Consider the following 111,354-nt stretch of genomic DNA (forward strand, 5'->3'; position numbering starts at 1 on the left):
CCTCACTCTCGTTGCCGACAACGGAAACGAGGTGAATACCGACACCGTCCTCGAGCTCAGCGCCTAACCGACACCAACAACAGAAGGATCACCGACCGCTACACCACTTCCTGGGGCTTGACCTCGGCGCGAGAGCCGGCTGTGTTCGCGATGCTGTTCGATCGCCACGCGAGGTCTGTGTACCGGTATGTAGCGCAGCGGCTGGGTGACCACGTCGCGGATGACGTGATGTCGGAAACCTTTTTGGTTGCGTTTGAGCGGCGGTCGGCCTACGACGTTTCCGTCAGCGATGCTCGGCCATGGCTACTGGGTATTGCGACTCGGTTGATGCGCAAGCACGATCGAGTCGAAGCGGTGGCATGGAAGGGCTTGTCTGCGGACATGGCGGCGCAGATCGTGCCGGACTTCATCGAGCAGGCGGGGTCCCGCATCGATGCTGAACGTCTGAGTCGGCGCCTAGGCAAGGCGTTGCGCCGGCTTTCAGACGGGGATCGCGACACGCTGCTGCTCTATGCATGGGGCGATCTCGACTATGCGTCGATCGCCGCGGCGATGCAGGTTCCGGTGGGAACGGTGCGCTCACGACTCAACCGCGCGCGGCGCCAGTTACGCCGCGCCGCGGGCATCACAACCCTCGAACAGGAGACGGATCATGGACGAGTTGACACTGCTCCGCAGCACTCGTGACGACAGCCGCGAACCAACCCCGAAGGCGCTGGCCGCAGGGCGGGCAGCGCTGCTGAACCACGTGGCGCAGGAGGCGGGGAACGTCACTACGGCGCGCCCTGCCGCGAGGAAGCGACGGTTGCTCCCGGCGCTGTCGTGGGCAACGGCAGGAGTTGCAGCGGTGCTGACCGGCGCTCTTGTCGTGGGGAACGTGACTCTGGACGCGACGAGCGCCTACGCGAGTGAAGTTCTGCGAACTGCCGCGACACAAACCATCCAGTACGCCGACCTCGTTCCGGGGTCCGGGGAGTATCTCCGTGCACGCACCCATGCGCGCTGGCAGGCATGCGAGATGGTGGGCGACGGCTCGCAACAGGACAAGTGCGAACCGAACGACCAGATCCTCGACGTATATATGCCTGCTGACCCTGCGGCTGAGTGGGTGCTCTACCGCGACTGGGGCAACATGCAGGGTGTGCTGACGGGTGAGTCAATCGAGACAACGCGGGCGGTTGGCGGGTATTTTTACGATCCGGTGTACTCGTGGGTGAACGTGGACTACGCCGAGATCCCGACCGACGGCGCCGCCGCCTACGAGTGGATCGACGGCCAATACAACGGAGGATCTGCATCGCGCGACGAAGACAACTTCGTACGGATCGCGGACATCCTTCGCTCCGGCCTCGTGCCCGCGGCGCCCCGAGCAGCCCTGCTCGATGCCCTCTCGCGCATCCCTGGCGTGACCGCGACCGACGACGTCGCAAATCTCGATGGCGTGACCGGCGTCGCGATCGGCCGGAACGAACCGTTCCGGGCAGGTGAGCGGCAGGAGATCATCATCGACCCGAACACGGGTCTCGTGATCGGAGAGCGCGCTCTGGCAGGTGCGACTCTCTTCGGGTGGACGCTCAATCAGGAAGTGTCGCTGACCGCGATCGAGAGCACGATCGTGGACGCCGCACCATGATCCGCTCAGCGCAGGGAATCGATCCAGCTGCTATCGGGCTTCCGCTCACGTTCTCCATCCCCGTTCCGATTCCGCCTCCACCGAACGGCAAGTAGGGCCTCTGGGGCCACGGCGCTGAGATCGCCGTGGCCCGGATGTCGTTGGCGATCGAATCATGCCAGTGCTCGGTTCGGTGACGACTGGTAAAGCGTGCCGTCGCGGAGCATGGCGTAGAGGACGTCAGACCTGCGACGGGCGAGAGCGAGTAATGCCTGGTTGTGGCGCTTGCCCTGAGCTGTCTTGCGGTCGTAGTAGGCGCGGGACTCGGGATCGCGGAGTGCGGCGAATGCCGAGAGGAACATCGCGTTCTTGAGGACCTTGTTTCCGCGGCGGGACGAGTACTCGCCGCGGATCGACGACCCGGATCGGCGGGTGACGGGGGCGAGACCGGCGTAAGCGGCGAGGTGGCCGGCGGTGGGGAAGTGTTTGCCGGATACTTCGGTAAGGAGTCTGGCTGCGGTCCTGACGCCGACTCCGGGCATGCTCGTCAGGACGGGCTGAAGAGGGTGCGCATCGACCAGCTTCTCGACCTCCGCCGCGACGTCGTCACGTTGACGGCGAAGCGTTATGAGCTGTGCGGCAAGGCGCGGGACCACGAGTGCGGCCGCGTTCGTGCCAGTGACCACGACGGTCTGCTCGCCCAACGCAACGACGATCTCGTGCGCCCAATCTCGGCCCTTGCGGGGTGCGAGTTTCAGCATTCGCGTCGAGATCCGCTTCTCCCCGGCCGAGCGTAACTCGGCCGGGGACGGCCAGCGTTGCAGGAGATCGAGAATCGCGGGGTGATCTAACCGTGGCCCGACCGCGCGTTCCAGCGCAGGATGGATCTGAGTGAGCAGTCCTCGGACGCGGTTGCCGACCTGGGTGATCTGGGCGGCGAGGTCGTCGTCGAACCCGCAGAGCATCGTGAGCTCGGCCACCTGCTCGTCGGTGACCTGGATCGACCGCAGAGTGTGCGGCATCGTCCGCGCGGTCTCCGCGATGATCGCGGCATCTCGCGCGTCGGTCTTGGCCTCGCCGGGGTGCAGGTCGGCGATGCGTCGCATCGCAAGCCCTGGAAGGTAGCCGACCAAGGCGCCCGCGGCTTGCGCGACGGCGACAGGTAGCGCGCCGATCGTTGCTGGCTGGTCCACGATGAGCAGCACGACGCCGTGTTTCTGAAGGTCGGCGAGCACGGCTCGGAGTCGTCGCTCGTCGTTCGGGAGCGCCCGATCGTAGAGCTTCGTCCCGGTCCGGTCGAGAGCGACTGCGTGGTGCTCGCCTTTGCCAACATCGAGCCCGACGAACACGTCGACCTGGTCGTAGTTCTCAATCTGTGTGACCACTGCTCCTCCGTTCGATTGGGAACGACAGCTGCGACGGTGCGTCTCGGCATCCACGTTACGAACGACCTCGAGCGTGCTCGGGCCTGGCCCCTATCAGCGATCACCCACCGCCAACCAGGCTCGGTGACAACACCCCCCGGATCATCGAGGACAGGGGGGACCAATCATGCCGAGCCCGGCAGGCTGCCACCGCCCAGCCTGCTCGCCGGACGGCTACGAAGAAAGTAACGGGGGGGGCAAGGTCTACCTCACGGCTTCCCGCTCCGACAATCAGCCGCCCCAGCGATCGGGCACGGCGCAGTGCTCGTCGTCGAACGGCTGCTACGGTGCCGAGCGGGTGTCCGAGACTAGGCGGATACTGACCATCGGGCCGGCATCGATCGGAGGTCGAGATGGGCACCATCACGTCGTATGAAACGGTGAACGGTCGTCGGTACCGCGTTCGCTATCGCAAGCCGGATCGCTCCGAGGCTCAGAAGCGCGGCTTCACGACGATGCGGGACGCGGAGCTGTACCTGTCGCTAGTGACGATGTCGAAGTCGAAGGGCGAGTACGTCGATCCGTCCACGTCCCGCGTTCCAGTTCTCTTGGTCGCGGACAGTTGGTTGCGCTCCAAGCGGCCGCCGATGTCGAAGCCGTCGTACTACACGACGCACGAGCGGGCGTGGAAGAACCACGTTGCTCCGGTCTGGGCTGAGCGGGAGATCTGGTCGATCCGGCGCTCGGAAGTCCAGGACTGGGTGTCCGACCTTGCCACGCAGCGATCTCGCACCGTCGTGCTGCGCGCTCTCGGCGTCCTCGCCGGCATCCTGGATGTCGCGATCGACGATCGCTGTCTCGCGAGCAACCCGGCCCGTCATATCCGCAGCCTTCCTCGGAAGGGGCCGGGCAAGCGCCGCGTGTATCTCACGCACGACCAGGTGGCGACGCTGGCGGCGTGCTCGGCGCATCCGACGCTCGTTCTCACGCTGGCGTACACCGGTCTGCGCTGGGGAGAGGCGACGGGGTTGCGGGTGCGCAGCGTCAACCGGCTGCGCCGGCGTTTCGTGATCGAGGAGAACGCGGTGATGATCGCGTACGAGATCCATGTCGGCACGCCCAAGACGCACGAGAAGCGCTCGGTGCCGTACCCCGAGCGTCTGGCTGCGATGATCGAGCAGGCGTGCGCCGGCAAGGGGCCCGAGGGCCTGCTGTTCGGCGACGGGGTCAACCACATGCGCAACTCGGGCGCGCAGGGCTGGTTCGCGAACGCGGTCCGTCGGGCGCAGGAGATCGACCCGTCGATCCCGCGGGTCACACCACACGACCTTCGGCACACCGCGGCTTCGCTGGCGATCAGCTCGGGCGCCAATGTGAAGGCCGTGCAGCGGATGCTCGGGCACGCGTCGGCGGCGATGACCCTGGACACGTACGCCGATCTCTTCGACGACGATCTGGATGCGGTCGCATTGCGGCTCAACGCCGCGATGCCGCTGATCGCGCTGCCGACGGGACCGCAGAAACGCTACGCCCGACCGACGTGAGTGCCGAGAGCAGATTGCTCAGTTCTGCGACGGCCCACGCGACGGGCGTGATGCCCGTTTTCGGCGTCTGAAAACGCTCGATGAAGCCCCCTGTCGGGCCTCGTCTGCGACCCCTTTTCGGCCTCATAGGAGATTCAAATGCGGCCAAAATGCGGCCAAGAATAGCGTTTCTGTGGTCTGACCTCAGAAGAAATCCCTGGTCAGAGCGAAAAAGAGGCGGTGCCCCTGGAGGGACTCGAACCCCCAACCGTTTGCTTAGGACGCAACTGCTCTTCCATTGAGCTACAGAGGCTGGCCCGACAAGTCTAGCCAGTCGTCGACAGGGCTCGACAATCCGGGTGGTGCGTCCGCGGGTGAGTCGTGGCCCTACGATGAACGAATGACCCCGATCGACGCCCTCGCCGTCGTCGGCGAGGTGCTCTCGTGGGTCGGGCTGGGGATCGGCATCCCGCTCCTGGTCATCGCGGGGATGGTCGCGCTCGCCGAGGGACGATGGGAGCGGATCGACATCGCCGTGATCGAACGCGACGGCGTTCCGATCGCGCGCTGGTTCGCCGCCGGTGACTTCCACGAGCGCCCGCTGACGTCGCGCGAGCGGATCGCGGACGACTGGCATCAGGGTTTCGTGAGCTCGAGGGATCCGCGCAATGCTCGCCTGCATCCGCCCTCGGCGCGCCGGATGCTGTTCGCGCTGGGCGCCGTGTTCACCGGAATCGGCGTCATCGGGTTCGTCGTGTCGACGATCCCCGCGTTCGTCTGACCCGAAGCGACGCGGTCAGCGTTCGCCGCGGCTGAGGCGCGACGGCCACCAGATCGCTCGGCCGATGTCGTACGTCAGCGCAGGCACGAGCAGCGAGCGCACCACGAACGTGTCCAGCAGCACGCCGAACGCGACGATGAACGCCAGCTGCACGAGGAACAGGATCGGGATGACCGAGAGGGCCGCGAACGTCGCCGCGAGCACGAGCCCTGCCGAGGTGATCACACCTCCCGTGACGGTCAGCCCCCGCAGCACGCCCTCGCGCGTTCCGTGCTTGAGCGACTCCTCGCGCACGCGAGTCATGAGGAAGATGTTGTAGTCGATCCCCAGTGCCACGAGGAAGACGAAGCCGTACAGAGGGACGGCCGGGTCGGCGCCCGGGAAGTCGAAGATGCCGTTGAAGACCAGGGCGGACACGCCCATCGCCGTGCCGAAGGACAGCACGGTCGTCAGCACCAGCAGCACGGGCGCGAGCACGGAGCGCAGCAGCAGCATGAGGATGACGAGGATCACCCCCAGGATCAGCGGGATGATCAGGTTGCGGTCGTGGATCGACGCATCGTTCGTGTCGACCTGGGTCGCTGTGACTCCGCCGACGAGAGCGTCGGCGCCATCGAAGTCCTGACGCAGATCGCGTACCGTCTGGGCGGCAGCATCCGAGTCGGCCGCATCGGTCAGCGTGCCCTGCAGCAGCACATCCCCGTCAACGACCGTCGGCTCGGGCGCCGGCGTGCCCGGCGGGCCGAAGGCCGAGATGCCCTCGGACGTCACATCCGCCGTTCCGCTGGGCGAATCCGACGACGTGACCGTCACGCCGTCGATCCCGGGACTCGCGAGGAGCACGTCCGCCGCATCCTGCAGCGATTCCTCGGCGACCATCACGTAAACGGGACTGCCCGAACCGCCGGGGAAGTGCTCGCCGAGCGCCACCTGGCCGTCTCGGGCCTGCGAAGCGCCCAGCACGAGGTCGGACTGCGGCACCCCCGACGCGTTCAACTGCGTGACCCCGGCAGCCCCGGCGAGGAGCACGAGCGACGTGACGATCCAGATCAGGCGCGGGCGGCGCCGGATCACCCGGGCGAGTCGCGCCCAGGCCCCGGTGCCCGAGGCCCCGTGCTCGGTATCGACCCGATCAGGCTCGAATGCCGGACGCCGCGGCCAGAACGCGGCCCGACCGAACACGAACAGCAGGGCAGGCAGAAGCGTGAGCGCGGACAGCATCGCGAAGACGATCCCGATGGATGCGACAGGGCCGAGCGTGCTGTTCGATTTCAGATCGCTGAGCAGCAGGCACAGCAACCCTGCGATGACCGTTCCGCCGGACGCCGCGATCGGTTCGAGGGAACCCCGCCACGCGGCGGCGATCGCCGCGCCCTTGTCCTCGGTGTGTCGCAGCTCTTCCCGGAACCGCGCGACGAGCAGCAGCGAATAGTCCGTGGCGGCGCCGATCACGAGGATGAAAAGGATTCCCTGCGTCTGACCGCTCAGCAGTAGGATCTCCCACTTGGCCAGCCACCACACCACCAGCAGGGCGACGCACAGGGCGAACAGGCTCGTGGACAGCACGACCACCGGCAGCAGCAGCGACCGGTAGACCAGGACGAGGATCAGGAGGACGGCGGCGAGTGCGACGCCCAGGAGCAGCCCGTCGATCCCGGCGAAGCCGGCGACGAGGTCGGCGGAGAAACCGGCGGGACCCGTGACATAGACGCTGACACCTGCTGGCGCGGCGTCCGCAAGCACCCCGGCGAGGGCTTCGACCGTGTCGCCCAGGTCGGCGTCGGCGGAGACGGGGATGAAAGCCTGCACAGCCATGCCGTCATCCGAGCGGATGCCGGGGGAGACCTCGTCGGCGATGCCCTCGAGGTCGGGCGCATCCGCGATCGCGTCGTCGATCGCGGCGAGCTGGTCGTCGTCGAGAGCATCGTCGCTGACGAACACGACCACGGCGGGCACGGCGTCGGAGTCGGTGAACTCTCCGAGGCGCTGCTGCACCTGCGTGGCGTCGGCCGAGGACGGCAGGTAGCTCGTCTGATCGTTCGATGAGACCTCGTCGACCTTGCCGAACAGCGGGCCGCCCATGCCGGCAGCGACCAACCAGCCGACGATCAGGAGGGCGGGAAGGAGCACGCGCACCCAGGAGCGTCGCCGCACACGCGTGCGGGCGGTGGATCGGGTGTCCTGTGACATGGCTCGCCCTCGTTTCGTTAGCCTGGCGAGAGATAAGCCTATCTCTGATCCGGTGGGCGTCGCGGACACGACAAGAGGTCGCCCCCTGCGGTGAGCCAGCGGCGACCTCTGAGGACGTGCCGGTCAGTGGGCGGCGCGGTACGCGTCGATGACGGCGGCCGGAATGCGTCCGCGCTCGGAGACCTTGTGGCCGTTGTCGTTCGCCCACTCGCGGATCGCCGCCGTCTCGGGCGATCCGGTCGACCGCTTCCTCGTCGACCCGGTACGAGTGGAGGATGCCGATGCGCGGCGTGCGCCGGCGATGTACGGTTCGAGCGCCTCGCGGAAAGCGTCGGCATTCTCTGTCGTCAGGTCGATCTCATAAGCGGTGCTGTTGAGCGAGAAATGCACGGTCTCGCCTTCTCCGACTCCGAGAACGGTTCCGTCGATATCGTCTACGAGCTGGTGCACAATGCGTCGGGCCATTCCGCCAGCATACGCACTGGAAATGGCGCAGACAATGTCGGTTGCGGTATTGCGGAATACGGAACGATCGGAATCAGGGGAGAATTCCGGCACGCCGCGCTCTCGCAACCGCGGCGTGGCGCGTCGAGGCATCCAACTTCGACATCGCCGTTCCCAGATACGCCTTCACCGTGCCTTCGCGAAGCCCCAACCGGGCCGCGACCTCCGCATTCGTCGACCCGAGAGCGGCGCACGCGAGCACGTCCTTCTCACGGGGGGAGAGACGCACGGTCGGGATCGGCGCGGTGATCGGCGCCGCAGCCGTGGCGTCGTCGCTCGCGAGGGCGAGGAGACGGTTCTCCAGACGCGCCAGCCGTTCGCGAAGCTGCGCGTCGTCGACATCGGCGGAGATGCTGCGCAGCTCGGCGAAGCTCTCACGAAGCTCCTCCCGATCCGCGGGCGTGAACGTCGACGCAGCGGCAGGCAGCGCCCGCACACGTCGATCGACCTCGTCGCGGATGCGCAACTCGGCCGCCATCTGGTTCGCGACGGTCATCGCCGGTGCCGTCGTGACGCCCCCGACCAGGGTGTCCCGCCATGCACCCGCGTACAGCACTCCCCGGGCGCGGCCGTCGACCACGATCGGGATCGCCAGCAGTGTGCGCAGGCCTTCGCCGAGGATGTAGCCGTCATAGTCGTGGGTGAACTGCTGGGATGCCCCGTAGTCACTGGTCATCCGCGGGCGCAGCTCGAGCATCGCGCGCCCGCCGAGCCCGAGCTGGGGGCGCACGCGGAGTCCTTCGATGCTGTGAGTGCGAGTGCCCACGATGCTGCTCACGGTCACCCCGCCGTCTTCGAACAGCCCGCCGAAGGCTACGGGGAACCGGGTGCGCTGAGCCAGCTCGCGCACGGCCTGTGCGACGAGATCAGCGTCCGGATCAAGCGCGATCGTGGGCTCCTCGGGGTACCGACTTTCGGGGGTGACAGCCTCGTCGCCCCTGTCGTAGCGTCGACCCTACCACTCGCGGGCCCACTGCCGCGCGACGATCCGCATGAGGCAAGGAGGCCGCATGACCGACCGTATCCCGGAGGAATCGGCGGGGGGAATCGACTACATCGCCGTCGAAGAATCCCCTCGCTTCCAAACGCTGAAGAGAACGCAGCGCTCGTTCATCTTTCCGCTCGCCGCGCTGTTCCTGATCTGGTATTTCGTGTACGTCCTGCTCGGCGCTTACGCGACGGAATTCATGGGCCAGCGGGTATGGGGACATATCACCATCGGGCTGCTGCTCGGATTGGGTCAATTCGTGACGACATTCGCCATCACGATGGCCTACGTCGCCTTCGCGAATCGAAAGCTCGACCCCAAAGCGCAGGAGATCCGTGAAGAACTCGAGAATGCGCAGGCCCGAGCATGAACGTGGTCCATCTCGCAGCCGCACCCGCCGGTGAGAACAATCCTGTTCTGAACATCTCGATCTTCGCCGCGTTCGTCGCGGTGACGCTCTTCATCGTCATCCGCGCCAGCCGCAACAACAAGACCGCTGCGGATTACTACGCGGCGGGGCGATCGTTCACCGGCCCGCAGAACGGGTTCGCGATCGCCGGCGACTATCTTTCGGCCGCATCGTTCCTCGGCATCTGCGGTGCCATCGCCGTAAACGGCTACGACGGCTTCCTGTACTCGATCGGATTCCTCGTCGCCTGGCTGGTTGCCCTGCTGCTGGTCGCCGAGCTGATGAGGAACACCGGCAAGTTCACGATGGCCGATGTGCTCTCGTTCCGCCTCAAGCAGCGTCCGGTCCGGATGGCGGCAGCCATCACCACGCTGGCCGTGTGCTTCTTCTATCTGCTCGCGCAGATGGCCGGCGCCGGCGGCCTCGTCTCGCTCCTCATGGGCATCGACGGCCGTGTCGGACAGTCCGTGGTCATCGCGGTCGTCGGCGTCCTCATGATCGTCTACGTCCTGATCGGCGGGATGAAGGGCACGACCTGGGTGCAGATCGTGAAGGCCTTCCTGCTCATCGGCGGCGCGCTCGTCATGACGATCTGGGTGCTCGCGATCAACGGCTTCAACCTCAACACCCTCCTCGAATCGGCGGTCGAGGCCTCTCCGCAGGGCGACGCGATCCTCGCGCCGGGGCTGCAGTACGGCGCCAACCCGCTCGACTTCGTCTCGCTGGGCCTGGCCCTCGTCCTCGGCACCGCCGGACTGCCGCACGTGCTGATGCGCTTCTACACGGTGCCGACGGCCAAGGAGGCCCGGCGCTCGGTGGTGTGGGCGATCTGGCTCATCGGCGGGTTCTACCTGCTCACCCTGGTGCTCGGCTACGGAGCAGGCGCTCTCGTCGGGCCCGAGGTGATCCAGGCGGCCCCCGGCGGTGTGAACTCCGCGGCACCGCTGCTCGCGCAGTACCTCGGCGGTCCGCTGCTGCTCGGCTTCATCTCGGCTGTTGCGTTCGCGACGATCCTCGCGGTCGTCGCCGGTCTCACGATCACGGCTGCGGCGTCGTTCGCGCACGACATCTACGCGAACGTGATCCAGAAGGGCCGGAAGAAGGCCGACGGCACGCCCGTCGACGCCGACCCGAACGCCGAGGTGAAGGTGGCCCGGCGCACCGTGGTCGTCATTGGCATCCTCGCGATCGTCGGCGGCATCGGGGCGCAGGGGCAGAACATCGCCTTCCTCGTCGCCCTGGCCTTCGCGGTCGCGGCATCCGCCAATCTGCCGACGATCCTGTACTCGCTGTTCTGGCGCCGCTTCAACACCCGCGGAGCCGTGTGGGCCATGTACGGCGGACTCGGCTCGGCGATCATCCTCATCGTGCTCTCACCGGTGTTCTCGGGATCCGAGACCTCGATGATCCCGACGATCGACATCGCCGTCTGGCCGCTGAACAACCCGGGCATCGTCTCGATCCCGCTGGGGTTCATCCTCGGCTGGCTGGGCACGGTCACCAGCCGAGTGCCCGAATCCAGAGAGCTGGCAGCGGAGATGGAGGTGCGCTCGCTCACCGGCTTCGGCGCCGAGAAGGCGGTCGAGCACTGACCCATCGCTCTCACTGAACCGTCGCCTCCAAGGCGACGATGACGGGAACCCCCGGCGGCCCACACGCCGGGGGTTCCCGTCGTCTATCCGCGCTCCAGATCGATCAGGTAGCGCTTGCGCTCGGGGTGAGCGCCGTACTGACCGGCTGATCCGTCCGAACGCACCACCCGGTGCACCGGCACGATGATCGAGAACGGCGTGATCCGGCATGCCGTGCCGACGGCTCGCGCGGCGCCGGGGCTGCCGGCGAGCACGGCGACCTCGCCGTAGCTCATGGTCTGCCCCCACGGGATCGTGAGGATCGTCTGCAGCGCCGTGCGATGGAAACCGTCTGCGAGGCGCCAGTCGAATCGGAGGTGCTCGTCGAAGGCGACCGGAGCGCCGGCGAAGTAGTCGTCGAGCAGATGGGCGAGTTCATCAGCGGCACCCGGGTCGGGGACGGGCACGGCGCGGAGCCTGTTGGAGATGCCCTCGAGCAGCCAGGGCACCGACGGGTCGGCGGATTCGGAGAGGTCGAAGCCGACGACGCCCTCGTCGGAGAAGACGACCAGCGCATCGCCGAACGGAGTGGGGGCGAAGTCGTAGCGGAAAGTCATGGGCCCATTCTGAAGCGTTCCCCACTCCCGCGAAGGCGCTGATCCGTGAGTGGGGGAGAAACACCGAAACACCCTCCGATGTGGAAGAAAAGTGGATCAATCCGGTGAAACCCGCTCAGGATACAGGGTGCGCAGGGCGCCGGAGCCTAGTCTGTCCTATGTGTGGCGACGTGAAGACAAGGCCGCGGATGCCGCAGCAGCGGAAGCGGCGATGACGATCGGCGACCAGCAGGGCGACCCCTCCGCCGTGGTGATCGCACACGTCGCCGACGCCGAACGCACCAGGCTCCGCGCCGAGGCCGCCGACCTCGGCGGACGCTCGCCCCTGATCACCTTCCGGGACACCCCGGAGGGTGGCATCGACATCTCGAAGGCTCACCCCGGGAGCCTGCCGCAGTTCATCACCGGCAAGTCGACGCTGCTGTCCAACCTGTTCCGCGACGAGGTCGGGCTCCGCACGGCCCGGATGGCCGCCGAGCGCATCACGGCGAAGAACACCGAGCTGCGCATGGTTCGCGGGATCGACGCCGTGCACCTCGCCGTCGGCATCGCGAGCTGGCGGATCGGTGGCGCGGACTTCGCCGCACCCGTGCTGCTGCGTCCGCTGGCGATCCGGCGACACCACACCGACTACGAGCTCAAGCTGCAGGGCGCGTTCTTCGTGAACCCCGAACTGGTGCGCGTCGCGCGCGAGCACTTCGGCATCACCATCGACGCCGAGGCCCTGGCATCCCTCGCGTACGACGGCGGCATCTTCAAGCCGCAGCCCGTGATCGATCGCCTGCGCGCGGCGACCCAGTCGATCGACACCTTCACGGTGCTGCCGCGCCTCGTCGTGTCGACCTTCGCCGACATCGGCGCATCCATGTCGCGCGACGGGAACAGCCTCGACCACAGGGTGCTCAACGCGCTCGCCGGTCACGTCGCGGACCGCGAGCAGATAACCGAGTCGCGCCCGCAGCCGCACGTCACGGGCCCGGATGAGCGCGCGCCCGCCTCGGACACGCTGCTCCTGGATGCGGACGCCGAGCAGGAATCCGTGCTCGCACGGATCGCAGCCGGCCATTCGCTGGTCGTGTCGACCCTGCCGGGCACCGGCGGCACGCAGACCGTCATCAACGCGCTGGGCGAGCTCGTCCGCGCCGGCCGGCGCGTGCTCGTCGTCTCCGCTCGGCGGTCCACACTCGAGGGTGTCCGGCACCGGCTCAGCGGGATCGGCCTCGACAGCCTGGCTGTCTCGCCCGGCAGCATCCGCCGTGACCTCGTGCGCGCCATCGGACGCAACGAGAAGGCCACGGCGCCGAAGGTCAGCGAGGTCGACGATGCGCTCGTGCGCCTGCGCTCCGTGCTGCTCGACTACCGCAAGGCGCTCGGCGCGCCGATCGAGGGCCTGGATGCGACGATTCTGGACGCCACGCGTCACCTCACCCGACTCGCGTCGCTGCCGACCCCGCCGTCGACGACCGCGCGGCTGAGCTTCGACACGTTGCGCAGGCTCGCCGGCGATCGCAGCCGCGCGGCATCCGCGCTCATCCAGGCGGCGCGCCTGGGAGAGTTCCGGTTCGGCCCGGGGGATTCGCCCTGGTACGGCGTCAACTTCCGCAGCACGCAGGACGCCCGCTCCGCGCACGAACTCGCCGGACGCCTGCACGCCACGAGCGTTCCCGACCTGCTCGAGCGCGGCTACGCGCTGATCTCGCAGACGCGCATGCGCCCGTTCTCCACGATCGACGAGCTGGGGGAGTACCTCGGTCTGCTCGAGGGCATCCGCGACTCGCTCGATCGGTTCAGCCCGACGGTGTTCGAACGGCCACTGGGCGAACTCATCCAGGCCCACGGTTCGCGCCGGGACGCCCCGGCGATGTCCGGTGCCAACCGGCGGCGTCTTCGCCGACTCGCCAAGGAGTACGTCCGCCCCGGAGTCCACATCCCCGAGATGCACGAGGCGCTGCTGAGGATCCAGCAGCAGCGGACGCAGTGGCAGCGCTTCGTCGATGCCGGCGTCGCGCCCGAGGTTCCGCTGGGCCTCGCAGAGGTCTCCGCCTCATGGCACCGCGTCACCGACGAGCTGTCCGAACTGGATGCCGCGCTCGGACGCCGCGAGCCGCTCGCGACACTGTCGGTCGAACGACTCGTCCGCACTCTCGCCGGGCTCGCAGCCACCTCGGACGTGTTCGACAACATCGTCGAGCGCGCCACGATCCGTGACGAGCTCGCAACGCTCGGCCTCGAGCCGCTGCTCGCCGACCTGTCGGTGCGCCACGTCGCCGACGACCGCGTCGCCGACGAGCTCGAGTTCGCGTGGTGGCAGTCGCTCCTCGAGCGCGCGCTGCAGGACAACAGGGCGCTGCTCGGCGCGAACACCGCCGTCGTCGATCGCCTCGAGCGCGACTTCCGGCTGGTCGACGAGGCGCATGCGGCGATGGCTGGGCCCCTGCTCGCCTGGCAGCTGGCGAACCAGTGGCGCATCGCGATCGTCGACGAGCCGGACGAATCGCAGAACCTCCGCCGGGCGCTCACCCAGGGCAGCCCGACGACGGCCGAGATCATCTCGGCGGCGCCGACGCTCATGAACGTGCTGGCGCCGGCGTGGATCTCGTCGCCCTATCTCGTTCCCGAGATCCCGGACTCGGTGGAGTTCGACACCGTACTGCTCGTGGACGCCGCGGCGATCAACCTCGCCGAGGCTGCCCCGGCGATCCGCCGCGCCCGCCAGATCGTGGCGTTCGGAGACCCGGTCACGCAGCGTCCGACCCCGTTCGAGATGGCCGTGGATGCCGGTGACGAGTGGGAGCCCGAGGTTCCCTTCGACGAGACGTCCGCGTTCGAGCGTCTGGCCGAACTGCTGCCGGTGATGACGCTGACGCGCAGCTACCGCGCCGGCGGCGAGGATCTCGCCGAGCTCATCAACGACGCCTTCTACGGAGGGGAGATCGTCTCGCTGCCGTGGGCCGGTTCCTACCTCGGTCGCGGGAGCCTCACGGTCGACTACGTCGAGGGCGGCGTCGGTGCTCCCGATCCGGTCTCAGGTGCCGTCGAGAGCCCCGATGCCGAGGTCGCGCGCGTGGTGACGCTCGTCGTCGAGCATGCCGTGCACCGCCCGAACGAATCGCTCATGGTCATCACCGCCAGCGCCCGCCATGCGGAGCGCGTGCGCGCAGCGGTCACGACCGCGTTCGCCGGCCGGTCGGACGTCGCCGACTTCGTCGGCCGCGACACCGCCGAGCCCTTCGCCGTCCTCACCCTCGAGGAGTCGGTGGCAGAGAGCCGCGACCGCGTGATCTTCTCGCTCGGCTACGGCCTCACCAAGCACGGACGTGTGCTCAGCGACTTCGGCGACCTTTCCACCGCAGACGGTGAGCGGCTGCTGACGGTGGGGATGACGCGCGCTCGCCGCTCGATGGTGATCGTATCGTCGATCCGGCCGTCCTCGTTCGACGACGGGCGGCTCGAGTACGGCGCGGCCACTCTCATGTCGATTCTCGGCGGTCTCGCCGCGCGCTCCCGCGACTCGCGACTGGAAGACCTCGCCGACCCGCTGACACTGGCGCTGGCCAGGGAGCTGCGACGCCTGGGCGCATCCGTCGACGTCGACTACCGCGGCCTGCTGCCGCTGGTGGCGCAGCACGGCGGCAAGGCCGTCGTGATCGAATCCGACCCCGAGACGCTGGGCGACTCCCTGCGCGAGAGCCTGCGCCTGCGCCCGCACGTCCTGCGACGCCTGGGATGGCACTACGTCCGGGTGCACGCCTTCGACCTCTACAGCGACCCGGTCACCGCGGCATCCCGGATCGCGGCCGTCCTCGGGATCGCTGCCGACGCGGTCAGGGCGGAAACCGACACCCAGCCGATCGACCTCCCCGGCGATGCCTGATCGGGATGCCGCGACGGACGACGCAGAACGGGAGCGTCAGCGGATCATCCGGGTCCCCGGCAGCCGCCGAGCACGGCTGACGCCGGCTCCCGGGACGGATCCGGCTCCCGACGTGCCGCCGAAGTCGGCGCGCCCAGAGCAGCGAGGGGCGAAGGGCGCGAACGACGAGCAGCTCCTGCGCGACGTTCCGCCGCACTACTGACGCGCCGAGAAGAAAGGGCCCCCGCAACGCGGGAGCCCTTTCGACGTCAGGCTCGTGGTCAGAGACGTGGTGCTGTGCCGGCGGCGCCGTTGCGCAGGGCGTCGCGGATCTCGATGAGCAGCTCCTGCTCGGTGGGCAGGGTCTCCTCTTCGACGGCCGGGTTCTTGGCGGCCTGGCGCTCCTTGTACGTGTTCATCGGCAGGACGAACACGAAGTACACGACCAGCGCGACCGCGAAGAAGCTGATGATCGCGGTGATCAGGTCGCCGATGGGGAAGGTGACCTCCTGGCCGTAGAGACCGGTGATCGTCGGACCGACGACGCCGTCCTCGCTGGGAGCGTAGAACAACGCGACGAGCGGGTTGATGATGCTCCCGACGACCGCATTGACGATCGCCGTGAACGCACCGCCGATGACCACGGCGACAGCCAGGTCGATGACGTTGCCCTTGGTGATGAATTCTTTGAATCCCTGAATCATGGGAACCCCCCGTGATGTTCAGACCTCAGCTCGAGGCCGGTGCCGCCGCGGGTGCCGGTTTGGCGCTCGTCGACGTTTCCGACTTCGATGATGCCGATGAACTGGGCTTTCCGCCAGAGCCACTCCGAGAATCGGTCCGATAGAAGCCGGATCCGTTGAAGGTCACACCGATCGACCCGTACTGCTTGCGCAGTGCGCCGCCGCATTCGGGGCACACGGTCAGGGCGTCCTCGCTGAAGGACTGGACGGCGTCGAAGGCGTGGCCGCACGACGTGCAGGTGTAGGCGTAGGTGGGCATGTTCTGTCTCGGGATGGTCAGGGTCGCGCAGGCGACAGATGGAGGGTGCGAGTGGGCGTCACGACGCCGGTGACCGGCTGATCGTGCAGCTCCCGGGGGAGGGAGTCGAGGATCTCGGAGTCGTAGGTCACCGCGTAGACGGGCGGGCACCTCTCCATGGATCCGATGGTCTTGTCGAAGTAGCCGCGCCCCCACCCGAGGCGGGTTCCTTCCGCGTCCACGGCGGCGGCCGGGATGATCATGATGTCGACGTCGTTGACCGCGATCGGACCGAGCACTTCACCGGTGGGCTCCGGCAGGCCGAACAGGCCTTCGGCCACCTCGTCGGAGTCGTCGGCGACCGCCCAGTCGAGAAGGCCGTCCGCACGGGTGATCGGCAGCAGGACGCGGATGCCGCGCCGCACCGCTCCGGCGATGAACTCCCGGGTGTCGGGCTCGGTCGTGGTCGAGAGGAAGCACGAGATCGACTGCGCGTCGTGTGCGGTCATGAGCGCGTCCAGCTGCTCGGTGATGCCGGATGCCGCGGCCTCGCGCTGCTGGTCGGACAGCAGCTGCCGGCGCTCGCGCAGTTCGGCGCGCAGCGCGCGCTTGGCTTGTTCGACGTCAGGCGACATGCTGCGATTCTACGTGTCGGATCTGACCTGGTCCCCCAGTAAGCTGGCCAGATGGGAAAGCATTCAATCAAGGCGGTCATTCCGGCGGCGGGTCTGGGCACTCGCTTCCTGCCCGCCACCAAGGCGATGCCGAAGGAGATGCTGCCGGTCGTCGACAAGCCGGCCATCCAGTACGTGGTCGAAGAGGCGGCATCCGCCGGGATCGACGACATCCTCGTCATCATCGGCCGCAACAAGAACGCCATCTCCAACCATTTCGACTCGGTTCCCGAGCTCGAGGTCAAGCTCACGGAGAAGGGCGACATGCAGCGCCTCGAGCGCGTCATGAAGTCCAGCGACCTCGCGGACATCCACTACCTCCGCCAGGGTGAGCCCAAGGGTCTCGGCCACGCCGTGCTCCGCGCCAAGACGCATGTGGGCGACAGCTCCTTCGTCGTGTTGCTCGGCGACGACCTCATCGACGACCGCGACCCGCTCATCACGACGATGATGGCCGAGCACGAGCGCACCGGAGCAGCCGTCGTCGCCCTCATGGAGGTCGACCCCGAGAACATCCACATGTACGGCGCCGCCGCGGTCGAGCGGACCGACGATGACGACATCGTGCGCGTCACCGGCCTCGTCGAGAAGCCGGCCAAAGAGGATGCGCCCTCGAACCTCGCCGTCATCGGACGCTACGTGCTCCCGGCTTCGGTGTTCCCCATCCTCGAGCGCACGGAGCCGGGCAAGGGCGGCGAGATCCAGCTGACCGACGCTCTGCAGGAGCTCGCGGCCGACACCGAGGGCCCCGGCGTCTTCGGCGTCGTCTTCCGCGGTCGCCGTTACGACACCGGAGACCGGGTCGATTACATCAAGGCCATCGTGCAGCTCGCCTCCGACCGTGAGGACCTCGGCCCGGACCTGCGGCCGTGGCTCAAGGAGTTCGCCGAGCGCCTCTAGGCCCGTCCGGCTGCGAGGAGCGATGGAAATCCTGCAGGGTCACCGTCACGGTCCGGTCGAGCTGAGACTCATCCGGAGTCGTGACGCGCGCGCGCTCCAGCACGAGCTGCTGGAGAACCGCGCGTGGTTGCAGCGCTGGGAGGCGACGGCGCCGAACGGCTCCGCCTCGTTCGACATGCGCTTGAGCATCAGACGGCTCTTGCAGCAGTACCGCGACGGCGGGGGCTACCCGTTCGTGATGCTGCATGACGGCGAGATCGCCGGGCAGTTGAACGTCTGGGGCGTCGGCCGTGGGTCGTTGAACTCGGCCACGATCGGCTACTGGGTGAGCGAGCGGTTCGCGGGGCGCGGGATCACCCCGACCGCGGTCGCGCTCGCCACCGACGCCTGCTTCACCGAGTACGGGCTGCACCGCATGGAGATCTGCATCCGTCCCGAGAACGCGGCGAGCCTGCGCGTCGTGCAGAAGCTCGGCTTCCGCTACGAGGGCTTCCGCCGCCGGTTCATCCACATCGATGGCGACTGGCGCGATCACTACGCGTTCGCGCTGACCCGCGAGGACGTGCCGGAGGGGGTTCTCGCACGCTGGCTCGACGGGCGGGCCCCGCAGGAGGCCGCGAGCATCCCGCCAGCGGACCGCCTGCCGATCTGATTCCGTCGTATCCGAGCGCGACACGCGCCGCGACACGCGGGTGAGCGGCGCGCGGTCGCATACCGTTGAGGCTATGAACGGACCGGTGCTGAGTGGGGGCGTCATCGTCCTCGTCGCCGTGCTGCTCTGGATGCTCTATCTGCTGCCGTCCTGGCGCGGAAAGTACCAGTACAACGCCGCCGAGCGCAATGCGGTCCGCCTCAACCAGGCGCTGCGTGTGCTGGCCGAGACGAGCGAGACGCCTGAAGAGGTCCGCCTCGAGCTCAACGCCCGCACCGCGCTCGCCCAGCAGAAGCTCGCCAAGCGGCTGCAGTCCGAGAAGGAGGCCGCCGAGCTCGTGAAGCTGCGTGCAGAACTGGCCGCGACGCGCGCGGATCCGGTGGTCCGCCAGGCAAGGGCTCGTCGCCGGGTGCGCGTCGTGGCGGCATCCGTCCTCGTCATCGGGTCGGCCGTCACCGGTCTCGGTGTCTGGCAGGTCGTGACCGGTGGTTCGCAGGTGCTGATCTGGGTCGGCGCAGCGGCCGCGGTCGCCGGTGCTCTGGCGCTGCAGAAGATGGCATCCGTCGCCCGCCGCGCACTCGCGCGTCCCGCAGCGGAGGTCGTCGCCGCACCCGCCTCGCGCGTCTCACCGCCGTTGCGCGACCAGGGGCGCGCATCGTGGACACCTCGTCCGCTCCCGGCTCCGATGGTGCAGGTGACCGGTTCGCTGGCGCAGACGGCACGGGCCGAGATCGATGCGAAGCAAGAGCTCCTCCGCGCCGAGCGGATGGCCGAGCTCCGTCGGCGTGCGGCGCAGATGGCCCCGGCCCAGCCGGTCACCCTTCCGGCGCCGACAGCAGCCGAAGAGGCCTCGCCGTACGCCCGGATGGGTTTCGTGGACGACGCCGAGATCGAGCAGCACGTCCGCCGGATGCTGCAACGCCGGGCAGTCGGGTGAACACGGCCTCGGCGCGTCACCCCGTTCGGGCGTGATAATCTAACTGAGGTTCATGGGCCTATGGCGCAGTTGGTAGCGCGCCTCGTTCGCATCGAGGAGGTCAGGGGTTCGAATCCCCTTAGGTCCACCGATCGACCAATGAGAAAGCCCCCGGGTCTTCCGGGGGCTTTCTCATTCTGCATACCGCTCAAGGAGCGAGAGACTGCGCAGGATCCGTCGGGCGACCAGCATCCCGGATGATGTCGGCGACGGCATTCGCATCGAAGTGGAAGACCATCTCATCGGGGGTCAGTCGCTCGACGAACGGCACCACGCGCACGCGGTCGCCGTCGACCGTGACGACCGACCCGCCGAAGCCGTTGATCGCCGACTCCTCGGCCGGGTCTCCGAACGCGCACGAGACGTTGGTCACGCCCGGTGCCACCGTCACCGGAACACCCGAGACGACCTCGGTGACCGGGAGGTGATAGTGGCCCGACAGGATGACGCGCACGTCCGTGTCGCGGACGATCTCGATGAGGTCGCGGCCGTCCGCGTCGTCGAGTGCGAGCGCCTGCAGCAGGTCGGTCTGCGCTGCGACGGGCGGGTGGTGCACGACGACGATCGTGCCGTGCTCGGCGGGTTCGGCGAGCGTCTCACGCAGGAACTGCTTCTGCACGGGCTCGAGGTCGCCGTACCCGAAACCGGGGATCGAGCTGTCGAGCACGGCCACACGCCAGCCGTCGTACGCCGCCACCGAGACCACGGGGCGATCGGATGCATCGCCCGAGGGCACCCGCTCATCGGCATCCGGCTGCCCGCCGCCCAGCACGGCGCGGAACCCTTCACGTCCGTCATGGTTTCCCATCGCGAACACCAGGCGGGCTCCGCGCGCCTGCGCCCACGGCTCGAGCTGCGCGCGCACGCGCCGGTACGACTCCTCCGTGCCGTCTTCGCTGACATCGCCGGAGACCACGACGAGGTCGAACAGCAGGTGGCCGACGTGGGCGAGTGCACGGCGCAGGTGCTCCGCCGTGTCGACGACGCCGTAGTGCCGGCCGCCGTCGCCCGAGAAGTGCGTGTCGCTGAGATGAAGGATTCGCAGGCCGCTCATGCCCTCACTCTGCCAGAGGCCGGCGACATGCCGGATTCAGCCGAGCAGCAGAGTCGCCGCGAGCAGTACGGGGATGCATCCGATCGTGGTGATGAAGACCGTGTCCCTCGAGATCGACTCGCCGATGTCGTAGCGCTGCGAGTAGTTGAACACGTTCTGTGCGGTGGGCAGCGCCGCCAGCACGACGGCGATGAGAACCTCGTGCGCGGACAGACCGAAGACGAACTGCGCCACGACCCAGGCGAGAACAGGCATCACGAGCAGCTTCAGCCCGCTCGCCAGGAGCACATCGCGACGGTGGCCCGACGAGCCGAGCACCCGCTGGCCGAACAGCGAGATGCCGTAGCTGATCAGCAGAACCGGCACGCACGCGTTCGCGATCAGCGTCGCCGGTTCCATGACGATCGGCGGGAGTTCGATGTCGAGCACCGAGACGAGCGTGCCGAGCGCCGAGCCGACGATGATCGGGTTCGTCGCCGTGCGGACGAACGTGCGCCACACCGAGGTGCGTCCGCTGGTGACGGTGTCGAGGATCGTCAGCGAGATCGGCGTGAAAACGAGCAGCTGCATGAGGATGACCGGCGCCGGGTACGCGGCGCTGCCCAGCAGATACAGCGACAGCGGGATGCCGATGTTGTTGGAGTTCACCTGTCCGGCGGACAGCGCCCCGATCACGGTCTCACCGACCGAACGCTTCCAGACGAGCTTCGCCACGAGCGCGTAGATGCCGATGATCAGCGCCGCGGCGATCGCCGAGACCGGGAGGAGCGAGGAGAAGAGCACGCGTGCATCCGCCTGGGCGAGCACGGTGAACAGCAGGAACGGGGAGAGGACGAAGAACGTCAGCCGGCCGAGGACATGACGCGCGTGCGGACCGAGCAGATCGATGCGCCCGAGGAGATACCCGACGGCGATCGCGAGTCCCACGACGGCGAATCCGGTGAGAGTCTCGAGCACTTTGCGAGCCTAGTGCCCGGTGCACAGCTCCTCAGCGCAGGCGTCGCTGCAGCTCAGTCGCCGTCTCGCGGACGGCCGAGGCGGCATCCGCCTCGCTCGGGCCCGTGTCGCTCGACCAGGTCACGGCGACGGCGGCCATCGGCCACCCCGCGGTGTCGAGCACGGCGGCCCCGACGGAGCGTGTGCCGTCGGTGATCTCGCCGTCCTCTGACGCGTATCCGGCGGCGCGGATGCTGCGCAGCAGCTCGCGCAGCTCACCGACTCGACCGGGCCCGAGTCCCGTCCGCGTCGAGAACGCGGAGACGTTCGGATACAGCGCCCGCACCTGCTCGCGCGGGAGGGCTGCGAGCATCGCGCGCCCGGTCGCCGTCAGGTGCGCAGGGAGGCGCACGCCGACGTCCGTCACAAGAGCAGGGCGCCGCGGTGCGCGCTCCTCGACGATGTAGACGACGTCCGAGCCGCTCAGCACCCCGAGGTGCGTGCTCTCGCCGAGCCGGTCGGCCAGCGCCGCCACGAGCGGACGGCCCAGGCGCGCGAGCGGCTGCTGCCTGGCGAAGCCTCCGGCGAGCTCGGACGCCGCCGTTCCCAGAGCCCAGCGGCGCTCCTCGCGCAGGTGCAGCACGAATCCGTGGTCGGCGAGGGTGTTGAGCAGGTGGTGCACGGTCGAGCGCGGAAGGGCGAGCTCTCGGGCGATCGCGGATGCCGCGACCGGGGCCGGTCGCGTTGCGAGGTGTCGCAGGATCCGCAGCGTCTGGTCCGCAGCGGGGACCTGCGGCGAGCGGGACGCATTGTCTGGGATCACAGACACAGGATGCCACGACCTCCTGTTCCGCGCCAGCACACGGGTATGGAATCGACTCATGCCCCACCACATCCGCATCGGTGCCGACGTCCTCACCCCCGCACAGGTCGTCGCCGTCGCCCGAGACGGCGCCCCCGTCGAGCTCGACAGCAGCGCCCTGGACCGCATCGCCGAGACCCGTGGCGTCATCGACGCGCTCGCCGCGGATCCCCACCCGCACTACGGCGTCTCGACCGGGTTCGGCGCGCTCGCGACGACGTTCATCGCTCCCGAGCGCCGTCGTCAGCTGCAGGCGAGCCTCATCCGCTCGCACGCTGCAGGGACGGGCGCCGAGGTCGAGACCGAGGTCGTCCGCGCCCTGCAGCTGCTGCGTCTGCAGACCCTCGCGTCCGGACGCACGGGTGCGCGCCCCGTTGTCGCAGAGACGTACGCGGCCATGCTCAACGCCGGCATCACGCCGATCGTCCGTGAGTACGGGTCGCTCGGATGCTCCGGCGACCTCGCACCGCTCGCTCACATCGCGCTCGCCGCCATGGGCGAGGGGGATGTCCGCGTGGGCGATGACCCTTCGACAGGCTCAGGGACCGTCCCGGCATCCGACGCGCTCGCCGCCGCCGGTATCGAGCCGCTCGTCCTCGAGGAGAAGGAGGGGCTCGCGCTCATCAACGGCACCGACGGAATGCTCGGGATGCTGCTGCTCGCGCTGCACGACCTCGAGATGCTCGTCACCACGGCCGATCTCGCCGCCGCCATGTCGGTCGAGAGTCAGCTCGGCACGGATGCGGTGTTCGCGGCCGACCTCATGGCACTGCGTCCGCAGGACGGGCAGGCGGTCTCCGCGGCAAACCTGCGGGCCTTCCTCACCGATTCCCCGATGGTCGCCAGTCATCGGGGACCCGAGGACGGCCGCGTGCAGGACGCTTACTCGCTGCGCTGCTCGCCGCAGGTGCACGGCGCTGCACGCGACACCATGTCGCATGCAGCGATGATCGCCTCGCGCGAGCTCGCCAGCGTCATCGACAACCCCGTCGTCACGGTCGACGGCCGGATCGAGTCCAACGGCAACTTCCATGGGGCGCCGGTCGCGGCCGTCCTCGACTTCCTCGCCATCTCGGTCGCCGATGTCGCCTCGGTGTCGGAGCGGCGCACCGACCGCGCACTCGATCCCGCTCGCAGCCACGGGCTGCCGCCGTTCCTCGCGCACGAGGTCGGCGTGGACTCCGGCCTCATGATCGCCCAGTACGCCGCTGCGGGCATCGTCTCCGAGCTCAAGCGGCTCGCCGTTCCGGCATCCGTCGACTCGATCCCGTCGTCCGCTATGCAGGAGGACCACGTGTCCATGGGCTGGGCCGCAGCGCGCAAGCTGCGCCGCGCGATCGACGGGCTTGCCCGGGTGCTCGCGATCGAGATCATCACCGGAGCCCGCGCGCTCGACCTGCGAGCGCCGCTCGAGGCAGGGCCCGCGACGGGCGCCGTCCGCGACCTCGTGCGCACCGTGGCCGCCGGCCCCGGTCCTGACCGGTTCCTCTCGCCCGAGATGGAAGCCGTCACCGAACTCGTCCGTTCGGGCGCCGTCGCCCGCACCGCACAGGAGGCAACCGCATGACCCGCACGATCCACGCCGCACGCGGCGCCGAGCGCACAGCGAAGAGCTGGGGCGCCGAGGCCGCCAAGCGCATGCTCATGAACAACCTCGATCCCGAGGTCGCCGAGCACCCCGGGGACCTCGTCGTCTACGGCGGCACCGGCCGCGCCGCACGCAGCTGGGAGGCGTACGACGCGATCGTCCGCACCCTCGACGAGCTCGAACCCGATGAGACGCTGCTCGTGCAGTCCGGCAAGCCGGTCGGCGTCTTCCGCACGCACGAGTGGGCGCCCCGGGTGCTCATCGCGAACTCCAACCTCGTCGGCGACTGGGCCACGTGGCCGGAGTTCCGCCGCCTCGAGTCGCTCGGCCTGACGATGTACGGGCAGATGACCGCCGGCTCGTGGATCTACATCGGCACGCAGGGCATCCTGCAGGGCACCTACGAGACCTTCGCGGCCGTCGCTCGTTCGCTCGGCCGGGACTCGCTGACCGGCACGCTCACGCTCACCGGCGGCGCCGGCGGCATGGGCGGTGCCCAGCCCCTCGCGGTGACCATGAACGGGGGAGCCGTGCTCATCGTCGACGTCGACGAGACACGGCTCGCCCGCCGTGTCGAGCACGGCTACCTCGACGAGTACACCGCCGATCTCGATGCAGCGGTCGCCCGCGCCGTCACCGCGAGGGATGCCGGCGAGGCCCTGTCGGTGGGGGTCGTCGGCAACGCCGCCGACGTCTTCCCCGAGCTGCTGCGCCGCGGCATCCCGATCGACATCGTCACGGATCAGACCAGCGCGCACGACCCGCTGGCCTACCTGCCGCAGGGCGTCTCGGTCGCGGACTGGAAGGCGGAGGCCGAGCGCGATCCGCAGGAGTTCACGCGCCGCTCGCGCGCCTCGATGGCCGAGCACGTCGCCGCGATGGTCGGGTTCCAGGATGCCGGTGCGGCTGTCTTCGACTACGGCAACTCGATCCGCCGCGAAGCCGAGCTCGGCGGATTCGAGCGGGCGTTCGCGTTCCCCGGGTTCGTGCCGGCGTACATCCGTCCGCTGTTCGCCGAGGGCAAAGGCCCGTTCCGGTGGGTCGCGCTCTCCGGGGACCCCGCCGACATCGCCGCCACGGACCGCGCCGTGAAGGAGCTGTTCCCCGAGGATGCCGCCCTGCACCGCTGGCTCGACCAGGCCGGGGAGAAGGTGCACTTCGAGGGACTGCCCGCGCGCATCTGCTGGCTCGGCTACAAGGAGCGCCACCTCGCCGGGCTCAAGTTCAACGAGATGGTCGCCTCCGGGGAGCTGAAGGCGCCGGTCGTGATCGGCCGCGATCACCTGGATGCCGGATCCGTCGCGTCCCCGTACCGCGAGACCGAGGCGATGGCCGACGGCTCCGACGCGATCGCCGACTGGCCGCTGCTGAACGCGCTGCTGAACACGGCATCCGGAGCGTCCTGGGTGTCGCTGCACCACGGCGGCGGGGTCGGGATCGGGCGCAGCATCCACGCCGGCCAGGTCACCGTCGCCGACGGCACCGCGCTCGCGGCCGAGAAGCTCGAGCGCGTGCTCACGAACGACCCGGGCACCGGCGTCATGCGCCACGTGGATGCCGGATACGAACGCGCCCGCGAGGTCGCGCGCGAGCGCGGCCTGAACGTGCCGATGCTGTGAAGATGAGACCATGCGCACCCTGATCACGAACATCGGCGAGCTGAGCACCTGCACGATGCAGATCGACGGCGGTGCCGGGATCATCCGTGACGCCGCTGTCCTCGTCGAGGACGAACGGATCGCATGGGTGGGCGCTGCCGCAGACGCGCCGGTTGCCGACGAGATCGTCGACGCCGCGGGACGCGCGATGATCCCGGGCTTCGTTGACAGCCACAGTCACATCGTGTTCGGCGGCGACCGTGCCGCGGAGTTCGAGGCGCGGATGGCCGGGGAGAAGTATGCCGCGGGCGGCATCCGTTCGACCGTCGCCGCCACCAGGGTCGCGTCCGACGACGAGCTGCGCGCGCGACTGCGCGGATTCATCGCCGAGATGCATGCGCAGGGCACGACGACCGTGGAGATCAAGAGCGGGTACGGCCTGGATGTCGAGACCGAGGAGCGCCTGGTGCGCCTGGCCGCAGAGGCGACCGACGAGGTCACATTCCTCGGGGCGCATGTCGTGCCCGCCGAGTACGCCGACGACCCGGACGGCTACGTCGATCTCGTCACCGGGCCGATGCTGGATGCCTGCGCTCCGCATGCGAAATGGATAGACGTGTTCTGCGAGACGGGCGCGTTCACCGTCGAGCAGTCGCGCCGCGTGCTCGAAGCCGGCACCGCCCATGGCCTTGCACCGCGCGTGCACGCGAGCCAGCTCGGCCCCGGCGACGGCGTGCGGATGGCGATCGAGCTCGGCGCGGCATCCGTCGATCACGGCACCTATCTCACCGATGGCGACGTGGCCGCGCTCGCGGCATCCGACACCGTGCTCACCCTGCTGCCCGGCGTCGAGTTCTCCACACGACAGCCGTACCCCGACGCCCGACGACTCATCGATGCCGGCGTGACCGTCGCGCTCGCGTGCGACACGAACCCCGGGTCGAGCTTCACCTCGTCCATGCCGTTCTGCATCGCCGTCGCCGTGCGCGACATGGGCATGACGCCCGCCGAGGCGCTGTGGGCGGCCACCGCCGGGGGAGCGGCTGCACTGCGTCGCGACGACATCGGCGTGATCGCTCCCGGCGCCCGCGCCGACCTCGTGCTGCTGGACGCGCCGAGCCACGTGCACCTGTCGTACCGGCCCGGTGTACCGCTGGTGAGCACGGTCTGGAAGGACGGCGTGCTCGTCGCAGGATCCGCCGAGCGAGGAGGTGCATCATGACGCTGCCGGTCGATGACAAGTGGCCGCGGGCGGGCGGATGGCCCGCGTTCGATGCGGCGGAGCGGGCGGATGCCGTACTTCTGGGGGTTCCGACGTGGCGCACATCGCTCTCGCCGACCGGCGCGCACGCGACGCCCGCCGCGATCCGCGCGGCTCTCCCGCGGTACAGCGCCGCCCTGATGGGGCCGCTGGCGCTCGATCTGAACGACGCTCTGCGCATCGCGGATGCCGGTGACATCGCCGAGCCCGACGACGAGGACGGCATCGCCCGGGCGGTCGCGCGCATGGCCGAGATCGCGGGTGCGAGCGACCTCGTCATCGCCCTCGGGGGCGATAACTCGCTCACCTATCCGGTGGCTCGCGGCGCGGCGGCGACCGGCCTCATCACGATCGACGCCCATTTCGACCTGCGTGATGGGGTGTCCAACGGCTCGCCGGTGCGCAGGCTCGTGGAGGACGCGCCCGCGTCGGAACGCATCGACCCGCGCCGGATCGTCCAGATCGGCATCGGCGACTTCGCGAACTCCGCGTCCTACGCGCAACGTGCCGCAGACTGGGGCATCCGGGTCATCACGATCGACGAGGTGCGTCGCCGCGGCATCCCGGACGTCTGCGCCGAGGCGCTCGAGATCGCGGGCGGCGGCGACGCACCTCGCATCCACCTCGACGTCGACGTCGACGCGGCCGACCGATCCGTGGCTCCCGGCTGCCCGGCGAGCGTGCCAGGGGGATTCGCGGCCTGGGAGATGCGGTCGCTCGTGCGCGGTCTCGTCACCGATCCGAGCATCGTGAGCGCCGATCTCGCCGAAGTAGACGCCACCGCCGACACCGACGACGCGCGCACCGTGCGACTCGCGGCGCTCTGCGTGCTCGAGATGCTGGCGGGCCTCGCCGCGCGCGGATGACTCAGACGCCGGGGATCAGCGCGTGCGCGATCGAGAAGATCGCCAGTCCCGCCAGGGCGCCGACGACGGTGCCGTTCAGGCGGATGTACTGCAGATCGCGGCCGACCATGAGCTCGATCTTCTCGGTGGTCTCGGCCGGGTCCCACCGCTCGACCGTGTCGGTGATGATCGACGCGATGTCGTGCCGGTAGCGGTCGACGAGGAAGACGGCGGCCTCGGATACCCAGGTGTCCACTCGGCGCTGCAGCGCGGCATCGGTCACCAGCCGCTCGCCGACCTCTTCGATCGCCTGCACCGCCCGCACCCGCAGGGTGCTCTCGGGGTCGCCGAGCGATCGGATCAGTCCGTTCTTCGCGGTGTTCCAGGCCTCGGCGGCCAGGGCCCCGACGCGGGGGCTGTCGAACAGCGACGCCTTGGCGTTCTCGAGCTTGCGGCGTGTGACGGGATCGTTCTGCAGGTTGTCAGCGAGGCGGGCGAGGTAGCCGTCGATCGCGATGCGGGCCGGATGCCGCGGGTCGGCCCGAACGGCGTCGACGAACTTCACGGCCTCGTGATAGACGGTGTCGTCGACGAACCGGTGCGCGAGTTTCGGCACCCAACCCGGCAGACGTCGGGAGACGAGCCCGTGGAACGCATCCTCGTTGGCGATGAGCCACGTGCTGATGCTGTCGGCGGCGAGATCGATCGCGCCGCGGTGGGCGTCGGATTCGACGATCTTCTCGAGCCAGTTGCCTGCCGGCGGCCCCCACTCCGGCTGCACGAGGTGCTCGCGAGCGAGGTCGGTGATGAGATCGCGGACGTCGTCGTCGCTCAGTGCGTTCAGAACACCCGTGGCGATCGCAGACCCCTCTGCGGCCACCCGTTCGGCGTGGGCGGGCTGCTTCAGCCACTCGCCGGCACGGCGGGCGATCGCCGTAGAAGCGAGTTTCGTGCGCACGACGTCGGCGGCCAGGAAGTTCGTCTCGACGAATTCGCCGAGCGTGCGCCCGATCTCGTCCTTGCGGTTCGGGATGATCGCGGTGTGCGGGATCGGCAGCCCGAGCGGGCGGCGGAACAGGGCTGTGACGGCGAACCAGTCCGCGAGCGCCCCGACCATGCCGCCCTCGGCCGCGGCGCGGACGTACCCCAGCCACGGATGCCGCTCCTGCAGCCAGAACGCGATCACGAAGACGATCGCCATGAAGATCAGCGCGCCCAGCGCGATGCCCTTCATCAGGCGCAGGGCGCGCAGGCGCTCCTGGTCGGCGGGAGAGAGCAGAGCCATCGGAGTGCGCGGCATGCTGTCATCCTCGCACGCGGGGTGCGCTGAAGACGTCGTCACCGCGGTACACCCGCAGGGCCGTTGAACGAATGTCGGGGCATCCGGTGGCGTGTCACCCTGCATCCGTACGGTCCCCCTGCGTGTGTTCGAGGGTTCGGTGCGGGGTAGCCTCGTCTCGTGATCGAAGACATCAAGAAGCGCGCGCTGCACCGCACCAGCATCCTGGAGGGTCAGCTGCGCGGCGTCGCCCGCATGATCGAGGGCGAGGAGTACTGCATGGACATCATCACGCAGTCCCGCGCCATCCAGAAGTCCCTGGAGTCACTGAACCGCCTGCTGCTGGAGAACCACCTTCGCACGCATGTCACGCACATGTTCGAGCAGGGCGGCCACGAGCGCGATCGGGCCGTGGACGAACTGCTGAAGGCGTTCGACTTCGACCGCAAGTAGTCACTCGACCGCTGAGCCCTTCGACAGGCTCAGGGACCACCTGTCGAAGCGTCAGGGGCCGTCGATCGGCCCGAGCAGCGCGCTCGCCGCGGTGGAGTGCGCCGACTCCGGGTCCGACGGATGGAACATGCCCGCCAGCACGTCGCGGTACAGCCGCGAGAGCTCGTTCGAGGAGAAGTACGATCCGCCGCCCGCCGTGAGGATCGCCTGATCCACGACATGCTTGGCCATCACGACCGCGCGGTGCTTCGTCCCCGACAGCAGCGTGAACCACCGCGCTCCGTGGTCGCCGAGTGAATCGACATCGCGTGCGAGGGCTGCGATCTGCGGCGGCAGGGCGTCGTACGCCAGGCTCATGTCGGCGATGCGCCAGCGGATGTCGGGATCCTGGCTGTACGTGAGGCCGGTCTTCTTCGATGTGCGCTTCTGCACGGTCTGAACCGCGAGGTCGATGGCGCGGCGGGCGATGCCGGTGTAGACCGAGGCGAGCAGCAGCTCGAACACGCTGAAGATCCCGAAAACGATCGGGTCGGGGGAGGGGCCGGGGTCGATGCGCCGCACGACGTGCTCCGGTGCGGCGACGGCGCCCTTCAACCGGGTCGTGCGGCTCTGCGTCGCGCGCATGCCGAGGGTGTCCCAGTCGTCGCTCGTCTCGACGGCATCCGTGCGGTCGATGAACGCGAAGACGAGCTTGGGTGCGTCTGACGAAGTCGTGTCGAGCCCGTGCAGTCCGAGCATCGTCCACACCGGCGCGAGCGACGTGAAGATCTTCGTCCCCGTGAACGCGTACGAGCCGTCCTCCGCCGGCACTGCCGAGGTGTCGCTGCCGAACAGCACGAGGTCGTTGCCGCCCTCGCTGATCCCGAAGGCGAACACCTCGCCGGCGGCGGCGCCGTCCTGCACGAACTCGAGCCCCGGCACGCCCCGGTCGCTGAACACCTTCGCGACGCCGGTCCAGACGAGGTGCATGTTGATGCACAGGGCCGTGGCGGGGGATGCCGTCGCCAGCCGCTGCTGCAGGATCGCCGCCTGCTCGAGCCCGAGCCCGGCGCCCCCGCGTTCGGTCGGAACGAGGATCTTCAGGTATCCGGCATCCCGGAGCTCGTCGAGATCCTGCTGGGGGAACGTGTTCTCCCTGTCGTGGATCGGCGCGCGCTCGCGGATGCGCTCGAGCAGGTCGTCGGGAAGGTGGACGGCCGGGTCGAAACTCATGACAGTGCCTCCAGCAGGTGGCGGACGGTGTCGTCCGGCTTGTCTCGGTGCGGGGAGTGCCCGGCGCCGGACACCACGGACATCGAGATGTTCGCGTTGGCGGCGAGCACCTCGGCGGCGACCTCGCCCGTGAACAGGCTGTAGACCTCAGGGTCGGCGCCGATGATGTGCGTCGGAACCGTCAGGCGGGCGGCATTCGCCCGCACATCCCACGGCTGGTTCTGCGCGCTGGTCTGCTCGACGGCCCAGCGGCTGCCGCGGGCGACCGCGTCGATCTTCAACTCGTGATCCTGCGGATGCCAGTGCGGATGCTCCGTCTGCACGATCTCGATGCGGTTGTCCGCGAACGCGCGCTCCTGGCTGCGGCGGACGATCGTCGCATCGCGGCCGTCGACGAGGATGGCCGGGTCGATGAGGACGAGGCGCTTCGTCCACTCCGGGTCCGATGCCGCGGCCGCTGTGCTGGATGCTCCGCCCAGGGAGTGCCCGATGACGGCATCCCATGCTCCGCCGCGGGCGGGCCGCGTGGCTGATAGATCCCGCGCGTAGGCGGCGACTGTGTAGTCCAGCGCACGCGGAGCGTCTCCGTGCCCGCGGAGATCGACGGCGACGGCGTGCCAGCCGGCGTCCGCGAGGGCTGTTCCCAACCGCCACATCAGGGCGCCGGACGAGCCGAGCCCGTGCACGAGGAGGGCGGTCTTCGGAGATGCCGGGTCGCCCCATGACAGCCGGGGCAGGGTCACAACGCTCACAGGATCAGCCTAGGAGTACCGGATCAGTCGATGGGCAGCATGTCCGCGGCGATGCGCAGCACCCGCGCTGCGGCGTCGTGGCCGGCCTGCAGGCGGCGCTCCGCCATAGGTCGATCATCGAGCGTGGCGGCGAGGAATCCTGCGGCGACGTTGGACTCGGCGCCGGCGAGGCTGATGGTCGCCTGATGCGCGTCCGCGAGCGGACCGTCCGTCGGCGTCACGAGGGCCGTCGTCTCGCCGATGCAGATGATGTCGGGGGTGGCGGAGGCGTCAGCGGATGCAGTCATGCGGGTGAGATCGTCGTCACCGGTTCGGTGTCGGGGAACGGGCTGGGATCGCGATGGCGCAGATCCGGCAGGAACCGGACGAACGCGGCGGACACGATGACACCGACGATGGCGAACAGCGCCGCGGCGAGGTAGGCGCCCTGCGCTCCGCCGGTGCCGTCGACGAGGAAGCCGGCGATCGCGGAGCCGGCCGCGGCGCCGATCAGCTGCCCGGTGCCCGCCCAGCCGAACGCCTCGGCCGTCTCGCTGAACTTCACGCTCGCCGTCGTGATGGCGAAGAGCACGGCCAGGGCCGGAGCGATGCCGAGACCGGCGATGAAGAGGGCGCCGCCGAGCCAGAAGATGTTCAGCATCACCATGGTCAGGGCGAGGCCGGCCGTCACGAGGATGAGGCGACGGGCCATCGCCCACGGGCCGATGGGGATGTGACCGAACGAGAGGCCGCCGACGAGGCTGCCCACGGAGAAGACGGCCAGCACGAGGCCGGCTTCCAGGCTGCCGTGGTCGAAGGTCGCCACGACGCCGACCTCGACGGCCGAGCATGCGCCGATGAGGAGGAAGCCGATCACGGTCGCCAGCATCACCGGCGGCTTGAGCAGCACCTTGCCGAGGCTTCGCCTGCTGCGCGGGATGCGGACCCTCCCGAGTTCGGGAGCGGCGATGAACCAGCCGCAGCCGAGCACGAGGATGATCGCGACGAGGAGGAGGCCCTCGGTGGTGCCGACCTGGGTCGAGACGAGGGTGATGACGACCGGGGCGAGGATCCAGATGATCTCCTGCAGAGAGGCATCCAGGGAGAACAGGGGGGTCAGCTGCGAGGAGTTGACGAGCTTGGGATAGATCGTGCGCACGGCGGATTGGATCGGCGGGGTGGACAGGCCCGCGAGCATGCCGAGCGCCATGTAGCCCGGCACGTTCAGGGGCAGCAGGGCGAGACCGAGGACGGCGAGGGTGCACACCACGGCCGTCAGGGAGATGACGCGTCGCATGCCCCACACGCCCATCCAGCGGCTGGTCACCGGGCCCGCGACGGCCTGACCGATCGAGGTGGCCGCGAGGACGAGTCCGGCAGCGCCGTACGACCCGGTCTGCTGCTCGACATGCAGGAGCACGGCAAGGGAGGTCATCCCGCTGGGGAAGCGCGCCGTCAGCTGAGAAGCGATCATGCGCCCGACGCCAGGGGTGCGAAGAAGGTCCCGATATCCCGCCACGGGACAACGCTACTGGGCGGTGAACGCCCCGCGCACGCACGTCGGCATCACGACACGCCGCGACACGCCGCGCGACGCTTTCCACAGGAATTCGATTGTCCGAACCCCGGCGTAGCGTCCGGTCTGTGGATGGATTTCTGAACGGCTCCTGAGAACCGCGGGATCACGCGCTTCTCGAGGCTCGGAATCGACCTCGGGACTGTGGATGAAACGGTGGACAACCTGTGTTGTAACCAGTGGAGAACGGTGGAAAACTACACGGATGTAACTACTATCCCTTGTGGTCACTCCTAACGTCCGTCCCTATATGTAGTATTGAGATCCCGACGGGGGGTCTGTCGGAAAACTTGGATCTGAGGGGAAAGAACATGTCGATCACGGTCTACACCAAGCCTTCGTGCGTGCAGTGCAATGCGACCTACCGCGCGCTCGACGCGAAGGGCATCGAGTACGAGATCCACGACCTCTCCGAGGACGCCGCAGCGCTCGAGCAGGTCAAGGCGCTCGGCTACATGCAGGCACCCGTCGTCGTCACCGACGAGGGTCACTGGTCGGGCTTCCGTCCCGACAAGATCGACGAGCTCGCAGCCCGTCTGGCGTAAGGGATCCGATCATGACTGCGGTGGCCACCCGGGCGCCGCTCCTGGTCTACTTCTCCAGCACCTCGGGCAACACCGCCAGGTTCATCGAGAAGCTCGGCCTGCCGGCTCGTCGCATCCCGCTTCATCGCGCGGATGAGCCGCTGGTCATCGACGAACCCTTCGTCCTCGTCACCCCCACGTACGGCGGTGGCCAGGGCAGGGGCGAGGAGAAGGGCGCTGTGCCCAAGCAGGTGATCCGGTTCCTCAACGACGAGCACAACCGGGGACTCCTGCGCGGAGTGATCTCCGCAGGCAACACCAACTTCGGCGATGCGTTCTGCCTCGCCGGCGACATCATCAGCCGCAAGTGTCATGTGCCGCACTTGTACCGGCTCGAAGTATTCGGCACACAGGACGACGTTGATCGCGTGAGCGACGGATTGGATCGATGGTGGACATCGCAGTTGACGAGCAGGCAGTGACCGAGCAGATGGCGTTCAAGGTCAACCCCGCGTACGAGGGGCTCGACTATCACGCGCTCAACGCGATGCTCAACCTCTACGACGCGAACGGGCAGATCCAGTTCGACGCCGACAAGCGCGCGGCGCGGGAGTACTTCCTGCAGCACGTCAACCAGAACACCGTGTTCTTCCACTCCCTCAAGGAGCGCCTCGACTACCTCGTCGAGAAGGAGTACTACGAGGGCGAGCTCATCGCGAAGTACTCGATGGAGTTCATCCAGAAGCTCAACGACCTGGCCTACTCGAAGAAGTTCCGCTTCGAGACCTTCCTCGGCGCCTTCAAGTACTACACGAGCTACACGCTGAAGACCTTCGACGGCAAGCGCTACCTCGAGCGCTTCGAGGACCGCGTCGTCATGACCGCGCTCGGCCTCGCTGACGGCGACGAGCAGATCGCCATCGACCTCGTCGAGGAGATCATCTCCGGCCGCTTCCAGCCGGCCACCCCGACCTTCCTCAACGCGGGCAAGGCGCAGCGCGGCGAGCTCGTCAGCTGCTTCCTGCTGCGCATCGAGGACAACATGGAGTCGATCTCGCGCGGCATCAACTCGTCGCTGCAGCTGAGCAAGCGCGGCGGCGGCGTGGCGCTGCTGCTGTCGAACATCCGCGAGTCCGGTGCGCCGATCAAGCAGATCGAGAACCAGTCCAGCGGCATCATCCCGGTCATGAAGCTTCTCGAAGACAGCTTCAGCTACGCCAACCAGCTCGGAGCCCGTCAGGGTGCGGGTGCGGTGTACCTCAACGCGCACCACCCCGATATCATGCGCTTCCTCGACACCAAGCGCGAGAACGCCGACGAGAAGATCCGCATCAAGACTCTGTCGCTCGGCGTCGTCGTGCCCGACATCACGTTCGAGCTCGCCAAGAACGGCGAAGACATGTACCTCTTCTCGCCGTACGACGTCGAGAAGGTCTACGGCGTGCCGTTCGGCGACATCTCGGTCACCGAGAAGTACCGCGAGATGGTCGACGACCCGCGGATCAAGAAGACCAAGATCAACGCGCGCGAGTTCTTCCAGACCATCGCCGAGATCCAGTTCGAGTCGGGCTACCCGTACATCATGTTCGAGGACACGGTGAACAAGGCCAACCCGATCAAGGGTCGGATCAACATGTCGAACCTCTGCAGCGAGATCCTGCAGGTGAACACGCCGACCACGTACAACGACGATCTGTCGTACGACCAGATCGGCAAGGACATCTCCTGCAATCTCGGCTCGATGAACATCGCGCTCGCGATGGACGGGGCAGACCTCGGCGCGACCGTCGAGACCGCGATCCGCGGCCTCACCGCGGTCAGCAACCAGAGCCACATCTCGTCGGTGCGCTCGATCGAGGACGGCAACGACCGATCGCACGCGATCGGCCTCGGGCAGATGAACCTGCACGGCTACCTCGCCCGCGAGCACGTGCACTACGGCTCCGAAGAGGGGCTCGACTTCACGAACATCTACTTCTACACGGTGCTGTACCACGCGCTGCGCGCCTCGAACAAGCTCTCGATCGAGCGCGGCGTCGCCTTCGACGGCTTCGAGGACTCGACGTACGCGTCGGGCGAGTTCTTCGACAAGTACATCGACCAGGCATGGGTTCCCACGACGGAGAAGGTCAAGGAGCTCTTCGCCGGTCACAGCATCCCCACGCAGGCCGACTGGGCCGAGCTCAAGGACAGCATCCAGAAGCACGGCATCTACAACCAGAACCTGCAGGCCGTCCCGCCGACCGGCTCGATCTCGTACATCAACAACTCGACGTCGTCGATCCACCCGATCGCGTCGAAGATCGAGATCCGCAAGGAGGGCAAGCTCGGTCGCGTCTACTACCCGGCGCCGTTCATGACGAACGAGAACCTGGAGTACTACCAGGACGCCTACGAGATCGGCTACGAGAAGGTCATCGACACGTACGCCGCGGCCACGCAGCACGTCGACCAGGGCCTGTCGCTGACGCTGTTCTTCAAGGACACCGCCACCACGCGCGACATCAACAAGGCGCAGATCTACGCATGGCGCAAGGGCATCAAGACGATCTACTACATCCGCCTGCGTCAGCTCGCCCTCGAGGGCACGGACATGAGCGAGTGCGTCAGCTGCATGCTCTGAGGCATGTGAATACAGTTCTGGTCACGGAGAGAGAAAAGAAGAGATGACCCCCGAATCGCTCAAGCTGGTCGAGCACGTGCAGGCGATCAACTGGAACCGCATCGTCGACGACAAGGACCTCGAGGTCTGGAACCGTCTGGTGAACAACTTCTGGCTGCCCGAGAAGGTGCCGCTGTCGAACGACGTCCAGTCGTGGAACACGCTCACCCCCGAGGAGCAGCTGCTCACGATGCGCGTGTTCACCGGCTTGACGCTGCTCGACACGATCCAGGGCACGGTCGGCGCCGTCTCGCTGATCCCCGACGCGATCACGCCGCATGAAGAGGCGGTGTACACGAACATCGCGTTCATGGAGTCGGTGCACGCCAAGAGCTACTCGTCGATCTTCTCGACCCTCGCGTCGACGAAGGAGATCGACGAGGCGTTCCGGTGGTCCACGGAGAATCCGAACCTTCAGAAGAAGGCGCAGATCATCATGGACTACTACCAGGGCGACGACCCGCTCAAGCGCAAGGTCGCATCCACGCTGCTCGAGTCGTTCCTCTTCTACTCGGGCTTCTACCTGCCGATCTACTGGTCGTCGAAGGCGAAGCTGACGAACACCGCCGACCTCATCCGCCTCATCATCCGCGACGAGGCCGTGCACGGCTACTACATCGGCTACAAGTTCCAGAAGGGACTCGAGAAGGAGACCCAGGAGCGCCGCGACGAGCTGAAGGACTACACCTTCAACCTGCTCTTCGAGCTCTACGAGAACGAGGTCCAGTACACGCAGGATCTCTACGACGGCGTCGGTCTCACCGAGGACGTCAAGAAGTTCCTGCACTACAACGCCAACAAGGCGCTGATGAACCTCGGATATGAGGCGATGTTCCCGTCGACCGTGACGAACGTGAACCCGGCTATCCTCTCGGCCCTGTCGCCGAACGCCGACGAGAACCACGACTTCTTCTCTGGCTCGGGCTCCTCCTACGTGATCGGCAAGGCCGAGGCCACCGAGGACGAGGACTGGGACTTCTAGGAGCTTCTCTCTGAGGTGCCAGCGAAACAGCTGGTCAGAGGCCCGGATCCGCGAAATCTCGCGGGTTCGGGCCTCTTTCGTGCCCTCTTCGAAATGACAGAGGAGGACAGACATGACCAGAAATATCCGTTCGGTGGGGCACGCCGGTGGCACGAGCACACCTCCCTCATGGAGGCGAGAGAGTCCGGCATCCGAGATTTCGGGTTGGCGAGCGGCTGGGGGCGTGCCACTTCGTGCCACAGGTGACCTACGGAATTCCTCAGATCTGCGGAAATATGCGGATCCTGGGTCTCGTGGGCGTCGAGTGGCACGGAGTGGCACGACCGTCCACGCTCGTTCGTCCGAGTCCGCGGGAGGGCGCGATGAGTGCATCGAAGCGAGAGTCATGGGGCAGCCTGCGCAAGCTCCCCTCCGGCCGCTGGCAAGCGCGCTATCCCGGACCCGACGGAGAGACGTACACGGCTCGGACCGAGGGTGACGAAGCGCTGACGTTCCTCACCAAGACGGACGCGCGGACATGGCTTGCCGCCGTGCACGCGAAGATCTCGCTCGGCCAGTGGAACCCGCCAGCGGCCGTAGCGGCACAGAATCGCGCCGAAGCCCCTGCTCAGAAAGCGCGGTCGATGGGGTTCGAGGAGTACTCGGAGCGATGGGTGCAGATGATCAAGACAGAGCGCAATCGCAGCGGCAAGATTCGGGCAATCGCAACCGTCCGCTCGTATCAGAAGCAAGGTCAGCGGTTACCTCATTCCGGAGTTCGGCTGTCGGCGACACTCCGGTGAGGAAGATCGACGTGAACCGCACCCGAGCGATGACGCAGCGACTCGACCGGATCCCTGCGCCATTGAATCCAAAGTCGAAATTCAACGGGATCACGCGGCCGGTGCTGATCGTGCTCATGATGATTTCGCGCCAAGCGGCCCGTGACGGGATCATCCCGGCGGCACCGAGCGTCTCCATTCCGCGTCAGGAGTCGGTGCGTCACGATTCTGACCACAGCGAAGGTGAGGATGTCGTGGCGCCCAGGCAGGTCGAAGCGCTCTACAGGGCGGTTCCCGGGCAGTGGGCGATCATGGTGCCGCTTGCCGCTTGCCGCTTGCCGCTTGTCGCTTGCCGCTTGCCGCTTGTCGCCTGGTGCCAGCTGCGTCGCGGGGAGTGCCTGGGACTCCAACGACGCGACATCGAGAGGCACGATGACGGCAGCGCAACCTTGCATGTGCGTCGTCAGCTGAACGCCAACACTGGTGACTACACCGACACCAGGAGCGATGCCGGCAAACGGTCGCTCACCATCCCAAAGCTCATGACCGCTCGACTCAAGCAACACCTGGCTGACAACGTCACCGCCGAAGCCAAAGCGCCGGTCGTTCCAGCGAGCGTCAGGGCTGGCGATCGCGGCTGAGAGCTTGGGTGTCTCGGTCAAGACGATCCGGCGTCGAATCTCCGACGGCACTGTCCGGGGATACCGGGTCGGACGACTCATCCGCGTCGACCCGGACGAGCTGCGGCGGAGTCTCGTCTCGAAGATCCCGACGGCGGGGTGACCGCTACAACACTCGAGTGTTCGGCGAGACAACATGAGGTGCCGCGGGGCGGATCGCATTCATCCTCGCCATCATCACCACGATAGCCGGTTCCCAGTGGGACATCCTCGCCAACCCACAGAGCTTCCCGCGCATCCCCATCACCCCCGAGACAGCTACTCTCACCGGCATCCTCACCGCCCTCGGCGCGACCGTGGTCGCCCTCATTGGGGCAATCCTCGATGGTCTCCGCTGCGGCGTCGGCGGCCTCCTCCGGGGTGGTGCCGTTGCCGAATCCGACAGCGGCACCGATCGCGGCGACCAGGGCGGTCAGGAGCACTGTGGTGCCCATCGCGGTCAGCCATCCGAAGAACGCGGATCCGAATTTGAAACCGCCGAATTCTGCCTTCTCACGCTCGTGGACATCGGTGCGGAGCGTGTGATTCGCATCGACGGGGACGGCCGCGTGAGAGGAGTCCTTGTCGTAGACGGGTGCGCCGGGTTCCCGGGACTGTTGGGGATCGTTGCTGTTCATACGGCGAAAGTAGGCGCGCACCGAACGAGCACAGGACGTGGTTGCCTCTGGGGATCGGGGCGCGTACGGTATGCAGACTTACAAAGTCAGGCTCTTCTATGACCGACCTGAATACACCGTAAGTCTGCTGGAAACAAGGGTCCTGACGCAGTCGGGAGAGATGGTCTAGAACGGGTTCCACCGATCGGTTCGGTCGGTCCGCGAGAGGAGCACAAATGTCGGACAACTATGAGACGACCAGCCCGAGCGGCTCGGACGTCAACGCCCCCGGTTCTTCGGGCAAGGTGGATGCTGCCAAGCAGGAGGCCGCCGACCTGAAAGACACGGCGGCGACTCAGGCGAAGGACGTTCTTGGCACTGCCAAGGATGAGGCTGCGGCCGTCGTGGGGGAGGCGAAGACGCAGGCGAAGGATCTGTACGCGCAGACCCAGCGGGAGCTGTCGGAGCAGGCGAACACTCAGCAGCAGCGCCTCGCCGGTGGTCTTCGCTCTGTCAGCGATGAACTCGGCTCCATGGCCACCAACTCGGAAGGTAGTGGCGTCGCGAGCGATCTAGTCCAGCAGGTCTCCGGGCGTTTGTCTGCTGCCGCAACCTGGCTCGGTGACCGGGACCCTGGTGCTGTGCTTGCGGAGGTCAAGCGGTACGCACGTCGCAAGCCTGGCACGTTCATCCTCGCCGCCGCGATCGGCGGCATCGTTGTGGGGCGCCTCACCCGCGCGCTCACCGCGAATGCCTCCGACGACAAGGACGCTGCACCCGTGCCCGCTCCCGCGCCGGCACCTCGTCAGGTGTACCCTGACCCGTCCGTGTCCGTTCCCGTGGTGAACGGCGCGGGCGTTGGCGCACCGCTCTACTCGCAGGCGGAGGCAAGCCGCCCGGACATTCTGGGGGAGGACGGCTATGACCGACCCGACACCGTCTGAAGCGAAGGCCGCATCGACGTCGATCGGAGATCTGCTCGGAGAAGTGTCCCGTGACATTTCGACGCTGATGCGCCAAGAGGTCGCACTCGCTAAAGCAGAGTTGAAGGACTCGGCCACGAAGTCCGCCAAGGGTGCGGGACTGATGGGTGTTGCCGGCTACGGCGCACTGATGGCGGTTTTCTTCCTGTCCGTCGCGCTGTGGTGGGCTCTGGGCACGCTGATGGGCGGCGGCTGGTCCGGCGTTGTCGTCGCGGTCCTGTGGGCCCTCATTGCCCTGATTCTGTTCCTGGTCGGCCGCAGCCAGATCAAGCAAGTGAAGGGCGTCCCACAGACCGTGGACACCCTGAAAGAGATCCCCGAAACGTTGAAGAGAAATGAGGAGAACCGATGAGCGATTCACCCGATGAGATCCGCGCCGACATTGAGCGGACCCGCCAAGACCTCGGCATGGACGTGGACGCCCTGGCCGATAAGGTCTCCCCGTCGAAGATCGTGGACCGGCAGGTCGACAAGGTCCGGGGCGCATTTACCTCCGTCCGTGAGCGCGTGATGGGCGCGGCGGATGACGCTGGCTCGTCGCTATCGGATGCGGGCTCTCATGCGGGAGATCTGAAAGACCGCGCGGTCGCGAAGGCGGAAGGGAACCCGCTCGCCGTCGGTCTGATCGCCTTCGGCGCCGGCCTGCTCGTCGCCTCGCTGATCCCCGCGTCATCGAAGGAGAAAGATCTCGCTGCAACCGTGAAGGAGCAGGCGCAGCCGCTGGTTGACGAGGTCACCGATGCCGCGAAGGAAGTCGGCGAGCATCTGAAGGAGCCTCTGCAGGCGTCGGTCGAATCCGTGAAGGCGTCGGCGCAGGACTCAGTCGCCACCGTCAAGGACGAAGCCCAGGTCGCGGTCGGCGACGTGAAGGACCAGGCTCAGCAGGCGCGCGAGAACATCTCCGACAGCTGAACCCGCAGGAATCGGGCGGGCCCGTCAAACGACGGGCCCGCCCCTTTACGAAGGAGCTCGCGATGAGCAGCAAAGCCCCCGCCACCCCGCGCAACGCCCCGGACCCGGAAGCGTCAGGAAAGCCAGATTCCCCGGACGATCTTCACAAGAGGTCCTGGAAATACGTACTGCGGAAGACGATCCGTGAGTTTTCCTCGGACCAGTGCACGGACATCGCCGCGTCGCTGACGTACTACGCGGTGCTGTCGCTCTTCCCGGGCCTGATTGCGATCTTCTCTCTACTGGGTGTCGTCGGGCAGGGAAAAGCCGCCAGCGACGCGGTGCTGGGAATCATCGAGCAGGTCGCTCCCGGCGACACGGTCGACACGATCCGCGGGCCGATCGAGCAGATCGCCGAGTCTCCGGGTGCCGGTTTCGCTCTCATCACCGGCATCGTGCTGGCCATCTGGTCGGCATCCGGCTACGTGGGCGCGTTCAGCCGTGCGATGAACCGGATCTACGAGATCGAGGAGGGCCGCCCGTTCTGGAAGCTGAAGCCCGTCCAGCTGCTGGTCACCGTGATCACGATCGTGCTGCTCGTGATCGCCGCGATCATTCTTGTCGTCTCCGGCTCGGTCACCAAGGCGATCGGCGACGCACTCGGCATAGGCGACGTGCCCCAGACGGTTTGGTCCATCGCCAAGTGGCCGTTGCTGGTGTTCATCGTGGTGTTGGTCGTCGCGATCCTCTACTACGCCACCCCGAACGCGAAGCAGCCGAAATTCCGGTGGATCAGCATGGGCGCCCTGCTAGCGATCATCGTGCTCGCTCTCGCTACCGCAGCCTTCGGGTTCTACGTCGGAAACTTCTCGAACTACGACCGCACCTATGGATCCCTTGCGGGCGTCATCATCTTCTTGCTCTGGCTGTGGATCGCGAACCTCGCGCTGCTGTTCGGCGCGGAGTTCGATGCTGAGCTCGAGCGAGGTCGCCAGCTGCAGGCGGGCATCGCCGCCGAGGAGGACATCCAGCTACCTCCGCGCGACACCCGCAAGAGCGACAAGGCCGCCGAGGAGGAGCGGCAGGACATCGAGAAGGGCCGAGAGATCCGACAGAATGCCGACCCCGACGACACAGCCAAGGACGCGACCACCCCCGGTCCTGCCAGAGAACACTGACGGACGGCCTCGCTCGGGGCGCTCACGCCGCAGCTACTGGGACAGCTCTCCGGCGAGACGGTCGAGGAGTACTTCTAGCGATACCTCGAACTCTTCGTCGGAACGATCCTCGCTCAGAAGAGCCCGAAGCCGGAGCACCTCCGGAGCGTCATCCAAGCCGATGCTCCCGTCACGCTCGGGTATATCCGCGTTTCCTTCGTCGAGCGGTTCTTCCACCGGGCCGGTCTCAGCTCCCCGAACCGCGGATTCCAGCAAGAGTTGACCGAGCAGGAAGCTGCTAAAGGCACGGTACGCATCGACCGCTTGCGCGTCCGTGAACCCGTGCCCCAGCAGGGTGCTGAGGAACGTGTTCACGACCTCGACGCTGCGTAGCGGGGGTCGTAGCCAGGGCGCCGCGGGATGCCGGGTCGCCACTAACGGAAATGCCTGAGGATGATCGATCGCGATCTGACGTACCTTATGGGCGACATCCTGCAGGAAGCCCTGCCAGTGCTCCGCCAACTCGTCGTCCAGGTTCGATGTCAATTGTCCGAGGAGCAGAGCGATCACACCCTCGAGCAGATCCTCACGCCCGTGCACGTACCGGTAAAGAGACATCGCTTCCACACCCAGTTCCTGAGCAAGGGAGCGCATAGAGAGGCCCTGTGCCCCGGCGCGATCGATCTGGCCTAGGGCGGTCTCGATGATGAGTTCGCGACTTAGGCGCCCGGCCGCTGACCCTCGGGGCTCCCGGCTAGATTCTCTCGACATGACGCGTCAACCCTCCCAACGGTCAGGAACGCACCGCCCCTGCGGGTGCAGATCGGACCGACCGATATATGCCACGGTAACCCTGCTTACAACGTAAGCAGGGTTACCTGCCCTCGGTGCGGTCCTGTACCCACCGAGCGATCCCGATCATGAGACGCGCAGAGCTTGCTTCGCGGATCGAAGAGTGTTTGGCCGGACGCGAGAGCCTGCAGGTCAGTTTTCTCCGTTGGCGGCTTCGTCTTCTTCTGGGTTGAAGTGCGAAGGCGAGTCGGACAGGCCTGCGGCTACCCCGTCGGGGTTCGCGGGGATGGTGTTGTCTTCGCCCAGACCCCCGGGCTTGACCGTTCCCTCGGAATCGTTGGTCGGAGCATCGGTATCGGAGTTCTCGAAGCGTGACGCATTGCTGTCGTTGGTCATGGCCCTCTGCTTTCTCTTTTTCCTGTTTCGGGAGACGGCTAGAGTACCTCCTGCGAACACCCGGTCGCACACAGCGGGGAGCGACTCTGCCCGGGCGTTCGGCGGCGATCAGACCCGCGGGAGCAGGTCATCGCCGTGGTGCCGATCGCGGAGCGATCGACAGCTCTCGCGTCAGGGACGATGTCCACAGAGCATGTGTCGAGCTCGCGCGCCGAATCTGCGAGTTCTCTTTGGAGGTCCCCCGCTCCGCCGTCACAGCCCTCCTCGGGTGCCCGGAAGTGAGGTCCATACCAGCCTCGCCCTCTTCGATGAGGAGTGGATTATCGGGTCTCGGGTCCGGGGTGGAGTGGAGGGGGAGCAGTGCCACCTCCCTCCGCCATGAGCACGGGCAACGACGGCAAAGGTGCCAAGTTGCCGATCTCGTCGAGCATCATGCAGATCGGCGGGTCGAGCCTGGCACCTGGCGAGCGGGCAGCCATGCGGCGGGCGACCTCGACCAGATCCTCGATGAACGCCGCCACGAGCGGCGCCGAAGAGGATGCGCCCGAGCCGGTCGCGAGGAGGTACAGCGTGCCGCGCTTGGCGATGAAGCTCTCCGGGTCGAACTCGTCCCCGGCTGTAGGGGTGACGGCCTCCATCACGCGCGGGTCGGCGAGCGACTGGAACGCCAGGCCCACGCCCTGCCAGATGGAGTCCCTCGTCCGTGGATCCGAGGTGACCATCGACTCCAGCGAGTCGGCCCACCCTTCCGCAGCCTGGATGGAGCCTTGCAGGATCCGCACCGCATCCATCGCCGCAGTCGGTGACAGCGCCCACTGGTACAGGGCGCGCGCGTCGCGGCCGTCGATCGCGGCCGCGTGCAGCAGCGCCTGAATCGCAGCCCGCGTCTTCCCCTCCCAGAATCCGCCCGACTCCACATCCGGGAATGGGATTCGCTGATGATGACGAACGTGAGCAGCATGTTCCTCTTCTCGCGCGGAGTGCTCCCCGCGATGTCTGCACGGGGCGGCAGGAGTCATCCTGAATGTCGCCTCGATCTCGGGCATGGTCGGGCTTGCCAAACCAGATCGCGTACGGTGCCACCAAGGTTGCCCTAGTCACGTTCTCCTAGGCCCTTACCATTGAGTATGCGGCGCACGGGGTTCGGGTCAACGCGATCGCTCTGGGAGAGATTGACACCCCGTTCGTCAAGCTCCCGCTCGCCGAACTGCCCGATCCCGAGAAGACGATTGCGGACATTGCCGCCACGCATCCGCTGAATCGGATCGACCAGCCAGAGGAGGTCGCGGACGCGATCATCTACCTTGCCTTGCCGCAGGCATCATTCATCACCGGTGTCACCCTCCCCATCGACGGCGGCTACACCGCAGTGCAGGGTCTCGTGCCGATAGACGAGGCTGTGGGCGGGACAAATTCCGTCTCTCGAACTGCGCGGCGGCGTGCTCCCGTCGATAGGAAGAACCCCGCACCGTGGTTCTTCAGTCGCAGTTGCGTTCGGCGACTTCGACGACGTTCGTCATAAGAAGAGCCACCGTCATCGGTCCGACACCGCCCGGGTTGGGTGAGAGGTACCCGGCGACGTCGGCGGCGGCGGGATCAACATCTCCTGCCACTGTGGATTTACCAGTCTCGGGGTTGAGCTCCCGGGTCACGCCTACGTCCAGCACTGCGGCGCCGGGTTTGATCTCCGCGGCGCGTACGATGTGCTTCACGCCCGCTGCTGCGACGATCACGTCCGCCTCCCGCAGGTGTTGGCTGAGGTCGACGGTGCCGGTGTGTGTGAGCGTGACCGTCGCGTTGTACTCGCGGCGCGTCAGAAGCAGCCCGATCGAGCGGCCGATTGTCACACCTCGGCCGACCACCACAACATGTTTGCCGTTTAGGTCGTATCCGTTGCGCACGAGCAGTTCGATTACCCCTCGGGGTGTGCACGGCAAGGGAGTTGTGATGGGGCCGTTGACGTTCAGTACCAGTCGACCGAGGTTCGTCGGGTGCAGTCCGTCGGCATCCTTGGCGGGGTCGATTCGTTCGAGGATGGCGTCGGTGTCGAGGTGTCGTGGTAGCGGCAGTTGGACGATGTATCCGTGGCACGCAGGGTCGGCATTCAGCTTGTCGATGGCCGCTTCCACCTCGGTTTGGGTGGCGTCGGAGGGGAGCTCGACCTGGATCGAGTTCATCCCGATCGATTCCGACTGTCGATGCTTCATCCCGACATACAGTTGCGATGCCGGATCGGCACCGACCAGCACTGTCCCGATTCCGGGTGTGACCCCACGGGCTTTGAGGGCGGCGACGCGTTCGCGCAGTTCACCGTGGATGGCGGCTGCTGCGGCGCGGCCGTCGAGTTTCTTCGCAGTCATGTGTTTCCTTCTGGTGTGGATTCGAGCGCCTCAGATCCGTTTGAGGTGATGCGCTGGCCGATAGAGAGTGCGCGATGCCAGAAGCAGGTCGGCGCACATCCGCGAGGCGCGGGCGTATGGTCATCGCTCGAGGACGATGGCGAGGCCCTGGCCAACACCGATGCACAGGGCGGCGACGGCGACGCCTCCGCCGCGGCGGGCAAGCTGGTGAGCGGCGTGGCCGACGACCCGCCCGCCGGAAGCACCCAGGGGGTGGCCGATGGCTAGTGCACCGCCATCGATGTTGACCTTGGCGGGGTCAAGGTCAGGCCAACCCGCGAGGCACGCAAGCGATTGCGACGCGAACGCTTCGTTGAGCTCTACGATGTCGACATCGTTCCACGTGCGTCCAGCCCGGGCGAGAGCTCGGTTGGCGGCCTCTACAGGGGCGATGCCGAACACATCGGGGTCGTTGCCGAATACACCCCGGCCGGTGATGCGGGCCAGCGGTTCGCTGTCGCAAGCGCCTTCGCGTCCGAGAAGTACCGTCGAGGCACCATCGTTGATCGGCGATGAGTTGCCCGCTGTCACGGTGCCATCGGCGGAGAATAGCGCTTTCAGGCGTCCGAGCTTCTCGAGTGAACTGTCGTCGCGGATGCCTTCGTCGCGGTCGAGTTCTGCTCCGGGAACCTGGACTACCTCGGCGTTGTACATGCCAGCAGCCCAGGCATCGGCCGCAAGGGTGTGGCTGCGCAATGCGAACGCGTCCTGGGCATCGCGGGTGATCCCGTGGAGGCGGGCGAGCTTCTCAGCGGATTGCCCGTTGGCGATCGTCCAGTCCTCTCGCAGCTTCGGGTTCGTCATCCGCCAGCCGATCGCTGTGTTCCACAGCGTTTGATTCCCGACTGCAGGCCACGGCTTGGCGGACTTCTCAACTACGAACGGCGCGCGGCTCATGGACTCCACCCCGCCCGCCAAGATCAGATCCGCATCCCCGGCTTCGATGGCGCGCGACCCTTGGATCACCGCTTCCAAGCTCGAGCCGCAGAGCCGATTCACCGTCACCCCTGGCACCGTGCTGGGGAGGCCGGCGAGCAGCGCCCCGAACCGGGCCACGTTGCGATTGTCCTCGCCTGCCTGGTTCGCATCGCCGAACACCACGTCATCTATCCGGGACGGATCGATGCCGGCGCGTTCCACGGTCGCTTTCATGACCACAGCAGCTAGATCGTCGGGGCGAACCCCGGATAGTGCGCCACCGGCTCGGCCGAAAGGTGTCCGAACCGCGTCATAGATGTATGTTACGGGCATCAGTGCAGTTCCAATCCAGTCAGCTCAGACAGCGACGCGAGGGTATTGCTACCGAACGTCTCACGCACCATGAACCGGTCGTCCACGATGTCGAATATGGCGTGATCGGTGTACACGCGGGTCACGCACCTCACCCCGGTCAGCGGGTATGTACACGTCGCGACCAGCTTCGGCTCACCTGTCTTCGTGAGCAGATCGGTCATGACGAACACCTGCTTTGCCCCGATCGCCAGATCCATCGCCCCGCCCACTGCGGGGATCGCATCGGGCGCGCCGGTCGACCAATTCGCGAGGTCACCGGTCTGCGACACCTGGAATGCACCGAGCACGCACACGTCCAGGTGGCCTCCCCGCATCATCGCGAACGAGTCCGCATGGTGGAAGTACGCCGCTCCGGCAAGCGCTGTGACGGGCTGCTTGCCCGCGTTGATGAGATCCGGATCAATCCGCCCCGGATCGGGGGCGGGCCCCATCCCGAGGAGCCCGTTCTCGGTGTGCAGGATGATCTCCTGATCGATCGGGAGGTAGTTGGCGATCAGCGTGGGTGCGCCGATCCCCAAGTTGACATAGGAACCTTCCGGGATGTCGGCCGCGATCCGTTGCGCCAGTTCCTCTCTCGACACGCGCGTGGCGTACTGGGACAAACTCATGGGGTGGTCCTTTCGCTTGCCGATACCGCCACGTCTGGCCGTCGTCCCTCGACGTCGACGCCGCCAATGAATACACCGTCGTTCAACCACGCCCTCGGTCCCACCGGGACTACGTGATCGACGAAAATGCCGGGTGTAATGATGTGCTCCGGGTCCAGTGATCCCAGAGGCACGACCTCGTCCACCTGAACCACGGTCGTCGTCGCTGCAGTGGCCATGATCGGACCGAAATTGCGGGCCGTCTCCCGGAACACAAGGTTCCCCCACCGGTCCGCCGCCCGGGCGGAGATCAATGAGAAGTCCGCCCGGATCGGGTGCTCAAGAACATAGGCGCGGCCGTCGATCACGCGCGTTTCCTTGCCTTCGGCAAGTTGCGTGCCCACACCGGTGGGGGAGAAGAACGCTCCGATCCCCGCCCCTGCCGCGCGGATCCGCTCCGCGAGGTTACCCTGAGGGACGATCTCCAACTCGATCTCGCCCTTCTGGTACAGCCCGTCGAACACCCACGAGTCATGCTGTCGCGGAAACGAACACACGATCCTGCGAACGCGCCTTGCCGCGAGCAGCGCGGCAAGGCCTTCGTCGCCGTTGCCAGCGTTGTTGTTCACGATCGTCAGTTCCGAGGCCCCCTGCGCGATCAACGCATCGATCAGCTCCACCGGCTGCCCCGCGCGCCCGAACCCGCCGATCATCACGGTCGCACCATCTGGGATGCCTGCCACGGCGGCGGCAACGTCAGCCACCGTCTTGTCGATCATCGAGTCCTCCTGTCTTCGTTGACATGGTGCTCTCTAAGGTTCGCTTGGAGCACTGCTGATTAGTAGCGTGAGATCACTCGATAAGCACGCGACGCGCCCAAGTCTCCCGGTTTCGCCCGATCACTGGATCGCGGACTCTTAGAGCCGAGTACGTTTCTGATGCCAAGTGCCTTCGATGCGGAGAATCCGACGATGCCTCTGAGCCCGGTAGTGCGAAAGACCAGGCTCAGCCGAGCCACGGCGCGGCGATTCCTCCATACCCTCGTCGATTTCGGCTGCGTCGCACCGGATGGACGTTTGTTCTGGCTCCCTCCGCGGCCATTCGAGATCGGGTGCGCGCGGCGATTAACGTCTCCGCACCCACTCGCCGCGCAGATACGGGCTGCATCATTTCTCATCTCCTCGACACAGCCCCGGCGATTGAGACAGATCTCTCGCACACACAACGATGCACGCTCCGGTGGGCTCCGGCGCTCCCCTCGAGCCACGAAAGTGGGGTTCGCCCTTCAAGACATTGAGTCTCGCCGCGGCTCGTATCGGCGGGCAATCCGCTAGCCGGCTCCGAAAACTCTTGGTGGCTCCGGTCTAGGTATGCGCTTCACCGGCTCGCATCGGTCTGTCTTGTCGTATCGCGTGTATTTCGGGTGATCTCACGCTACCGATGCGCAGCTCCCCGCGCGAGTGTTGGATGCACAGTGTCGACGAAGACAGTAGGAGTTTCATGGAGCAAGAACGTACCAAGAGCGGCGCATCGGATTGGCCCGCGACGTCGGACTCAGCGGATGGCCTCACTGTCGTTCAGGTCAAGTACGGCGATCGGGTGACGCGCAAGAGCGTCGTTTTCCACGGGTTCGCTGAGTCGGGCGAGGCCGATGCCGATCAACTCATGGACTACTCGTTCTGGGTGGCACTTACTGCTGACAAGGTGATCCTCATCGATACCGGCTATGACATCGCGGCGCAGGACTGGTTGGGGGAGGTCAGTCGCACGCCGACGCCCGAAGGTCTTCGCCTGCTGGGCATCGATCCCGCAGATGTGAATCTCGTCATCGCCACGCACTTCCACTACGACCATGTGGGCTACATCGATCACTTCCCGGCGGCGACGATCGTCGCTTCACGGACCGAGTACGAGTATTGGGTCGCGAAGTACGCCGAGAACGGCCTCGTCGGCGAGTTCGCGACCCCAAGGGATGTGACTGCGATTATGCGTGCTGGTGACGAGGGGCGTCTGCGCCTCGTGGACGGAGTGACCGAAGTGTTCTCCGGGATCACGGTCTATCCGGTGGGCGGGCACTGCCCAGGTCAGTTGCTCACCTACGTCGAGAGTCTGTCTGGGCCGCTCATCCTCGCATCCGATGCGATCCACCTGAGCGAGCAACTCGAGCGAGGGTGGCCGTTCTTCGCCCACACCGACCTCGATGAGATGGTGGCGGCGATCGCCTTCGCGAAGGAGCTGTCCGCGAGAACTGGTGCCCCGATCATTCCGGGGCACGATCCTCGCGTGCGCACCCACTACCCGGCGGTCGATGGGCCGGCAAATGCCATTGCCACCGCTCTTGGATGATAACGATGACGACCGTTACGAGGTGGTCATCGTGCGCTACGGCACCCGGCAGACGTCCCGCAGCGATGTGTTCCTCAACTACGGGGTATACGGCCTCGACGACGCCCCCATCGACATGGATTACTTCGTGTGGATCGTCCGCAACTCCCGCCGGACGATCCTCGTCGATACCGGATACTCCGTCGAGGGAGGGACGTCACGTGGGCGTACGTTGCTGATGGAACCGACCACCGCGTGGCGGATGCTCGACATCGACCTGGACGCCGAAATCGTTGTTGTCCTCACCCACGCGCACTACGACCACGCAGGCAATCTCTCCGCACTTCCCGCCGCTGAAGTCGTGGTCGCGCAGAGCGAGATCGACTTCTGGCTCGGCCGGCTGTCACAGCGAGCCCAGTTCCGTCACTCCGCGGACGAAGCCGATCTCGCCGCCCTGGCCCTGGCCCGGGCAGAGGGAAGGGTCACAGCTTTCCGAGGCCGCATCAGTATTGCTCCCGGCATCGAGGTGATAGAGGTAGGCGGCCACACGCCGGGCCAGGCTGTCGTCCTCGTGCAGACGGCCGCCGGGCCGGTGCTGCTCGCCAGCGACGCAGTGCACTACTACGAGGAACTCGACGACGACATGCCATTCACGTACGTTGCCGATCTCCCGCGTATGTATGAAGCCTTCGATCAGATCACCCGGATGAGTGAAGCAGGCGACGTCACACACCTGGTGGCCGGACACGACCCCTCGACGCTGCAACGTTTCCCGCCGTACGAAGCAATACCCGGGGGTCTCAGTGCCATCATCGGAAGGAACTCCCCTTGACCAACGAAAGCAGGCGCTTCACCGACCGCGTCGTAGTCGTCACTGGTGCCGGAAGCGGTCTCGGTGCCGCCTCGGCGCGACGGCTGGCAGTTGAAGGTGCACACGTTGTGCTCGTCGACATCGACGAGGCAGCAGCTGAAGCCGTAGCCGCGGACATACCGGGGCCGACGCTCGTCGTCGGCGCTGATATTGCAGAGGAGGCGGCGGTCGAGGAGTATCTGCGCCGGGCCGTCGAACGATTCGGCCGAATCGACCACCACCACCTGAACGCGGGAATCTTCGGCAGCTTTATACCGCTCCCTGATCTGCCACTGTCAGAGTTCGAGCGCGTAATGGCGGTGAACGTCCACGGACAGTTCCTCGGAATGAGGGGGGCGTTCCGGCAGTTCAGCGCGCAAAGCTCTGCGGGATCTATCGTGCTCACCGCCTCCATCGCCAGTCTCACCGGTGCCGCCGATCTGCTCCCGTACCACGTGTCCAAGCACGCGGTGACAGGCCTTGTTCACGCCGGCGGCGTGTACGGAGGGCCGTTGGGCATCCGCGTCAACGCCGTAGCACCGGGGATCGTTCCCACCGAGCTATTCGCCGAGGCGTCATCCATGCGTGGAGGTAAGGACGACATGGCACACCGTGCGTCGACGACCCCCTTGCGCCGAGCGGGAACACCCGAGGAAGTCGCCGCGGTCGTGTCATTCCTTCTCAGCAATGACGCCGCATACGTGACTGGCCAGCTCGTCAGCGTCGACGGCGGCGCCACGGTAGTCAACACCGTGCGCCCGTCTGGCGGAGCAGGAGCATGGGATCCCCGACCGGTCGACGACGCGCTCTACCACGGAAGCGGGAACTGGGGAGATGAACTATGAATGCCACCATCGGCTTTGTCGGCCTCGGCAACATGGGCGGGCGGATGACGCGCCGCCTCATCGATGCTGGCCTCGATGTCATCGGCTACGACCCTGTCACCGAAGCGATTACATCGGCCGGGGCGACTCCCAGTGGCGACGTGCGGGCACTCGCAGCAGCGAGCGACATCGTCTTCCTCTCCCTCCCAGATTCCCGAGTCGTCGAGACAGTGATCCTCGGCGACGATGGCATTCTCGAGGCTCTGCGGCCCGGCACAACTGTTGTCGACCTGAGTACCTCATCGCCTGCGTCGACACGGGAGATCCACCGCCGCTTGATGAAACGGAACATCGGATACCTCGACGCGGGGATCTCCGGCGGCGCCGCCGCCGCCGATTCGGGCACGCTCACGCTGATGGTCGGCGGCAGCAGTGACGACGTTGCGCGCGTCCAGCCGTATCTTCAGCCTTTCGCGGCCAGAGTCTTCCATGTCGGCGAGAGCGGCGCGGGTCACGTCGTCAAGCTCCTCAACAACTTCCTCAACGCCGTCGCGCTGTCCGCGACCGCCGAAGTAATGATCGCCGGCAAGAAAGCGGGCATCGACCTCGCTGTCCTTCTCGACGTGCTCAACAGCAGCTCGGGGGTGAACTTCGCGACCCTGAACCGGTTCCCCAGGATCATCACGGGCGACTACCTCGAGGGCGGACTCACCAACACGCTCATGCTCAAAGACGTCGCGCTGTACGCGGAGCTCATCGGCGAACTCGGGGTAGCCGGACTCAATGTCCCCGGCCCTATGGCGGCGTTCGGGCTGGCCCGCCAACTCGGGTACGCCGACTCGATCAGCAACACCGTCGTCGACGCGATCGGCGACATCTCAGGCGGAGTGCGCCTGCACGTCGATGACAGGGGGACACGATGATCATCACTCATCCGAACGAACAGCGGAAGGTGCCGGGAAAGGCCTCGCAGTTCACCGGCCTGGCGCTCGGAGATGCGGTGATGCCCGCCACCGACGGCGTCATCATCAACACCGTGTCGTTCGCGCCCGGTTCACGCACCCACTGGCATGAGCATGAGGCGGGCCAGCTGCTGATCATCCTCTCTGGATACGGGCTCATCTGCACCGATGGCGAAACACCGCAGCCACTGCGTACGGGGAGCTGGGTGTGGATCCCGCCAGGCGAGCGGCACTGGCACGGCGCAGCCCCCGACTCCTTCTTCACGCACACCGCGATCTCATTCGGCGCCACGCGCTGGTCGGATGCAGTGAGCACCGACGACTACGAAAGGCACCACCATGACCAATGAAACATCCCATCGAGACACCTTCAATGCCGGGTTGCAAGCACGCAAGGAGGTGCTCGGTGAAGCCCACGTCGAACGTTCGCTCGCCCAAGCCACCGAGTTCACCCAGCCGATGCAAGAACTCGTCACCGAGTACTGCTGGGGAGCGATCTGGACGCGCGAAGGACTCGACCGGCAGACCCGCAGCCTCCTCAACCTTGCCTTGTTGACCGCTTTGAACCGTTCGCATGAGCTCGCGGTCCATGTACGGGGAGCGATCAACAACGGAGTCACGAAGCAGCAGCTCCAAGAGGTCTTCCTGCAGACAGCGATCTACGTCGGCGTGCCCGCGGCCCTCGAGTCGTTCCGTATCGCCGAGAAGGTCATCGAGGAGATGGATGTCCAGTGACCGGCGACACCACCACTGTGGCCTTCATCGGGCTCGGCAACATGGGGATCCCGATGGCCTTGCAGCTCATCGCCGCGGGACACCGCGTTGCAGGGTACGACGTCTCCGCAGACGCACGGGCTGCTCTCGTCACACAGGGCGGAATCGCCAGTGACAACCTCACCGAAGTCGTCGCTGGCGCCGACATTGTCATCCTGATGCTCCCGAACTCGGACATCGTCACTCAAGTGACTTCCGATCCCGAGTTCCAGGCGGGTCTTCATGCCGACTTGTTCGTCATCGACATGGGCTCCTCCGAGCCGATGGTGACCCGAGCACTTGCTGAGCACCTCGCAGGCATCGGGATCACGCTGATAGATGCGCCGGTGTCTGGAGGAGTGCGGGGTGCAGCAAGCGGCACACTCACGATCATGGTCGGAGGTTCCGGCCCCGCCGTCGACAGGGTACAGAACGTTCTAACCCCGCTTGGTCGCATCGTGCGGACGGGGCCAGTTGGATCCGGGCACGTCGTCAAAGCGCTCAACAATCTCCTCTCCGCCACCCACCTCTGGGCGACCAGTGAGGCAATGCTCGTCGGTGAGCGCTTCGGCGTCGACCCCAAGGTGATGCTCGACGTGCTCAACGGATCGAGCGGCCGCAGCGGCTCGACTGAGAACAAATGGCCCAACTTCATCCTCTCCGAGACCTACGACTCAGGATTCGGGCTGCGGCTGATGCTGAAAGACATGCGCATCGCGAATGCACTCGCCGTCGAACTGGGCGTGCCAAACGAACTGGGCGACTTCGCCGCCGAGCGCTGGGCTGATGCGGCCGAGGATCTCCCCTCGACCGCCGACCACACCGAGATCGCACACTGGATCGCATCCCGCGCACACTGACCACCGCCGACGAAAGGGACATGAGATGGACCTCACCTCTCGGCAGCAAGAGATCAAAGACCGCTTCATGGCCGAACGCGGCGAGTGGAGCGACGCCTGGGAAGCGGTGCTGCAGATCGATCCCGACTTCGTCAGCGCCTCGCTAGACATGCTGCAAGTGCCCTACACGAAGAACCATCTCAGCGCAAAGTTCAAAGAGCTCTGCTACCTCTCCTGGAATGCCGCAGCCACGCACGGCAACCTCAATGGCGCACGCACGCACATGCGCCGCGCTCTCGCGCTCGGCGCGACGCCTCATGAGATCGTCGAAGTGCTCCAGCTGGCTTCGACACTCGGCATCCACACTATGAACATCGGTGTGCCGCTTCTCGTGGAGGTGCTCGAGGAGCGTGGTCGCACCGGACCCGCTCCGCTCACCGCCGCACAAGAAGAGCTGAAGCGACAGTTCACAGAGACTCGCGGTTATTGGCACGACTTCTGGAACGAGATGCTCGAGCTGGATCCAGAGATGTTCGCCGCGTACACCGAGTTCTCGTCAGTGCCATGGCGGACGGGCGTGCTCACGCCCGCAGAGAAGGAACTGATCTACATCTCCTACGACATCGCGGCGACACATCTCTACGTGCCCGGCACGAAACTCCACATTCGCAACGCGCTCAACCATGGAGCGACCGTAGAGCAGGTCATCGAGGTTATGGAAATCTCCAGTGTCCTGGGACTGGATGCCATGGCAAGTGGCATACCCATATTGCTCGAAGAGCTCCGCGCCGCGGGCCGGCCGTTGGACGCCGACGCGTGAGGGAGTTCATAAGTGCGCGGATGGCGAACAAGTAGGCGTAGTCGCGTGCGAATCGGGTGACCTCACGCTACTCCCATCGACAGGTAGGCGAGAGGCTGAAGTGACGCTCAATCAATGATGATCGAAGGAAGTCGACATGAACGCTCCCGTTACTCTTCCGGCCACCCGTCCGGAGACTCTCAGCCTCGACGAAGCCATCGCGAGTGCACGCTTGATCGGAGAGCAGGTGCTCGCAGAGGCGGAGAGCACTGAGCGAAACTCTCGTCACTCAGAGGCGCTGCATCAGCAGTTCCTGCAGGCGGGCTTCTACCACCTCCTCCGCCCGAAGACATGGGGTGGGTACGAGTTCACCCTTCCCGACTTCCTGCGAGTAATGCGCGAAATCGCGCAGGCGGACATGGCTACCGCGTGGTGCCTCACGCTCGCCTCCGGTCACAACCTCCAGGTCGCCTCCTACTGGAGCGAGAAGGCACAAGCTCAGCTGTTCGCTGGCGACTACTTCGCCGCGCCGATGACGAGCGCCCCCACAGGCACGCTCACCCGTGTGGAAGGCGGCTTCCTCGTTGACGGTGTGCACCGATATGCCTCAGGCGTGCCCTACTCCACTCACTTCAGCGGTCACTCCTTCCATGACGACCGTCCGGGCGTCATCTCCAACTTCATCGCGCCGCGTGACGCCTACGAGATCCTCGACGACTGGGGCGGAACGCTCGGGCTGCGCGGCAGCGGTTCAAACTCGGTCAAGTTCGACAACGCCTTCATCCCCGACGAGTTCGTCCTCGAAGGGGTGAGCCAGTTGAGCATCGACCCCGCAACCCAAGCCCCGGGGCGTGCATTGCACGGGAACCCCATGTACGGGGCGCCAGGCATCGGATTCTTCTCGCTCGAGCTGAACTCCCTGGCGCTCGGCGCCGCGCTCGCACTGTTCGATCAGTACGACGATCAAATGACCGTCCGCAAGACCACCTTCCCGCCGTTCGCGCTGCGCAGCGAAGACACCTTCTTCCAATGGCGGTATGGGACAGCGCGGGCCAAGCTCGATGCCGCGGTGGCGAGCATGGATTACGCGGGCGTCCTCTTCAACAAGGCTATCGCCGACTCGGTGTCGGAGCCCTACTCGAAGCCCGCTGACGTGCGCGTCGCGCTCGCCGCGCAAGAGTCGGGACGGCTGCTGTGGGAGGCCGTACACGGCTACTTGTTCAAGTCGATCGGTTCGAGCGCTGTCGTGCAGGGAACTCGGGTCGAGCGCATCTGGCGAGACCTGAGCCAATGGTGGAGCCACCTCAACACGCAGTTAGCAGACCCGGTTGCATCTATGTACGCCGCCCAGCACTTCGATCCGCAGTCACCTTCCTCGCTCTGAGCGAGAGGTCGGAGATGTTGGTCATGAACGAAACCACGACCGCAGTTGCATCGGATGAGTTCGTCACGGCTATGAACCACTTCGCCTCCGGGGTCGCCGTAGTCACGTCACGCCGCGGACAGTGGCCAGTCGGCGCGACGGTGGCGGCGATCGCGCCCATCTCTTCCGATCCGCCAGTGGTGATGGTGTCGATGTCGGTGGCGTCGAGCACAGCGGCGGCGATCATCGATAAGGGCGCCTTTACCGTCAACGTGCTAGACGAGGACGCAGCGATGCTTGCCGGGGTTTTCGCGAGTCGTGCACCCGACAAGTTCGCCGGTCTCGAGTGGGATGAGGACGGACTGGGTAACCCGGTGCTCCACCAGAGGGTCGCATCGATCAGCTGCATGGTGCTCGATGCCGTCTCGTCGGGTTCGCACTGGGAACTCCGTGGGCAGGCCGTCGACGTCGATATTCGCGGCGGAAACCCGCTCGCGTACTACCGCGGCGCATTCGCACACCTGCACACTGACGCAGACCGTGCCGTGCTTGATGCGGTGTGTGCCTACGTACTTGCTGTGCGTACGGATAAGGATCACCGACTCGACCCTGATCTCCTAGCTTCCGAGCTCTCCGTATCGCGCGGAGCCATACTGCGTGCCCTGTCCCGGCTGAAATCCGACGCGCTCGTCGAACGTGTGGACGGGGCTTACTATATTGCGGGTGTTTCGGATGAGGTTGTCGATGCCGCATATGCGGCGAAGCTGATCCTCGAAATTGGTGTTGCCAGCCACGTGGTGGATCGCATCACCGACGACGATGTGCTCTCGCTGCGGGCGCGACTGTCATCGGTACATGCCGCAGCATCCGCCGAAGGCGAAGAGTCTCTCGAGAAACTTGTCGCCGCGCTCGACGGTGTTGGGGAGTTCTTTGTCGGGCTCGCAGGCTCAGAACCACTCGTTCGCGCGTATCGCTCTCTCGGTCTGCCGGGCATAGATCGGCGGACCATCACGAGAACCATGCTCGCGAACATCCCGCCCGGAGGAGGATTCGAGGCTGTGGTGGACGCACTCGAACGACGTGACCTCCCCGCAGTGCTTGAGGCACTGCGATCAGAGCGGCGAACCCCGGCGTTCGTCCGCAATTTGACACGAGGACAGGATTGATCCGATGGATCGCATTGCTATGACTGACCGCGGCCTCTCGCACCGCGAGAGCGCCGAAGTTTCGCTCCTCGCGGGGGGTGTGACATCGGAGGAGTTCAAGACCGCGTTCCGCAACCATCCCGCGGGTGTCGCCGTCATCACCGCGGCAACGCCAGAGGGCCCGGTTGCTCTCACCGCGACATCCGTTGTCTCGGTCAGCGCTGAGCCCCCGGTCCTGATCTTCTCGTTGTCGGCATTGTCCTCGGCGACAGCAAGCATCCGAGCCGCGGAGACGATCGTCGTTCATCTGCTCGCCGACAAGGATCTCCCGGTCGCCCGCCTGTGCTCGACATCCGGCGTGGACCGTTTCGCCGATCCGATGACTTGGTCGCCGCTGACCACTGGCGAGCCTCTCTTCCACGGAGTCGAATCTTGGCTGCGCTGCAGAATCGTTGACCGGATGGACGCGGGCGGCTCCACAGTTGTCGCCGCGCAGGCGCTGCAGGCTTCGACCGCGGGCTCGGCTGAGATATCGCCGTTGGTCTACCACAACAGGGGATGGCATCATCTCGGCGCACACTCGGAGCTGTCATGAGGATCGCTCCGTTCACCTATCGCTCTCGCGCCATCGATGTGCGCTTCGGCCGTGATCAAGCGGCGGAGCATGTGCTCGACTACGTCGACACCCACGAGGCCAGACGCATCCTGGTGGTCGCGACCCGCTCCCAGTTGGCGACCGCTGATCGACTCACGGCAGCGCTTAGTGGGCATGTCGTGGCGCGCTTCGTTGACGTCGTCGAACATGTCCCCGCGGCAACCGCGGAAGCCGCTCGCCGAGTCGCGGCCGACATGAGAGCCGATCTTGTGTTGTCGATCGGAGGCGGCTCGACCACGGGAACGGCAAAGGCGATCGCTTTGACCGCGCGCCTGCCCATACTCGCGGTGCCTACCACCCTTGCTGGCTCGGAGATGACAGACACGTGGGGCATCACGACGGACGGGCGCAAGCTGACGGGGAAGGATCCAGCGGTCTTGCCTCGTGCTGTCGTCTACGATCCAGCGCTTCTGGATCGTCTGCCCGAGCAGCTTGCGGTAACTTCAGCTTTCAACGCGATGGCGCATTGTGTCGAAGCATTCTGGGGCCCCGGCGCAAACCCCCTCAGCTCGATCATCGCCGCCGAGGGTGTACGTCAGCTTGCGAACGGGTTGCGCACGATGCGAAGCAGCCTGCCTGGCGTCGTTGACCAACTCCAATACGGGAGCTTCCTGGCCGGGCTGGTATTCGCTGATGCCGGATCAGGGCTGCATCACAAAATCTGCCACGCGCTGGGAGGGGCGTTCGATCTCTCCCATGCGGGCACACACACGGTCGTTCTTCCGCAGGTACTGCGATTCAACGCACCGGCAGTGCCTGAAACGGCCACCGCGCTAGCCGGGGCGCTGGGCGTCGATGATGCAGTCGATGGCCTCTTCGAACTGATCGCTGCAACCGGCGCGCCGCGCAGTCTGAGCGAACTGGGCATGCCGGCGAACGACCTTCCTATCGCGGTCGACGTCGTCGCCGAGAAGCTCCCGATAGACAACCCCCGAGAAGTGACCCGCGGTTCGCTCGAACAGCTGCTCGCCGCTGCCTACCACGGAGAGGATCCACGATGACCCCCCACACCAGCGATGCCGTACGTCAGGCGGCCCGCGAATCAGCCCTGACGGACGAAGTGGTGCACAGCTTCGCAACCAGCACAGACCCCCGCCTCCGGGTGGTCATGGCCTCGCTTGTGCGTCATCTGCACGCTTTCATCCGTGATGTGCGCTTGACGCAGGAAGAGTGGGATGCGTCGATCGCATTCCTGACACGCGCGGGAGACATCACCGACGCACATCGACAGGAGTTCATTCTGCTGTCGGATGTGCTCGGCGCATCGATGATGACGGTTGCGGTCAACGCTCCCGCCCGCTCGACCGCGACCGAGTCGACCGTGTTCGGTCCCTTCTTCGTGGAAGACGCTCCTCTGATCACCAGCGGTGACGACATCTCAGCCGGGATGCCCGGTCGGCCATGCCACGTACGCGGCAGTGTGCGGTCTACGGCTGGCGAAGTGCTTGCGGGCGCCCGCGTAGAGGTCTGGGCTGCCGACGACGACGGATTCTACGACGTCCAGTACGAGGGTTCGGAACTCGCAGGCCGTGCACATCTCTTCACTGACGAAGAGGGGAAGTACGACTATTGGACGGTGCAGCCCGCCGCGTACCCGATCCCCCACGACGGTCCGGTCGGAGATCTCCTCACCGCCGCTGGCCGCTCACCGATGCGTCCCGCACACATCCACTTCATGGTCAGCCATCCCGGCTACGAGACGCTCATCACTCACATCTTCGTAGCGGGTGACGAATGGCTCGACAGTGACGCGGTGTTCGGTGTGAAGGAATCCCTCATCGTCCCGTTTACAGAGCACGAACCAGGGCATGGCCCGCGCGGACGGGTCATTGAAGAGACCTGGAGTTCCACCACCTTCGATATCGTCCTGGCCCCCGCCGAGCCCGGGCCTGACGCCTGACTCACCTCTGCACGCCCGACCCAGAAAGTAGCACCTCCATGGCACAGGCCACCAGACTCAAAGACCACGCTTGCCTCATCGTTCACGGTCCTGACCAGCCGGGCATCGTCGCCGCGGTCAGCGCGCTCATCACGCGGAACAACGGCAACATCGTCTCCCTCGATCAGTACTCTTCCGACCCGAAGGGAGGGGATTACTTCCAAAGAGTGGTCTTTCACCGCCCCGACTTCAACGCAGCCGTAGCCGACATCGAAGCCGACCTGGCCGCCACGCTCGAGCCATACGGGATGCAATGGCAACTCACCGACCAGGCGACGCCCAAGCGGATGGCGGTGCTCGCCTCGACCAGCGACCACTGCCTCCTGGACCTGCTTTGGCGCCACCGACGCGGCGAGCTGCCGGTGACTATCCCGATGGTCATCTCCAACCACACGAATGTCGTCGCGGATGTGCGCTCGTTCGGCATCCCGTTCTTCCACGTTCATTCGCAAGGGCCAGACAAGTCAGAAGCGGAAGCGCGCATCCTGGAGCTGCTCGCCGGGAACGTGGACTTCGTCGTCCTCGCACGATACATGCAGATCATTAGCGAAGACTTCCTCGACAAGCTCGATGTCCCGGTCATCAACATCCATCACTCGTTCCTGCCGGCCTTCATCGGCGCAGCTCCCTACCGGAAAGCGCATGAACGCGGTGTGAAACTCATCGGAGCCACCAGCCACTATGTGACGAAAGACCTCGACGAAGGTCCCATCATCGAGCAGGACGTCACGCGTGTGAACCATGCGATGACCGCAGCAGATCTGCAGGCGCGCGGCGCCTATGTGGAACGCGCGGTGCTTTCGCGCGCCGTTCAGTGGCATGCGGAAGACCGCGTCATCCGCCACGGCAATCACACGATCGTGTTCGACTGACGACCTAATCGTGCCACTGTGGGGTCAGCCTTTCACAGACGTTCCGGCGGCGCTATGTTGCGCATCCCACACCGCAATTTGACTTCGCGAGCGAAAGCCGAGTTTCGCGAGGATCCGCTGCACATGACCTTCGACAGTACGCCGTGACAGAACCAGCCGCGCCGCGATCGCCGGGTTGCTGAGACCTTCCGCAATGAGAGCGGCGACCTCGCTTTCGCGGGCACTGAGAACGCCAGAAGTTTCGACGCGCACCGATTCCGAGCTAGCATCCTCTCCGTCAACGATGCGTCTAAGCGCATCCCCGAGCGATAGGTCGTCGGCGAGAGCTGCAGGCGGCCCGAACCGAAGGGTTCTAGTGCTCAACTCTGGAAGGGGAACCGGCGGTCTCGACCTCGTCAGTGATGACGGGGGAACCAGTGCAGCGAGTTGGGCGACACTCTGTTCGTCCCCAAGCTGCGCCGAGAAAGCGGTGAGCAACTGCACGCACAGCGCGAGACCGACCCGATCCCCGAAGTCGGCCATAACCTCCACCGATTGTTGGACGTGTTGCATCGCTTCGTCTGGAACTCCTTGGCGGTCGGCGACGAGTGCGAGAAGACACCACATATACGCTCGTCCCCAAATATCGCCCGCCCGGTCACAATACGCGAGGCCGTCCGCAAGCGTTGCCAACGCATCCCCCTGTTTGCCTGCCGCGATCTGGCAGGCTGCGAGATGCCAATATTTCTCGCCGAGATGTTCGCGGACATCGGCATCGAGTGACTCGCGTAACACGCGGGTCAGATCGCGTTCTGCGACAACGAGGTCACCGTCGGCGAGCGAGACGAGCGCTCCCACGAACACAGCGAAGATTTGCTCGTCGAAATCCGCCAGGTCGGATTCGAAGTCATTCTGAATCGCATTCAGCTGGGAGCGCGCTCCGTCCAGGTCGCCTTCGTGGAAGGCGATGTATGCGTCCGTAAGCATTGCTCGAAGCGTAACGGCGTCTTTCGCGGTGTCCAGTGACAATGCGGTCCCAAGCCAATCCCGCACGCGTGGCCAGGGATCGACTGGATGCAGCTGCCAGTAGTACCGCAGTGCGCTGATGACCTCGAGCGCTTCGTGAGCGTCGTCTGCGTTGCTTGTCATCGCTCCCAACAGCGAGGTGATAGCGGCGGCATGACGATTGAGGAACTGAATATTGGTGAGTTGATCCTCTGAGAACCACGCTGCAGCGCACTGTCGTAGCCGCCTGAGAAGTGCGCGGTGTAGCATCGCTTCCTCGCGGTCGCGGTCACTGACGTCCCACGATTCACGCAGATGGCGGCGGTAGTGCAGGGGGACACGTAAACGACGCACGCCTCCGACGGTCTCCGAACGCACAAGCGACCGATCAACGAGTTCCACGGCGGGGGCCGCAATGCGCGACAACTGATCATCGGCAAACACCTCGGCCGCGAAACGCAGATCGGCACCAGACTCCAGGAGCGCTAGACGTCGGAGAAGCTCTGCTGCCGGTGGAGAAAGCCTCTTGAGCGATAACTCTGCGATCGCCCGGGACGTCCGGGCGCCGGATCCAGGCGGTAGGAACTCATCAAGGACGGTCGCATCCTCAGTTACTGCAATCGCGGCCTCATGAGCGCCGAGTGCGGACACCGCACGGGCTGCCGCCTCAATGAAGCGCGGGAGACCGTCGGTGGATCGGCATACCGCGACTAGGTCATCGAGCGGAGCAATTGCGGCGTCGAAAGCGGGGTCCGCGTCGAGGATCCGTTGCACCAGGAGCGCGAACGACGCGGACTCGAGTTCCTTGTCGGCGGTTCGTCGGTATGTGGCTGCCGACGGTAGATCCAGCGGCATTAGAGCGTAAGGTGTTTCGCCGGCGATGCCGATTCGCTCCCGGGCCGTAACGAGGATCCGCGTCTCGGCTGTACTACTCAGCAGTTCCTCGAGGATTCTGGCACTGGCAGTTGCGTCATCGAGGTTGTCGACCACAAGGAGATGGGGCCGATCACCAAGCGTCTGCGCGATCGCGGAAACCGTCGAGCCCTCCGCTCCTACGGCCCGAGCGAGCGACTCCTCGAGATCATCGGAGGCGGTGTCCGCCATGTCGGCGAGCACGATCGATCCGCCGATGGATCTCCGCAATACATCGGCGACTCGCACCGCGAGGCGGGATTTTCCCACTCCGGCCTGTCCGATGATCGTCACGAGACGGCGCGATGACACCAGCCCGCGCAAACTGTCCAACTCGTCGTCTCGCCCAACGAATCCGGTCAAATGGCTGACGGGAAGCCCGCGATGCGTCGTCGTCATCCTCGTTGTTCCTTGCCTGGCCGTCCACCCTGACGCCCATGTCTCTCCACAGCCAGGATACCTCAGCCCTTGGAGGGCCGGTTATAGCGTGGGATCACTCGATCCCGCACCTGAATAGGTCATTTCTGCTCGCCTACGCCCTACCCCAGACGAGACGATGGAGTTCGCACGACAACCGATCGTCTGCCGATTGGCGGCGAAGTGCGAGCACTGAGATTTGAGGACGAAGGTGTCAATATGAGAGCTGCTCTTGCGCGTGGAAACGGCGCGCCGATCGAGATCGATGAGATCGTCCTGGCCTCCCCTGGGAGAGGGGAGGTGCGGGTGCGGATCGAGGCAAGCGCCGTGTGTCGCACGGACCAGCTCTTCATGGACAACCCTGCCGGCCATGATCAGCGCTTCGTCCCGGGGCACAGCGCGTGCGGGATTGTCGTAGAAGTCGGCCCCGACGTCACGAAGACGAAGGTCGGCGATCGAATCGTCGTCGCCGGCACGATGGAATGCGGGAAGTGCTACGCGTGCACTCACGGTAGTCCGTCACAGTGTGAGCGGCTGTGGATCGAAGTTGCCAACCCCCCGGTCGTCGGGCGGACCGCATCTGCTGCCACTGTCGCCGGATTCGGCGGCGCTGGAACATTCAGCGAGTACATGATCTACCGCGAGCACTGCTATGCGGTGGTCGACAGCTCCCTTGATGCATCGCAGCTTGCTCTCCTCGGTTGCGGGGGACTCTCCGGTGTTGGCGCGGTCTGGGAGGTCGGCGGTGTGCGGCCGGGCGACAGCGTCGCCGTGATCGGCTGCGGACACCTCGGTCTTTGGATGATCCAGGCAGCGAAAGCCGCGGGAGCAGGAGCGATCATCGCGATCGACCCGCTGCCTGAGCGCCGGGAGTTCGCCTTGCGTATCGGGGCTACGGCCGTGGCGTCCCCCGAAGACGCCAGCGTGACGATCAGCAGGCACACATCTGGGCGCGGTACCGACCTGGCTCTTGAGGCGACCGGTGAGCCGGGCTGTGTGGAGCAGGCTTTTGAGGCATCGCGCAAGGGTGGCACAGTCGTCATCACAAGCATGGTTGCTCCGCTCGACTCCGCCGAATCGAACCTGCCCACCAATGCGGTCTCGATGTTTGGCCGAAGCATCAAGGGGTCGCAGTCCGGAGGAGGCTTTCTCGACCGCGACATCCAGCGCATCGCCGAATCCATCGAAGCCGGCGTCCTGGATGTTGACGTGATGATCTCGCAGGTGTTCCCGCTGTCGCAGGCTGGCGACGCGATGCAAGCCGCGGTAAACCGCGAGCTAATCACCGCGGTTATCGACATGCGCATCGAGAACCCAGAGGGATGATGTTTCACCGCAAGTGCGGGACGTGGGTGCGCGCAGAAACAGGTGAGGTCACGCTACTGCGTCGACGAACAAACATTGAGACTAAATCTTACGGCACTGATCGGAGCCGCCCAGCCGCCGGGACGACGATGTTCCGCCCGTCGTGCTCAATCAATGGACGAAGGGAAGCAAGAGCCGCATGACCAGCGAAGACCTTGCAGGCAAGACAGCAATCGTTTCCGGTGGAGCGCGCGGAATTGGAGAGGCCCACTGCCGTGCTCTGGCCGCCGCAGGCGCAACAGTCATCATCGGTGACGTGCTGCGTGAGGAGGGGGAGGCGCTCGCCCGTGAACTGGGCGACCGTGCACGCTTCGCCGAGCTGGATGTGACTGATCGTGAGCAGTGGGCGGAATGTGTAGGCATCGCGCTGGGTGCGGGAACTGGAACCCTCGACATCCTTGTGAACAACGCCGGCATCAATCAACCCACACCCATCGAGAAGATGCCCGCTGAGACGTGGGACCGTGTGCTCCAGATCAACCTCACGGGTCACTTCAACGGTATCCAAGCGGTGATCCCGGCCATGCGGGAGTCGGGCGGGGGATCGATCGTCAATACCGCTTCCATCACCGCGGTCATCCCTCCGAGTCAACTCGCTCCGTACGTCGCATCCAAGATGGCGATCGTTGGACTCACGCAGATTGCGGCGCTTGAGCTCGGGCAATACGGAATCCGCGTCAATGCGTTGCAACCCGGCTACACCGACACCCCGATGATGAAGGGAGGCGACGAGGCTGCGATCACTAGCGCGATGCCTATTCGGCGCTACGGACGCCCCGAAGAGGTCGCAGACATGATGCTGTACCTCGTCACGCGTGCCACCTACACCACCGGCAGTGTCCTTCCGGTCGACGGCGGAGCCGTCGCCGGTGTTGGCTACGCCGTCGACTGACCACAACCACAACACCCGACCCGTGGGCACCGACGCCCACCTGAAGAGAACGGACGATGAAGTGACCGCTCAAGAAGCAATCAGCGAGGGAGCCTTTACCCTTGCCCCAGGACTCGGTGGCATTCCCCTGGAGTTCCTGGGATACGAACCCGAGATCCTTGCATCCAAGCAGACCGCGTATCTCGGCACCGCCTTGAACGGCATGTCGCCGATCTACGATGTTTCCGGGCCAGACGCCCTAGCCTTCCTCCGCTCGGTGTGCATCAACTCCTTCAAGAACTTCCACGTCGGCCAGATCCGCCACGCGGTGCTCTGCAACGACAAAGGGCAGATCCTCACCGACGGTGTGATTGCGCACATCGAGGACGGTGTGTATCGCACCTACTGGCTCGCTCCCACGCTCGACTACCGCCTCATCAACTCGGGCATGGACGTCACCGGGACCGACCAGTCATTCAACGAATTCTTCTTCCAGATCGCTGGTCCCCGCTCGCTCGAGGTGCTCGAGGCCGCGGCGCAGGAGGATCTCCACGACATCGCCTTCGGTCGCCACCGGATGTCCAACATCGCAGGCATTCCGGTGCGCGTCTTGCGTCTTGGGATGGCCGGAACGCTCGCCTACGAAGTGCACGGAGCGATGTCGGACACCGAGGCGGTCTACCGTGCCATCTGGGAAGCCGGTCAGCCGTTCGGTCTTGTCAAGCAGGGGCAGACTGCCTACCTCATGCAGCACACCGAAGCGGGCTTCCCGAACATCAACCTCCACTACCCGCTGCCCTGGTACGAAGAGGCCGACATGGCCGCGTACTTCGACACGCAGCCGATGCAGAACTTCTACAACAAGTACCGTCACTTCTTCGGCAGCGTCGGGCCGGATGCTGAGGCTCGCTTCGTCACCCCGTTCCAGGTCGGCTGGGGCAAGATGGTCGATTTCTCTCACGACTTCATCGGCAAGGAAGCTCTGCAACGTGAGGCCGAGGCCGACCACTGGGCGACCGTCACTCTCGTGTGGAACGAAGAAGACATCGCCGACGTCGTCGCATCAAAATACCGCGGCCACGAAGTGGAGCCTTACGACCGGATCGACGACCGCCCGTACGACATCTACTTCAATCTCGGCGGGCAGATCGGCTTCGGATACCACGCCGACTGGGTGCTCGCCGACGGTGAGCGGATCGGCACATCGACCGGACGCATCAACAGCGTCTACTACCGCCGTATGATCTCGATCGGCTTCATCGACAAGCGCTACGCCGCTGAAGGCACAGAGCTCACCGTGCTCTGGGGGCGACCCGGGACGCCGCAGAAGGAGATTCGAGTTACCGTCGGACGATACCCGTACTTCGACCTCACGAACAACAACGCTGTCGACGTGTCAACGATCCCGCGGTTCGCGCTTAGCGGCTTGACCGAATAAGAGCTACGAGACTCGCAGGGTCACCGTCAGCGCATCCGATTCTCGTTTGCGGATGCGGCTCCACGCTGCATCCGCAAACGACCAGAGCTAGCCACCGATCTTCTCCCGCGAGCGTACTTTCGCAAGACGCGGTCAAGTCCCCGGTAGTGGATGCTCCTATTGTTGTCAAGCGGTCAGTGTCGGGCTGATCTGCTCTAGGACGGTGGCCGCTCGGGCCTCGAGTTCTGGGTCAGCGCGGGTCCCGATCTCGAGTCGTCGTAGCCGCTGGTAGGGGACGCCGAGTGTGGTGGCGAGGACGCTGATCGGGATGCCGATCGCTTGTCGGCGGGCTCGGAGCTCGCGCCCGACTGGATGGTCGGTGGCGGGGTTGAGCAGGGCTGCGTAAACCTCGTTCGCGACGTGTCGTTTGAGGCAGCGCATGATGTCGCGGTCGGTGAGTTGCTCGGCGCGGCGCCGTTCGAAGTAGGCCATCGTGCGAGGCTCACGGTGTCGCATGCGCAGCAGAACGATCCGGTGCAGGGCCGAGTTCGCGTGCCGGTTGCCGCCGCGGGAGAGTCGGTGCCGGGTGCGTTGCCCGGACGAGGCGGGGATCCGGGCAACACCGGCCAGAGCGGCGAAGCTAACTCACCGTGAGTGGCACGCAGATGGCAAGGGTGGGCAACGGCGTCGCGACTTCCGCAGGATTCTGCGCCACTTTGACCAACGGGCAAAAACTGGGACTTCTGATATCCCGGCCCGCAGGCGGCCGGTGAGAGGCCCGGATTCGCAGGATTCTGCGGATCCGGGCCTCCCTTGTGCTCTACTCGGGCAGGCGTCGCACCGCCTCGGCGGTGGTGATGACGTCGTTGGCGATGAAACCGAAGTTGGTCGTGGTGGCAGCGAGGTCGTCACCGAGCTCCGGGCGGTTGGGGGCGCCGACCGCGTCGGAGACCACGATGACCTCGAAGCCGTTCTCGATCAGGTCTCTCAGGTACGACTCGACGCAGAGGTTCGCGAGCATGCTGGTTGCGTGACGTGCGGCCGCCCGCGGCCGACGGCGGGGAGGTCGACGAGGATACTGTGAACGACGGCGCAGTGGCGAGGTTCCATGCGCTCCGCGATGCGATCCGCACCGCGGCCGCCCAGGTGGCGAGCGCCGGGCGGCTCGATGCGGTTCACGCCGAGACGCTCAACGATTTCTCGCGACGCGTCCCCGCAGCGCCACAACTGGTCCAGAACGATGCCGGTGAATGGGTGCGGCGGATGCACGCGACTGGCCCGTCGACCGATATCGCACTGGCGGCGATCGCATCCGACGCGACCGAACTGTTCTCCGGCGTCCGCGCCGCGCAGTTGCGCGCGTGCACCGGCCCCAACTGCCCGCTCTTCTTCCTCCAGGACCGACCCCGCCGGCATTGGTGCTCACCCGGGTGCGGCACACGCGCTCGGGCGGCGGCGGCATACAGCCGCAGGACCGCCGGGAGAAGGCCGACGCCTGCTGCCGGTTAGCGGAGGCCTCCCCGGCGCCGATCCACCCGGTCACGCGCCGACCCGTTTCGCGGGTCGCGACGAGAACCGGGACTGCTGAAGAGCAGTCCGCCGAGTAGTCTGCACACCATGGGAACCCTCGAATACAACAGCTCCCGCCCGCCGATCAAGGTCGACGACGACACTCTCGCCCACCTGAAGATCGTCATCGGGACGAAGCTCCGTCGCCACGAGAGCTTTATGATGACCTGGCTGCCCGAAGGAGAAGGCGATGGAGGGCGGATGACGATCTGGATGAATCCGAGCATCCCGTTGATCCTCTCCTTCGACGGCTCGACGATGCCGATGATCGATTCGAAGCGCGTCGAAGCGATGATGGAGAACCTCAGTGCCCGCGGGGAGCTCGTGCTCGACCAGCTCTCGTGAACAGGACGGCCGGTCCGCCGACTATCCTGGAGTGAGCATTCACAACAGGAGGCAGCCGTGATTCTCAGCTTCATCATCTTCTTGGTCATGTTCGTCGGCGGGATCTGGGTGATGGGCATCTCGCACGGCGTGCCGATGGACTTCCAGGCGCTCACGTTCTGCGCCGGCCTCGCCCTGGTCTGCCTGTCGATGGCGTGGATGATGCGCGAGGGCAAGAGCGGTGCCACCCGCCGCTCGAACAACTGGGACGGCGGCCCGGCCGCCAACTGATGAAGTCCGTTCCCTTCGGATCCACGACGGCACCTGCGGTCATCGCGGGGATGATGCGCATCTCCGACAAGGATGACGTGCAGATCAGCGAGCTGTACCGCACCGCACGTGACGCCGGGATCGACTTCTTCGATCACGCCGACATCTATGGCGGAGCCATGCACGCCTGCGAGCAGCGGTTCGGCGATGCGCTGACGCTGAGTCCGTCCGAGCGCGCCGAGATCACGCTGCAGACCAAGTGCGGGATCGTTCCGGCCGAGGGGATGTTCGACTTCTCCTACGAGCACATCGTCGCGCAGGTCGAGGGGTCTCTGCGGGCCCTCGGCACCGACTACCTCGACGTGCTCCTGCTGCACCGGCCGGACGCGCTCGTCGAACCCGATGAGGTCGCACGTGCATTCGACGCGCTCGAATCGTCGGGCAAGGTGCGCGCGTTCGGCGTCTCGAACCACACCCCGCGTCAGATCGACCTGCTCCGCACTGCGGTCGAGCAGCCGCTCATCGCCAACCAGGTGCAGCTGTCGATCACGCACGCTCCGATCATCACGCAGCCGATCGCGATGAACATGCTCGGCGAAGAGCAGAGCATCGTCCGCGACGGCGGAGGCATCGTCGAGTACTGCCGCATCAACGGCATCACCCTGCAGGCGTGGTCGCCGTTCCAGGCCGGTTTCTTCAGCGGCGTCTTCCTCGGCAACCCCGACTACCCGGACCTCAACGCGGTCATCGATCGGCTGGCCGCCCAGTACGGCGTGACGCCGATCGGCATCGCGACAGCGTGGATCACACGTCATCCGGCGAACATGCAGGTCGTGCTCGGCACCACCACCCCGCAGCGCGTCGCGGATGCCGCGGCCGGTGCCGACATCGTCCTCACCCGCGCGGAGTGGTACGAGCTGTTCCGGGCCGCAGGGCATCTGCTGCCCTGAGCACGCGTCCCCGCACGCGCAGCGTCACCTCGAGCGGCGCTTCGCGAGCCGCGCTTCGAGGTTCGCCCTGACCGCGGGCCACTCCGGCTCGATGACGGAGTACTCGACGCTGTCGCGCAGGGCGCCGTTCCGGTACCGCGAGATCGCCCGCATGACTCCGTCCTGCTTGGCGCCGAGTCGCTCGATCGCCGCGCGCGACTGGAAGTTCACCCACTGCGTCGTCAAGCCCACCCGGTACACGCCGAGCGTCTCGAACGCGTGCTGCATGAGCAGCAGCTTCGACTCGGCGTTCGTCCCGGTGCCGTGGGCCGACGGACGATTCCAGGTGTACCCGATGTGGAGCCGGGGCACGGATGCGTCGAGGTCGTAGTACGACGTCATCCCGATCACACGCCCCGCGGCGTCGAACGCCGTGAACGGCACCATTTCGCCGGCATCGCTCAGTCTGAGGCGTCGCTCGATCTCATCCGCGACGCCGTCCGGGGCGGGCACCGAGGTGTACCAGGCCGTCTGCCACAGGTCGCCCTCGCTCACGGCATCCCTGAGGCCATCGGCGTGCGAGCGGTCCAGCGGGCGCAGCTCGACGAGAGCACCGGTGAGGACGACGGGCGAGGGGGAAGTCAGAAACGGCACCTGCTCATTCAATCAGCCGTCGTCTACGCTGAGGGCATGCCGTTCGTCTCGCTCCTCATCATCGCCGTGCTGATCGTCGCACTGATCGACATCATCACGCGTGACGAGTCGCAGGTGAAGCACCTGCCGAAGCTGGTCTGGATCCTCCTCGTCGTGCTGCTGCCGATGATCGGGAGCATCCTGTGGTTCCTGATCGGTCGCGAGTACGGCGAAGGCGGAGTCTCGCTGCCCCGGATGCCGCGCCGCGACGCGCGCACCCAGGCGCCGCCTGCCCCGCAGTACGCGCCGCCGGCCGCAGACACCCGCACCACCGAGCAGCAGATCGCCGATCTCGACCGCGAGATCGAGGAATGGCGCCTCCGCGAGGAGATCGCCAAGCGGCGGCACGACGAGGGCGACGCATCCTGAGCAAGCCGAAGCGCGCCGTCCTGGGCGGCGGATCGGGCTTCCTCGGCAGGGCGCTCGCGAGTGCCCTCGAAGCGGACGGGTACGAGGTCCGTGTGATCGGCCGGTCGGGTCCTGATGCGACCTGGGACGACCCGGCATCCGTTCTGCGCGTCGTCGACGGCGCCGACCTCGTCATCGGGCTCGCGGGGCGGATCGTCGACTGCCGATACGACGACGTCAATCGCGACGAGATCCTGCGATCGCGCATCGACACGACCCGGATGCTCGGCGAGGCGATCGCCCGCTCGGAGCATCCGCCCGCCGTGTGGCTGAACTCGAGCAGCGCGACCGTGTATCGCTACGCGCTCGACCGGGCGCAGACCGAGGCCGACACCGACTTCGACACGGGGTTCTCTCCCGACGTCGCTCTGGCCTGGGAGGAGGAGCTGTTCCGCCTCGAGCTCCCGAAGACGCGCCGCGTCGCGATGCGCATCACGATCGTCCTCGGCGATGGGCCGGCGACGACCATGCTGTTCCGCCTCGCCCGGCTCGGGCTCGGCGGGCCGCAGATCGACGGCTGGTGGTTCCCCCACAACCGCTACCGCGGCATCGGACCGCATCCCACCGAGCGGCGCAGACCGCTGTGGGTGCGCTCGAAGGGGCGGCAGAAGTTCAGCTGGATCCACATCGACGACCTCGTCGGCGCGATCCGCTTCCTCCGGGACACCCCGACGATCGCGGGGCCCGTCAACCTGTCGGCGCCGACGCAGAGCGACAACCGGTCACTGATGGCGACGCTGCGCCGCATCGTGCGGATGCCGCTGGGCATCCCGGCGTGGCGGTTCATGCTGGAGCCCGCCATGTGGGTGCTGCGCACCGAACCAGAGCTCGTTCTCAAGAGCAGGTGGGTCGCGCCGCAGGTGCTGCTCGACGCCGGCTACCGCTTCACGCACCCCGAGCTCGAACCGGCGCTGCGCGACATCCACCGCAGGATCAGCGGTCGCGGAGCCTGACCAGCCGTTCGTGACCGGTCTCCTCGAGCTCCGCGATCTGCTCGCGGGACTTCAGGAAGTCCGAGAACGACCGGTACCCGAGCCCCTTCTCACTGAACGACGGATCCATGCGGCGCATGTGCGTCTTCACGGCCGAGCTGTGCAGCCACTCGTCGGCATCGGCCTTGTCGTGACCCAGGCGCAGGGCGCGCTGCAGCAGCGCGGTCGCCTCGTCCTGGTCGCTGAGCTGCGTTGTCTCGGCATCCTGCTCGACCGGCTTCTTCTTGGCCCTGCTCCGGCTTGTGGCTCTGGTCTTGGCCGGCGTCTCGTCCTCGGCTTCAGCAGGGACCGGTGCGGCCTTCTTCTGCGCCGGTCGCGACACTCCTGGCAGCGAGTCGTAGGACTCGAACTCGTCGCAGGCCGCCGCGAGCGACTTCGCCGTGGAACCTGCCACGCCCACGCCGATCACGTAGCGCCCGAGCCGCTTGCAGCGCTGCGCGAGCGGGACGTAGTCGCTGTCGCCCGCGACGAGCACGACATGGGTGAGGTCGGAGAGGCGGAACATGTCCTCCACGGCATCCACCGCCAGTCGGATGTCTGCACCGTTCTTCGCGTAGGCGGCGGCGGGGAAGAGCTGCACCAGGTCGACGGCGCGCGCGACGAGCTGCGAGCGGTACTCGGCGTTCACCGGCGATGACCAGTCCGCGTACGCGCGGGTCAGCACGAGAGTGCCGAAGGATGCCGCGTAGTCGATGATGGCGCCGACCTCGATCATCGCGTCCTTCAGGCGCCCTTCGACCTCGGGGTCGTTCGGGTTCTCGGCGATGCGCTGGCGATCCTTGCTGTACGCGTTCCGGCCGTGCACCCGGTCGAACCACGAGATGACGATGTTGTCGAAGTCGAGGTAGACCGCGACGCGCGGGTCCTGGGGGTCAGCCATCGGTGCGCTCCTCGCTCGGGTACCGGACGCCGATCTGCGCCCGGATTTCATCCAGCGTTCCCATGATGGCCACGCTCTCGGCGATGGGCAAGACATCGCCCTCCAGGATGCCGTCTCGCACGAGTCGCTCGGCGGCGAGAGCCTGGAACTGCATGCCGCGCCCGTCGACCTCGGACGCGTAGCTCTCGCGCACCTCGCCGTCCGGCGCGATGACGCGGAACGTGGTCGGCGCGTACCAGACGCGGTCGATCTCGATCCGCGCCTTGGTGCCGACGATCGACGCCGAGGTGGCGCCTGCGGCACGCGACGACGACAGAGTCGTGGAGAGAGCGCCGCCGGCATGCGTCATGATCGTGGCGACCTCGGTGTCGGCTCCGGTCTCGCCGAGGCGTCCGGATGCCGTGATGCTCTTCGGCGCTCCCAGGACGTCCCAGACGAACGAGACGGGGTAGATGCCGAGGTCGAGCAGAGCTCCGCCTCCCAGTTCGAGGGCGTTCAGCCGGTGTGCCGGGTCCGAGGGGAGCAGCTGGGTGTGATCCGCCGTCACCGCGCGGATCTCGCCCAGGGTGCCGTCGGCGATGATCTCGCGGATGCGGACCATGTGCGGCAGATAGCGCGTCCACATCGCCTCCATGACGAGGAGCCCTCGCTCGGCGGCGATCCGCTGCAGGTCCGCGGCCTCCGCCCGGTTGAGGGTGAACGGCTTCTCCACGAGCACGTGCTTGCCGTTCTCGAGTGCCAGGCGTGCGGTGGCGTGATGCATCGGATGCGGTGTCGACACGTACACGATGTCGACGCCCGGGTCGGTCACGAGCGCCTCATACGACGCGTGCGCAGCCTCGATGCCGAATTCCGCGGCGAACGCGTCGGCCGATGCCTGCGAGCGCGAACCCACCGCGACGAGGTCGAGTCCTGCGGTGCGCAGGTCGGAGGCGAAGGCGTGGGCGATGCCGCCCGTGGCGAGGATTCCCCAGCGCAGTCCAGTCATCCTCTCAGCGTAGCGAGTGCTCTCTGCTCGATGAGCGGGAAGACCTGCTCGGCGATGCGTTCGAGCTCCTCGTCCAGAGGCGAGGACTGGATCAGCAGCAGCGTGATTCCGGCTACTACGACCTGGGCGTCACGCGGTTCCTGATCCGCGGCTTCGATCCGCTGAGCGACGTGCGCGACTGGGGCGAGGAGCTCGTGCCGCTGCTGCGCGAAGGCGCACGGCGCCGGGACGAGGCAGGGCAGGAGCAGGTCGCCTGACCTGTCCGTCACTGGGATAGCTTGGGTCTGTGGCGGGCGAGAGGATCGGGGCGACCAGCGGGATCACCCTTCAGCAGCTGAGGTATTTCGTCGAGGTCGCAGCCGAAGGATCCATCAGCGCCGCCGCGGACCTGCTCTACGTGTCGCAGCCGACGATGTCCGGCGCCATAAAAGATCTCGAGCAGCGGGTCGGTTGCACGCTGCTGATCCGTTCGGCACGCGGTGTGAGCCTCACCGTGGACGGCACCGAGTTCCTCGGCTACGCGCGCCAGGTGGTCGAGCAGGCCGGCCTTCTCGAGCAGCGCTATTTCGGGGGCCAGCCGTCGCGGAGGATGCTCGCCGTGTCGACGCAGCACTATTCGTTCGTCGTCGAGGCGTTCGTGCGGATGGTGAGGGGCGCGGATGCGGCGGAGTACGCGTTCGCGCTCCGCGAGACCCGCACCTGGGACATCATCGAAGACGTCCGCACGTTCCGCAGCGAGCTGGGCGTCCTGTACCGGAACGACTTCAACCACAAGGTCATCGACAAACTGCTCCGGGATTCCGGACTCGGTTTCACTCCGCTGTTCCTCGCCACCCCGCACATCTTCATCGCCCGGTCGAACCCGCTCGCCGACCGCGAGCGCGTCACCCTCGACGACCTCGATGGTCTGCCCCGGCTCACCTTCGACCAGGGGGCGAACAACTCGTTCTACTTCGCCGAGGAGATCCTCTCCACACGCTCGTCGGCGCAGGACATCCGCGTCAGCGACCGGGCCACGATCTTCAACCTCATGATCGGTCTGGGCGGCTACACGATCTCCACCGGCATCATCTCCGACGACTTCGATCCGTCGATCGTCGCCGTCCCGCTCGACGTCGACGAGCGCATCGAGGTCGGTTGGATCGGGCAGTCCGGCATCCCGCTCACCGAGCAGGCGCTACGTTTCGTCGCAGAGATGCGCGATGTCGTGTCGGGATACGGCGTCGAAACCCTGTCGTAGTGCGGCATTCGGGGGTATAGGGAAAGCCGATCGCAGGGCATCGCGACCCTCGATGGAGCTATCGCTGCTCGGTGTGCGTACGCTGACGAACCATGAGCAGCTCCTTCGCCTTCCGCATCCGGACGACCCGGTTCGACGAGTCGTATGCGCCGTCGGCCACCTCGCGGACCACCACCAACTTCGCAAACCTGGCCAGGGGCGAGAACCGCCGGCAGAACCTCCGCAGCACCCTGTCGATGATCGACGCGCGCTTCAACGCGCTGGCGCACGACGACAACCCGGGCCGCGATCGATACGGCGTCGAGCTCGAGATCGTCTCCGCCGACCTGCACTTCGACGCGGACGGCGTCGTGGTCGAGTTCCCGCTGATCGAGATCCTCGACGTGACGATCCTCGACACCCGCACCGGAGAGCGCATCGACGGGATCGTGGGGAACAACTTCTCCTCGTACGTCCGCGACTACGACTTCAGCGTGCTGCTGCCCCGGCACACGGCGGATGCCGCGCAGTCCGGTCTTCCGGAAGGCTTCGGCGACCTGCACGGCGGCCTGTTCCAGCGCTTCCTCGACTCCGATGCCTATCGGGAGCGATTCTGTCAGCCGCCCGTCATCTGCATCAGCGTCTCGAGCAGCAAGACCTACCGCCGACTCGGCACCGATCACCCTGTTCTCGGAGTCGAGTACCAGCAGAGCGAGTTCTCCCTCACCGACGAGTACTTCGCGAGGATGGGGATGCAGGTGCGCTTCTTCATGCCGCCGGGTGCGGCCGCGCCGCTGGCGTTCTACTTCCGCGGCGACCTTCTGGCGGACTACTCGGATCTGGCGCTCATCGGCACCATCAGCACGATGGAGACGTTCCAGAAGATCTATCGTCCTGAGATCTACAACGCGACCGCTCAGGCGCAGGAGGTGTACCGGCCGAGGCTGGACAACCCCGAGTACACGGAGACGGCGATCACGTATGACCGTGCCGAGCGCAGCAGGCTCGGGATCACGCAGGGGAAGTACACGGAGGAGTACCTGATCACGCCGTTCCGGAGCGTCCTGGAGCGATGGGCCGGGGAGCCGATCGCCGCGGGGAGTCACGCATGAACGCACAGCTGCCCACCTCGATCGTCGGCAGTCTGCCCAAGCCCGCCTGGCTCGCCGAGCCGGAGAAGCTCTGGGCGCCCTGGCGGCTGCAGGGGGAGGAGCTCGTCGAAGGGCAGCGCGACGCGCTCTCGCTGTCAGCCGCAGAGCAGGCTCTTGCGGGTCTCGACATCATCAGCGACGGGGAGCAGACCCGCCAGCACTTCGTCACGACGTTCGTCGAGAGCCTCGGCGGGGTCGACTTCGAACGGCGCGAGACGGTGCGCATCCGCGACCGCTACGACGCGAGCGTCCCGTCGGTGGTCGGGGCGGTGAGCCGGGAGCGGTCGGTCTTCGCCGAGGATGCGAAGACCCTTCGTGCGCAGACCGATCGCCCGATCAAGTGGGCGCTGCCCGGACCGATGACGATGATCGACACGCTGTACGACCGCCACTACGGCAGTCGCGAAAAGCTCGCCACGGAGTTCGCGAAGATCCTCAACGAGGAGGCCAGGGAGCTCGAGGCGGCGGGGGTCGACATCATCCAGTTCGATGAACCCGCCTTCAATGTGTTCTTCGACGATGTGAAGGACTGGGGTGTGTCCGTGCTCGAACAGGCCGCAGAGGGGCTCCGCTGCGAGACCGCCGTGCACATCTGCTTCGGCTACGGCATCAAGGCGAACAACGACTGGAAGGCGACGCTCGGAGACCAATGGCGTCAGTACGAGCAGTCCTTCCCGCTGCTGCAGGAGTCGGCGATCGACATCGTCTCGCTGGAATGCCAGAACTCGCGCGTCCCGATCGAGCTGATCGAGTTGCTGCGCGGCAAGAAGGTGATGGTCGGTGCGATCGACGTCGCTGGCGCTGATATCGAGACTCCCGAGACCGTGGCCGACACGCTTCGCGGCGTCCTCCGATTCGTCGATCCGGACAAGCTCTACCCGAGCACCAACTGCGGGATGGCGCCCCTGCCGCGTCAGGTGGCGCGTGCCAAGATGGTCGCGCTCGCGGCGGGAGCGGAGATCGTCCGGGGGGAGCTGGCGCTCACGGGATGAGGGTGATCTTGCCGTGCGCCTCGTGCGCCTCGATGAGACGGTGCGCCTCGGCCGCTTCCGCGAGAGGCAGCTCGGCGCCCAGCTCGACCTGGAAGTCTCCGCTCGCGATCAGGTCGATCGCGACGGCGATGCCCTCGGCCCGCCAGGCGATCTCCTGCTCGGTGAGGGGCACGGGCGAGCCGCCGCTGAAGGCGCGGATGCCGAGCTCTGCGGCATCCGGACCGCGAACGATGGTCGCGATGCGATCGTGGTCGGCCACGACCTCCTTGGAGACCGCAATGGCCTCGTCCGTGCCCGCGCAGTCGAGCGCGACCGTGACGGCGCCGTCCACGGCTGCGCGCACGCGGTCTGCGAGGCCTTCGCCGTAAGCGACCGGGATCGCGCCCAGGTCGCGCACCTGCTCGTGGCGCGCGGGGCTCGCCGTGGCGACGACGGTCGCGCCCCAGGCGACGGCGAACTGGATCGCCGCCTGCCCGACCGCGCCGGATCCGGCGTGCACGAGCAGCACGTCGCCCTCGCCGACCTCGAGCGAGCGCAGGCACTGATAGGCGGTGCCGACCGGGATGCCGAGACCGGCGGCCTCAGCGGCGGTCACGGAATCCGGAAGAGCGTAGAGGTGGTCGGCGGAGATGGCAATGTGCGTGGCGTACGTGCCGGATGCATCGCGGACGGCGACGCGGTCGCCCACGGAGAAGCCCGTGACGCCGTCGCCGACGGACTCAATGGTGCCGGCGCCGTCGAACCCGACCCGGCGGGGTTCGGTGATCGGCGGCATCGGGCGCTTGCCGCTGCGGCGCTTGGCGTCGAGCGGGTTGACGCCGGCCGCTTCGATGCGGACGACGACCTCGCCGGGACCGGCGACAGGGTCCGGGATGTCGACGAGCTGGAGGACGTCAGGGGAGCCGAGTTCTGTGTAGACGATCGCACGAGCCATGCCGCCAGGCTACCCGTCCACAGCGGTCCTCGCCCGGCGACCTTCGCGCGTGCACAACTTCGGACGCCACTGGCGACACGCCGCGTGGATGCGCCGTGCCACGGCGTGTCGGAGCTCAGGTCCGAAGTTGTGCACGGGCACGGGCACGGGTGGGGGTGGGGCGGAGAGGTCAGGAGGGTGGTCAGGGGCGCAGTGCTTTCGCGATGCGCTGGGGCGACACCGGCTGCGCGGTGCCGAGGCGCTGCGCGAACACGCTGATGCGGTACTCCTCGAGCAGCCAGCGCGCCTCGGTCAGCGCCGCGGGTGCATCGGCGGGCAGCGGGGTCGTGCCGCCGGCATCCGCGAACGCCTGCGCGACGCGCTCGAACTCGGTCATGCGGGCGCGATCCCTGCCCGGCTCGTTCGCGAGCGTCTTCAGCCGGTCGAGCATCCCGTCGAGGTAGCGGGGGAAGTGCGCGAGCCGGTCGATGCCGGCCGCCGAGATGAAGCCGGGATGCAGGAGGGTGTTCAGCTGCGAGCGGATGTCGTTCAGCGGGCCGAGCAGCGCGAGCGAGTTCTGCGCCTTGATGCCGCGCTCCACGTCGCGCGACTTCGTGAGTATGCGGGCGATGAGAGAGACCGTCTGGAACAGGTCGTCGACGAGGGCGGTGCTGACCGCATCCCTCGCCTGCTCGAACGCGGCCTTCGTGCGGATGACACCTGCGGGAAGGGCCGCCTGCACGACTGCGCGGCGGGCGTCCTCGACGAGGGCTGCGACGTTCGGGTACGGGGACGCCGCCAGGGCGAGCTTCTCCTGCGATGTCAGGTGATCCTGCACGTACGAGGCCGGCGACGGCACGTTCAGCAGGATCAGCCGCAGCACGCCGTCGCGGGTGAGGCGCGCGGCGGCATCCGCCGTGGCCTCGACGCGCACGGCGACGGTCTTGCCCTCGTCGACGATCGCCGGATACCCGCGCACCACGCCGCCGGCGACGCGCGTGTCGAGCACCTCGGGGAGGTCGTCGAAGGTCCAGGCCGTGAGACCCTGCCTCTCGATCGACGACGGACGCGTCGCCGTGGCGACATCACGGACGTCGGGCTTCTGGGGCTTCGCGATCGTCCGTGCGACGCTCGCCCTAGCCCGGTCCGACAGGGATCGCTGCAGGTCGCCCAGATCCCGGGCAGAACCGGCGACCCTGCCGCGCTCGTCGACCGCGCGGAAGTTCATGCGCAGATGCCCCGGTACGCGTTCGTCGTCGAAGTCCGAGGCTGCGACGGGCTGATTGGCCAGCGGCTGGATCAGGCGCGCGAGTGCCTCCTTCAGCGAACGCTCCGGCAGGCCGTCGTGGCCCTCCGGACCCTGTTCTGCCAGCTCGGTGCCGAACTTCTCCGCCCAGTCGGCGGCCGGGACGACATGGCGGCGGATGGTCTTGGGCAGAGCGCGCAGCAGTGCGGTGACGAGCTCGGCCCGCAGCCCCGGCACCTGCCAGTCGAACCCGCGATCCTCGATCTGGGCGAGCAGCGCGAGCGGGACGACGACGCTGACGCCGTCATCCGCAGCGCCCGGTTCGAACCGGTAGGCGAGGCCGAGCACCTGGTCGCCCTGCCGCCAGCGCGTGGGGAACTCGTCCTTGTCCGCGCGGTCGTCGTCCTCGATGAGGTCGCTCTCGCGCATGACGAGCAGCTTCGGAGTCGTCTGCAGCGCCTCGCGCCACCACGCCTCGAAGGAGCGCACGTCGAACACGTCTGCCGGGACGCGCTCGTCGTAGAAGCGGAAGACCGCCTCGTCGCCCACGAGGATGTCGCGGCGGCGCTCGCGCTCCTCGAGCTTCTCGAGACGGCGTCGCAGTTCGAGGTTGCTGTGCCAGAAAGCACTGACGCGCTTGTCGATGCGTCCCGGGTCCCATTCGCCCTCGACCAGGGCGTGCCGCAGGAACAGCTCGCGGGATGCCGCGCGATCGACCCGCGCGAACTGGATGCGGCGACGCGGGATGATCTCGACCCCGAACAGGGTGACCTTCTCGTAGGCGATCGCGGCCCGGGCATCCTTCGACCAGTGCGGTTCGGACACCTGGCGCTTGGCGAGATCGCCCGCGAGCGTCTCCGCCCACGCGGGGTCGATCGCGGCGACCGTGCGGGCGAACGTGCGCGAAGTCTCGACGATCTCGGCGGCCATGACGGCCTTCGGGCTCTGCTTGCGCAGGCCGGAGCCGGGGAAGACCGAGAAGCGGATGCCGCGGGCGCCGCGGTATTCAGGCGTCCGGCGCTTCTCCTTCTTGCTCTTGTCCTTGGTCGTTCCCTTGGCGTTCCGCTCGTCGAGGATGCCGATCTGCGACAGAAGGCCCGAGAGCAGCGCGCGGTGGATGGCGTCGCCGTTGGCGTGGCCCTGGGGTGCGGTTTCGACTCGCTCCGCTCGCTCCACCCGTTTCGTCTCGCTCCGCTCGCTCAACGACCCGCGGCGGGGGCTCTTCACGAGACTTCGCAGCTGGCGGTGCACGTCGAACCATTCCCGAACGCGCACGTAGTTCAGGTGCTCCGAGCGGCACATGCGGCGGAACGCGCTGGATCCGAGCTCCCGCTGCTGCTCCCGAAGGTGATTCCAGAGGTTGAGGATCGCGAGGAAATCGCTCGTGGGGTCGGTGAAGCGGGCGTGCATGCGGTCGGCGGCATCCCGGACCGCCTGCGGTGCATCCTGCGACGGGCGCTCGCGGACGTCCTGGATCGACATGCCCGCGACGATGGCCAGCACATCCTCGGACACACCCCCGCGCTGCGCCTCGAGCAGCATCCGTGCGAACCTCGGATCGATCGGCATGCGCGAGATGTCGCGGCCGATCTTCGTGAGACGGGCGGTCCCTGAGCCCGTCGAAGGGTCGACCGCGCCGAGCTCGGTGAGCAGGTCGAATGCGGCCTTGACACCGCGCGAGTCGGGAGGCGTGAGGAACGGGAACGCCGTGATGTCGCCGAACCCGAGCGACAGCATCTGCAGCACGACGGACGCGAGCGAGGTGCGCAGAATCTCGGGCTCGGTGAACTCGGGCCGCTTCTCGAAGTCCTCCTCGGAGTACAGACGGATCGCGATGCCGTCGCTGGTGCGGCCCGCGCGGCCGGAGCGCTGGTTCGCCGACGCCTGCGAGATCGCCTCGATCGGCAGCCGCTGCACCTTGGAGCGGTTGCTGTACCGCGAGATGCGCGCGGTTCCGGTGTCGATGACGTACTTGATGCCGGGGACCGTGAGGCTCGTCTCGGCCACGTTGGTGGCGAGGATGACGCGGCGACGGACGCCCGCGACGCGACTCGGCTCGAACACGCGGTGCTGCTCGGCGGCGGAGAGCCTTCCGTACAGCGGCAGGACCTCGACAGGAGCCTTCGTCGAGGTGTACGCGGCGCGGACGGCATCCGCGGCATCCCGGATCTCGGCCTCGCCGGGCAGGAAGACGAGCACGTCGCCCGGTGCCTCGCGGTCGAGTTCGCGGAGAGCTGCGACGATGGCGGAGACCTCGTCCTCCTCGGCATCCTCATCGGGGCCCCGGTACCGGATCTCGACCGGGTAGGTGCGGCCGGAGACCTCGATCACGGGTGCCGGCACCTGATCGGCGCCGGCGAAGTGCTTCGCGAAGCTCTCGGGGTCGATCGTGGCCGAGGTGATGATGACCTTGAGGTCGGGGCGCTCGGGAAGGATCCGGGTGAGGTATCCGAGCAGGAAGTCGACGTTGAGGGACCGCTCGTGCGCCTCGTCGATGATGATCGTGTCGTAGCGGCGCAGGAGCCGGTCGCGATGGATCTCGTTCAGCAGGATGCCGTCGGTCATCAGCGCGATCTTCGTGTCGGCCGAGACCTGGTCGGTGAAACGGACCTTGTACCCGACCAGGCCGCCGAGCTCCACCTGAAGCTCTTCGGCGACGCGCTCGGCGATCGTTCGTGCGGCAAGGCGCCGCGGCTGCGTGTGCGCGATGCTCTCGCGTCCGAGCTCGAGACAGATCTTCGGCAGCTGCGTCGTCTTGCCCGACCCGGTGGCGCCGGCGACGACGACGACCTGGTTGTCGCGGATGGCGGCGGCGATCTCCTCCCGGGCGGCACTGACGGGCAGCTCCGGGGGATAGGAGATGACGGGAGATGACATAGCCCTCCATCGTATGACGGCCGAGCCTGTCATCACAGGTCGTAGGCTGGACGGCATGACGATTCCCCTCATCACTCTGAACGACGGTCACACGATCCCGCAGCTCGGCTACGGGGTGTTCAAGGTCGACCCGGCCGACACGGAGCGCACGGTCTCCGAGGCACTCGAGGTCGGCTATCGCCACATCGACACCGCCGCGATCTACGGCAACGAGGAAGGTGTGGGTGCCGCGATCGCGAAGAGCGGCATCGCCCGGGACGAGCTGTTCATCACGACGAAGCTGTGGAACGACCGCCACGACGGCGACGAGCCGAACGCCGCGATCGCCGAGAGCCTCGAGAAGCTCGGCCTCGAGCACGTCGACCTCTACCTCGTGCACTGGCCGACCCCGGCCAAGGACAACTACGTCCACGCGTTCGCGAAGCTCATCGAGCTGCGCGAACAGGGTCTGACCCGAAGCATCGGCGTCTCGAACTTCCTCGTGGAGCACCTCGAGCGCGTCGTGAAGGAGACCGGTGTCACCCCGGCTGTGGATCAGATCGAGTTGCACCCGGCGTACCAGCAGCGCGAGGTCACCGCGTGGGCCGCCGATCACGGCGTGCGCATCGAGGCGTGGGGCCCGCTCGGCCAGGGCAAGTACGACCTGTTCGGCACACCCGCCGTCGCCGATGCCGCAGCGGCGCACGAGAAGACCCCGGCGCAGATCGTGCTCGGCTGGCACCTGCAGAAGGGAAACATCGTCTTCCCGAAGTCGGTGCGGATCGAGCGTCTGCGCGAGAACCTCGACGTGTTCGACTTCACCCTGACGGACAGCGAGATCGCGGCGATCGACGCCCTCGACCCGCTGGACGGCTCGGGCCGCGTCGGAACCCACCCGAACGAGTTCAACTGAGACGACCTGTGTCGAACGATGACGCCCTGTGTCGCTCCGCGTGCCACAGGGCGTCGTCGTCGCTAACGTCGCCTCTATGACAGCTCCCTACCGCATCGTCGCCGTCTCCGGCTCGCTCCACGAGCCCAGCAAGACGACCGCGTTGCTGCGCGCGATCACGGATGCCGTCGCCGAGCGCGCAGACGCCGAGATCCAGCTGATCGAGCTCACCGAGATCGGGCCCTCGCTGGCCGGAGCCCTGCGGCGCGACCAGCTGCCTGCCCACATCGAGGAGCAGCTCGTCGCGATCGAGCAGGCCGATCTGCTGATCGTCGGAAGCCCGGTGTACCGCGCCTCGTTCACCGGACTGTTCAAGCACCTGTTCGACTTCATCGGCCAGTACGAGCTCGTCGGCAAGCCGGTGCTTCTTGCCGCGACGGGAGGCGGAGAGCGGCACGCGCTGATGATCGAGCACCAGCTGCGGCCGCTGTTCGCGTTCTTCCAGGCGCTCACGCTGCCCCTGGGCGTCTACGCCAGCAACACGGATTTCGACGGCTATCGGGTCGCCTCCGATGTGCTTGAGGCGCGCATCGCGCTCGCCGCGGATCGCGCCCTGCCGCTGGTGGGCTACGCGGCGACGCGCACGGTGGATGCCCTCGTCTGACGCCGGCATCCCGTCTGACGCCGGCACCCCGTCAGATGCGCACCCCGTCAGATGCGCACGCCGTCAGATGCGCACGCCGCGCGAGCGCAGGGCGTCCCGCAGGCCGGATGCCCCGCAGAAGTGGTGCGTCGGCATCCCGAGCCGCTCGGCACCCGTGAGCTTGCTCGGGGAGTCGTCGGTGAAGAAGACATCCCCCGCTGAGAGCTCGAGCGCGTCGAGCACATGCTGGAACGCCCGCGGGTCCGGCTTGGCGTAGCCGATCTCGGCCGAGTTGAAGATGCGATCGAAGTGCGGGGTCAGCCCGAGCGCGTCGATCTCGGACTTTACGGTGTCGGTGCCGTTCGTGAGGATCGCCGTGCGGTGCCCGGCGGCGCGCACGGCGTCGACGAGGCGGACCATCTCGTCGTCGACGATGCTCGGGGTCCGGGCCCACTCCGCTGCCGCCTGCTCATTGCCGACGTGCCGGCCGATCTGGTGGACCCACGTGGTGCGGGCGATGGCGCCGGTGACGACCGGGGTCAGCACATCGTCGGCGAAGGCGAAGCGCGCGATGGCTCCCGGATCGAGCCCGTGGCGGGCCTCGACGGCGGCGATGTGGTCGTCGGCGAAGTGCCGCATCACGCCGTCGAGATCGAAGAGCACCGCGCGAATCGTCGTCACCATGTCGCGATCACACCCACGTCGGCAGCCAGTTGTGCACGAGCCAGAACTCATACGGCACGCTCATGCCCGTCCACACCGGGTAGTAGAACGCCGACACCAGCACGACCACGACGAGGAACACCATCACCGTGCGCTCGCCGGCCTGCCGACGATGCAGTGGATCCTCACGGCGGCCGCCCATGTCCCGGAGGGCGAGTGTCAGGGCCAGGACCAGGAACGGCATCATCACCACCGTGTAGAACTGGAAGATCGTCCGCTCCGGGTACAGGAGCCACGGAACATACGTGATGGCGAGGCCGACGAGCGGCACGCCGTAGGTCCACGGCATCGGCCGGCGTTCGATGAGGCCGCGCACGAACCGGTAGAGCAGATAGGCCGCGGCGGCGACTCCGGCGTACCAGATCAGTGGATTCGGCACCGTGGAGATCACCGAGATGCAGTGGTCGGTGCCGCAGCTCTGGTCGTCGCCGGTCCACACCGCCGTCGGACGGATCAGGAAGGGCCACTGCCACGCCGGGCTGGCGTACGGATGCCCCGAGTTGAGGCCCACGTGAAACGCGTAGATCGCCTCGTGGTATTTCCACAGCGCGGTGAACGGGTTCGCATCGGACTGCCGGTCGTAGCCGCCGGCCGTCAGCAGCCATCCCGTCCATGATGCGAGATACGTGAGCGCGGCGGCGGGTACCAGCAGCAAGAACGTCACGGGGCCCTGGCGGGCCGCGGCATCCATCGGCCAGAAGGCGATCCCGGCGCGGCGGCGCGCGAGCGCATCCGTGACGACGAGGTAGATCCCGAAGCCGGCCAGTGCATACAGTCCCGACCACTTGACGGCGGTCGCGGCGCCGAGGGCGACACCGGCGGCGATGAGCCAGGGACGCCGCCAGATCACGGGGCCCCAGAGCGCGCTCTCGGAGTTCTCCACGAGTGGGATGCTCCGCCGCCGATCCAGCAGCACGAAGAGGAGCCCCAGCAGGATGAAGAAGGTCAGGATGCCGTCGAGCAGCCCGATCCGGCTCATCACGATGCTCAGCCCATCGATGGCGAGCAGGAGCCCGGCGACGCTCGCCGCGACGACGGAACGGGTGAGCTCCTTGGCTACGAGGTAGACCAGCAGCACGGTGGCCGTGCCGACCAGCGCGACCATCACTCGCCACGCAGCGCTGTTGCCGGCACCGAAGAGGCCCATGCCGAGGGCGATGATCCATTTGCCGAGCGGCGGATGCACGACGAAGCTGCCGGTCTCGGTCAGGGCGGTCGTGTCGCCGGTCAGGAACTGCTCGTTCGCGCCGTCGCCCCAGGTGCCCTCGTAGCCGAGCGTCCACAGTGACCAGGCGTCCTTGACGTAGTAGGTCTCGTCGAAGGCGAGGGTGTGCGGGTGGGCCAGGTTCGCGAGGCGCAGCACGGCCGCGAGCGCCGTGATCACGAGCGGCGCGAGCCACCGGATCATGCGACTCCAGTCCGGATCGACGAGAACGCGATCGCGCAGGCGCCCCCACGCCGTCAGGCGCTCGGCTGGAGGCGGGAGCAGAGGCACGGGTGCGGACACGCGACCAGCCTAAGCTGAACGGGTGATCATCCTCGCGGCGACTCCGATCGGCAACCTCGGCGATGCCTCCCGACGCCTGATCGAAGTGCTCGAGAACGCGACCGTCGTCGCTGCCGAGGACACCAGGACGACGGCCCATCTGCTGAAGGCGCTGCACATCGCGAACCGGCCGCGGCTGATCGCGCTGCACGACCACAACGAGAAGCACAAGGCCGCGGAGATCGTCGCGCTCGCCACCGACGAGGACGTCGTCGTCGTCAGCGATGCGGGGATGCCGGCGGTCAGCGACCCGGGGTACGGGCTGGTCGCCGAAGCCGTCGCGCAGGGCGTGACCGTGACGGCGATCCCCGGGCCGAGCGCCGTCATCATGGCCCTCGCGATCTCGGGGATGCCCACCGACCGTTTCACGTTCGAGGGATTCCTGCCGCGCAAGCCGGGGGATCGGCGGCGCGAGCTGCAGGCGCTCGCCGCCGAGTCCCGCACGATGATCTTCTTCGAGTCGCCGTCGCGTCTGGCCTCGTCTCTCGCCGACATGGGGGCGGTCTTCGGCGACGACCGCCGCATCGCGGTGTGCCGCGAACTCACCAAGATGTACGAAGAGGTGCGGCGCGGCACGGCATCCGAGCTGGCCTCGTGGGCAGAGGGCGGCGTGAAGGGCGAGATCGTCGTCGTCGTCGAGGGGGCGACGCCCGTCGTCGCATCCGCAGAGGATGCCGGCGTCCAGGTGCAGGCGCTCGTCGAGGGCGGCGTGCGGCTGAAGGATGCGTGCGCCGAGGTCGCCGCCGCCACCGGCCTCAGCTCCCGCGACCTCTACCAGCAGGCTCTCGCGTCACGGAAGCGATGACGCCGGCGTCGATCGGCGCGGCCTACAACGCACGCGCCGCGGAGTACGCCGAACTCGCCGGCGACGTCGAGCAGATGAATGCCGCAGACCGATCTCTGATCGCACAGTGGCGGGATGCCACGCCTGGTCGGCTGCTGGACGCGGGCTGCGGCCCGGGACTGTGGACCGATTTCCTCGACGGTGAGAACCGGGATGTCATCGGCCTCGACATCTCGGAAGAGCTTCTCGCCGCCGCGCGCAGCCGCCATCCGCACCTGCGCCTCGAGCAGGGCTCCTTTTATGCGCTTCCAGTCGCAGACGCATCGCTCGGCGGCATCCTCGCCTGGTACTCGCTGATCCACACACCGCCCGTCGAACTCCCCGCTGTGCTCGAGGAGTTCGCACGCGCGGTCGCTCCCGGCGGCTCCCTCCTCATCGGTTTCTTCGACGGGCCGCCGCGCCAGCCGTTCGCGCACGCGGTGACCGAGGCCTACTTCTGGTCAGTGGAAGCGCTCTCCGACCTTCTCGCGTGCGCCGGTTTCACGGTGTCGCACCAGGAGCGCCGCGAACGCGCACCCGATGAAGTCAGCATCCGCCCCCACGGCGCACTGATCGCGACTCGTCACTGACGGGCTCGCTCGCTCGCCATGGGGCCGCGCGCCACCTGCTTCACCGTCTCCCACACCGGCCATCCCACGAACCAGATGCCGGTGACCAGCCACACCCGCCAGATCCAGCTGACCAGTTCCGCAGTGCGTGCCGGATCGCCGACGAACCACGTGATCCCGCCGAGCACCAGCGAGGCGATGACCGCACAGAGCACCATCCGTCCCCAGTCCTTCCACTCGTGCGCCAGCCGCGCCGGGCCGTCCTGCGGCACCTTGATCGGTTCCGGACCTCCGGCGAACCGGTGCGCGAACCAGGCGTCGACCCGGGCGATGACCGTGTGCCCGAACGCGACGGTGAAGCCGAGGTACACGGCGCCCAGGCCGTGGGTGAAGTCGGCGGTCGCTCCCGCGACGCCCAGATCCCACGCGATCAGGATGAGCAGCGCGACGTCCAGGAGCGGCACGCACAGCAGCAGCACCGAGGAAAGCCGCTTCAGGCGCAGCAGATACCGGGCGGCGAGGCCGCCGAACAGGACGACCCAGAAGCCGATTTCGCACGCGAGGATGGCGATGACGATGTTCATGCTTCTCACAGTGGAACGGTTCGGGGCCACGCGGATCCTGCGATCGGCGCCGTCGCCTCCTCCGATCGCAGGAGGCGGCTCAAGAGCGATTCGGGCAGGATGAGGGCATGGCGTGGTCTCGGCTCAGGGCGGTGGTGGAGGGCCTGAACACCCACCCGCGCAGCCGGGATGCTCTGGCCGCCGTCGCGTACCTGCTGTTCGGGATCCTGCTGCTGCACTTCGGCGTCTACGGCATCTGGGGGCCGGCTACCGCGATGCCGTCGAGCGGACTGTGGAGCGCCGAGACCGCGTTCCTCGTGCTGCTGATCCTGATGTCGGCGCTGGCGACAGCGCGCTCCACGCACCCGTTCCTCGTCCTCGGTGTGGGCGTCCCGCTGCTCGCCGCCGACCTGATCATCGGCAGCAGCCTGGGCGTGGTCCTGCTGTTCGCCGACTTCGTCTATTGCGCGTTCCGCTACGGCGGAGATCGCGGAGTCCGCGTCGTCCTGGCGGCCATCATCGCCTCGTGCGCCATCACGACGCTGGCGCTGCTGCTCTGGCCGTCGGTCGACGCGGGGGCGGTGACGCTCGCCATGCAACTCGCTCTCATCGTGCTCATCGCGGCGCTGTGGGGATGGAACGTGCGCAGCGAGCGGCAGCGCACCCGAGCGGCCATGACCGATGACCACCGGCAGGCCACGCAACGGCTGCGGCAGGAGATCGCCCACGACCTGCATGACCTCGTCGCCAACCAGATCGCCGTGGCCGGTCTGAACATAGAAGCCGCCCGGCTGCGCATTGCGCAGATGTCCGAGCCGTCCGACGAGATCGATGAGAGCCTCGCACAGGCCGCCCTCGGCACCGACGAGGCGCACAGTCAGCTGCGGCGGCTCATCGCCGTGCTCACGACCGTCGACGATTTGAGCCCGGATACGGCGACGGTCCCGGGCGATGGTCAACTGGACACGCTTGTTCCCGTCGGCCGCGCTCTCGTGCGACGCGGGGCCGGCGTCCACGAGATCCTCGACCGCGCTCCCCGAGCAGCCGGCATCGTGATGCGGGTGCTGCGGGAGCTGGTCATCAACGCCGTCAAGCACGGTGAGGGCGACGTCATCCTCACGACCAAGGCGGACGACTCTGGTGGAGTGCGGGTACAGGTGACCAACCGGATCCTGGCCCCGGACCGGGTCACCCCGTCCGCCCGCGCAGGAAGCGGCATCGGCATCACCGGGGCCGCGCTGCTGTTGAACGGCATCGACGGGCACCTCGAATCAGCCGCGACGAGCGACGGGCCATGGCACGCGACGATCACCATCCGGAAGGAACATCTTGTCTGACCGCATCCGCGTCATGATCGTCGACGACCACGAGGCGGTCCGCAGCGGCGTGGGCGCCATCCTGCGGGTGGATCCCTCGATCGAGATCGCAGGAGAGGCGGAGAACGGCTTCGACGCCGTCGCCCTGTGCCTGCGCACACAGCCGGACGTCGCTCTGGTCGATCTCCGCATGCCCGATACCGACGGCATCTGGGCGACCGAGCGGATCACCGCGCAGACTGCCACGCGCGTCCTCGTGCTCACGACGTTCGACTCCGACGACCTCATCGCCGCAGCGCTGGCGGCCGGGGCGCACGGATATCTCCTCAAGACCACCCGTGGGCCGGAGCTGATCCAGGCTGTGCACCACGTCGCCGCCGATCGACATGTCATCGACCCGGCAGTCGCCGGCAGCCTCATCGCGCAACTGAATGAGCGCCAGGACACCCGGCCCGCCACGCCCCTGCCCGAGCTCACGGGACGCGAGGCCGACGTGCTCGGCCTCCTCGCCGAGGGACTGACCAACCAGCAGATCGCCGACCGTCTCGGCATCGGCATCACCACGGTCAAAACGCACGTCGGCGCTCTGTACGACAAGACCGGTGCGACCTCCCGCGTGCAGCTCGGGCGTCTGGGGGAGCGGAGCATCGACCTTCCACGACACAGGAATGGCCGACCCGCGCATCCCGCCTAGAATTGACCGCATGCCCACAGGCGAATCGTTTTACATCACCACGCCCATCTACTACCCGTCCGATGTGCCGCACATCGGCCACGGGTACACGTCGGTGGCGGTCGACACGCTCGCGCGCTGGCACCGCCAGTCGGGTGATGACACCTGGATGCTGACGGGCACCGACGAGCACGGCCAGAAGATGCTCCGTGCCGCCGCAGCGAACGGCGTCACCCCGCAGCAGTGGGTCGACAAGCTCGTGTCCGAGAGCTGGTTCCCGCTGCTGAAGACGCTCGACGTCGCGAATGACGACTTCATCCGCACTACGCAGGAACGGCACGAGAAGAACGTGCAGGTGTTCTTCCAGCGGCTCTACGACGCGGGCTACATCTACGCCGGCGAATACGAGGCGCTGTACTGCGTCGGCTGCGAGGAGTTCAAGCCCGAGTCCGAGATCGTCGATGGCACCGGGCCGTTCGAGGGGCTCAAGGTCTGTGCGATCCACTCCAAGCCGCTCGAGCTCCTGCAGGAGAAGAACTACTTCTTCAAGCTCAGCGAGTTCCAGGACCGCCTTCTCGAGCTCTACAAGTCAGAACCCGACTTCGTGCGCCCGCACTCGGCCCGCAACGAGGTCGTCTCGTTCGTCAGCCAGGGTCTGAAGGATCTGTCCATCTCGCGTTCGACCTTCGACTGGGGCATCCCGCTGCCCTGGGACGAGTCGCACGTCATCTACGTGTGGGTCGACGCGCTCCTCAATTACGCCACCGCCGTCGGTTACGGCTCCGACGAGGAGACCTTCGCCCGCCGCTGGCCCGCCTACCACGTGGTCGGCAAGGACATCCTGCGCTTCCACGCCGTTATCTGGCCCGCGCTGCTCATGGCGGCGGGCGTCGACGTACCCAAGGGCGTCTTCGCGCACGGCTGGCTGCTCGTCGGCGGCGAGAAGATGTCGAAGTCGAAGCTCACCGGCATCGCGCCGACCGAGATCACCGATGTCTTCGGGTCGGATGCGTACCGGTTCTACTTCCTCTCGGCGATCGCGTTCGGACAGGACGGATCGTTCTCGTGGGAGGACCTCTCCGCCCGCTACCAGGCCGAGCTCGCCAACGGCTTCGGCAACCTCGCCTCGCGCACGATCGCGATGATCGAGAAGTACTTCGACGGCACGGTCCCCGAGCCCGCCGAGTACGCCGAGCAGGACCTCGCGATCCAGAAGATCGTGGCGGATGCCGCGCGGGCTGCAGATGCCGCGATCGAGCAGTTCCGCATCGACGAGGCGATCCGCTCGATCTGGACCATCGTCGACGAACTCAACGGCTACATCACCGACAACGAGCCGTGGGCACTCGCCCGCGACGAGGCTCAGCGCGGACGCCTCGGCACCGTGCTGTACACGTGCGCCGAGGGCCTGCGGGCGCTCGCCGCGCTGCTCTCGCCGGTCATGCCGCAGTCGACGCAGAAGCTGTGGTCGGCACTCGGCGCCGCCGAGACGCTCGGCGCTCTGCAGGAGCAGCCGCTCCGCGAGGCCGGCGCCTGGGGGGCGCTGCGACCGGGCACGAAGGTGCAGAACCTCGCACCCCTCTTCCCCCGCGTGGAGCAGCCGGCTTGACGGACAACCCGAGCCAATACGTTCGTGAGCGGGCGACCGGGGGCCGCAAGGACCTCCGGTACCCGCCCGCTCCCGAACCTCTCACGGTGCCCGTCTACGACAACCACGCCCACCTCGAGATCGCGGACGGCGACGACCCGCTCACGCTCGCCGAGCAGCTCGACCGGGCAGAGGCCGTCGGCATCCTCGGCGTCGTGCAGGCCTCCGGCGACGTCGAGTCGTCCCGCTGGGCGGTGGATGCCGCATCCGCCGACCCCCGCGTCCTCGCAGCCGTGGCGATCCACCCGAACGATGCTCCGGTCTACGCAGAAGCGGGGCGGCTCGATGAGGCCATCGCGGTGATCGACGAGCTCGCCGCGCACCCGCGGGTGCGGGCGATCGGCGAGACGGGCCTGGACTTCTTCCGCACCGGCCCGGAGGGCCGGGACGCGCAGTTCGAATCCTTCGAGGCGCACATCGCGCTGGCCAGGAAGCACGGCATCGCAATGCAGATCCACGACCGGGACGCGCATGACGAGGTTCTCGAGACGCTCGCGCGCGTCGGCGCCCCGGAGCGCACGGTATTCCACTGCTTCTCGGGCGGCGACGTCATGGCGCGCACCTGCGCGGATGCCGGCTATCACCTGTCCTTCGCGGGCAACGTGACATTCAAGAATGCGCAGAACCTGCGCGATGCGCTGAAGGTCACCCCGCTCGATCGCATCCTCGTCGAGACGGATGCCCCGTTCCTGACCCCGACGCCGCTGCGCGGCCGCCCGAACGCGCCGTACCTCGTTCCGATCACGCTGCGGTTCATGGCCGCCGAACTCGACCTGCCCGTCGAAGAGCTGGCGGCGCAGATCGCCGAGAACACGGTGCGCGTCTACGGTTCGTTCACCGACTGAGACAATGGCAGGATGACCGTGACACTGCTCGGCGCGACCGAGATCCGCCGCCTCGCCGCCGAGCTCGACGTCACCCCCACCAAGAAGCTCGGCCAGAACTTCGTCGTCGACGCCAACACCGTGCGCAAGATCGTGCATGTCGGCGGCGTGCAGGCGGGGGAACGCGTGGTGGAGGTCGGTCCGGGCCTGGGGTCGCTGACGCTGGCGATCCTCGAGACCGGAGCATCCGTCACGGCCGTCGAGATCGACCACCGCCTCGCCGCGCGCCTGCCGCGGACCGCGGCCGACCACGGCGTCCCCGACGACGCACTCACCGTGATCGATGCCGACGCGCTTCGGGTTACCGAGCTCCCGGGCAACCCGACCGTCCTCGTCGCCAACCTGCCGTACAACGTCTCGGTGCCGGTCCTCCTGCACTTCATGGAGTCCTTCGACAGCATCCGCCGGGGCGTCGTCATGGTGCAGGCCGAGGTGGGGGAGCGGCTGGCAGCGCCTCCTGGCAGCAAGGTGTACGGCGCGCCGAGCGTCAAGGCCGCCTGGTACGGATCGTGGCGGCTCGCCGGCCTCGTCTCCCGACAGGTGTTCTGGCCGGTCCCGAACGTCGACAGCGTGCTGGTGGCCTTCGAGCGCGATGACCAGCCCCGCGGCGACGAAGCGCTGCGTCAAGCGACGTTCCAGATCGTGGATGCCGCTTTCCAGCAGCGGCGCAAGATGCTCAGGCAGGCTCTCGCGACGGTTCTCGGCGGATCGGCCGCCGAAGCGTCGGCGGTTCTCGAGCGGGCCGGGGTCGCACCGACCGCGCGAGGCGAGCAGTTGACGATCTCGGACTTCGTGCGGATCGCCCTCGCGCTTCAGGGCTGACGCTTCGGGACTAACCTGGTTGCGTGACCGATTCGCCGCGCTACCGCTCCGACGTGCCAGACATCCATCGTCCCTATGCGGCGGACGCCGCGCGCTATGAGCAGTTCGAGTACCGCCAGGTGGGCTCGTCGGGGCTCTTCCTGCCGCCGGTCTCACTCGGCCTGTGGTGGAACTTCGGCGATAACATCCCCCTCGACAACCAGCGCGCGCTTCTCCGCCACGCGTTCGATCGCGGCATCACCCACTTCGACCTGGCGAACAACTACGGCCCCCCGCACGGTTCGGCCGAGAAGAACTTCGGCCGGATCTACAGCGAAGACCTCCGCCCCTACCGCGACGAGCTGATCATCTCGTCGAAGGCCGGGTGGGACATGTGGCCGGGGCCGTACGGCGACCTCGGCAGCCGCAAGTACATCCTGGCCAGCGCCGAGCGGTCGCTCGCGAGCATGAACCTCGACTACGTCGACATCTTCTATTCGCACCGGGTCGACCCGGTCACCCCGATCGAGGAGACGATCGGCGCGTTGGACACCCTGGTCCGGCAGGGCAAAGCGCTCTACGTCGGCATCTCCTCGTACAGCGCGGAGCGCACGGCCCAGGCTCTCGCGGTCGCCCGCGACCTTGGCACGCCGCTCGTGATCCACCAGCCCTCGTACTCGATCCTCAATCGGTGGATCGAGCCGGAGCTCACCGACACGCTGCGCTCCGAAGGGCTCGGCGCCATCGCCTTCACCCCGCTCGCGCAGGGCCTGCTGACCGACAAGTACCTCGGCGACGGCACCGCGCAGCGCGCGCAGAAGCGCGGATCCCTGCCCGACGGCAGGCTCTCCGACGAGGCACTCGGGGTGCTGCGCTCGCTGAACGAGATCGCACAGGAGCGCGATCAGACCCTCGCGCAGATGGCTCTGCAGTGGACGCTGCGCGACCCCGTGGTCGCCTCCGCGCTGATCGGCGCATCGCGCCGGGCGCAGCTCGATGAGAACATCGCGGCGGTCGGTGGCCCGGCGTTCAGCGTCGAGCAGCTCGAGCGCATCGATGCCCTCGCCGGCAGCATCGACGTCAACCTGTGGGCCGTGTCCTCGTCGCTGTGAGCGGATCATGAGCATCGCCCAGTCTCCCGCTTCCGTCCACGTACGGGCCCCGGGGAAGATCAACGTCTACCTCGGCGTCGGTGGGCGGCACGAGGACGGCTACCACGCCCTGGCGACGGTGTTCCAGGCCGTGTCGCTGTACGAGGACGTGATCGCCACGGCCGCAGACGACTTCAGCCTGAGCATCGCGGGGTCGAGCGGTGCCGGTGACGGCGGGCCGAGCGATGTGCCCGTCGACGATCGGAACCTCGCGATGCGCGCCGCGAAGCTGCTCGCTGGCGCGACGGGGTTCGCTGGCGGCGTGCACCTGGAGCTGCGCAAGAGCGTGCCCGTCGCAGGAGGCATGGGCGGTGGGTCGGCGGATGCCGCCGCCGCTCTCGTCGCGTGCGACGCGCTGTGGGGCACCGGGCTGTCCACGCAGCGGCTGCATGAACTCGCCGCCCGCCTCGGCGCCGACGTGCCGTTCGCGCTGCACGGGGGGACGGCCGTCGGGACGGGTCGCGGCGACCATCTCAATCCCGCTCTCGCACGAGGGCGGTTCGACTGGGTTCTCGTCACGAGCGAGCACGGTCTGTCCACACCGGAGGTATACGCGCGCCTCGACTCCCACCGCGCCGAGAGCGGCGCCCTCGCGGATGATCCGCCGCTTTCGCTGGATGTTCCCATCCCCGTGCTGCAGGCGCTGCGCTCGGGGGACCCCCATTCGCTGGCGGCGTCGATGTTCAACGATCTCGAGGTCTCGGCGCTCCTCCAGTGCCCGGCCCTGGATGACATCATCAGCGAAGGGCTGCGTGCAGGGGCGCTCAGCGGCATCGTCTCGGGTTCCGGACCCACGATCGCGTTCCTCTGCGAGAACCCGGAGAGCGCGCAGTACGTCCAGACCCAGTTGCAGGACGCTGGGCGCTCGGCGCTGCACGTGCACGGTCCTGTGCCCGGGGCGCGCATCATGTCTTGACGCACACCGGCGCGTCGTGCCGCGAATCGTGGCGAACGGACAACCGGAGTGCGCCGACATGTGCGCTCGTTGTGCGCTCGGGACATAATGGGTTGAGAATGTGACCGTGCACACGCAAGGGAGGCGATGCCATGGCGGCCTCCCGCGAGCGTGCACGCGTCCCCAGCATCCGCGATGTCGCGCGTCTGGCCGGAGTCTCGCACCAGACCGTCTCCCGGGTGCTCAACGATCATCCGAGCATCCGCCCCGAGACGCGCAAGCGCGTGGAGGACGCGATCGCGGTTCTCGACTACAAGCCGAACCTCGCGGCCAGAGCGCTCGTGACGAGCAGGACGCACACGATCGGTGTGCTGTCGGCCACGATCGGCGAGTTCGGACCCACATCGTCGATCGCGAGCATCGAGGATGCCGCGAGGGTCGAAGGCTACTCGGTCACCACCGTCAACCTCCCGGAGACGACCCCGGAGGCCATCGGCGACGCGATCCGCCAGCTCGGGCGCGAGCAGGTCAGCGGCATCGTCGCGCTCGCTCCGCAGGTGCGGGTGTTCAACGTCCTGCGCGGCATGGCCGTCGGGGTGCCGCTGGTGAGCCTGCAGACCGCGTCGGGGTCCGACGGCTACACGCTCTCGGCCGACCAGGTGGCCGGTGCGCGCGCGGTCACGGAGCACCTGATCGAGGTCGGCCACACCGACATCCTGCATCTGGCGGGCCCGCAGGACTGGATCGAGGCGGAATCGCGCATGCGCGGATATCTCGATGCGCTGCGTGAGGCCGACCTTCCGACGTTCCCGCCCATCCGCGGCGACTGGACGGCCGACTTCGGCTACTTCGCGGGGCAGGAGCTCGCCAGGCGGCGCGACTTCACGGCGGTCTTCGCCGCGAACGACCTCATGGCGATCGGGCTGATGCACGGATTCCGGGATGCGGGGATCGATGTGCCCCGCGAGGTCAGCGTGGTCGGCTTCGACGACATTCCCATCGCGGCACATGTCTGGCCGCCGCTGACGACCGTGCACCAGGACTTCCCGACGCTGGGCCGCCGCGCGGTGGAGATCCTGCTCGCCGAGATCCGTGGCGAGCAGACGCCGAAGTTCGGGCCGGCTGTGCCTCAGCTGCGGTTGCGCTCGTCGAGCGCGTCGCGATAGCGACACGAAATCCGGCCCCCACTTGACACCGGGGGCGGGTGAGCGCAAACTTGTGTCTCATGTGAACGGTCACATCGAAGGTGACCGTCAAGTATCGAGGAAGATCCGTGAGCAGCACAGCGACGTTGCCGACCGTGTCAGGGCCGATCCTGGAGATGCGCAGCATCACCAAGGAGTTCCCCGGCGTGAAGGCGCTCTCCGATGTGTCGATCGCCGTACGCGCTGGAGAGATCCACGCCATCTGCGGTGAGAACGGCGCAGGCAAGTCCACCCTGATGAAGGTCCTCTCGGGCGTGTACCCCTACGGAACGTACGAGGGCGACATCCTGCTCTACGGCCAGGAGCAGCGCTTCAAGGACATCGCATCCAGCGAACAGGCCGGCATCGCGATCATCCACCAGGAGCTCGCGCTGATCCCGGAGCTGTCGATCACCGAGAACATCTTCCTCGGCAACGAGATCCGCCACGGCGGCGTCATCGACTGGCGCGCCTCCAAGACTCGCGCCACCGAGCTGCTCGCCCGTGTCGGCCTCTCCGAGGACCCCGACATCGCGATCAAGCATCTCGGCGTCGGCAAGCAGCAGCTCGTCGAGATCGCCAAGGCGCTGAACAAGGACGCCCGCCTCCTCATCCTCGACGAGCCGACCGCGGCGCTGAACGAGAACGACTCCCAGCACCTGCTCGACCTGATCCTGGGACTGAAGGCCAAGGGCATCGCGTCGATCATGATCAGCCACAAGCTCAACGAGATCGAGCAGATCGCCGACGAGATCACGATCATCCGCGACGGTCGCACCGTCGAGACCCTCGACATCACCAAGGGCGAGATCAACGAGGACCGCATCATCCACGGCATGGTCGGCCGCTCCCTCGAGAGTCGCTACCCGGATCGCACCCCCGACATCGGCGAAGTGTTCTTCGAGGTCAAGGACTGGTGGGTGCAGCACCCGACCGTCAGCGAGCGCATGGTCGTGAAGGGCTCCTCCATCAACGTCCGCCGCGGCGAAGTCGTCGGCATCGCCGGCCTCATGGGCGCCGGCCGCACGGAGTTCGCCCGCAGCATCTTCGGCCGCTCGTACGGCACGTTCCTCGGCGGCCAGCTGTTCAAAGACGGCGAGGAGGTCGAGATCCGCGACGTCGCCTCGGCGATCCGTCACGGCCTCGCCTACGTCAGCGAGGACCGCAAGAGCCTGGGCCTGAACCTGCTGGACACCATCAAGCGCTCCATCGTCTCGGCCAAGCTCTCCAAGATCGCCCGCCGTGGCGTCGTCGACAAGCGCGAGGAGTTCACGGTCGCCGAGCGCTACCGCAAGGCGCTGCGCATCAAGACGCCGACGGTGGACCAGGGCGTCGGCACCCTCTCCGGCGGCAACCAGCAGAAGGTCGTCCTCGCCAAGTGGATGTTCACCGACCCCGACCTGCTCATCCTCGATGAGCCCACGCGAGGCATCGACGTCGGCGCCAAGTACGAGATCTACACGATCATCAACGAGCTCGCCGCATCCGGCAAGGGCGTGATCGTCATCTCCAGCGAGCTGCCCGAGCTGATGGGCATCTCCGACCGCATCTACACCATCTTCGAGGGACGCGTCACCGACTGCATCCCGGCAGACCAGGCAACCCCGGAGGCGCTCATGCGCAGCATGACCTCCACGAATCAGAAGGCGAGCGCATGAGCACCAGCACGACACCGACCGAGAGGCGCGGTTTCCACTTCGCAGACATCCGGAAGATGTTCGGCGGGGGAGGAACGTCGTCGCTGCGTCAGTTCGGCATCCTCGGCAGCCTGATCGTCATCATCGTGCTGTTCGAGATCCTCACCCTTGTGCGCAACGGCCCGAACGGTGCGACGCTGACGCCGGGCAACCTCATCAACGTCATCAACCAGTACTCGTTCATCCTGATCCTCGCGATCGGCATGGTGATGGTCATCATCATGGGTCACATCGACCTGTCGGTCGGCTCCGTGGCGGCCTTTGTGGGCATCATCGTCGCGAAGGCCATGGCCGACTGGGACCTTCCCTGGCCGCTTGCGATCCTCTTCGGCCTGCTCGTGGGCGCTCTGGTGGGCGCCTGGCAGGGGTTCTGGGTCGCCTATGTCGGGGTGCCGGCGTTCATCGTGACCCTGGCCGGCATGCTGTTCTTCCGCGGCGCGCAGCAGTTCATCGGCGACGCGCAGACGATCCCCGTTCCGAAGGGGTTCCAGATCATCGGCACCGGATACCTGCCCGAGCTCGCCATCCCGCTGAACTTCAACGTGCTCACCATGGTGCTGGCGCTGCTGGCCGTGGGCTGGGTCATCTTCTGGGAGATCCGCACGCGGCGCATCCAGCGCAAGATGGGCTCGGAGATGGCACCGCTGTGGGTGAGCACCACGAAGGTCGTGCTCATCTCCATCGTGATCCTCGCCGCCGGCTGGATGTTCGCCACCGGTCGCCCCGGCACGAGCTTCCCGGTTCCGGGCCTCATCCTGCTCGCGCTGGTCATCCTCTACTCGTTCGTCACCAACAGCACCGTCTTCGGCCGTCACATCTACGCCGTCGGCGGCAACAGGCAGGCCGCGCGCCTCTCGGGCGTCAAGGACCGCTGGATCGACTTCTTCGTCATGATGAACATGTCGATGCTCGCCGCCCTCGCCGGCATGATCTTCGTCGCCCGGTCGCAGGCCTCCGGCCCGAACGACGGCACCGGCTGGGAGCTGGATGCCATCGCCTCGGTCTTCATCGGCGGCGCGGCCGTCGCCGGCGGCATCGGCACCGTGATCGGATCGATCATCGGTGGCCTCGTCATGGCGTTCCTCAACAACGGCCTGGCCCTCCTCGGCCAGGGCGCCGACGTCGTCTCGATGATCAAGGGCCTCGTGCTGCTGGTCGCCGTCGGCATCGACGTCTGGAACAAGCAGCAGGGTCGCCCCTCGCTCATCGGCTTCATCACGCGCAAGCGCAACAAGCCGGACGCTCCCAACCTCACCGACTTCCCTCAGTCCAAGTAACCGCACCAACAATCAGAGAAAGAGATCGCATGAAGAAGATCGCACTCGCAGCGACAGCGCTCGTCGCCGCATCAGCACTCGCCCTCACCGGCTGCTCCGGGCAGCGCGGCGGCGACACCGGAGGTGACACCGGGTCGGAGGAGACCACGGGGTTCGAGGCCGGTTCGACGATCGGCATCGCGCTTCCGGACAAGACCAGTGAGAACTGGGTCCTCGCCGGCAAGCTCTTCGAGGACGGCCTGGCCGAGGCCGGCTTCAAGGCCGACGTGCAGTACGCCCCGGCATCCAACACCGTCGCCGAGCAGCAGAACCAGATCCAGGCCATGGTCACCAACGGCGCCAAGGTCATCGTCATCGGCGCGAAGGACGGCAAGCAGCTGGCCACACAGGTGCAGGCGGCCAAGGACGCCGGCGCCTACGTCATCGCCTACGACCGCCTGATCGAGAACACCGAGGCGCTCGACTACTACGTCGCGTTCGACAACTTCAAGGTCGGCCAGCTGCAGGGCCAGGCTCTCCTCGACGGCCTCGCCGAGCGCGCCGGCCACGACGCTCCGTACAACATCGAGCTGTTCTCGGGCTCGCCCGACGACGCGAACTCCGCCGTGTTCTTCAACGGTGCGATGGAGGTGCTGCAGCCGAAGATCGACGACGGCACGCTGAAGGTCGTCTCGGGTCAGACCGCGATCGCGCAGACCGCGACCGAGGGCTGGCTGGCCGAGAACGCTCAGAACCGCATGGACACCCTGCTCACCGGCTCGTACAGCGGCGACACCGTGCTCGACGGCGTGCTGTCCCCGAACGACACCCTCGCCCGCGCCATCATCACCTCGGTGCAGCAGGCCGGAAAGCCCGTCCCGGTCGTGACCGGTCAGGACTCCGAGGTCGAGTCGGTCAAGTCGATCATGGAGGGCATCCAGTACTCCACGATCAACAAGGACACCACGCTCCTCGTCGAGCAGACGATCAAGATGATCGGTCAGCTGCAGGCCGGCGAAGAGGTCGACGTCAACGACACCGAGCAGTACGACAACGGCGCGAAGGTCGTTCCCTCGTACCTGCTCGAGCCGCTCATCGTCACGAAGGAGAACGCGGCCGAGGCCTACGCCAACGTGCCGAGCCTCCTCGAGATCGTCGAGTCCTACAAGTAAGCAGTTCCGCGAAGGGCCGTCCGAACACGTTCGGGCGGCCCTCTTGCGTACTCTTGTAGGGACATGGCACATCTTCTCGGGGCCGAAGGCCTGCATCTGGAATACCCGACCAAGGTCGTCTTCGACTCCATCACCCTGGGGATCGAAGAGGGCGACCGGATCGGCATCGTCGGCCGCAACGGTGACGGCAAGAGCTCGCTGCTCGCGATGCTCGCCGGGCGCAAGCAGCCCGATGCCGGGCGCGTGACCGTCCGCGCCGGGACGACGGTCGGTGTGCTCGACCAGGCCGACACTCTCGATGACGCGCTCACGATCGCGCAGTCCGTCGTCGGCGACATCCCCCAGTACGAGTGGGCGGGCGACCCCCGGGTGCGCGACGTGATCCAGGGCCTGCTCGCGGATCTGTCGTGGGACGCTCCGGTCGCCGGTCTCAGCGGTGGTCAGCGCCGGCGGGTGGCCCTGGCAGCGCTCCTCGTTAAGGAGTGGGACATCATCGCGCTCGACGAGCCCACCAACCACCTCGACGTCGAGGCGATCACGTGGCTGGCCGGGCACCTCAAGAAGCGCTGGGCTGCGAACTCCGGCGCCTTCCTCGTGGTCACTCACGACCGCTGGTTCCTCGACGAGGTGTGCACCGAGACCTGGGAGGTGCACGACCGGATCGTCGAGCCGTTCGAGGGCGGATACGCCGCGTACATCCTGCAGCGCGTCGAGCGCGACCGGATGGCCGCCGCCACCGAGGCGAAGCGGCAGAATCTCGCCCGCAAGGAGCTCGCGTGGTTGCGCCGCGGCGCACCCGCGCGCACGAGCAAGCCGAAGTTCCGGATCGACGCGGCCAACGAGCTCATCGCCGACGTGCCCGAGATCCGCGACAAGGTCTCGCTCCAATCGCTGGCGACGTCCCGGCTCGGCAAGGACGTCGTCGACCTGCTCGATGCCGGCGTGCGCTACGGCGACCGCGACATCCTCAAGGACGTGGAGTGGCGGATCGCGCCAGGGGAGCGCACCGGCATCCTGGGCGTGAACGGTGCGGGCAAGTCCACTCTGCTGGGCCTGGTCGCCGGCACCATCGAGCCCACCAGCGGCCGTGTGAAGCGCGGAAAGACCGTCCAGGTGCGCACGCTGACGCAGCGTATCGACGAACTCGAGCAGCACTGGAACGATCCGGTGCGCACTGTGATCAACGGACTGAGAACCGAGTACACCTTCGGCAACGGCTCCAAGGCGCAGTCGCTGACGCCTGGGCAGCTGCTCGAGCGCCTCGGGTTCTCGTCCGCTCAGCTGTCGACGCAGGTCAAGGACCTCTCCGGTGGTCAGCAGCGTCGCCTGCAGCTTCTGCTCGTTCTGCTCGACCAGCCGAACGTGTTGATCCTCGACGAGCCGACCAACGACATGGACACCGACATGCTCGCCGCGATCGAGGATCTCCTCGACTCCTGGCCGGGCACGCTACTCGTCGTCAGCCACGACCGGTACTTCCTCGAACGCGTCACCGACCAGCAGTACGCGGTGATGGGCGGGCATCTCCGGCACCTTCCCGGCGGTGTGGACGAATATCTGCGGCTGCGGGCGGCATCCGAATCGGGTGACGCGGCGACGCTTCGACAGGCTCAGGGTGCGGGAAGCCCGGCATCCACGCTCTCCGGGGCCGAACTGCGCGCCGCGCAGAAGGAGGTGTCCGCTCTCGAGCGGAAGATCCAGAAGCTCACCGAGCAGATCGACAAGGCCAAGCTCGCTCTCGTCGATCACGACCAGTCCGACTACGAGGGCCTGGCCGGGAAGATGAAGGACATCTCGGCGCTGGAGGCCGAGGTCGAGGAGAACGAACTGCGCTGGCTGGAGCTCAGCGAGCAGCTCGACTGATGCTGTGATCGTCCCGTGACACAGTGACGCTGTGTGACACGCGATTCGGCCCCGGCCGGATCACCTGCTTACTGTGGATGCATCCCACCAGGAAGGTTCTGTCCATGTCTCGTCGTGTCGTCTCCGCTGTCGCCGCTCTCGCCGCGCTCCCTCTTGTGATCGGCCTCGCCGGCTGCGCCACCGGCGCCGGAAACGCCGGAGGTGAGGACGACGTCGTCACGATCGGTGTCGTCGGCAAGTCCGACGAGCAGTGGCCCGCCTTCGTGGATGCCGCAGCCGAAGAGGGCATCACCGTCGAGCTCGTGGACTTCGGCTCCTACGAGCAGCCCAACCCCGCCCTGACCGAGGGTGAGATCGACCTCAACCAGTTCCAGCACATCGTGTATCTCGCGCAGTACAACGAGGCATCCGGTGAGGATCTCACCCCCATCGGCTCCACCGCGATCTACCCGCTCGGCCTCTATTCGACGAAGTACGACGACGTCGACAGCATCCCGGAGGGCGAGACCGTCGCCGTCCCGGACGACGCGTCCAACCAGGCGCGCGCGCTGCTCGTGCTGCAGTCGGCCGGCCTCATCGAACTCAAGAGCGGTGGCACCATCTTCTCCGACCTCGCCGACGTCGACGAGTCCGCGTCGAAGGTGAAGGTCAAGGCCCTCGAGGCGGCGCTCATCCCGACGTCGCTGCCCGATGTCGCCGCAGCCATCATCAACAACGACTTCGTCACCCAGGCGGGGCTCTCGTTCGAGGACGCGATCGCGCAGGACGACCCGTCCGACCCGAACGCCCTGCCGTACGTGAACATCTTCGCCGCGCGCGCCGAGGATGCTGACAACGAGACCTACCAGAAGCTCGTCGAGATCTTCCAGACGAACGAAGCCGTCCAGGAGGGGCTGCAGGAGTCCTCGGGCAACACGGCCGTCGCTCTGCAGACGCCCGTCGCCGACCTCGTCGAGTCGCTGGCGACCGTTCAGAAGGACGTCGCGGCCAACGGCTGATCAGCACGACGTGAAAGAATCGGGCGGCGCCACGGCGCCGCCCGATTCGCCGTCCTCACCCCGAGAGCAACCGGAGAACCCATGCCGATCGTGACACTTGAGAACGTCTCCAAGACGTATCCGCCGGCCAGTCGTGACGCGCAGCCGACGATCGCCGTCGACGACGTGTCGCTCCAGGTCGAGAAGGGCGACGTCTTCGGCATCATCGGCTACTCGGGCGCCGGCAAGTCCACGCTCGTCCGGCTCATCAACGCGCTGGAGCCCGCCACCGGCGGCACGATCACGGTCGACGGCACCGACATCACCGCGCTCAGCGAGCGGGACCTCCGGGCCGTGCGCGGCGGCATCGGCATGATCTTCCAGCAGTTCAACCTGTTCGCCGCGAAATCGGTTCGGGCGAACATCGCGTATCCGCTGAAGCTCGCCGGCTGGTCGAAGCCCGACATCGACGCGCGCGTCACAGAACTGCTGGCCTTCGTCGGCCTCAGCGACAAGGCGAAGGCATTCCCTGAGCAGCTGTCCGGTGGTCAGAAGCAGCGCGTCGGCATCGCCCGCGCTCTCGCCACGAGACCGGCGATCCTGCTCGCTGATGAGGCGACCAGCGCGCTGGACCCGCAGACCACGCACGAGGTGCTCGCGCTGCTCAAGCGGGTGAACGAGGAGCAGGGCGTCACGATCGTGATCATCACGCATGAGATGGACGTGATCCAGACCATCGCGACCAAGGTCGCCGTCATGGACTCCGGACGTGTGATCGAGCAGGGCGATGTGTTCGAGGTGTTCTCGGACCCGCAGCATCCGGCATCGCAGCGCTTCGTCGGGACGGTGATCAAGGGCATCCCCTCACCGGCCGAGCGCGCCGTGCTCCAGGAGCGGCACCGCGGCCGCATCGTCACGTTCTCATTCCGTGACGGCGACTCGTCGCAGGCGCAGGTCTTCCTCGACCTCGCCGCCGCCGGGCTCGAGTTCGAGCTCATCTACGGGGGCATCAACGACATCCGAGGCCGCGCGTTCGGGCACCTGACCCTCGCCGTGCGAGGCGCGGATGCCGCGATCGACGCAGCCCTCGAGAAGATCGGCGCCCACGTCACGGTGACGGAACTCGCCGGCGACGCCGGACTCGAAGGGGAGGTGCGCTGATGGATCGTCTCATCGAACTCCAGGGCGACTTCTGGGCCGCCGCCGTCGAGACGCTGTACATGACGTCGTTCGCGCTCGTGCTGGGCGGCGTCCTCGGCCTCGTGATCGGTGTCGCCACCTATGCCACGCGCTCGGGCGGAGTGATGCCCAACCGTGTGGTCTACGGGATCGTCAACCTCATCATCAACTTCTTCCGGCCGATCCCGTTCGTGATCTTCCTTGCCGTGCTGCAGCCGTTCACGCGGCTCGTCGTCGGCACGGGGATCGGTGTGACGGCCGGCGCCTTCGCGATCGGCGTTGCGGCGTCGTTCGCGATCGGACGCATCGTTGAGCAGCACCTGGTCTCGGTTCCACCCGGCGTGGTCGAGGCCGCCCGATCGATGGGCGCGGGGCCGTGGCGGATCCTCCTCACCGTGGTGATCCCGGAGGCCCTGGGCCCGCTCATCCTCGGCTATACGTTCATCGTCGTGGCCGTGATCGACATGACGGCGATGGCCGGCGCCATCGGCGGTGGCGGCCTGGGCGCCTTCGCCCTGATCTACGGGTTCCGCCAGTTCGAGCCTGTGGTCATGTGGGCTGCGATCGTGCTGATCGTCGTGTTCGTGCACCTGGTGCAGATGCTCGGCACGTGGCTGGCGCGACGGGTCATGCGTCGCTGACGCTCCTCGCGCCGCCCTCTGCGGGATGCCCTCAGCGCGGGGCGTACTGCAGCGTGCGTCGCGTCACGAACTCGCGCGGCCGGCCCGACAGCGGGTCGACGAATCGGAGTTCGCGCGCGAGCAGCTGCAGCGGCCTGTCGTGGTCGTCGGGCTGCTCGTCGGTCAGCACGGGATAGAGATTGTCGTGCAGGATGCCGATGCCGATGCTCGCCAGGTGCACCCGCAGCTGATGCATCTTGCCGGTGTGCGGGCGCAGCAGGGTGTGGATCACGTCGTCTGACTGGCCGATGAGTTCGATCAGGGTCTCGGAGTTCGGTTCGCGCTCGGAGTCGACGACGACGCACACCTGCCCGCGGAACTTCTCGATATGCAGTCGCACCGTCTGCGGGAAGGATCCTGTCCAGTCCGCCGGCCGGGCGGACACGGCCTCGTAGACCTTCTCGATCGCCCGGTCCTGGAACAGCATCTGGTAGGCGCCGCGGGTCTGCGGCCTGGTCGAGAACATCAGCAGGCCCGCGGTGGCGCGGTCCAGGCGATGGATCGGCGTGAGGTCGGGGTTGTCGAAATCGCGGCGCAGCCGCACCAGCGCCGAGTTCTGCACATACTTGCCCGCAGGAGTGGTCGGCAGGAAGTGCGGCTTGTCGACGACGAGGAGGTCGTCGTCGTGGTGGACGATCTCGAGGTCGAACGGGATTTCGACTTCGATCGGCGGCTCGCGGTAGTACCAGATGAACTCCTCGGCACCGAGCGGGGTGTCGCGGGTGAGGGCCGACCCGTCGTAGGCGACGATCTCGCCGTGGTCGAATCGGCTCAGGAGCCGCTCGGGGTCGAGGTGGAAGAAGCGCTCGGCCATGTAGGCGCTGACGGTCGGCCAGGGGCCGCTCATCGGTACGTGCAGGCGGGTCGCGCCGACGCCGTCGCGTACCGGCAGAGGCGATCGCATCGCCATCAGGGTGCCGCCTTCACAGGTCGAAGGCCAGACTGAGCTTGCGCAGCAGCGCGGCCATCCGCTCGCGGTCCGCGCGAGAGAGGGACTTCAGCAGATCGGCTTCGACGTCGACGAGGCGGGTGATGGCGGCATCCACGCGGATGCGCCCGTCGTCGGTGAGCGTCACGAGCACGCTGCGCCGGTCACCGGGGTCGGCTTCGCGCCGGACGAAGCGCCGCCCGACCAGTCGGTCGATGCGGTTGGTCATGGTGCCGCTGGAGACCAGTGTCTGCTGCAGCAGCTGCTTGGGGGAGAGCTGGAACGGTGCGCCGGCGCGACGGAGCGCGGAGAGCACGTCCCACTCCCATGCCTCGATGTCGCTGCGGCGGAACACCTCGCGTCTGGCCCGGTCGAGATGGCGCGAGAGCCGATCCATGCGGGAGAGCACCTCGAGGGGCGAGAAGTCCAGGTCGGGACGCTGGGTGTTCCATGCGCCGACGATCCGGTCGACCTCGTCTGCCTCGCTCATCCGTCCATTATCCGATGCAGGGCGTCGACCCTTCGATCCCCACGCCCACTCCAGACATCGCTGCGCGCTGTCCGGAGCCTCCGGCCGCGTGGGCCCGGCTCAGGGATCGACAGACTCAGGGAACGACAGGCTCAGGGAACGACAAGCTCAGACGAACATCACGCGGGGCGCGGGGTCGTCGATGTACTCGCGGCCGAGCGGGCTGCGCCAGACGAGCGTGCCCTCGTCCTGCTGCGTGACCGTCCATCGATGTCGCGCGTCCACATCGGGATGCTTGAGCGGATGGTGACTGTTGCAGAAGCAGGCGAGGTTGCACAGTGCGGTCGCTCCGCCGAATGCTCGGTCGCAGTTGTGGTCGATCTGACATCGCGATGTCTTGGCGCGGCATCCGGGGAACCGGCAGTGCTGGTCCCGTGCTCGCAGGTATTTCTTCATCCGGCTCGACGGGACATAGGTGTCGACGTTCGTAACCATTCCGCTCGGGTCGAGGAACAGGCGACTGAAACTCGGTGCCCGGCCGGCGAGGTCGCGGGCGATATCGGGGTGAACAGGGCCGACGCCGTCGATCTCGGCCATGTGCTCGTCGCGACCGAGGAGCGTGGAGGCGGCGATCGTCACCTGCACCGTGGGGCGGAAGGCATCCATATCGGTGCCGAGCCCGGTCGAGGGGGCCGCAGTGAGCAGAAGATCGCAGAACAGGTCGGCGCGACGCTGATCCATCGTCCGGTCATCGTCGATCTCGCGTGCCGTGGCGCTGAGGCGGTCGTGAATGCCGTGCGCGAGGATCTCGGGGACGACGGCGATCAGCTGAGCCATGCCGTCCGCGGTCGGTTGAATCCGCACCTCACGCTCGTCACGAGCTTCGCGGTGCGATTCGAGCTGCGTGACCGGTTGCAGCTTCGCCGTCGCCGCCCGGGCGTGAGCCTTGGTCCGCGTCGCGGTCGTGCGGCAGGCGTAGGGGAGCACGTCGTGCTCATAGGCGGCTCGATCAGTGGCTCCGCCGTCGGCCGCATCGCCTCGATCGTCGCGCGGCCCGGCCTCGACGATCACTTCGGCGTGGCGCCTGCTGATCCGGCCCTCCTTCAACGCGTGAAGCGTCGCGGGGAAGCCGTTCACGAGCGCTGCGGCGTGCGCGAACTGCACGCTCATCGTCCCGGGGGAGACATGCCCCGCGGCGGCGAACTCGGCGACCATCGATCGCTCGGCCATCGAACTGTGCACGATCTTCGGACCGGCCTCATAGGCGAGCAGGTCAGCCCTCTCGGCGAGCACCTCGGCGCGGCGCGCCTCCAGTGCGGCGATCTGTTCGCCGAGATCCACCCATTCATCCAGCAGAGCTGCGCGGCGCTCGTCAGCGACGGGTCGCTCTGTTCGATGCTCCGCGGTGAAGGTCATATCTCATTATCGAACAAAAACACGAGAGACGCAAGAGGCTAACTCAAGCAGATAGAAGAAAGATTCGAGTCCCGCTCCTACCCGCTCTTGACCCACACGGCCGTGTACCGCCAGAACAGCCCGCGGCGCATCCTGACCCCTGGCAGGATCTCGGAGGCGACCGAGGCGATCTGATCGGAAGTCTCCGACGGCTCTCGAGCGGGCGCCGTCATGCTCTCCAGGCGCTTCGCCAGGGATCCGGTTCCGCATCCGACGTCGAGCGCTCGCCTCCCGCCCTGTCGACGCACGACCAGGGCCTGCCGGAGCACCCACGGGGAGTATGCCGCGTTGTGCGACCACGGATGGGATGCGTTGAACCTGCTCGACGCGCTGAGCACCCGCTTGGTCGCCCGATTCGGGCCAGGAGTCTACGAGCAGGGGTGGAAATCAGGAACCTGCAAGGGGCTGCACTCCGGCCGTGGCAGACTTGTCAGGCAGCCCGTGCGGCTGCGGTCCGCCGTGGTGTAATGGCAGCACGACAGCCTTTGGAGCTGTTAGGTCTAGGTTCGAGTCCTGGCGGCGGAGCATGACGGAGAACAACCTCGCCATCATCGTGCTCGCTGCAGGCCAGGGCACCCGGATGAAGTCCGCGTTGCCCAAGGTGCTGCATCCGATCGCCGGACGACCGCTCGTCGGCCACGTGCTCACGACGGCATCCCGCCTCGGAGCCGACCACATCGAAGTGGTCGTGCGTCACGAGCGCGATCGCGTCGTCGAGGTGCTCTCGAAGCAGTACCCCGAGGCGGTCATCGTCGATCAGGACGAGATCCCCGGCACCGGCCGAGCCGTCCAGGTCGCCGTCGACGCGCTCCCGGCTGACTTCGGCGGCGACGTCCTCGTGCTCTCGGGCGATGTGCCGCTGCTCGAGGCCGACACGCTTTCGGCGCTCGTCGACGCGCATCGTTCGGCGGCGGCATCCGCCACTGTGCTCAGCGCGCTCCTCGACGACCCGACCGGGTACGGTCGCGTCATCCGCGACGACAGCGGCACGGTGTCTCGCATCGTCGAGCAGAAGGACGCCACGGCCGATGAAGCGGCGGTCACCGAGATCAACTCCGGCGTGTACGTGTTCCGCGCGGCATCCCTGCGCACGCACCTGACGAAGATCGACCAGAACAACGCACAGGGCGAGCTGTACCTCACCGACGTGATCGGACTGCTGCGCGAAGCGCAGGAGACCGTCGCGGCCGAAGTCGCGTCGGACACGGCCGCGACCTTCGGCGTCAACGACCGCGTCCAGCTCGCCGAGGCCGGCAGAGTCCTCAACGACCGCATCGTCCGCCACTGGCAGCGCGAGGGCGTCACGGTCGTCGACCCCGCGACGACCTGGATCGACGACGACGCCAAGCTCGCGCCCGACGTCACGCTCATGCCGAACACCTACATCGCCGGTGCCACCGTCGTCGAGTCCGGCGCCGTCATCGGCCCCGACACCTCACTGCTGGACTGCGAGGTCGGCGAAGGCGCCGTCATCCGCCGCTCCGACGCGACCCTCGCCGTGATCGGTGCAGGCGCCACCGTCGGACCGTTCGCCTACATCCGACCGGGCACGACTCTCGGGGCAGGGGGCAAGATCGGCACCTTCGTCGAGACGAAGAACTCGCAGATCGGCGACGGGAGCAAGGTCCCGCACCTCTCCTACATCGGCGACACGACGATCGGGGAGCGCGTGAACCTCGGCGCCGGCGCGATCACGGCGAACTACGACGACATCGTCAAGCACCGCACCGAGATCGGCGACGAGGTGCACACCGGCTCGCACAACGTGTTCGTCGCTCCCGTTAGGATTGGAGACGGTGCGAAGACCGGAGCAGGAGCGGTCGTCCGCAAGGACGTTCCCGCTGGAGCCCTGGCCCTGAGCGTCGCCCCTCAGCGCAACATCGAGGGGTGGGTCGAGAAGAATCGTGCCGGCACCGGCGCCGCTGAGGCGGCGTCCCGGGCCGGCAAGGCCGCAAACAGCGAAGCTGCAGAGTAAGGCAGGTCATGGCGCGCAAGAAGAAGACCGTTGAACTGGATCGGGACAACGGCGTCGCGCCGGGACTCGTCGCCAAGACGAAGAAGCGGCTCGTCGTCGCCGGCGGACGCTCGCATCCCGAACTGACCGCGGCGGTCGCCGCGGCGCTCGGCACCGAGATCGCCCCGACCGAGCACCGCACCTTCGCGTCTGGCGAGATCTACTCGCGCTTCGAGGTCTCGATCCGCGGATGCGATCTGTTCCTGGTGCAGACCTTCGGTGAGCCGGTCAACGAGTGGCTCATGGAGACGCTCATCATGATCGACGCGGCCAAGCGCGCCTCCGCCAAGCGCATCACCGTCGTCGCCCCCTACTACCCGTACTCCCGGCAGGACAAGAAGGGCCGCGGCCGCGAGCCCATCAGCGCCCGGCTGGTCGCCGACATGCTGAAGACCGCCGGGGCCGACCGCGTCATGAGCGTCGACCTGCACGCCGCCCAGATCCAGGGCTTCTTCGACGGTCCCGTCGACCACCTGTTCGCCAAGCCGGTGCTGCTCGAGCACTTCAAGGCGAATCTCACGGCAGAAGACCGCGAGACCCTCACGATCGTCTCGCCCGACATGGGTCGCGTCCGCGTGGCCGACACCTGGTCGGACAGCCTGAACGCGCCGCTCGCGATCATCCACAAGCGTCGCGACCCGAAGGTCGCCAACCAGGTCTCCGTCCACGAGATCGTCGGAACGGTCGAAGGGCGCACCTGCCTGCTCGTCGACGACATGATCGACACCGGCGGCACGATCGTGAAGGCCGCCCAGGCGCTGAAGGCCAACGGCGCCCGCCGCGTGATCGTCGCCGCCACGCACGCGATCTTCAGCGACCCGGCCAGCGAACGCCTCCAGGACTCCTCGATCGACGAGGTCGTCGTCACCGACACCATCCCGCTGACCGAATCCCGCCGGTGGGACACGCTCACGATCCTGCCGATCGCGCCGCTGCTG

115 protein-coding genes, 3 tRNA genes and 2 pseudogenes (1 of these 120 only partly in view) are annotated in these 111,354 nt (G+C 66.9%); 78 read left to right on the forward strand and 42 right to left on the reverse strand.

All coding sequences use genetic code 11. The features are described from left to right. Together KEC56_RS10850 and KEC56_RS10855 are read left to right on the forward strand one after the other, a co-directional pair. Positions 1-687 (forward strand): RNA polymerase sigma factor (locus KEC56_RS10850; RefSeq protein WP_227530965.1); only part of this gene is annotated, 687 nt, incomplete at its 5' end. Then, positions 653-1,633, forward strand: a complete 981-nt coding sequence (locus KEC56_RS10855) for a CU044_5270 family protein (protein WP_227530966.1) — start codon at positions 653-655, stop codon at positions 1,631-1,633. The genes KEC56_RS10850 and KEC56_RS10855, both read left to right, overlap by 35 nt. Before the next feature lie 152 nt (positions 1,634-1,785). On the opposite strand, the gene KEC56_RS10860 is transcribed toward KEC56_RS10855, so the two are convergent. After that, positions 1,786-2,985, reverse strand: a complete 1,200-nt coding sequence (locus tag KEC56_RS10860) for an IS110 family RNA-guided transposase (protein ID WP_227531090.1) — start codon at positions 2,983-2,985, stop codon at positions 1,786-1,788. Positions 2,986-3,389: 404 nt separating this feature from the next. Here KEC56_RS10860 and KEC56_RS10865 point away from each other — a divergent pair, with 404 nt between their 5' ends. Continuing rightward, complete coding sequence (locus KEC56_RS10865) at positions 3,390-4,520, forward strand: tyrosine-type recombinase/integrase (RefSeq protein ID WP_227530967.1); 1,131 nt, start codon at positions 3,390-3,392, stop codon at positions 4,518-4,520. A gap of 220 nt (positions 4,521-4,740) precedes the next feature. Here the strand turns inward: KEC56_RS10865 and KEC56_RS10870 are convergent. Further along, positions 4,741-4,812: transfer RNA gene (locus KEC56_RS10870), tRNA-Arg, on the reverse strand. 87 nt (positions 4,813-4,899) lie between these two features. On the opposite strand from KEC56_RS10870, the gene KEC56_RS10875 reads away from it, so the two are divergent. Beyond that, positions 4,900-5,280 carry a hypothetical protein gene (locus KEC56_RS10875; protein ID WP_227530968.1) on the forward strand — a complete coding sequence of 127 codons (381 nt, stop codon included), beginning with the start codon at positions 4,900-4,902 and terminating at the stop codon, positions 5,278-5,280. A gap of 15 nt (positions 5,281-5,295) precedes the next feature. Here the strand turns inward: KEC56_RS10875 and KEC56_RS10880 are convergent, their stop codons facing one another. The 3 genes from KEC56_RS10880 to KEC56_RS10890 form a co-directional block, all read right to left on the reverse strand. Continuing rightward, positions 5,296-7,470 carry an MMPL family transporter gene (locus tag KEC56_RS10880; RefSeq protein WP_227530969.1) on the reverse strand — a complete coding sequence of 725 codons (2,175 nt, stop codon included), beginning with the start codon at positions 7,468-7,470 and terminating at the stop codon, positions 5,296-5,298. Between the two features lie 123 nt (positions 7,471-7,593). Continuing rightward, positions 7,594-7,935, reverse strand: coding sequence for a histone-like nucleoid-structuring protein Lsr2 (locus tag KEC56_RS10885; RefSeq protein WP_175985453.1), 342 nt, complete (start codon positions 7,933-7,935; stop codon positions 7,594-7,596). A 73-nt stretch (positions 7,936-8,008) separates the two neighbouring features. Beyond that, a complete protein-coding gene (locus tag KEC56_RS10890; protein WP_227530970.1) occupies positions 8,009-8,824 on the reverse strand; it encodes a LuxR C-terminal-related transcriptional regulator in 816 nt (271 codons plus the stop codon). Positions 8,825-8,984: 160 nt separating this feature from the next. Between KEC56_RS10890 and KEC56_RS10895 the strand changes: the two genes are divergently transcribed. Together KEC56_RS10895 and KEC56_RS10900 are read left to right on the forward strand one after the other, a co-directional pair. Beyond that, on the forward strand, positions 8,985-9,332 hold the full coding sequence (locus tag KEC56_RS10895) for a DUF485 domain-containing protein (RefSeq protein WP_175985454.1): 348 nt from the start codon (positions 8,985-8,987) through the stop codon (positions 9,330-9,332). Further along, on the forward strand, positions 9,329-10,963 hold the full coding sequence (locus KEC56_RS10900; RefSeq protein ID WP_227530971.1) for a monocarboxylic acid transporter: 1,635 nt from the start codon (positions 9,329-9,331) through the stop codon (positions 10,961-10,963). Before KEC56_RS10895 ends, KEC56_RS10900 begins: the two co-directional genes overlap by 4 nt. Positions 10,964-11,046: 83 nt before the next feature. Here the strand turns inward: KEC56_RS10900 and KEC56_RS10905 are convergent, their stop codons facing one another. Next, positions 11,047-11,559, reverse strand: a complete 513-nt coding sequence (locus KEC56_RS10905; RefSeq protein ID WP_227530972.1) for a methylated-DNA--[protein]-cysteine S-methyltransferase — start codon at positions 11,557-11,559, stop codon at positions 11,047-11,049. Between the two features lie 211 nt (positions 11,560-11,770). On the opposite strand from KEC56_RS10905, the gene KEC56_RS10910 reads away from it, so the two are divergent. Beyond that, positions 11,771-15,433 (forward strand): AAA family ATPase, encoded by a 3,663-nt coding sequence (locus tag KEC56_RS10910; protein WP_227531091.1) that lies wholly within the window; start codon positions 11,771-11,773, stop codon positions 15,431-15,433. Then, positions 15,426-15,635: a hypothetical protein gene (locus KEC56_RS10915; protein ID WP_227530973.1), complete on the forward strand. Its 210-nt coding sequence runs from the start codon at positions 15,426-15,428 to the stop codon at positions 15,633-15,635. Before KEC56_RS10910 ends, KEC56_RS10915 begins: the two co-directional genes overlap by 8 nt. A 58-nt stretch (positions 15,636-15,693) precedes the next feature. On the opposite strand, the gene mscL is transcribed toward KEC56_RS10915, so the two are convergent. Genes mscL through KEC56_RS10930 form a run of 3 tightly spaced genes read right to left on the reverse strand, consistent with a single transcriptional unit; the run spans position 15,694 to position 17,028 of the window. Next, a complete protein-coding gene (mscL, locus tag KEC56_RS10920) occupies positions 15,694-16,116 on the reverse strand; it encodes a large conductance mechanosensitive channel protein MscL (protein WP_175985458.1) in 423 nt (140 codons plus the stop codon). Positions 16,117-16,141: 25 nt separating this feature from the next. Next, positions 16,142-16,414 (reverse strand): FmdB family zinc ribbon protein, encoded by a 273-nt coding sequence (locus KEC56_RS10925; RefSeq protein WP_227530974.1) that lies wholly within the window; start codon positions 16,412-16,414, stop codon positions 16,142-16,144. 17 nt (positions 16,415-16,431) lie between these two features. Further along, a complete protein-coding gene (locus tag KEC56_RS10930) occupies positions 16,432-17,028 on the reverse strand; it encodes a 5-formyltetrahydrofolate cyclo-ligase (RefSeq protein ID WP_227530975.1) in 597 nt (198 codons plus the stop codon). Between the two features lie 51 nt (positions 17,029-17,079). On the opposite strand from KEC56_RS10930, the gene galU reads away from it, so the two are divergent. The 4 genes from galU (at position 17,080) to KEC56_RS10950 (ending at position 19,683) form a co-directional block, all read left to right on the forward strand. Then, entirely contained in the window at positions 17,080-17,967 is an 888-nt protein-coding gene (gene galU, locus KEC56_RS10935) for a UTP--glucose-1-phosphate uridylyltransferase GalU (protein WP_175985461.1), read from the forward strand. A gap of 22 nt (positions 17,968-17,989) precedes the next feature. Beyond that, a complete protein-coding gene (locus tag KEC56_RS10940; protein WP_227530976.1) occupies positions 17,990-18,619 on the forward strand; it encodes a GNAT family N-acetyltransferase in 630 nt (209 codons plus the stop codon). A 73-nt stretch (positions 18,620-18,692) separates the two neighbouring features. After that, complete coding sequence (locus KEC56_RS10945) at positions 18,693-19,556, forward strand: hypothetical protein (protein WP_227530977.1); 864 nt, start codon at positions 18,693-18,695, stop codon at positions 19,554-19,556. 54 nt (positions 19,557-19,610) lie between these two features. Continuing rightward, positions 19,611-19,683: transfer RNA gene (locus tag KEC56_RS10950), tRNA-Ala, on the forward strand. 60 nt (positions 19,684-19,743) lie between these two features. Here the strand turns inward: KEC56_RS10950 and KEC56_RS10955 are convergent. Genes KEC56_RS10955 through KEC56_RS10965 form a run of 3 tightly spaced genes read right to left on the reverse strand, consistent with a single transcriptional unit; the run spans position 19,744 to position 22,414 of the window. Next, positions 19,744-20,649 (reverse strand): metallophosphoesterase, encoded by a 906-nt coding sequence (locus tag KEC56_RS10955; protein ID WP_227530978.1) that lies wholly within the window; start codon positions 20,647-20,649, stop codon positions 19,744-19,746. Positions 20,650-20,685: 36 nt separating this feature from the next. Beyond that, positions 20,686-21,606, reverse strand: a complete 921-nt coding sequence (locus tag KEC56_RS14050) for an AEC family transporter (RefSeq protein ID WP_227530979.1) — start codon at positions 21,604-21,606, stop codon at positions 20,686-20,688. Positions 21,607-21,637: 31 nt separating this feature from the next. Then, the gene (locus KEC56_RS10965) at positions 21,638-22,414 is read right to left on the reverse strand and encodes an IclR family transcriptional regulator (protein WP_372456273.1); all 777 of its coding nucleotides are present in this window, start codon (positions 22,412-22,414) and stop codon (positions 21,638-21,640) included. A 52-nt stretch (positions 22,415-22,466) separates the two neighbouring features. On the opposite strand from KEC56_RS10965, the gene hutH reads away from it, so the two are divergent. From hutH to KEC56_RS10985, 4 genes are read left to right on the forward strand one after another with little or no spacing between them, the layout of a single operon-like run. Then, entirely contained in the window at positions 22,467-24,014 is a 1,548-nt protein-coding gene (hutH, locus tag KEC56_RS10970) for a histidine ammonia-lyase (protein ID WP_227530981.1), read from the forward strand. Then, positions 24,011-25,654: a urocanate hydratase gene (hutU, locus tag KEC56_RS10975; RefSeq protein WP_227530982.1), complete on the forward strand. Its 1,644-nt coding sequence runs from the start codon at positions 24,011-24,013 to the stop codon at positions 25,652-25,654. Before hutH ends, hutU begins: the two co-directional genes overlap by 4 nt. 10 nt (positions 25,655-25,664) lie before the next feature. After that, complete coding sequence (hutI, locus tag KEC56_RS10980) at positions 25,665-26,855, forward strand: imidazolonepropionase (protein ID WP_227530983.1); 1,191 nt, start codon at positions 25,665-25,667, stop codon at positions 26,853-26,855. Beyond that, positions 26,852-27,760, forward strand: coding sequence for an arginase family protein (locus KEC56_RS10985; protein ID WP_227530984.1), 909 nt, complete (start codon positions 26,852-26,854; stop codon positions 27,758-27,760). Before hutI ends, KEC56_RS10985 begins: the two co-directional genes overlap by 4 nt. A gap of 1 nt (position 27,761) precedes the next feature. Here KEC56_RS10985 and KEC56_RS10990 read toward each other — a convergent pair whose 3' ends face one another. Further along, positions 27,762-29,039: a DUF445 domain-containing protein gene (locus KEC56_RS10990; RefSeq protein ID WP_227530985.1), complete on the reverse strand. Its 1,278-nt coding sequence runs from the start codon at positions 29,037-29,039 to the stop codon at positions 27,762-27,764. A gap of 159 nt (positions 29,040-29,198) precedes the next feature. On the opposite strand from KEC56_RS10990, the gene KEC56_RS10995 reads away from it, so the two are divergent. After that, positions 29,199-29,471, forward strand: coding sequence for a metal-sensitive transcriptional regulator (locus KEC56_RS10995; protein ID WP_175985471.1), 273 nt, complete (start codon positions 29,199-29,201; stop codon positions 29,469-29,471). 51 nt (positions 29,472-29,522) lie between these two features. Here KEC56_RS10995 and KEC56_RS11000 read toward each other — a convergent pair whose 3' ends face one another. The 4 genes from KEC56_RS11000 to KEC56_RS11015 are packed head-to-tail and all read right to left on the reverse strand — an operon-like array spanning position 29,523 to position 32,933. Further along, entirely contained in the window at positions 29,523-30,683 is a 1,161-nt protein-coding gene (locus KEC56_RS11000) for an acyl-CoA dehydrogenase family protein (RefSeq protein WP_227530986.1), read from the reverse strand. Continuing rightward, positions 30,680-31,435: an alpha/beta fold hydrolase gene (locus tag KEC56_RS11005; protein ID WP_175985473.1), complete on the reverse strand. Its 756-nt coding sequence runs from the start codon at positions 31,433-31,435 to the stop codon at positions 30,680-30,682. Before KEC56_RS11005 ends, KEC56_RS11000 begins: the two co-directional genes overlap by 4 nt. A gap of 23 nt (positions 31,436-31,458) precedes the next feature. Next, on the reverse strand, positions 31,459-31,722 hold the full coding sequence (locus KEC56_RS11010; RefSeq protein WP_227530987.1) for a hypothetical protein: 264 nt from the start codon (positions 31,720-31,722) through the stop codon (positions 31,459-31,461). Continuing rightward, on the reverse strand, positions 31,719-32,933 hold the full coding sequence (locus tag KEC56_RS11015) for an MFS transporter (protein WP_227530988.1): 1,215 nt from the start codon (positions 32,931-32,933) through the stop codon (positions 31,719-31,721). Before KEC56_RS11015 ends, KEC56_RS11010 begins: the two co-directional genes overlap by 4 nt. Positions 32,934-33,301: 368 nt before the next feature. Here KEC56_RS11015 and nrdH point away from each other — a divergent pair, with 368 nt between their 5' ends. The 7 genes from nrdH to KEC56_RS11050 all read left to right on the forward strand — a co-directional run bounded on the left by nrdH (position 33,302) and on the right by KEC56_RS11050 (position 38,702). Next, positions 33,302-33,535, forward strand: a complete 234-nt coding sequence (nrdH, locus tag KEC56_RS11020; RefSeq protein WP_120228032.1) for a glutaredoxin-like protein NrdH — start codon at positions 33,302-33,304, stop codon at positions 33,533-33,535. An 11-nt stretch (positions 33,536-33,546) separates the two neighbouring features. Next, the gene (gene nrdI / locus KEC56_RS11025; RefSeq protein WP_227530989.1) at positions 33,547-33,996 is read left to right on the forward strand and encodes a class Ib ribonucleoside-diphosphate reductase assembly flavoprotein NrdI; all 450 of its coding nucleotides are present in this window, start codon (positions 33,547-33,549) and stop codon (positions 33,994-33,996) included. 8 nt (positions 33,997-34,004) lie between these two features. Further along, positions 34,005-36,137: a class 1b ribonucleoside-diphosphate reductase subunit alpha gene (gene nrdE / locus KEC56_RS11030; RefSeq protein ID WP_227531092.1), complete on the forward strand. Its 2,133-nt coding sequence runs from the start codon at positions 34,005-34,007 to the stop codon at positions 36,135-36,137. A gap of 43 nt (positions 36,138-36,180) precedes the next feature. After that, positions 36,181-37,158 carry a class 1b ribonucleoside-diphosphate reductase subunit beta gene (gene nrdF / locus KEC56_RS11035; protein ID WP_175985477.1) on the forward strand — a complete coding sequence of 326 codons (978 nt, stop codon included), beginning with the start codon at positions 36,181-36,183 and terminating at the stop codon, positions 37,156-37,158. Positions 37,159-37,520: 362 nt separating this feature from the next. Beyond that, the gene (locus KEC56_RS11040) at positions 37,521-37,940 is read left to right on the forward strand and encodes a hypothetical protein (RefSeq protein WP_227530990.1); all 420 of its coding nucleotides are present in this window, start codon (positions 37,521-37,523) and stop codon (positions 37,938-37,940) included. 11 nt (positions 37,941-37,951) lie between these two features. Next, positions 37,952-38,560, forward strand: coding sequence for a site-specific integrase (locus KEC56_RS11045; RefSeq protein ID WP_227530991.1), 609 nt, complete (start codon positions 37,952-37,954; stop codon positions 38,558-38,560). A 4-nt stretch (positions 38,561-38,564) separates the two neighbouring features. Continuing rightward, positions 38,565-38,702 (forward strand): MerR family transcriptional regulator, encoded by a 138-nt coding sequence (locus KEC56_RS11050; protein ID WP_227530992.1) that lies wholly within the window; start codon positions 38,565-38,567, stop codon positions 38,700-38,702. Here KEC56_RS11050 and KEC56_RS11055 read toward each other — a convergent pair. Continuing rightward, entirely contained in the window at positions 38,638-39,216 is a 579-nt protein-coding gene (locus KEC56_RS11055) for a hypothetical protein (RefSeq protein WP_227530993.1), read from the reverse strand. The two genes, KEC56_RS11050 and KEC56_RS11055, sit on opposite strands and share 65 nt — an antisense overlap. Before the next feature lie 215 nt (positions 39,217-39,431). Between KEC56_RS11055 and KEC56_RS11060 the strand changes: the two genes are divergently transcribed. The 4 genes from KEC56_RS11060 to KEC56_RS11075 all read left to right on the forward strand — a co-directional run bounded on the left by KEC56_RS11060 (position 39,432) and on the right by KEC56_RS11075 (position 42,247). Continuing rightward, complete coding sequence (locus tag KEC56_RS11060; protein ID WP_227530994.1) at positions 39,432-40,139, forward strand: ATP synthase subunit B family protein; 708 nt, start codon at positions 39,432-39,434, stop codon at positions 40,137-40,139. Then, entirely contained in the window at positions 40,117-40,530 is a 414-nt protein-coding gene (locus KEC56_RS11065) for a phage holin family protein (protein ID WP_227530995.1), read from the forward strand. Before KEC56_RS11060 ends, KEC56_RS11065 begins: the two co-directional genes overlap by 23 nt. Beyond that, entirely contained in the window at positions 40,527-41,090 is a 564-nt protein-coding gene (locus tag KEC56_RS11070; RefSeq protein ID WP_227530996.1) for a DUF3618 domain-containing protein, read from the forward strand. The genes KEC56_RS11065 and KEC56_RS11070 overlap by 4 nt, the downstream gene beginning before the upstream one ends. Before the next feature lie 62 nt (positions 41,091-41,152). Next, the gene (locus tag KEC56_RS11075; protein WP_227530997.1) at positions 41,153-42,247 is read left to right on the forward strand and encodes a YihY/virulence factor BrkB family protein; all 1,095 of its coding nucleotides are present in this window, start codon (positions 41,153-41,155) and stop codon (positions 42,245-42,247) included. Between the two features lie 33 nt (positions 42,248-42,280). Here the strand turns inward: KEC56_RS11075 and KEC56_RS11080 are convergent, their stop codons facing one another. The 3 genes and pseudogenes from KEC56_RS11080 to KEC56_RS11090 all read right to left on the reverse strand — a co-directional run. Next, positions 42,281-42,997, reverse strand: coding sequence for a TetR/AcrR family transcriptional regulator C-terminal domain-containing protein (locus tag KEC56_RS11080; protein ID WP_227530998.1), 717 nt, complete (start codon positions 42,995-42,997; stop codon positions 42,281-42,283). A 213-nt stretch (positions 42,998-43,210) separates the two neighbouring features. After that, positions 43,211-43,414, reverse strand: a complete 204-nt coding sequence (locus KEC56_RS11085; RefSeq protein ID WP_046746435.1) for a hypothetical protein — start codon at positions 43,412-43,414, stop codon at positions 43,211-43,213. Between the two features lie 359 nt (positions 43,415-43,773). Further along, positions 43,774-44,331 (reverse strand): annotated as a pseudogene (locus KEC56_RS11090) (type IV secretory system conjugative DNA transfer family protein); the annotation flags it as partial. 203 nt (positions 44,332-44,534) lie between these two features. On the opposite strand from KEC56_RS11090, the gene KEC56_RS14120 reads away from it, so the two are divergent. Next, positions 44,535-44,936, forward strand: coding sequence for an SDR family oxidoreductase (locus KEC56_RS14120; protein WP_227531093.1), 402 nt, complete (start codon positions 44,535-44,537; stop codon positions 44,934-44,936). On the opposite strand, the gene KEC56_RS11100 is transcribed toward KEC56_RS14120, so the two are convergent. The 4 genes from KEC56_RS11100 to KEC56_RS11115 form a co-directional block, all read right to left on the reverse strand. Further along, the gene (locus KEC56_RS11100) at positions 44,893-45,774 is read right to left on the reverse strand and encodes a bifunctional methylenetetrahydrofolate dehydrogenase/methenyltetrahydrofolate cyclohydrolase (protein ID WP_227530999.1); all 882 of its coding nucleotides are present in this window, start codon (positions 45,772-45,774) and stop codon (positions 44,893-44,895) included. The two genes, KEC56_RS14120 and KEC56_RS11100, sit on opposite strands and share 44 nt — an antisense overlap. Before the next feature lie 120 nt (positions 45,775-45,894). Further along, positions 45,895-47,064 carry a thiolase family protein gene (locus KEC56_RS11105; protein WP_227531000.1) on the reverse strand — a complete coding sequence of 390 codons (1,170 nt, stop codon included), beginning with the start codon at positions 47,062-47,064 and terminating at the stop codon, positions 45,895-45,897. Further along, positions 47,064-47,714 carry a 3-oxoacid CoA-transferase subunit B gene (locus KEC56_RS11110; RefSeq protein ID WP_276573132.1) on the reverse strand — a complete coding sequence of 217 codons (651 nt, stop codon included), beginning with the start codon at positions 47,712-47,714 and terminating at the stop codon, positions 47,064-47,066. Before KEC56_RS11110 ends, KEC56_RS11105 begins: the two co-directional genes overlap by 1 nt. Further along, positions 47,711-48,472 (reverse strand): 3-oxoacid CoA-transferase subunit A, encoded by a 762-nt coding sequence (locus KEC56_RS11115; RefSeq protein ID WP_227531001.1) that lies wholly within the window; start codon positions 48,470-48,472, stop codon positions 47,711-47,713. Before KEC56_RS11115 ends, KEC56_RS11110 begins: the two co-directional genes overlap by 4 nt. Positions 48,473-48,631: 159 nt before the next feature. Between KEC56_RS11115 and KEC56_RS11120 the strand changes: the two genes are divergently transcribed. The 15 genes from KEC56_RS11120 to purU all read left to right on the forward strand — a co-directional run bounded on the left by KEC56_RS11120 (position 48,632) and on the right by purU (position 61,019). Continuing rightward, positions 48,632-49,027 (forward strand): helix-turn-helix domain-containing protein, encoded by a 396-nt coding sequence (locus KEC56_RS11120; RefSeq protein ID WP_227531002.1) that lies wholly within the window; start codon positions 48,632-48,634, stop codon positions 49,025-49,027. Positions 49,028-49,160: 133 nt separating this feature from the next. After that, on the forward strand, positions 49,161-50,039 hold the full coding sequence (locus KEC56_RS11125; RefSeq protein WP_227531003.1) for an N-acyl homoserine lactonase family protein: 879 nt from the start codon (positions 49,161-49,163) through the stop codon (positions 50,037-50,039). Further along, on the forward strand, positions 50,032-50,850 hold the full coding sequence (locus KEC56_RS11130) for an N-acyl homoserine lactonase family protein (RefSeq protein WP_227531004.1): 819 nt from the start codon (positions 50,032-50,034) through the stop codon (positions 50,848-50,850). The genes KEC56_RS11125 and KEC56_RS11130 overlap by 8 nt, the downstream gene beginning before the upstream one ends. Next, positions 50,847-51,713: an SDR family NAD(P)-dependent oxidoreductase gene (locus tag KEC56_RS11135; RefSeq protein WP_227531005.1), complete on the forward strand. Its 867-nt coding sequence runs from the start codon at positions 50,847-50,849 to the stop codon at positions 51,711-51,713. Before KEC56_RS11130 ends, KEC56_RS11135 begins: the two co-directional genes overlap by 4 nt. Further along, a complete protein-coding gene (locus KEC56_RS11140) occupies positions 51,710-52,615 on the forward strand; it encodes an NAD(P)-dependent oxidoreductase (RefSeq protein ID WP_227531006.1) in 906 nt (301 codons plus the stop codon). Before KEC56_RS11135 ends, KEC56_RS11140 begins: the two co-directional genes overlap by 4 nt. Beyond that, a complete protein-coding gene (locus tag KEC56_RS11145; RefSeq protein ID WP_227531007.1) occupies positions 52,612-53,004 on the forward strand; it encodes a cupin domain-containing protein in 393 nt (130 codons plus the stop codon). The genes KEC56_RS11140 and KEC56_RS11145 overlap by 4 nt, the downstream gene beginning before the upstream one ends. Continuing rightward, entirely contained in the window at positions 52,994-53,389 is a 396-nt protein-coding gene (gene pcaC, locus KEC56_RS11150) for a 4-carboxymuconolactone decarboxylase (RefSeq protein ID WP_227531008.1), read from the forward strand. The genes KEC56_RS11145 and pcaC overlap by 11 nt, the downstream gene beginning before the upstream one ends. Continuing rightward, positions 53,386-54,267: an NAD(P)-dependent oxidoreductase gene (locus tag KEC56_RS11155; RefSeq protein WP_227531009.1), complete on the forward strand. Its 882-nt coding sequence runs from the start codon at positions 53,386-53,388 to the stop codon at positions 54,265-54,267. Before pcaC ends, KEC56_RS11155 begins: the two co-directional genes overlap by 4 nt. Before the next feature lie 25 nt (positions 54,268-54,292). Continuing rightward, complete coding sequence (locus KEC56_RS11160; RefSeq protein ID WP_227531010.1) at positions 54,293-55,066, forward strand: carboxymuconolactone decarboxylase family protein; 774 nt, start codon at positions 54,293-54,295, stop codon at positions 55,064-55,066. Positions 55,067-55,292: 226 nt separating this feature from the next. Then, complete coding sequence (locus KEC56_RS11165; protein WP_372456275.1) at positions 55,293-56,429, forward strand: acyl-CoA dehydrogenase family protein; 1,137 nt, start codon at positions 55,293-55,295, stop codon at positions 56,427-56,429. 23 nt (positions 56,430-56,452) lie between these two features. Continuing rightward, the gene (locus KEC56_RS11170) at positions 56,453-57,574 is read left to right on the forward strand and encodes a flavin reductase (RefSeq protein WP_227531012.1); all 1,122 of its coding nucleotides are present in this window, start codon (positions 56,453-56,455) and stop codon (positions 57,572-57,574) included. A 4-nt stretch (positions 57,575-57,578) separates the two neighbouring features. Continuing rightward, positions 57,579-58,148: a flavin reductase family protein gene (locus tag KEC56_RS11175; protein WP_227531013.1), complete on the forward strand. Its 570-nt coding sequence runs from the start codon at positions 57,579-57,581 to the stop codon at positions 58,146-58,148. Next, the gene (locus KEC56_RS11180) at positions 58,145-59,209 is read left to right on the forward strand and encodes a maleylacetate reductase (RefSeq protein WP_227531014.1); all 1,065 of its coding nucleotides are present in this window, start codon (positions 58,145-58,147) and stop codon (positions 59,207-59,209) included. Before KEC56_RS11175 ends, KEC56_RS11180 begins: the two co-directional genes overlap by 4 nt. Continuing rightward, complete coding sequence (locus tag KEC56_RS11185; RefSeq protein WP_227531015.1) at positions 59,206-60,108, forward strand: hydroxyquinol 1,2-dioxygenase; 903 nt, start codon at positions 59,206-59,208, stop codon at positions 60,106-60,108. Before KEC56_RS11180 ends, KEC56_RS11185 begins: the two co-directional genes overlap by 4 nt. 38 nt (positions 60,109-60,146) lie before the next feature. Then, positions 60,147-61,019 carry a formyltetrahydrofolate deformylase gene (gene purU, locus KEC56_RS11190; RefSeq protein WP_227531016.1) on the forward strand — a complete coding sequence of 291 codons (873 nt, stop codon included), beginning with the start codon at positions 60,147-60,149 and terminating at the stop codon, positions 61,017-61,019. Positions 61,020-61,043: 24 nt separating this feature from the next. Here the strand turns inward: purU and KEC56_RS11195 are convergent, their stop codons facing one another. Then, entirely contained in the window at positions 61,044-63,314 is a 2,271-nt protein-coding gene (locus KEC56_RS11195) for a LuxR C-terminal-related transcriptional regulator (protein ID WP_227531017.1), read from the reverse strand. 237 nt (positions 63,315-63,551) lie between these two features. On the opposite strand from KEC56_RS11195, the gene KEC56_RS11200 reads away from it, so the two are divergent. The 3 genes from KEC56_RS11200 to KEC56_RS11210 all read left to right on the forward strand — a co-directional run bounded on the left by KEC56_RS11200 (position 63,552) and on the right by KEC56_RS11210 (position 67,006). Continuing rightward, positions 63,552-64,658: a zinc-binding dehydrogenase gene (locus KEC56_RS11200; protein WP_227531018.1), complete on the forward strand. Its 1,107-nt coding sequence runs from the start codon at positions 63,552-63,554 to the stop codon at positions 64,656-64,658. A gap of 178 nt (positions 64,659-64,836) precedes the next feature. After that, positions 64,837-65,589, forward strand: coding sequence for an SDR family NAD(P)-dependent oxidoreductase (locus tag KEC56_RS11205; protein WP_227531019.1), 753 nt, complete (start codon positions 64,837-64,839; stop codon positions 65,587-65,589). A 61-nt stretch (positions 65,590-65,650) separates the two neighbouring features. Beyond that, positions 65,651-67,006, forward strand: a complete 1,356-nt coding sequence (locus KEC56_RS11210) for a hypothetical protein (RefSeq protein WP_227531020.1) — start codon at positions 65,651-65,653, stop codon at positions 67,004-67,006. Positions 67,007-67,171: 165 nt separating this feature from the next. Here the strand turns inward: KEC56_RS11210 and KEC56_RS11215 are convergent, their stop codons facing one another. From KEC56_RS11215 to KEC56_RS11220, 3 genes and pseudogenes are all read right to left on the reverse strand, one after another. Beyond that, positions 67,172-67,477 (reverse strand): hypothetical protein, encoded by a 306-nt coding sequence (locus tag KEC56_RS11215; RefSeq protein WP_264675283.1) that lies wholly within the window; start codon positions 67,475-67,477, stop codon positions 67,172-67,174. Then, positions 67,478-67,615: pseudogene (locus KEC56_RS13950) on the reverse strand (transposase); the annotation flags it as partial. It abuts the gene before it with no gap. 190 nt (positions 67,616-67,805) lie between these two features. Further along, on the reverse strand, positions 67,806-68,006 hold the full coding sequence (locus KEC56_RS11220; RefSeq protein ID WP_227531021.1) for an isochorismatase family protein: 201 nt from the start codon (positions 68,004-68,006) through the stop codon (positions 67,806-67,808). 14 nt (positions 68,007-68,020) lie between these two features. Between KEC56_RS11220 and KEC56_RS11225 the strand changes: the two genes are divergently transcribed. The 4 genes from KEC56_RS11225 to KEC56_RS11240 all read left to right on the forward strand — a co-directional run bounded on the left by KEC56_RS11225 (position 68,021) and on the right by KEC56_RS11240 (position 70,098). Continuing rightward, positions 68,021-68,494: an ABATE domain-containing protein gene (locus tag KEC56_RS11225; protein WP_227531096.1), complete on the forward strand. Its 474-nt coding sequence runs from the start codon at positions 68,021-68,023 to the stop codon at positions 68,492-68,494. A gap of 108 nt (positions 68,495-68,602) precedes the next feature. Continuing rightward, positions 68,603-68,899, forward strand: a complete 297-nt coding sequence (locus tag KEC56_RS11230; RefSeq protein ID WP_175985482.1) for a DUF7882 family protein — start codon at positions 68,603-68,605, stop codon at positions 68,897-68,899. A gap of 57 nt (positions 68,900-68,956) precedes the next feature. Next, positions 68,957-69,169, forward strand: coding sequence for a hypothetical protein (locus tag KEC56_RS11235; RefSeq protein WP_175985483.1), 213 nt, complete (start codon positions 68,957-68,959; stop codon positions 69,167-69,169). Further along, positions 69,169-70,098 carry an aldo/keto reductase gene (locus KEC56_RS11240; RefSeq protein WP_227531022.1) on the forward strand — a complete coding sequence of 310 codons (930 nt, stop codon included), beginning with the start codon at positions 69,169-69,171 and terminating at the stop codon, positions 70,096-70,098. Before KEC56_RS11235 ends, KEC56_RS11240 begins: the two co-directional genes overlap by 1 nt. Before the next feature lie 24 nt (positions 70,099-70,122). Here the strand turns inward: KEC56_RS11240 and KEC56_RS11245 are convergent, their stop codons facing one another. Next, on the reverse strand, positions 70,123-70,731 hold the full coding sequence (locus tag KEC56_RS11245; RefSeq protein WP_227531023.1) for a GNAT family N-acetyltransferase: 609 nt from the start codon (positions 70,729-70,731) through the stop codon (positions 70,123-70,125). Positions 70,732-70,767: 36 nt separating this feature from the next. Between KEC56_RS11245 and KEC56_RS11250 the strand changes: the two genes are divergently transcribed. Together KEC56_RS11250 and KEC56_RS11255 are read left to right on the forward strand one after the other, a co-directional pair. Further along, entirely contained in the window at positions 70,768-71,139 is a 372-nt protein-coding gene (locus KEC56_RS11250; protein ID WP_175985486.1) for a PLDc N-terminal domain-containing protein, read from the forward strand. Next, the gene (locus KEC56_RS11255; RefSeq protein WP_227531024.1) at positions 71,082-72,131 is read left to right on the forward strand and encodes an epimerase; all 1,050 of its coding nucleotides are present in this window, start codon (positions 71,082-71,084) and stop codon (positions 72,129-72,131) included. Before KEC56_RS11250 ends, KEC56_RS11255 begins: the two co-directional genes overlap by 58 nt. Here the strand turns inward: KEC56_RS11255 and KEC56_RS11260 are convergent. From KEC56_RS11260 to KEC56_RS14125, 3 genes are read right to left on the reverse strand one after another with little or no spacing between them, the layout of a single operon-like run. Continuing rightward, complete coding sequence (locus KEC56_RS11260) at positions 72,112-73,050, reverse strand: NYN domain-containing protein (RefSeq protein WP_227531025.1); 939 nt, start codon at positions 73,048-73,050, stop codon at positions 72,112-72,114. The two genes, KEC56_RS11255 and KEC56_RS11260, sit on opposite strands and share 20 nt — an antisense overlap. Continuing rightward, the gene (locus tag KEC56_RS11265; protein WP_227531026.1) at positions 73,043-74,038 is read right to left on the reverse strand and encodes a Gfo/Idh/MocA family protein; all 996 of its coding nucleotides are present in this window, start codon (positions 74,036-74,038) and stop codon (positions 73,043-73,045) included. Before KEC56_RS11265 ends, KEC56_RS11260 begins: the two co-directional genes overlap by 8 nt. Beyond that, positions 74,035-74,307 carry a hypothetical protein gene (locus KEC56_RS14125; protein ID WP_217702930.1) on the reverse strand — a complete coding sequence of 91 codons (273 nt, stop codon included), beginning with the start codon at positions 74,305-74,307 and terminating at the stop codon, positions 74,035-74,037. The genes KEC56_RS11265 and KEC56_RS14125 overlap by 4 nt, the downstream gene beginning before the upstream one ends. A 17-nt stretch (positions 74,308-74,324) precedes the next feature. Between KEC56_RS14125 and KEC56_RS11275 the strand changes: the two genes are divergently transcribed. The 3 genes from KEC56_RS11275 to KEC56_RS11285 all read left to right on the forward strand — a co-directional run bounded on the left by KEC56_RS11275 (position 74,325) and on the right by KEC56_RS11285 (position 77,400). Then, a complete protein-coding gene (locus KEC56_RS11275) occupies positions 74,325-75,278 on the forward strand; it encodes a LysR family transcriptional regulator (RefSeq protein ID WP_227531027.1) in 954 nt (317 codons plus the stop codon). Positions 75,279-75,370: 92 nt separating this feature from the next. Further along, on the forward strand, positions 75,371-76,369 hold the full coding sequence (locus KEC56_RS11280) for a putative oxygenase MesX (RefSeq protein ID WP_227531028.1): 999 nt from the start codon (positions 75,371-75,373) through the stop codon (positions 76,367-76,369). Next, the gene (locus tag KEC56_RS11285; RefSeq protein WP_227531029.1) at positions 76,366-77,400 is read left to right on the forward strand and encodes a methionine synthase; all 1,035 of its coding nucleotides are present in this window, start codon (positions 76,366-76,368) and stop codon (positions 77,398-77,400) included. The genes KEC56_RS11280 and KEC56_RS11285 overlap by 4 nt, the downstream gene beginning before the upstream one ends. Here the strand turns inward: KEC56_RS11285 and KEC56_RS13960 are convergent. Next, positions 77,390-78,334 (reverse strand): quinone oxidoreductase family protein, encoded by a 945-nt coding sequence (locus KEC56_RS13960; protein WP_264675285.1) that lies wholly within the window; start codon positions 78,332-78,334, stop codon positions 77,390-77,392. The genes KEC56_RS11285 and KEC56_RS13960 overlap by 11 nt on opposite strands. Positions 78,335-78,515: 181 nt before the next feature. After that, positions 78,516-82,436, reverse strand: coding sequence for an ATP-dependent RNA helicase HrpA (gene hrpA, locus KEC56_RS11300; RefSeq protein ID WP_372456276.1), 3,921 nt, complete (start codon positions 82,434-82,436; stop codon positions 78,516-78,518). 55 nt (positions 82,437-82,491) lie between these two features. Between hrpA and KEC56_RS11305 the strand changes: the two genes are divergently transcribed. Further along, positions 82,492-83,328 carry an aldo/keto reductase gene (locus KEC56_RS11305; protein ID WP_227531030.1) on the forward strand — a complete coding sequence of 279 codons (837 nt, stop codon included), beginning with the start codon at positions 82,492-82,494 and terminating at the stop codon, positions 83,326-83,328. Between the two features lie 76 nt (positions 83,329-83,404). Beyond that, on the forward strand, positions 83,405-83,971 hold the full coding sequence (msuE, locus tag KEC56_RS11310) for an FMN reductase (protein ID WP_227531031.1): 567 nt from the start codon (positions 83,405-83,407) through the stop codon (positions 83,969-83,971). Between the two features lie 63 nt (positions 83,972-84,034). Here the strand turns inward: msuE and KEC56_RS11315 are convergent, their stop codons facing one another. After that, positions 84,035-84,634 (reverse strand): HAD family hydrolase, encoded by a 600-nt coding sequence (locus tag KEC56_RS11315; RefSeq protein WP_227531032.1) that lies wholly within the window; start codon positions 84,632-84,634, stop codon positions 84,035-84,037. Positions 84,635-84,641: 7 nt separating this feature from the next. After that, complete coding sequence (locus KEC56_RS11320) at positions 84,642-86,180, reverse strand: dolichyl-phosphate-mannose--protein mannosyltransferase (protein ID WP_227531033.1); 1,539 nt, start codon at positions 86,178-86,180, stop codon at positions 84,642-84,644. Positions 86,181-86,202: 22 nt separating this feature from the next. On the opposite strand from KEC56_RS11320, the gene rsmI reads away from it, so the two are divergent. Further along, positions 86,203-87,024 carry a 16S rRNA (cytidine(1402)-2'-O)-methyltransferase gene (gene rsmI, locus KEC56_RS11325; RefSeq protein WP_227531034.1) on the forward strand — a complete coding sequence of 274 codons (822 nt, stop codon included), beginning with the start codon at positions 86,203-86,205 and terminating at the stop codon, positions 87,022-87,024. Beyond that, positions 87,021-87,632 carry a class I SAM-dependent methyltransferase gene (locus KEC56_RS11330; RefSeq protein WP_227531035.1) on the forward strand — a complete coding sequence of 204 codons (612 nt, stop codon included), beginning with the start codon at positions 87,021-87,023 and terminating at the stop codon, positions 87,630-87,632. Before rsmI ends, KEC56_RS11330 begins: the two co-directional genes overlap by 4 nt. Here KEC56_RS11330 and KEC56_RS11335 read toward each other — a convergent pair. Beyond that, positions 87,626-88,195: a hypothetical protein gene (locus tag KEC56_RS11335; RefSeq protein WP_175985499.1), complete on the reverse strand. Its 570-nt coding sequence runs from the start codon at positions 88,193-88,195 to the stop codon at positions 87,626-87,628. The two genes, KEC56_RS11330 and KEC56_RS11335, sit on opposite strands and share 7 nt — an antisense overlap. 107 nt (positions 88,196-88,302) lie before the next feature. Here KEC56_RS11335 and KEC56_RS11340 point away from each other — a divergent pair, with 107 nt between their 5' ends. From KEC56_RS11340 to KEC56_RS11410, 15 genes are all read left to right on the forward strand, one after another. Then, positions 88,303-89,511: a sensor histidine kinase gene (locus KEC56_RS11340; protein WP_175985500.1), complete on the forward strand. Its 1,209-nt coding sequence runs from the start codon at positions 88,303-88,305 to the stop codon at positions 89,509-89,511. Then, a complete protein-coding gene (locus KEC56_RS11345) occupies positions 89,504-90,184 on the forward strand; it encodes a response regulator (RefSeq protein WP_227531036.1) in 681 nt (226 codons plus the stop codon). Before KEC56_RS11340 ends, KEC56_RS11345 begins: the two co-directional genes overlap by 8 nt. A gap of 10 nt (positions 90,185-90,194) precedes the next feature. Next, entirely contained in the window at positions 90,195-91,772 is a 1,578-nt protein-coding gene (gene metG, locus KEC56_RS11350) for a methionine--tRNA ligase (protein WP_227531037.1), read from the forward strand. Further along, positions 91,769-92,656 carry a TatD family hydrolase gene (locus tag KEC56_RS11355; protein WP_227531038.1) on the forward strand — a complete coding sequence of 296 codons (888 nt, stop codon included), beginning with the start codon at positions 91,769-91,771 and terminating at the stop codon, positions 92,654-92,656. Before metG ends, KEC56_RS11355 begins: the two co-directional genes overlap by 4 nt. A gap of 12 nt (positions 92,657-92,668) precedes the next feature. Further along, positions 92,669-93,517 carry a 16S rRNA (adenine(1518)-N(6)/adenine(1519)-N(6))-dimethyltransferase RsmA gene (gene rsmA / locus KEC56_RS11360; RefSeq protein ID WP_227531039.1) on the forward strand — a complete coding sequence of 283 codons (849 nt, stop codon included), beginning with the start codon at positions 92,669-92,671 and terminating at the stop codon, positions 93,515-93,517. 23 nt (positions 93,518-93,540) lie between these two features. Continuing rightward, positions 93,541-94,608, forward strand: a complete 1,068-nt coding sequence (locus KEC56_RS11365; protein ID WP_227531040.1) for an aldo/keto reductase — start codon at positions 93,541-93,543, stop codon at positions 94,606-94,608. 7 nt (positions 94,609-94,615) lie between these two features. After that, complete coding sequence (locus KEC56_RS11370; RefSeq protein WP_227531041.1) at positions 94,616-95,563, forward strand: 4-(cytidine 5'-diphospho)-2-C-methyl-D-erythritol kinase; 948 nt, start codon at positions 94,616-94,618, stop codon at positions 95,561-95,563. A gap of 131 nt (positions 95,564-95,694) precedes the next feature. Continuing rightward, positions 95,695-96,708, forward strand: a complete 1,014-nt coding sequence (locus KEC56_RS11375; RefSeq protein WP_227531042.1) for a LacI family DNA-binding transcriptional regulator — start codon at positions 95,695-95,697, stop codon at positions 96,706-96,708. A 155-nt stretch (positions 96,709-96,863) separates the two neighbouring features. Further along, positions 96,864-98,384 (forward strand): multiple monosaccharide ABC transporter ATP-binding protein, encoded by a 1,521-nt coding sequence (gene mmsA, locus KEC56_RS11380; RefSeq protein ID WP_264675300.1) that lies wholly within the window; start codon positions 96,864-96,866, stop codon positions 98,382-98,384. Beyond that, positions 98,381-99,700 (forward strand): multiple monosaccharide ABC transporter permease, encoded by a 1,320-nt coding sequence (gene mmsB, locus KEC56_RS11385; protein WP_227531043.1) that lies wholly within the window; start codon positions 98,381-98,383, stop codon positions 99,698-99,700. The genes mmsA and mmsB overlap by 4 nt, the downstream gene beginning before the upstream one ends. Positions 99,701-99,729: 29 nt before the next feature. Beyond that, complete coding sequence (locus tag KEC56_RS11390; protein ID WP_227531044.1) at positions 99,730-100,851, forward strand: substrate-binding domain-containing protein; 1,122 nt, start codon at positions 99,730-99,732, stop codon at positions 100,849-100,851. Positions 100,852-100,914: 63 nt separating this feature from the next. Further along, positions 100,915-102,714, forward strand: a complete 1,800-nt coding sequence (locus KEC56_RS11395) for an ABC-F family ATP-binding cassette domain-containing protein (protein WP_227531045.1) — start codon at positions 100,915-100,917, stop codon at positions 102,712-102,714. Between the two features lie 104 nt (positions 102,715-102,818). Beyond that, positions 102,819-103,712, forward strand: a complete 894-nt coding sequence (locus KEC56_RS11400) for a MetQ/NlpA family ABC transporter substrate-binding protein (RefSeq protein ID WP_227531046.1) — start codon at positions 102,819-102,821, stop codon at positions 103,710-103,712. Between the two features lie 81 nt (positions 103,713-103,793). Beyond that, entirely contained in the window at positions 103,794-104,852 is a 1,059-nt protein-coding gene (locus KEC56_RS11405) for a methionine ABC transporter ATP-binding protein (protein ID WP_175985511.1), read from the forward strand. After that, positions 104,852-105,511, forward strand: a complete 660-nt coding sequence (locus tag KEC56_RS11410) for a methionine ABC transporter permease (protein ID WP_175985512.1) — start codon at positions 104,852-104,854, stop codon at positions 105,509-105,511. The genes KEC56_RS11405 and KEC56_RS11410 overlap by 1 nt, the downstream gene beginning before the upstream one ends. Before the next feature lie 31 nt (positions 105,512-105,542). Here KEC56_RS11410 and KEC56_RS11415 read toward each other — a convergent pair whose 3' ends face one another. From KEC56_RS11415 to KEC56_RS11430, 4 genes are all read right to left on the reverse strand, one after another. Continuing rightward, the gene (locus KEC56_RS11415) at positions 105,543-106,454 is read right to left on the reverse strand and encodes a pseudouridine synthase (RefSeq protein WP_227531047.1); all 912 of its coding nucleotides are present in this window, start codon (positions 106,452-106,454) and stop codon (positions 105,543-105,545) included. 19 nt (positions 106,455-106,473) lie between these two features. After that, entirely contained in the window at positions 106,474-106,968 is a 495-nt protein-coding gene (locus tag KEC56_RS11420) for a MarR family winged helix-turn-helix transcriptional regulator (RefSeq protein ID WP_227531048.1), read from the reverse strand. Positions 106,969-107,115: 147 nt separating this feature from the next. Next, positions 107,116-108,363, reverse strand: a complete 1,248-nt coding sequence (locus KEC56_RS11425; protein ID WP_227531049.1) for an HNH endonuclease signature motif containing protein — start codon at positions 108,361-108,363, stop codon at positions 107,116-107,118. A 77-nt stretch (positions 108,364-108,440) separates the two neighbouring features. After that, entirely contained in the window at positions 108,441-108,671 is a 231-nt protein-coding gene (locus tag KEC56_RS11430) for a hypothetical protein (RefSeq protein WP_227531050.1), read from the reverse strand. Between the two features lie 184 nt (positions 108,672-108,855). Here KEC56_RS11430 and KEC56_RS11435 point away from each other — a divergent pair. The 3 genes from KEC56_RS11435 to KEC56_RS11445 all read left to right on the forward strand — a co-directional run. Next, positions 108,856-108,927, forward strand: a tRNA-Gln gene (locus tag KEC56_RS11435). Position 108,928: 1 nt separating this feature from the next. Then, positions 108,929-110,377, forward strand: coding sequence for a bifunctional UDP-N-acetylglucosamine diphosphorylase/glucosamine-1-phosphate N-acetyltransferase GlmU (gene glmU / locus KEC56_RS11440; RefSeq protein ID WP_227531051.1), 1,449 nt, complete (start codon positions 108,929-108,931; stop codon positions 110,375-110,377). A gap of 8 nt (positions 110,378-110,385) precedes the next feature. After that, positions 110,386-111,354 carry the 5' portion of a ribose-phosphate diphosphokinase gene (locus KEC56_RS11445; RefSeq protein WP_227531052.1) on the forward strand. The gene runs 66 nt beyond the window's last position, so 969 of the gene's 1,035 nt are visible here — the first part of the coding sequence; its start codon is at positions 110,386-110,388; its stop codon lies off the right edge, out of view.

It is taken from the genome of Microbacterium tenebrionis (assembly GCF_020682665.1).
Classification (GTDB): Bacteria; Actinomycetota; Actinomycetes; order Actinomycetales; family Microbacteriaceae; genus Microbacterium; species Microbacterium tenebrionis.

Bases quoted from the DNA above. Each gene is read 5' to 3' on its own strand.
- KEC56_RS10855 (WP_227530966.1), top strand. From the start codon at position 653: ATGGACGAGTTGACACTGCTCCGCAGCACTCGTGACGACAGCCGCGAA.
- KEC56_RS10865 (WP_227530967.1), top strand. From the start codon at position 3,390: ATGGGCACCATCACGTCGTATGAAACGGTGAACGGTCGTCGGTACCGC.
- KEC56_RS10875 (WP_227530968.1), top strand. From the start codon at position 4,900: ATGACCCCGATCGACGCCCTCGCCGTCGTCGGCGAGGTGCTCTCGTGG.
- KEC56_RS10880 (WP_227530969.1), bottom strand. From the start codon at position 7,470: ATGTCACAGGACACCCGATCCACCGCCCGCACGCGTGTGCGGCGACGC.
- KEC56_RS10885 (WP_175985453.1), bottom strand. From the start codon at position 7,935: ATGGCCCGACGCATTGTGCACCAGCTCGTAGACGATATCGACGGAACC.
- KEC56_RS10895 (WP_175985454.1), top strand. From the start codon at position 8,985: ATGACCGACCGTATCCCGGAGGAATCGGCGGGGGGAATCGACTACATC.
- KEC56_RS10900 (WP_227530971.1), top strand. From the start codon at position 9,329: ATGAACGTGGTCCATCTCGCAGCCGCACCCGCCGGTGAGAACAATCCT.
- KEC56_RS10905 (WP_227530972.1), bottom strand. From the start codon at position 11,559: ATGACTTTCCGCTACGACTTCGCCCCCACTCCGTTCGGCGATGCGCTG.
- KEC56_RS10910 (WP_227531091.1), top strand. From the start codon at position 11,771: ATGACGATCGGCGACCAGCAGGGCGACCCCTCCGCCGTGGTGATCGCA.
- KEC56_RS10915 (WP_227530973.1), top strand. From the start codon at position 15,426: ATGCCTGATCGGGATGCCGCGACGGACGACGCAGAACGGGAGCGTCAG.
- mscL (WP_175985458.1), bottom strand. From the start codon at position 16,116: ATGATTCAGGGATTCAAAGAATTCATCACCAAGGGCAACGTCATCGAC.
- KEC56_RS10925 (WP_227530974.1), bottom strand. From the start codon at position 16,414: ATGCCCACCTACGCCTACACCTGCACGTCGTGCGGCCACGCCTTCGAC.
- KEC56_RS10930 (WP_227530975.1), bottom strand. From the start codon at position 17,028: ATGTCGCCTGACGTCGAACAAGCCAAGCGCGCGCTGCGCGCCGAACTG.
- galU (WP_175985461.1), top strand. From the start codon at position 17,080: ATGGGAAAGCATTCAATCAAGGCGGTCATTCCGGCGGCGGGTCTGGGC.
- KEC56_RS10940 (WP_227530976.1), top strand. From the start codon at position 17,990: ATGGAAATCCTGCAGGGTCACCGTCACGGTCCGGTCGAGCTGAGACTC.
- KEC56_RS10945 (WP_227530977.1), top strand. From the start codon at position 18,693: ATGAACGGACCGGTGCTGAGTGGGGGCGTCATCGTCCTCGTCGCCGTG.
- KEC56_RS10955 (WP_227530978.1), bottom strand. From the start codon at position 20,649: ATGAGCGGCCTGCGAATCCTTCATCTCAGCGACACGCACTTCTCGGGC.
- hutH (WP_227530981.1), top strand. From the start codon at position 22,467: ATGCCCCACCACATCCGCATCGGTGCCGACGTCCTCACCCCCGCACAG.
- hutU (WP_227530982.1), top strand. From the start codon at position 24,011: ATGACCCGCACGATCCACGCCGCACGCGGCGCCGAGCGCACAGCGAAG.
- hutI (WP_227530983.1), top strand. From the start codon at position 25,665: ATGCGCACCCTGATCACGAACATCGGCGAGCTGAGCACCTGCACGATG.
- KEC56_RS10985 (WP_227530984.1), top strand. From the start codon at position 26,852: ATGACGCTGCCGGTCGATGACAAGTGGCCGCGGGCGGGCGGATGGCCC.
- KEC56_RS10990 (WP_227530985.1), bottom strand. From the start codon at position 29,039: ATGCCGCGCACTCCGATGGCTCTGCTCTCTCCCGCCGACCAGGAGCGC.
- KEC56_RS11000 (WP_227530986.1), bottom strand. From the start codon at position 30,683: ATGAGTTTCGACCCGGCCGTCCACCTTCCCGACGACCTGCTCGAGCGC.
- KEC56_RS11010 (WP_227530987.1), bottom strand. From the start codon at position 31,722: ATGACTGCATCCGCTGACGCCTCCGCCACCCCCGACATCATCTGCATC.
- nrdH (WP_120228032.1), top strand. From the start codon at position 33,302: ATGTCGATCACGGTCTACACCAAGCCTTCGTGCGTGCAGTGCAATGCG.
- nrdI (WP_227530989.1), top strand. From the start codon at position 33,547: ATGACTGCGGTGGCCACCCGGGCGCCGCTCCTGGTCTACTTCTCCAGC.
- nrdE (WP_227531092.1), top strand. From the start codon at position 34,005: ATGGCGTTCAAGGTCAACCCCGCGTACGAGGGGCTCGACTATCACGCG.
- nrdF (WP_175985477.1), top strand. From the start codon at position 36,181: ATGACCCCCGAATCGCTCAAGCTGGTCGAGCACGTGCAGGCGATCAAC.
- KEC56_RS11040 (WP_227530990.1), top strand. From the start codon at position 37,521: ATGAGTGCATCGAAGCGAGAGTCATGGGGCAGCCTGCGCAAGCTCCCC.
- KEC56_RS11055 (WP_227530993.1), bottom strand. From the start codon at position 39,216: ATGAACAGCAACGATCCCCAACAGTCCCGGGAACCCGGCGCACCCGTC.
- KEC56_RS11060 (WP_227530994.1), top strand. From the start codon at position 39,432: ATGTCGGACAACTATGAGACGACCAGCCCGAGCGGCTCGGACGTCAAC.
- KEC56_RS11065 (WP_227530995.1), top strand. From the start codon at position 40,117: ATGACCGACCCGACACCGTCTGAAGCGAAGGCCGCATCGACGTCGATC.
- KEC56_RS11070 (WP_227530996.1), top strand. From the start codon at position 40,527: ATGAGCGATTCACCCGATGAGATCCGCGCCGACATTGAGCGGACCCGC.
- KEC56_RS11075 (WP_227530997.1), top strand. From the start codon at position 41,153: ATGAGCAGCAAAGCCCCCGCCACCCCGCGCAACGCCCCGGACCCGGAA.
- KEC56_RS11080 (WP_227530998.1), bottom strand. From the start codon at position 42,997: ATGTCGAGAGAATCTAGCCGGGAGCCCCGAGGGTCAGCGGCCGGGCGC.
- KEC56_RS11085 (WP_046746435.1), bottom strand. From the start codon at position 43,414: ATGACCAACGACAGCAATGCGTCACGCTTCGAGAACTCCGATACCGAT.
- KEC56_RS11100 (WP_227530999.1), bottom strand. From the start codon at position 45,774: ATGACTGCGAAGAAACTCGACGGCCGCGCCGCAGCAGCCGCCATCCAC.
- KEC56_RS11105 (WP_227531000.1), bottom strand. From the start codon at position 47,064: ATGCCCGTAACATACATCTATGACGCGGTTCGGACACCTTTCGGCCGA.
- KEC56_RS11110 (WP_276573132.1), bottom strand. From the start codon at position 47,714: ATGAGTTTGTCCCAGTACGCCACGCGCGTGTCGAGAGAGGAACTGGCG.
- KEC56_RS11115 (WP_227531001.1), bottom strand. From the start codon at position 48,472: ATGATCGACAAGACGGTGGCTGACGTTGCCGCCGCCGTGGCAGGCATC.
- KEC56_RS11120 (WP_227531002.1), top strand. From the start codon at position 48,632: ATGCCAAGTGCCTTCGATGCGGAGAATCCGACGATGCCTCTGAGCCCG.
- KEC56_RS11125 (WP_227531003.1), top strand. From the start codon at position 49,161: ATGCACAGTGTCGACGAAGACAGTAGGAGTTTCATGGAGCAAGAACGT.
- KEC56_RS11140 (WP_227531006.1), top strand. From the start codon at position 51,710: ATGAATGCCACCATCGGCTTTGTCGGCCTCGGCAACATGGGCGGGCGG.
- KEC56_RS11145 (WP_227531007.1), top strand. From the start codon at position 52,612: ATGATCATCACTCATCCGAACGAACAGCGGAAGGTGCCGGGAAAGGCC.
- pcaC (WP_227531008.1), top strand. From the start codon at position 52,994: ATGACCAATGAAACATCCCATCGAGACACCTTCAATGCCGGGTTGCAA.
- KEC56_RS11160 (WP_227531010.1), top strand. From the start codon at position 54,293: ATGGACCTCACCTCTCGGCAGCAAGAGATCAAAGACCGCTTCATGGCC.
- KEC56_RS11170 (WP_227531012.1), top strand. From the start codon at position 56,453: ATGAACGAAACCACGACCGCAGTTGCATCGGATGAGTTCGTCACGGCT.
- KEC56_RS11175 (WP_227531013.1), top strand. From the start codon at position 57,579: ATGGATCGCATTGCTATGACTGACCGCGGCCTCTCGCACCGCGAGAGC.
- KEC56_RS11180 (WP_227531014.1), top strand. From the start codon at position 58,145: ATGAGGATCGCTCCGTTCACCTATCGCTCTCGCGCCATCGATGTGCGC.
- KEC56_RS11185 (WP_227531015.1), top strand. From the start codon at position 59,206: ATGACCCCCCACACCAGCGATGCCGTACGTCAGGCGGCCCGCGAATCA.
- purU (WP_227531016.1), top strand. From the start codon at position 60,147: ATGGCACAGGCCACCAGACTCAAAGACCACGCTTGCCTCATCGTTCAC.
- KEC56_RS11195 (WP_227531017.1), bottom strand. From the start codon at position 63,314: ATGACGACGACGCATCGCGGGCTTCCCGTCAGCCATTTGACCGGATTC.
- KEC56_RS11200 (WP_227531018.1), top strand. From the start codon at position 63,552: ATGAGAGCTGCTCTTGCGCGTGGAAACGGCGCGCCGATCGAGATCGAT.
- KEC56_RS11205 (WP_227531019.1), top strand. From the start codon at position 64,837: ATGACCAGCGAAGACCTTGCAGGCAAGACAGCAATCGTTTCCGGTGGA.
- KEC56_RS11215 (WP_264675283.1), bottom strand. From the start codon at position 67,477: ATGGCCTACTTCGAACGGCGCCGCGCCGAGCAACTCACCGACCGCGAC.
- KEC56_RS11220 (WP_227531021.1), bottom strand. From the start codon at position 68,006: ATGCTCGCGAACCTCTGCGTCGAGTCGTACCTGAGAGACCTGATCGAG.
- KEC56_RS11230 (WP_175985482.1), top strand. From the start codon at position 68,603: ATGGGAACCCTCGAATACAACAGCTCCCGCCCGCCGATCAAGGTCGAC.
- KEC56_RS11240 (WP_227531022.1), top strand. From the start codon at position 69,169: ATGAAGTCCGTTCCCTTCGGATCCACGACGGCACCTGCGGTCATCGCG.
- KEC56_RS11250 (WP_175985486.1), top strand. From the start codon at position 70,768: ATGCCGTTCGTCTCGCTCCTCATCATCGCCGTGCTGATCGTCGCACTG.
- KEC56_RS11255 (WP_227531024.1), top strand. From the start codon at position 71,082: ATGGCGCCTCCGCGAGGAGATCGCCAAGCGGCGGCACGACGAGGGCGA.
- KEC56_RS11260 (WP_227531025.1), bottom strand. From the start codon at position 73,050: ATGGCTGACCCCCAGGACCCGCGCGTCGCGGTCTACCTCGACTTCGAC.
- KEC56_RS11265 (WP_227531026.1), bottom strand. From the start codon at position 74,038: ATGACTGGACTGCGCTGGGGAATCCTCGCCACGGGCGGCATCGCCCAC.
- KEC56_RS11280 (WP_227531028.1), top strand. From the start codon at position 75,371: ATGAGCAGCTCCTTCGCCTTCCGCATCCGGACGACCCGGTTCGACGAG.
- KEC56_RS11285 (WP_227531029.1), top strand. From the start codon at position 76,366: ATGAACGCACAGCTGCCCACCTCGATCGTCGGCAGTCTGCCCAAGCCC.
- KEC56_RS13960 (WP_264675285.1), bottom strand. From the start codon at position 78,334: ATGGCTCGTGCGATCGTCTACACAGAACTCGGCTCCCCTGACGTCCTC.
- hrpA (WP_372456276.1), bottom strand. From the start codon at position 82,436: ATGTCATCTCCCGTCATCTCCTATCCCCCGGAGCTGCCCGTCAGTGCC.
- KEC56_RS11305 (WP_227531030.1), top strand. From the start codon at position 82,492: ATGACGATTCCCCTCATCACTCTGAACGACGGTCACACGATCCCGCAG.
- msuE (WP_227531031.1), top strand. From the start codon at position 83,405: ATGACAGCTCCCTACCGCATCGTCGCCGTCTCCGGCTCGCTCCACGAG.
- KEC56_RS11315 (WP_227531032.1), bottom strand. From the start codon at position 84,634: ATGGTGACGACGATTCGCGCGGTGCTCTTCGATCTCGACGGCGTGATG.
- KEC56_RS11330 (WP_227531035.1), top strand. From the start codon at position 87,021: ATGACGCCGGCGTCGATCGGCGCGGCCTACAACGCACGCGCCGCGGAG.
- KEC56_RS11335 (WP_175985499.1), bottom strand. From the start codon at position 88,195: ATGAACATCGTCATCGCCATCCTCGCGTGCGAAATCGGCTTCTGGGTC.
- KEC56_RS11340 (WP_175985500.1), top strand. From the start codon at position 88,303: ATGGCGTGGTCTCGGCTCAGGGCGGTGGTGGAGGGCCTGAACACCCAC.
- metG (WP_227531037.1), top strand. From the start codon at position 90,195: ATGCCCACAGGCGAATCGTTTTACATCACCACGCCCATCTACTACCCG.
- rsmA (WP_227531039.1), top strand. From the start codon at position 92,669: ATGACCGTGACACTGCTCGGCGCGACCGAGATCCGCCGCCTCGCCGCC.
- KEC56_RS11370 (WP_227531041.1), top strand. From the start codon at position 94,616: ATGAGCATCGCCCAGTCTCCCGCTTCCGTCCACGTACGGGCCCCGGGG.
- KEC56_RS11375 (WP_227531042.1), top strand. From the start codon at position 95,695: ATGGCGGCCTCCCGCGAGCGTGCACGCGTCCCCAGCATCCGCGATGTC.
- mmsA (WP_264675300.1), top strand. From the start codon at position 96,864: ATGCGCAGCATCACCAAGGAGTTCCCCGGCGTGAAGGCGCTCTCCGAT.
- mmsB (WP_227531043.1), top strand. From the start codon at position 98,381: ATGAGCACCAGCACGACACCGACCGAGAGGCGCGGTTTCCACTTCGCA.
- KEC56_RS11390 (WP_227531044.1), top strand. From the start codon at position 99,730: ATGAAGAAGATCGCACTCGCAGCGACAGCGCTCGTCGCCGCATCAGCA.
- KEC56_RS11395 (WP_227531045.1), top strand. From the start codon at position 100,915: ATGGCACATCTTCTCGGGGCCGAAGGCCTGCATCTGGAATACCCGACC.
- KEC56_RS11400 (WP_227531046.1), top strand. From the start codon at position 102,819: ATGTCTCGTCGTGTCGTCTCCGCTGTCGCCGCTCTCGCCGCGCTCCCT.
- KEC56_RS11405 (WP_175985511.1), top strand. From the start codon at position 103,794: ATGCCGATCGTGACACTTGAGAACGTCTCCAAGACGTATCCGCCGGCC.
- KEC56_RS11410 (WP_175985512.1), top strand. From the start codon at position 104,852: ATGGATCGTCTCATCGAACTCCAGGGCGACTTCTGGGCCGCCGCCGTC.
- KEC56_RS11415 (WP_227531047.1), bottom strand. From the start codon at position 106,454: ATGCGATCGCCTCTGCCGGTACGCGACGGCGTCGGCGCGACCCGCCTG.
- KEC56_RS11420 (WP_227531048.1), bottom strand. From the start codon at position 106,968: ATGAGCGAGGCAGACGAGGTCGACCGGATCGTCGGCGCATGGAACACC.
- KEC56_RS11425 (WP_227531049.1), bottom strand. From the start codon at position 108,363: ATGACCTTCACCGCGGAGCATCGAACAGAGCGACCCGTCGCTGACGAG.
- glmU (WP_227531051.1), top strand. From the start codon at position 108,929: ATGACGGAGAACAACCTCGCCATCATCGTGCTCGCTGCAGGCCAGGGC.